A 112,649-nucleotide genomic window follows, 5' to 3' on the forward strand; every position below is an offset into this window, starting at 1 on the left:
GGCGAGCACTGCCGCACGTTCCTTGAGGACTGGCGAGGCAAACTGGTGACCGATGACTACTCGGGCTACAAGGCAGGCTTCGCTGCGGGCATCACGGAGCTGGGCTGCATGGCGCATGCCCGGCGTAAGTTCCACGAGCTGCACGCCAACCACCAGAGCCAGATCGCCGGCGAGGCACTGGAGCTGTTCGGAGCACTGTACGGCGTGGAGCGCGAGGCGCAAGACCTCGACCCCGACCGCAGACGGGCGCTACGCCAGGAACGGGCCCGTCCTATCGCTGACACGCTACACCGTTGGTTGATGGCGCAGCGCCTGCGCGTGCCCGATGGCTCGGGCACGGCCCGCGCCATCGACTACAGCCTCAAACGCTGGGAGGCGCTCACGCGCTACCTCGATGACGGCCATGCGCCGATCGACAACAACTGGGTCGAGAACCAGATCCGGCCGTGGGCTATCGGGCGTTCGAACTGGTTGTTCGCCGGCTCGCTGCGCGGCGGCCAGCGCGCGGCCGCCATCATGAGCCTGATCCAGTCGGCACGGCTCAACGGGCACGATCCGTATGGTTACCTCAAGGACGTGCTCACGCGGTTGCCGACGCAGAAGAACCATCTGATCGGTGAGCTGTTGCCTCAGCGCTGGCAGCCTGCTGCGTGAGCTCCGGCGTCAACACGGGTTCGCCGGGCGCTTACACGAACCTTGCAGAGCCAAGGCTTTATGCCGGTTTCAAAGCACCGCTGGCATTGCTGGAAAATCTTGGTGCTGGGAAGAGATCGAAGAATGCTTGCAGAGTCAGTGTTGCTGACCTGCTTTGCGGATGTGAGCTTTGACGCCGTTCTCGATCCACACCTTATTGCAAGCGAACGGATAGTCTTCGTCGTCTGACGTAGCCACGATGTCCAACAGGTCCTCAAATCGGGCGGCAATTCAGGCTTTGGCAAAATGAGCCAGCAGCACGATCTCCTACAATGCACCCTTGCCTAAAACTGCTTACGATCGGCGGGCAGCATGATGTTGCTCGCCATCCGGCGCAGTAGCCCCTGGATATGGTTATCGTCGCTCAGCGGCAGTGCGACCTCGGCAAGCCGGTAACAAATGCCGTATTGCATAATGCCGCGGTGTTGGACGCTGTACCGGTGTTCCCCAGGCGGAATTTCGGTCTTACGCAAGAATTAACTCAACGAGCTTACGGACCGCATTCCGCCGCACCGTCTGGCTCGAACCTCTTGAACGCAGCGAACGCGCTCGGCGACTTCCTCATAGGTGAACATCTAAATGTTCGGCGTGCTCGACACCATACGCAGCGCCTCGACAAGATTGGAGGCGTCATATTGTGGGCATAGGCGGTTCAACCAGATACATTACAGACCAGTAGGCCATTTGCTTTCGCGCCTATTTCGGCTTGGTGGCTCAAGGTGGTGGAAGCACCGCGCTGTTGAACAGGTTCATCCTTAGCGTCTTCTCTTTGCGCATTACTTCACGCATGGGAGCCGTCAAATAAATCGCGGTCTTTAGCTTCCCGGCCGGCAGGTGGCCGTACTTGCCCGCCACCTCCGACAAGATGCGTCTTGCAGCCGGGGGGAGTATATCGGCTTGCGATGTAACGCCAAACAGGACATCCTGACGGAGCGACACCATCAGTTGCCTGCCGACAGTGCGAGTGAAGCAGCCCGGAATGAGCGCAGTCAGCCGACTGGCATGAAGCTCGACGCAGTAGGGTCCATCTTTCTGTCGCACATAGTAGCCCTCCGTGAGGCGCTCCGAAGAAGCTTCGAGATGCCGAACCTCGGCCATGAACAATAGCTTGTGCAGGGCGAAGTAACTCAGCTCGCCGCTTTCCTCGAGTAGTACCCGGGCAGCGGCACCAACTTTCTCCGACGCCCGGCTTAGCTTGGTTGATGGTTTCCGCCGCGCGGAACCACCACTGCCTCGACGCACAGCCTCAGCAATGAACTGGTAGTCCGCCAGTTGGTTGGCAAAGCTGCGATGGACCATGGCACGCTGGCCCGGGTGGTAGGCCGGAATAAGTTGGCGCCCGGCCCAGAGATGGACCTTCCGCACGCTATCTTTGAGCGTAAGTGTATGAGCCGTGACAAGTGCAGCAGCCCGCAAGGCAACCGCGCCCAATGTCACAACCACAGGAGCGTCCACAAGATCCAGTTGCTCTTTCAGGAATGAGGCGCAGTTGGCCACCTCTGATGGCGTGGGCGTAGCGTTATTACCATTCTCGTCCTTCGGATTGCACAACACGGCGTTGGTCACAAAGGCATCGTAGCGGCTCAGCCCCACTTGCTCCAGCAGCGACTCGAAGTTGTGGCCGGACTTATCGCCGTGAAACGGAAGCTCCGAAGCATCGGCTCCGAGTCGCCCAGGGGCTTCGCCGATGAACATCACCTTGGCGCTGAGCGAACCACATCCTGCGCCGAAAACGCGCGCGCTATCTGCCATGCGCGGGCACCGCTTGCACGCCTTCACGCGACGTACAAGGTCAACAAACTGTTGCCTAGTCGCCATCATCGTTCAAGCCGCCAAGGCACGCAGTGCTTCAGTCCCGCCACCGTTGTAGGCGTGCACCGAGTGGCACAACAAGCGCCCGGGCGTCTTGCCCGAGGCGGCACATATGAAATTAAGAAGCTGGCCTAGGCCAATAAAGTTACCGAGAGCCTTGTTGAAGAAATCGTGGTTGCGATAGACCACCACCAAATCAAGACGGTTGCCCGGGTGCCAGATTATTTCACCGAAGTGCCAACATGGCCCTCCGCGAGTACGGGGAGTATCGCAGACCGGTGTCGACAGATGAAATACCAAGCTGGTCCCGCTTCGTCTTGGCCAAGTGCAGAGCTTGCCGATAACAGTTTCAAGTTGATTGGTCTCGGGATGTCCGGGGAAGCGCACGAGCCGCTCGAAATACGTCCCCCATGTTCCACGGTTGCGAACGAACCTCATTGCTCGATCATGGCAACGCAAGTATGTAATGACCCAGCAGAACCTGCTCAGGTTAAGCGGCTAAAGCAAATGTCTCAGCCGGAGTCTTCATGCCGAGCGCTTGGTGCGGTCGTCGGTCGTTGTAAAAGCGTATCCAGTCGCCGATGACGCGGCTGGCATGTTGGATCGTCTCGAAGCGGTGCCGATGCACGCATTGTTCCTTGAGCGTGCGGATCACCCGTTCGATCATGCCGTTCTGCTGCGGGCAGTGCGGCGTAATGAACTCCTGGCGCAAGCCGTAGCTGCGCACGAGGGCAGTGTAGCTGCGCGAGGTGAAAACCAAGCCGTTGTCCGAGCGCAGGAGAAACGGCATCGGCACGCGCCCCAGCGTTCCGAAGCGAGCGATCAGAGCGTGTTCGAGTGCAGCACCCGCCGTGCAGGCCCTACCGCTTCGCGACAGATGCCAGCCAAGCAACTCACGTGTGTGGCAGTCGATCACCAGCGCCAGCGTTGCCCAGCCGTCCCGTCCGGCCCACACGCGACACAGGTCCGTAGACCAACGTTCATTGGGCATCGTCGCTACCGAAGGCAGAGCCTGGATCCGAGGCCTGAACCCGATCGGCCGCTTGCGAACCTGCCAGCCCATCAACTGGAACACGCGCTGCACGGTGTTCTTGTTGAACCCCAGCAGGTGCGCCACCGTTCGGTACCCGAACGACGGCGATTCCTCGATCATTGCCTTGATCGGCACGGCGAACTTGGGATCGACCTTGGGCGCGGACTTCACCGGCTTGTAATACACCGTGCGGCGCGGCACACCGAACCAGCGGCACAACTTGGCGATCGAGACGGTGATGCCGTCGGCTTGCAGTCCCTGGCGGATCGTCTCGATCACTTCTCGTCCTCGCCCAGCAGGGACTGCAATTTTTTTCTGGCGCGTAACTCCAGCATCGCCTCGCCATAGGCCTCTTGCAGGTCCTTGAGCTGGCGTTCGTACTGTTCGCGCACGTCCTGCGGATTGGCGCGCAGGGCGTTCTCCATGCCCCGCTTGCCGTCATCCACCCACTGTTCCACCTCCGACGGCGACAGGTCGTACTGACGGCTTGCCCCAGCCACGGTGGTCTTGCCCTGAATAATGTCCAGCACCAGCGCGCTTTTGCGCTTGGCTGTCCAGCGTTTGATGTCTTCTTCCATCTTCGTGCTCAACGTCGTTTCCTCGATTATGACGTGAGCAGGATTTCACTGGGTCAATACAAGTATTCGTTGTAGAGATCCTGCCGATCCGTCGTGCGTTGTGCGAGATCATACGGGAAGATGGTCTTGATGACCTCCCGCAGATCATCGCGGCCACTTCCCCTTCGTCGCGGCGAATGAGTCTGAAGCCACGAAAGGTCGAACGCGGCCGGCTGTTCGACAGTCGTGAAAAGGTTAAAGAACTCGCCCCTGGTGAGAAGGGTTTGAACACCCTCGCGCCAGGCGTCCAGCGGCGTGATGCCGACAACGTTGTGCGCAATCACTACGAATCCTCGACGGTTTGTGGCGGGTGATAGGTCAAGGTCTGCCGGTCGAGGTCCACATCAATGCGACCACCGCAGTGATCCTTCAACTGCTTGAACGCCGAGTAGCCCTGTAGGATAGCGGCCTTCCACTGTTTCGCAGTACAGCGATGGACTTCCAATCCAGCGGTAAGGCGAATGATGGTCTTGAGCAGGCCGATGTCGACTGAACTCTCTTCGCTGTACCAGGCTCGCTGCGGCGCTTCGTTAAAGACGAGCGCAGAGATAGCCTCTTCGACCACTACCGCACGGCCACCGTCTTCAATTTCGTCGATGCGCGGGTCACTCCTACGCTTGCGCCGCAAGAGACGCCGGACCACCGGAGACCAGCCAAGTACCGCGGCGTAGGCTAAATGGAATACGTCGTGATATCGGTAGCCATCCCCCTTATGGGCGTTGTCGGTTAGGGTGTCGCCGACGATAACGCCGCTGACCATAATGCGAACCAACAATTGCTTGCCGTTTCGCTTCTCCGAGAACGTGACGCTGAACTGCCGTGGCAGGCGCTCTTCGTGATCAAAGCCGTCGTCGAAACGGTTCACCTCGCCCTGCGAATAAAGTCGTTCCGCCTTGCGCGCGCTCTCTCGTGCCACCTCTTGCAGAGGAATTTTATGGAGGACGGCAAGGCTGGTCAGATACCAGAGGATGTCGCCGATTTCCTCTCGAAGGTCTCCGCGAAGCGTTTGGCTGTCACGTTGCAGCACCAGTTTCTTGAAGGTCGAATTGAGGTCCCCGAGCTCGCCAGCCAAACCAAGTAGGGATACGATGACCTTCTTGCGCTCGTCGGTTCGTTCGACCATGGCTTGGTAGTCGGCGAACGTACGAACCGGCTTCCGGCCACGGTCTTTGCGGTCCGATGTAGTTGGCATCCCCGCCCCCCTGCGCTATCGGCGCATTTGGCGAGGCAATTTTACGCATTTTGTAACAATCGATGTCTCGGGTTTTCCCCACCTTCCAAGAGCGGGGAAAAACCCTGCCGCCCAATCAAGAAATTCTCTCGGTGCGGGTTGAGGCAACAAATCAAGGTAGACGCGTTTCCTCATCTACCTCTCGACTGCTACTTAGCCCGTTTTCGGCTGCACCTTCTTTCGACAGGCAAAGGCCTTTCCACCGAACGCGTTTGGGCGGTGGCTGCAGCGCCAAGTGACGCAGCTGGGCTTGCCCCGTTACTCCGGACAGATCAGATGGCATGATCATGCCTGGAGAGCGAAGCGATGGCACGAAACAGAAGACATTTCACGGACGAGTTCAAGCGCGAGGCGGTGAGGCTGGCGGAACAGCCCGATAGCAACGTATCGGGCGTGGCTCAGGACCTGGGTTTGGATCCCAGCGTTCTACGGCGTTGGGTCGGGCAGATGCGCGGCGGCACATGGGAGCCGACGCCCGGCAAGGCGCTCAAGAGTGCCCAGCAGCAGGAAATCGAGCAACTACGGCGGGAGCTGGCCAAGGTCAAGACCGAACGAGACATATTAAAAAAAGCGGTCGGATACTTTGCCAAGGACCAGACATGAAGTATCCGTTCATCGCCCGGCATCGGGCCGTCTGGTCGGTCAGCGAGCTATGCCGAACCTTGGGCGTGTCGCGCAGCGGCTTTTATGAATGGCATGGCCGCTCGCCCAGCGCTCGGGAACAGGCCAACGAGCGATTGATCGGCCGTATCCGAGAGAGCTTCCAGTCCAGCGATCGGACGTATGGCAGCCCTCGGGTATGGCGGGATCTGCGCGCCTGGGGCGAGCACTGCGGCAGGCATCGTGTGGCGCGTCTGATGCGCCGGGCAAACCTCGTGGCACGAACCAAGCGCCGTCGTCACCCGTCGGATGCGGGGCCAAGATCGGCTCATGCCATTGCCGCCAACGTGCTGGATCGAGACTTTACGGCCCGCGCGCCCAACCAGAAATGGGTGGCCGACTTCACCTATGTCTGGACAGCAGAGGGCTGGCTCTACGTGGCGGCCGTCATGGACTTGTACTCACGACGTATCGTCGGCTGGTCCATGCAGGCCAGCATGACGTCGCAATTGGTGACCGACGCCCTGATGATGGCGTTGCATCGGCGAGGCCGCCCGCGCGAAGTCCTGCACCACTCCGACCAGGGCAGCCAGTACACCAGCGAGCAGTTCCAGATGCTGCTGGCCGATGCTGGGATCGTGTGCAGCATGAGCAAGCGCGGGGACTGCTGGGATAATGCCGCCATGGAGAGCTTCTTCTCCACGCTGAAAACCGAACGGCTGAGCCGACGGATTTACCGGTCCCGCGATGAGTGCAGGGCCGAGGTGTTCGACTACATCGAGCGGTTCTACAACACAAGGCGCCAGCACTCAACGCTGGGATACGTCAGCCCCATGCAGTTCGAGGCGGCGGTTTGTTAGGTTAAACAACCTGTCCGGAGAGGCGGGGCAAGCCCACTCGTTCTTCACTAGCACCGACTATCGAAACTTCACCGAGTCTCGTAATTTCAGCGGTCGGCAGTTTGCACTTGGTCTACAACATCGCTTCTAGCGTTTAGGCGCAATGTAATTTTTTGACCTCAGCCACTCGCTCTCGCCCGATCTCTCAAGATCGAGTCGGCTGGGTCTCTACCTCCGATCAGAGCCAACTAACACGCATGGTAGCCCTCGACACCAAACGCACGCGCCCGACAGACATGATATATATAGGCACAGGCTGGCGTTTTGCCTCAGCCAAGCAAGGCGAAGCTCTCCTCGATTACTCCTGGCGCACGAATCGCTCTAATTCTGGAACAAGCGCCCACCCCATAGTTATATTGACTTCCTGTAAAATCAGCGATGAAGCTGCTAGTTGTTGAAGACGAAAGAAAGTTGGCGGCCTACCTTGCCCGTGGCCTCCAGGAAGAGGGATATCAAGTCGACGTGGCTCACACCGGGTTGGACGGATTGCATCTGGCTGTCGAGTTTGACTATGATTTGATTTTGCTCGACTGGATGTTGCCAGGCGTGGACGGATTCTCCATATTGCAGGTACTCCGTAGGACGCGCAAAACTCCTGTTTTGATGCTAACCGCTAAGAGCGATGTTGATGATCGCGTGCGCGGTTTACGTGCTGGTGCCGATGATTACCTCACCAAGCCCTTTTCGTTTTCCGAACTCATAGCCCGCGTAGAAGCACTGCTGCGCCGCGGCGGATCGGAATCGGCCGACGCACCCCAGACCATGTTCAAAATGGCTGACCTTGAGGTGGATTTGGTCAAGCACCGAGCCCGGCGAGGCGACGAAGTGCTGGACTTGAGTCCCAAGGAGTTTTCACTGCTCAAGCTGTTCCTAGAACATCCTGGCAGAGCGCTCACGAGAACCTTCATTGCCGAACACGTGTGGAACATCAACTTCGATACCGAGACGAACGTTGTCGAAGTAGCGATACGCAGACTGAGACTCAAGCTCGACACACCTTTTCCCAAGCCCTTGTTACACACAATACGTGGCGTAGGCTACATTCTCGAAGATCGTGATGCCCCCCCCAAGTAAGGTACGCTCACTCGGTAAAGAGCTTTCTTTCCGCTTGGCCTTACTAACGTTCTGCGGTTTGGCTTTGGTCAGTGCTATCGTCTATATTGCAACGGCCGTCCAGTTGGACGATCGACAAACCAGCCAACTTCTGCAATATAAAAAACTTGTGGAACATCTGGCTGCGGAGCACTCCCGCGCCCACGAAGCAGATCTCTTCAACCACAAGCTCGACGACCTGTTCGGTGGCCGCGCGGACATTTCGCTGACTCTAAAAACCGCAGCGGATGTACCTACATATGCGAGCAAGTCCTCGATAGGAGGATCTAGACGTACCTATCAGTTTATGCTCGCCACAGGTAGCGACGACCAAGCTCGAACGACGGCTATCCTTACGCTGTCTACACAGAGAGATGACCAGTTGCTTCGGCATCTCGCTTTGACCTTATTCATCGTCGCATTGGGCGGAGCGTCCATCGTCTCGACATGTGGATTCTTTTTGGTGCGATGCGGCTTGGCGCCGGTCGGGCACTTGGTGCGACAAGTCAAGGCAATCCCGACCAGCCGGATCCATACGCAGTTGGACGGTTCTTTACAACCTGTAGAGCTCCAGCCCCTCGTAGAACAGTTTAACGCACTCTTACACCGGCTGGACCAAGCGTATGAGCAACAAAAGGGGTTCAATGCCGATGTTGCACATGAGCTTCGTACGCCATTGGCGAACATGACTGCGAATAGCGAGCTTGCGCTGATCAGTTCTGCAGACCAACAAGCACTGCGCGACGCCCTCGAATCCAATCTCGAAGAGCTAGGCCGCATGACGACAATCATCAGTGACATGCTCTTCCTCGCTCAGGCTGACCGAGGTGAAGAGGCAAGAAAAAGTCAGACGAGCAGTCTTTTGAACGAACTCCGCAACGTACTCGTCTATTACGAGGAAACTTTAGAAGAAGCGGACCTCAGAATCACGACAGAAGGTGATGCCGCGGGCGAATATGACATCTCCCTGCTAAGAAGGGCCATCTCGAATCTGGTCGAGAACGCCGCACGTCATGCGACCAAAGGCAGCGTCATTCTGCTACGGTTGTTGCGCGAAGGAACGAACACCGTGATCGAGGTAGAGAACACGGGGAGCCCAATTCCCCCAGAGCAGTTGGATCGCATCTTTCAACGCTTTTACCGAATCGCTGAAAATCACAGCAACCATCGGCGCAATCACGGGCTTGGTCTCTCGATCGTCGCAGCGATCGCCAGGATGCATGGAGGCCAAGCATTCGCTCACTCCTCCGAGACAACGACGCGCATCGGGCTTCGCCTGCCCACGCATGCCAACTCTCCCAAACTTCTCTAGAGATCGAATAAGGAAGCGCCGCTCACGGGTAAGTGCTCTCGGAGTAGTCTATGCGTACAGCGGTGCCGCCCCCCTCGCTCCTGGACGCACGAATAGGCCATGCCAACCGTTCCGCTAGAATGCTTACCACGACCAGACCCAGCCCTGACGACTTTCGCCTATTCCATGGGTCGTCTTTACTCAATGTAGTCAACAGGTCAAAGCCGGCATCATCGAGCCCGCCGCCCTGATCGCACACTTCAAGATAGTCTCTCTCCACCACCACGGCGATGAGCCCCACGGTATGCCGCAAGGCATTCTGAAGAATGTTGACCAAGAGCATCTTCGCCAAAGATCGATCAGCGAACGTGACGGTATCACGTCGCTTGACTACGGAAATGCGAGAAGTACTAGCATCTACATTCGCTAGATCGGCAAGCGCTTCGGTCAACAATTCGACGACATGAAAACGCTCTTCTCTAGTAGGGATCTCCTGCTTACGTCCCATCTTTAGAACCACTTCGAGGTTACCTGCCATCTCTTGAGCAGCCCGTTGCGCGCGTGTCAGCGTCTTCAAGTCTGCTTCCCCTAACCCCCCTCTGTCTCTCATGACATTCAACGCCCCGGTTACCACAGCAATCGGCGTACGCAACTCATGACTGGCCAATCGCAAAAGCGTTCGCTCCCTAGCGATATACGCTTCAAGTTCCCGCAGAAAAATATTGAAATTCTCCGCAATGGAATTCAGCGCTGAATCGTGAAACTCTGTGGGCACTCTGTCAATTGTTTCGCTGGGCCGGGTCCTATCAATCATCAGCGCGAGCGAGCGAATCGGTCGTACAAGCCGCAGCCCCCCGACTCTGGCCAGGAAGAACGCCACGATCAGAACCAGAAAGCTCGTGCCCCACACTCCTCGCTCAAGGAGGACAATCTCGTTCTCGAAGAGAGTGATGTCTCTGGCCAAATAGAACGTACCACCTTCCACCGGTGTAATAGCGACGAGGAACGTCTTTTCGTTAAAAAAGACGTCGTCTGAAAAGGGTGCCTTCCGACCTTGAAATAGCTCGGGGAGCTCGATCTGGCTTAGTGACTCCGTCGGGACATAGAGGGCCATCATCCCTGGCGATGACCATTGCATCGGGGCACCCGTTGTCACCGCACCAACGAGCGCCTCTCGAATCTGCCGCATATCCGTACGCAACATGGCTCGCTCAATACCTTCATGAGCCATCATTGACACTAGCACGACGGCGGCCAGGCAGAAGCCCGACACGGAGGCAACCAGCCACTGAATCCGAGTTGATATCGACCGGGTCATTTCACTCTTCGTCAGGTTGAATTAGCCTGTAGCCCCGCCCTCTTATTGTTCTGATTAAGTCAGCATTTACGGTTATCTTTAGCAGACGCCGCAAGTTGTATATATGGGTCCGCAATGTATGAGCATCGACTTCTCGATCTTTGACCGAAAGTTCTGCCATAAGCTCCTCATAGCTCACGAAGCTTGGATAACGCTTGATTAGGGTCTCGAAAATCACGGCTCCGCTCGATCCCAGTTCGACACTCGGCCCACCTTCTACCGATAATGTCAGCGTTCCTTGATCAAAGCCAAGCACCCCTGCGCGAATCGTTTTTTTCCTGACTGAAGACCGTCGATGCAGCGCCTCAATGCGGGCCTTGAGTTCACGCAGATCAAACGGCTTCACCAAGTAGTCGTCGGCTCCACTCTCAAACCCTTCCATCTTGTCCTCTACTTCGGACCGAGCAGTTACCAGAATAATAGGAGTGGAGGATCCCAACTCACCGCGGACCTTTCGACAAAGCTCAATCCCCGACAAGGCGGGCAACATCACATCCAAAATGATGACGTCATACTGATTGACGCCGAGCAGATGTAGAGCTGTCAAGCCATCATAAGCAAAGTCGAGCGCATAACGCTGTTCGCCCAAATATTCCATAATATTTTCGGCCAACTGCAATTGATCTTCGACGATGAGAACCCGGATCAAACGGTCCATATCATACTGCGCGGGCGGTGAGGTGCACGAGTCTTGAGGATGACTCTGGAATGTCAGCTGTCGAAACCACGACGAGGAAATAGCGTTTGTTCTCATACGCAAGCTTCCAGCCAGAAGGAATCATTCGAGTGAACTCTTTGAAGACTAGCTTCGGGACTGCCACGTTGACCGGTTGATCAGAGGAGGCCAGTATTGCGAAGAGATCGCGCAACGCTACCTGCTCGGCTTTGCCTGCTGAGTAAAATCTTGCTGAGAATGGCATTGCGTCCACGTAGATAAGGCGCGCATCGGTACCAGCACCGCGGCTCTGGGCATAACGAATCAGCGATCGCTCTGACTTCACCCGATCAGGCCAATCACTTACCACGCCGGTGAGCACGAGGCATATCAGTGGCACGAGTGCGCCCGCAACTACAACACCCTTGTTCTTGATAGACCATCCCCTCCTGCGAATATACAGGGCGCTGAGCATGGCGAAGGCAGGTAACCCAGGTAGTACATATGTCCACAGGATGTTATGAGCGAATGAAAAAAAGAACATGGGAAACACCGCCCACGACGCCATGTATTTCACTTCATCGTCGCGCACAAGCATAGGTATATCGGCGAAAGTGGAGCGTCTGAACACCGCCTCGAGCAGAGCCACCAGTAGTACCAAACTCCATGGGAATGCAGCCACCCCCCAATTCCACCATATGGCGCCAAACGGCTTGAGATGGGCCGAACCGTACAGGTCCCCCTGCCAACCTGGCTCCAGGAATCGCAGTAAATGTTCGCCGATGATGAAGTATTGGAGAAAGCCAGGGGTTCGAATTTCCGCCATACCGTACCACGGCAGAACCAAAAGCGCAGTTAGCAGCCCCCCCCTTAACCACGGCAAGCTGCGCAACGAGCTCCAATGCATCCGCGACAAGCACAGCCAGATCAATATTGGCCCAACGATTAGGACGGCGGCCAGAGGCCCCTTTGCCAAGAGGCCGATAACAATACCGAGAAAGAAGCCGTAACCCCAGGCTTGGCTCTGATTAAGCACAGCCAATCTGAACGACACCATACTCAGCGTGGTTCCTAATGCTAGAAAAGGATCGGTCAACACGGCGCCGGCGCCAACAAACGCGAGTAAAGACGTGGCAAGAATCCATGCCGTCAATTGCGCGCTAGCTAGATCCCGGACCGTACGCAAATATGCGAACGCTAGCGCGATAGTTGCTGATGCGACCATCAAGGATGGCAACCGCCCTGCGATCTCATTTACGCCAAATAGACGAAAGCTCGCAGCTTGGGCCCAGAATGACAATGGCGGCTTTCCCCAAAATGGCACGCCTGGCGAGAACCAAGGTGTCACCCAGTTATCCGTTTCGATCATGAGACGGGCTATTTCTGCGTATCGGGGCTCCGATGTATCAATGAAAGGCACTAGGTACATCGCGACAACGCGAACACCGATCACTGCACCAAGCAGGAGGACTATCAGTCGAGTGTTAGATGCCATTCGAATCAGTGCTGACGTTGCTGCGCCGGCATATGCGCCCGCTCGACTATGCCCTGTATCAGATAAACCGGCCGCTGTTTGATTTCCGTATGAATTCGTCCCACATATGTACCTAGCACCCCGATAGTCGAGAGCTGCAAGCCGGACAGGAATGCCAACAGCGCAACGAACGCAAGCGGAACAGATATCGACTCACCATAAAGCAAAGCACGAGCTATGACGAAGAGGCCAAGCACCGAACCTATAATCAGAATGATGGCTCCGGCAATGGAAGCTATGCGAAGTGGGCTGAGCGAGAACGAGGTGATACCATCAAAGCCAAGCTTCGCCAGATTAGCCAACCCCCATTTGCTTTTGCCGGCCGCACGCGGTGCTCGATCATAGAGAATCGTCGTGGTGGGCATGCCGATCCACGCGAAGAGTCCTTTCATGTATCGACTGCGTTCCGTCATGCTTCTCATCGCGGCAACGGCTCGCCTGCTCAGCAGCCGAAAGTCGCCGGTGTCCGGCGGTATTGCGACCTCGCTCAACCGATTCAAGATTCGATAGTAGAGATGTGCCGAGACACGTTTCATCCATGTATCTCCCACTCGGGTCCGTCGACGCATTACTACAACGTCCGAGCCCGCTCGCCAAGCATGAATCATGTCTGGAATCAGCTCTGGCGGATCTTGCATATCTGCATCGAGGATGATGACGGCATCCCCTCGGGCATAGTCAAGTCCCGCTGTCATCGCCGCCTCTTTTCCAAAATTTCTCGACAGATGAATGACACGCACAGCATCCATGTCGCTCGCAACGCGATCGAGGTATAGGGACGTGCCATCAGTGCTACCGTCATCGATGAATAGCAATTCATACGAAAGCGAGAGCGAGTCCAATACATTCCTGAGCCGGGCCAAACAGACGGGTAGCACGGCTAATTCGTTGAACACCGGGATGATGACGGTCACTACAAGCGGTGCCGATGGGAAATGCGGCAAGAGTGCGCCACTCATGAGCGAAAAATCCGCCTTGTCATAAAAAAATTGAAGACGGCTACGAGCGCGGTGGTCAGCAGTTGTGCTGAAGCAACATTCGTAGACAAATTGTCGAATACCCATTTGAAAATCGTTGAATTAAGCGACCAGCCGGCACACACTAGTAAAGCGTAAGGTAGTGCATGTAAAAACGCTGTCCTGGAGCTAGGAAAAGTTATCGTGCGCTGCCATACAAAGTTGACAAAGGCGCCCGTGATCGCACCAATGGAGGTTGCAACCACGGGGCTGACAGAGCAAACGATCAATACAAACATCGTCAGCCAGTGCATACCTGTGGCCGCAACTGCTCCAACCAGATAGCTACTCGCCAAACGAGAATAAACGCAGATCCAAGTTCTCAGCAGAGAATCTCCTTCAGAGATGTCCGGATGCGGTGGAGTGTAGCGAGAGCTACCTCAAGCCTTGATCAACGGATAATCAAGAATTCGTCAAAGTTGATTTGCTCCGTGTGAAGCAGCTCTGCTCTATGAGAGCGCCCCGACTTGATCGTCGGGGCGTCAGTCCGTCCAAGTAGGCTAAACAGCTACGTCTTGCTGTGGCAGAACGCTGCTCTCATCATCAGACTCCTTTCGGTGGACCAAACGATACAAGAGCGGAAGAACGAGTAGCGTAAGAGCAGTCGACGAGATAATGCCTCCGATTACTACCGTAGCGAGCGGCCGCTGAACCTCCGCGCCAGTGCCTGTGGCCAGCGCCATGGGAATAAAGCCGAGCGAGGCCACTAGGGCTGTCATCAACACTGGACGCAATCGCGTCAACGCCCCCGTCCGAACAGCTTCCTGAAGCGTTGCCCCTTCTGAACGCAGGGATCGGATAAAGGACAACATGACGAGACCGTTGAGCACGGCCACACCCGAAAGCGCGATGAAGCCGACGGCGGCCGATATCGACAGCGGAATTCCACGCAGCCACAGGGCAAGAATGCCCCCCGTCAACGCGAAGGGAATGCCAGTAAAAACGATCAGTCCGTCTCTGACATTACCAAACATCGCAAAAAGCAAAACAAAAACGAGCAGCAGCGCGACAGGTACCACGATCTGTAGTCTCGCTGTCGCGGATTGCAGTTGTTCGAACGTTCCCCCCCATGTAGACCAGTAGCCGGCAGGCAACGTGACTGCTTCGTCGATCCGCTGCTCGGCTTCAGTCACAAACGATGTAAGATCCCTCCCGCGGACATTCGCGCTAACTACAATCCTGCGCTTGCCATTCTCGCGGCTGATCTGGTTGGGGCCAGGAGCAAGATCGAAAGAAGCCACCTCCGAAAGAGGAACGAAGGCCGTCCGTGCATCTCCACTTCTAGGAAGGGCGACAGGAAGGCGCTTGAGACTCTCGATGTCGCTCCGAACATCGTCCGGCAGGCGCACCAGTACGTCGAATCGACGATCACCTTGGTAGAAGATACCTGCTTCGCGTCCACCCACGGCGGTGGCGATCGTCTCCTGAACCTCAGCCATGCTGACCCCATATCGTGCTGCCTTCTGTCTGTCGACAGATATGGTCAGCATGGGAAGGCCCGTGGTCTGCTCCGCCTTGACCGACTCGGAACCCGCGATCTTGGATAGAACGCCGACCACTTCCGCAGCCGAACGCTCAAGTTGTGCCATGTCATCGCCGAAAATCTTGACTGCGACGTCCGAACGCACACCCGAAATGAGTTCATTGAATCGCATCTGGATCGGCTGCGTGAACTCGTAGTTATTACCAGGCACCTGTTCAACAATTTCCTGGATTGCGGCGAGCACTTCCTCGTGAGACCGCCTCGGCTTCGGCCAATCAGCAAGCGGCTTCATGATGATGTAGGTATCCGCGATATTGGGCGGCATCGGATCTGCAGCCACCTCTGCCGTACCCACGCGCGCGAATACCCGATCCACCTCAGGTACCTTCTTGATATTCTTCTCCAGGAGCTGCTGCATGGCGACGGATTGCGAAAGGCTTGTGCCAGGAACACGCAACGCCTGGACGGCGATGTCCCCTTCGTTCAGGTTGGGAATGAATTCCGCGCCCAGTCTCGTGGTCAAGGCCATCGAAAGGACGACTGCGACGCCAGCAAACACGAGTACGATCAAAGGATTGGCCTGGGTCCAAGCCAACATTGGCTCATATCCACGGCGTGCCCACGACATCAAGCGATTCTCTTTCTCCTCCACCTTCTTGTTCAAGACAAGTGCGACCGCAGCAGGTACAAAGGTGATCGACAGGATCATCGCTCCCAATAGGGCCAACACCACGGTGATAGCCATGGGATGGAACATCTTTCCTTCTACGCCGCTCAGCGCGAAGATCGGTAGGTACACGATCATGATGATCAACTGCCCGTAGATCAGAGGCCGACGGGCCTCGCGTGCGGCCTCGAAGACCTCGCCGAATCTCTCCTCCCTTGTCAACAGCCGTCCCTGGCTGGCTTGAGCGTGCGCCAGCCGGCGCACGCAGTTTTCGACAATCACTACCGCTCCATCCACAATGATCCCGAAATCTAGCGCCCCCAAGCTCATAAGGTTGGCACTGACTTTATAGGTAACCATGCCGGTGAAAGTGAACAACATCGATAAGGGAATGATCATCGCAGTGATCAGCGCCGCTCGAATGTTGCCCAAGAACAAGAACAGTACGACGATGACGAGGGCAGCCCCTTCGACCAAATTCTTCTTGACGGTTGCGATGGCCTTGTCGACAAGGTTGGTCCGATCATAGACCGTGATTGCTTTTACACCGGGCGGCAATGTCTTGTTGATACTAGCCAGACGTACATCTACGGCTTGGGCGACCGAACGGCTGTTTTCGCCGATCAGCATGAACACGGTTCCCAGAACGACTTCACGCCCATTTTCGGTCGCCGCCCCTGTCCGCAACTCTTTGCCGATACCGACTTCCGCCAGATCTCTAACCCGGATCGGTTGCCCTCCCGCGCTACTGACGATGATGTTGGCGATATCTTCAATCGAGCCTACCTGACCAGGGGCACGAACCAAGTACTGTTCGCCACCCCGCTCGATGTACCCAGCACCAACATTGACGTTGTTGTTCTCCAGCGCAGCCACGACGTCAGCCAAGGTCAAACCGTAAGCGGCAAGCCGCTCCAGGTTGGGGGAGACGACATACTCCTTATCATAGCCGCCGATCGTGTTGACCTCGGTGACGCCCGGCACCGTGCGCAGTTGCGGACGGATAATCCAGTCTTGAATTTCGCGTAGATCAGTAAGGGTGTACTCGGATCCATCAGGCTTCTTTGCACCAGGCTCCGCCTCTACGGTCCACATGTAGATCTCGCCCAGCCCAGTCGATATCGGCCCCATAGTCGGCGTAATGCCGGCAGGCAGAGATGCCGCAGCCTCCTGGATGCGTTGGTTGACCAACTGACGCGCGAAGTAAATGTCGGTTCCGTCCTTGAAAATCACCGTGACCTGGGACAAACCATAACGTGATAGCGAACGCGTCTGTTCTAGATCCGGCAACCCCGCCATAGCCGTTTCTACGGGAAAGGTAATGCGCTGCTCGGTCTCCAACGGTGAATATCCAGGCGCAGCCGTGTTGATCTGCACCTGCACGTTGGTGATATCGGGCACCGCATCTATGGACAGTCTCGTGTAGTTATAAGCCCCGATGCCGATGAGCCCAATAACGGCGAGCATGATCAACCATCGTTGCTCGATGGCAAAGCGAATTAGTTTCTCAAACATGATTTTTCCTGCGAGAGCCTAGATGCGTGCGATGCGAGCCATCTCGGTCAAGTTCAGTGAGCATGTTCCGCCTCACTCTTGCCGAGCTCCGCCTTCAACGTGAAAGTATTGGTGGCTGCGTAGCGCTGCCCAGGTGCGAGACCGCCAGTCACTTCGACGGAGACACCATCCGAGCGTCCCACCTGAACCTTCTGAGCCTTGAAGCCCTCAGGAACAACCAGGAAAATCGTGCTTGAGTTATCTACCGTTTGAATCGCAGACGCGGGTACGGCAATAGCCACCGGTTGAGGCTTTGCCATGACTTCGGCCGTAATGAACAGCCCAGGGCGCCACAACGCCCCCGGGTTCTGTAACGTGACTCTCGCGGTGGCCGTTCGGGTCTGATCGCCGATCAGGGGTCCCACATAGTCCACGGTTCCCTCGGTGGTCTGCGAGAACGCACTTGTCGAGATTCGAACCTTTTCTCCGACGCTAACCACAGGAAGGTCTTTGGGCGCAACGATGAACTCCGCCCAGACCGTACGTAGATCTGCGATCGTGAACGCCTGCTCGGTCTCGGTGACGGCTTCGCCCAATGTCATATGCTTGGCGATGATCACACCCTCGAAAGGTGCCCGCAACGCGTACTGGTTGAGTCCGGAAGCTACCGGCCCAGCTCCAACAGCCGCCAGCTTCTGACGCGCATTCTGCACAGCAATGTTTGCTTCCTCTCTTGCGGTTTTGGCCTGAAGAAACTCTTGCTCAGCAGACACCTTCTCGTTCCACAGCCGTTCTTCGCGCTTGAATGTCTGATCGGCCAGCTCCGCCCGCCGCTGTGCAGCCGTCAACTCGCTTCGCAGATCAGACAAGCTCGTACTGGCGATCATCGCTAGTACCTGCCCGCCTTTGACTGTTTGCCCCAGATCGGCAGAGACGGCTTCGACAATGCCTGCTACCCGCGGCACCACGTGTGCCAACCGATCTGCATTGAACCGGATTTCCCCGGGGAAGCGCGTAGACGGAGTGATTGTGCCGGGACCTGCAATAGAAACTCGAATATCGCTTTGAGCCGTCTGCTCGGCCGTGAGCTTGATTACGCCTTCATCATCATGCCCTTCTTCGGTAGTGCGGGTACCGTTATCACTTTCCTGGCCATGACCATGACCATCGCCGTCGTCATGCGAACCAGGCTGATAGAGAATTCCGAACATGGCAAAGGCGCCGGCCGCAACGAGGGCTGCCGCGACGATAGCCTGCTTCTTAGTAATCGACATATACCTTCCTTAGCGACCGAGAACCCGATCGATGACAATGGCGGCCTGATAGGAATCAGCCAATGTGGTCAGATAGCGAATGCGTGATTGAAAAAGCGTCCGCTGAGCATCAAGCACATCAATAAAGCCGAATTTGCCCGCTTCAAACCCCTTTGTCGCCACGTCGTACGCCTGCTGGGCTCCAGGAAGCAAGGTCGTGCGCAGCATCTGAGCTGCAGCCCGGGCCTGAGACAGGCGTAGCGCTGCCTGCGACAACTCATTTCGCATCGTGATCTCGATCGAACGGTACTGATCTTGTGCTTGGTCAGCGCGAACCTTGGCCTCGTAAAGATTGCCTTGGTTTCTATTGAAGAGCGGTAGTGGAATCGAAATGCCGATCAGGGTCTGATTCCTACCCAGCTCGTTGTTGCGCTGGCTACCGGCAGAAATCGTTATGTCCGGATATTGCTTGGAGCGCTCCACATCGACAACAGCCTGACGGCGCTCGATTTCCAGCCGCCCAACCACCAGTTCCGGTGAGGCACCAAGATCACGTAGCATCGCATCTACCGGACCACGGTCGGGCAGTTGTTCGAGGTCACCAATCGCGCGCAAAAAAACTGGATCGCTATTGCCCCAGAGCATCGCCAGGGACCGACGTGCTCCCTCTAAACGGGTACTGGCATCGGTCAACGCAAGCTCGGCATTGCCCTGCTCGACCTGGGCGCGGGTTTCTTCTAGTGGAGGCACTTTGCCTGAAGCTACTCGACGGCGAGCAATATCCGTAGCCTTCTTCGCGACACCCAAAGAGGCTTGCGCCAGCTCTACGCTCTCTTGTGCAATGAGTACCTCGAAAAATGCGGCGACCGTCGCCGCGCGCACGTTGGCTCGGGCCAGAGTCAAGTTCGCCACTGCGACGCTCTGGGCTCGCTGGGCAGCAACAACGCGGGCCGTCCGCTTGCCTCCCAGCTCGATCGGAATACCGATTTGCGCGGCGGTTGTCCGCGTCTCCCGCCGCGTGTCTTCCGTGCTAACGGAAAGCTCGGGGTTGGGTATCAACCCCGCCTGGGTGATGCTGCCATCCAGCGCATCGACCTCCTTAGCCGCTGCCTGCAACGCAGCATTGTTGTTGGCGCTCAAGGCCAGTGCGGCATCCAGGGTCAATGGAGCGGCAGGCTCAATTCCCTGAGTCGACGGTAGGCTGGAGAAAGGTTGTGCCCATGCGGGCACCATGAGATTGGCGAGCAGCGCCAACCACAATACAAGGAATCGCATCGAATTTCACCTGAAACGAAATCTGGAAATTCGGCGAGACAGGAAGGATGTTACGGTCTCGCCGACTAACTAGGCGAGACGCGCCACTGAGGCCGTTCAGGTTGAAAAACAGGGCTGGGTAAGGGCGACCAGTGCGGTAGACCACTCAGCACAAACGCCGCTGAACTCGCCGCAACGAACGCAACTGCAGAGAAGACAGCATGGCTAGCGACCAGATGACAAGCCATGCAATCAGCATGGGACCATCCGGCGTCGCTCTTGCCCGAATCTTCACCCATGTGAATGTGTTTGTGATGCCCGAAGTGGCTCGACACTGCCTGCTCCGACTCGTGCTCGCAATACCGCGCTGATGCCCCCCAGCTAGCCTGGAACGGCACAAGCACGATCAGAAGGATGACGAAGAGTCGACGCATTGCTGAAGTTTACTGGATGTCTACGATGCCATTGACCAACAAGTTACTGACAATTTTGTTATCTCTTGCGCCGCACCACTTGCGAGCCCGGCGAGCTATTGCACAACCGACCGTCATTTAGAACCCTGAAGTGACTTCATGGTCAAGAATAATTTTATGTCTGTTGTGCTTCAGGTGGGCATCGCACCTCGTTGGAACGAAGAAAGCTTGTAAGAGTAGCAGCTGCCCGCGCTCGAATACCGGCATAGCGCCGGCAAGAAGTCCGCACCATATCAACGGACTGCTAAACCGATCCGCTCGCGGGACGCGCGTTCGTAGGATGAACATATCGCTGGGGTCGAGCTGAGCGTGAGATCCCTACAAGTCCAGCTTGCCGGCTTCTGAACAAGCTAGCACTGCCACTGATCGTCAGTCCCGCACTCAGCCCAAGTCCGCAAGGTAAGAACCTCTCTGGCAATGTGCGAAAGAAGTCTATAGCTGTCGTTAGGTGCCGTCCCCGGTCCTTAAACCGAATTCATGTTTGGATGCAAATATCAAAGCGGCATCAAACGTCGCTCGTTCTCCTATACTGAGATGAAATACTCGCTGAAGTACAGCCCACGCCATACAGCGGTCTTTGAGATTCCAGTGAACATGCCAAAAGTTGCAGATCGGACTGATACGCGTGTGCAGCTCTCAGCGCATAAGATGCAGTCTCTGGTTGACATCAGGAAAACTTACTTCGCACACGGCGCCGATAAGGTCGGGGATGCACCTTCCTCATTTATCAGTGTGGCACAGGACAACTCCTCGTCAGATGCAGTCCGAGCGAAATTTGACTACCAGCGTTCGGAAGTGCTCGTGCCGGCAGAAAGATCAGTTGCTCTGCGCCGTCTATGCGCTCAGGCCGCTGACGCATAGCGCCCCAACAGGAAAGACGGCATGAAGCAATTGATCGCCTTCGACCTCGATGGAACACTCACCGAGAGCAAGCAGCCACTCTCAACCGAAATGGCTGCGCTACTTTCGCGTCTGCTTAGCGTTGCCGAGGTTGCCGTAATCTCGGGCGGAGACTGGCCGCAATTCGACAAACAGGTTGCCTCACGTCTGCCCGACAATACAGCGCGCTCGCGGCTATGGCTTATGCCAACCACCGGCACCAAGCTCTATCGATTCGTCGACGATGCGTGGCAGGCCATCTACGCCGAACTATTCGACGATATAGAGAAGACGAAAATCCGAATAGCATTCGATCGGGCGTTAGCAGAGGCGAAACTTGTCGATAAGCACATTTGGGGAGAGCGAATCGAGGATCGCGGAAGCCAGATCACCTTTTCTGGCCTCGGCCAAGATGCGCCTCTAAAGGAAAAAGAACGGTGGGACCCTGATCGCACCAGGCGCACCCAACTCCAGAAGACATTGCGTGCGGCACTGCCCGGCCTATCAATCACCCTGGGCGGCACCACGTCGATCGATGTCACTCGACCCGGCGTCGACAAAGGCTACGGTCTGAAACGGTTAAGCGCGGAAAGTGGCGTGCCGCTCGATGAGATGCTATTCCTCGGCGACGCGCTTTATCCAGGCGGCAACGACTATCCCGCGACCGAGATCGGATTGGATACGGTGAGGGTGCGCGATGTGGCTGAAACGGCGTCCGTCATAGCGGCAATCATCGCTTGCCTGAAGCGGTGAGAGACGGTCTACATGAACGAAACCTTATCCACCGAACGACGCACGCTCTGGATCGTGCTTCTACTGAATGCGGCCATCGCCACAGGGTTCTTCGCAACTGGCGTGCTCGCAGATTCGAGCGCGCTAATCGCTAACGGCGTCGACAATCTGTCAGACATGGTCGTCTATGCGCTAAGTCTGCTCGCACTGGGCCGTGGCAAGAATTGGAAGACACATGCTGCGGGCGCATCAGGCGTGATGCTGCTGATTTTCGCAGGAGGCATCGTACTCGATGTAGGCCGGCGCTACGTCGAGGGTAGTGATCCAATCGGTCTCACGATGATGGTCATGTCGGCGGTCGCTGGCGCCGTGAATTATGTCTGCCTGCGGCTGCTCCAGCGCCTGAAGGAGCCAGACGTCAACTTGCGCGCCGCGACCACTTTCAGCTTCAACGACTTCGTTTCCAATGGCGGCATTCTCATCGCAGGGTTGATGGTGCTGTGGCTCGGTAGCAACTGGCCAGACCTAGTGGTGGGGCTCGCCACAGCTTTTATTGCGATCAAGGGTGGCATCGAAATCTTGCGAGACGCCCGAAATGAAAACAAGATGATAAGGACTCCCCCCGATGACCGATAAGCTTGAGCTTGACATACCCGTCGTGCTGCCAGAAGTGCCAGATTCGACCGATGCGTGCGTTAGTCGGCTCGTCTCGACGCTCAGCACCAAGCTTGGTGTAGATAGGGTGCACGTCCTAGCCGCCGAGAATTCTTCGCCGGCCAAGCTATGCATCCACTACGATCCGGCCATCGTGCCTCTGGCTCGCATTCGAGAACTCGCGCAAGTAGCGGGAGCCGAGATCAGCGCTCGATTTGGGCACGCTCTCTGGCAGGTCGAGGGTATAAGCCATCAGCGGCGTGCCAATACGGTGTCAGAGCGTGTGCGCGCGATTGCCGGAGTAGTCGAAGCCTCCGCCAGCTCGACCGGGCAAGTTCACGTTGAGTTTGATCGCGAGAAAACGTCCGAGCAGCATATTCTTGAGGTGATGGCCACATTGGGAGTTGCTCCAGCACGCAGACCGTCTAGTGCCACAACGGAGCACGGATCTGCCGGCCATCAGCACGCCTCCGACGAGAAAGGGGCTGAACACACTCATGCTCATGGCGGCCTCCTCGGCGCAAATACAGAGATGATCTTCGCTCTGACCTGCGGCGTACTGATGGGCGCCGGCGTTGCCATTGAGAAGCTCATCGGTGATGCTCCATCATGGCTCCCTCTAGCTTGCTATATCCTCGCCTATTTTTTTGGCGGCTTCTTCACTCTGCGCGAAGCCGTCGACAATCTTCGACTAAAGCGTTTCGAGATCGACACACTAATGCTGGTGGCTGCGGCCGGCGCAGCAGCTCTTGGGTCATGGGCAGAAGGCGCGCTGCTGCTATTCCTTTTCAGCTTGGGGCATGCCCTCGAACACTATGCAATGGGACGAGCTAAGCGGGCGATCGAAGCTCTGGCTGAACTGGCCCCCGATACGGCCATCGTCCGACGCAACGGCCAAACCGAAGAAATCAAAGTCGAGGACTTGGTTGTCGGCGATACCGTCTTGGTGCGACCGAACGAGAGGCTTCCCGCCGACGGCTTTGTGTTGAAGGGCAACTCCAGTGTCAACCAAGCTCCCGTCACCGGCGAGAGCATTCCCGTCGACAAGCGCGCTGTCGCCGACGCAGGACTTGCGCGGTCCAAACCCGACACGGTTGATGCAGCATCGCGAGTCTTCGCTGGCACAATTAACGGAGGTGGAGCGATCGAGATCGAGGTCACCCGAAAGTCGACCGACTCAGCCCTCGCGCGTGTCGTTAAGATGGTCAGCGAAGCCGAAACAAGAAAGTCTCCTACACAGCGCTTCACTGACAAGTTCGAGCGGATTTTCGTCCCAGCGGTCCTGTTGTTGGCCTTTGCGCTGCTGTTTGCTTGGGTGGTCATCGACGAGCCTTTCCGCGACAGCTTCTATCGTGCAATGGCGGTGCTTGTTGCTGCGAGCCCTTGCGCGCTCGCTATTGCTACCCCCAGCGCGGTACTTTCTGGCATCGCCCGCGCAGCCCGGGGGGGAGTCTTGATCAAAGGCGGTGCGCCTCTCGAAGAACTGGGTTCACTCAATGCCATGGCGTTCGACAAGACCGGAACGCTGACCGAAGGACGGCCGCGAATCACCGACGTTTTGTCCGCAGAGGACATCAGTGAAGAGGAGTTACTGACCGTTGCTGTCGCTGTCGAATCTCTGAGCGACCATCCCTTGGCCGCGGCCATTGCTCGCGACGGTCGTGAGCGTCTTGGCGGCCGCGCCATTCCTACCGCTAGCAGCCTCGAGAATTTGATTGGCCGCGGCGTTGCTGCCGAGCTCGACGGCGACAAAGTCCTGATAGGCAAAGCCGAAATGTTCGGCACTCAAGACGTTCCACCCCTGAGTACCTCCACCCAAGCGGCGATCAGGCAATTGCGAGATGCGGGTAGAACAAGCATGGCGGTCCGTAGAGGCAATCGCGATCTTGGCGCCATCGGACTTCTGGATACGCCACGCGAAGGGGCTCGGGAAACACTGGAGCGACTACGGGAGCTTGGCATTACGCGCATGATCATGATCTCAGGTGATCATGCGAACGTCGCTCAAGCCGTGGCGAAAGATGTTGGCCTGGACGAAGCATGGGGCGACCTGATGCCTGAAGACAAGGTCGAGGCCATCCGCAAGCTTCGCCAACAGACCAAAGTCGCAATGGTAGGTGACGGCGTCAACGATGCGCCTGCGATGGCCAACGCCACAGTCGGGATCGCCATGGGTGCGGCAGGCTCTGATGTTGCCCTGGAAACTGCGGATATCGCTCTCATGTCCGACAACCTAAGACAGCTGCCGTTCGCCGTAGGACTCAGTCGGCACACAAAATCAATCATTCGTCAAAATGTCTTTGTGAGTCTCGGCATCGTCGCAATCCTCGTACCATCTACCATCCTCGGCCTGGGGATTGGGCCTGCAGTAGCCGTGCACGAGGGATCTACACTCCTGGTCGTCATCAACGCCCTACGTCTTCTCGCTTATCGAAACACTTAAGTATTCCCGGTAGGAACGCCCATAGCGGCTAGCTCATCGATCTCCCCGTGCGAGTCAACGGGGAGATCGATGATTCCTCCGTTCAGGAACTGCTCGCGGCCGTTAGATTGCAAAACTGTCATCATCCGGCCAGCAGCGTGTAGGCGCCTCAAGTCTAGAGTAACTCCTGCAGATCACTACTACAGGAGTTTCCTCATGAACCGCTCGCTAGCTGCCCTCTTCGCCACGCTCGTCATCGCAGTTCCCAGTGTCACGCTCGCCGAGTCGCCTTATCATGATGATATATATCAAGAGCGATTCTTCTTTGCGGCGAACCACGATGCACAACCGCGCCGTGCAGGGCTGAGCAACCAGCCTCAGATGCCGAACAGTGAACGAGGGCAAGAGACATTGCCGCAAGGCAAGACCAGGGACCAAGTCCGCGAGGAACTGCGCAACATGAGCGTGGACGAGAAGCGCCGCATGCAAGAGCTCTATGCAAACTAAAGCACAAGCATCGTGGGGCGCAAAGGTCCGGCGAGATAGCGCCTCGCCAGTCGGAGCCTCGCCCCGTGCAGCGCATTGATGGCAGACCTTCTGCCTGGAAAATTACAAATTTGTCATCCTGCAGCAAGCGAGGCGTTATCCCCCGAACGGTATCGTCTATTGCTTCATCAAGCATGATGGCGAGTATGCAGGCGACAGGTCGAAATGCCCCGTGCCCTTGCGGTAGCGGGAAGAAATACAAGCAATGCTGTATTCCGAACAGTGGGCTTGCCCCGCCTCTCCGGACAGGTTGTTTAACCTAACAAACCGCCGCCTCGAACTGCATGGGGCTGACGTATCCCAGCGTTGAGTGCTGGCGCCTTGTGTTGTAGAACCGCTCGATGTAGTCGAACACCTCGGCCCTGCACTCATCGCGGGACCGGTAAATCCGTCGGCTCAGCCGTTCGGTTTTCAGCGTGGAGAAGAAGCTCTCCATGGCGGCATTATCCCAGCAGTCCCCGCGCTTGCTCATGCTGCACACGATCCCAGCATCGGCCAGCAGCATCTGGAACTGCTCGCTGGTGTACTGGCTGCCCTGGTCGGAGTGGTGCAGGACTTCGCGCGGGCGGCCTCGCCGATGCAACGCCATCATCAGGGCGTCGGTCACCAATTGCGACGTCATGCTGGCCTGCATGGACCAGCCGACGATACGTCGTGAGTACAAGTCCATGACGGCCGCCACGTAGAGCCAGCCCTCTGCTGTCCAGACATAGGTGAAGTCGGCCACCCATTTCTGGTTGGGCGCGCGGGCCGTAAAGTCTCGATCCAGCACGTTGGCGGCAATGGCATGAGCCGATCTTGGCCCCGCATCCGACGGGTGACGACGGCGCTTGGTTCGTGCCACGAGGTTTGCCCGGCGCATCAGACGCGCCACACGATGCCTGCCGCAGTGCTCGCCCCAGGCGCGCAGATCCCGCCATACCCGAGGGCTGCCATACGTCCGATCGCTGGACTGGAAGCTCTCTCGGATACGGCCGATCAATCGCTCGTTGGCCTGTTCCCGAGCGCTGGGCGAGCGGCCATGCCATTCATAAAAGCCGCTGCGCGACACGCCCAAGGTTCGGCATAGCTCGCTGACCGACCAGACGGCCCGATGCCGGGCGATGAACGGATACTTCATGTCTGGTCCTTGGCAAAGTATCCGACCGCTTTTTTTAATATGTCTCGTTCGGTCTTGACCTTGGCCAGCTCCCGCCGTAGTTGCTCGATTTCCTGCTGCTGGGCACTCTTGAGCGCCTTGCCGGGCGTCGGCTCCCATGTGCCGCCGCGCATCTGCCCGACCCAACGCCGTAGAACGCTGGGATCCAAACCCAGGTCCTGAGCCACGCCCGATACGTTGCTATCGGGCTGTTCCGCCAGCCTCACCGCCTCGCGCTTGAACTCGTCCGTGAAATGTCTTCTGTTTCGTGCCATCGCTTCGCTCTCCAGGCATGATCATGCCATCTGATCTGTCCGGAGTAACGGGGCAAGCCCAATTTGTTGGCGATGTCTGCGACTTCGATCTGCGCCCCTTCAACTCGATCATTCCAAAGCGACAGCCGCTAGCCCGTGAAGACCTTACTCCTCAGTTGCTCAGCGATCCGGTAGAAGCGTTTTCATTCGACTTCCGAAGGCAGACAGCTTGGGCGGGGCAGACGAAATCCATAGAAATATCGGCCACGCGCGATGGGAAATGCGTTGGCATCCTCCAGTGGATTCGCGTCTATTTGGACGACAAAAGCACCTTCGAAAATGCCCCCGACAATCGTGCAGCCGCGGCGAGCTGGACGCGATCGGTCTATCTCTTTTCGGAACCGACGATGTTGCAACGAGGAGATGTGGCAACGGTACTGGGTACGCACAATCGCAATTGTCCTTGGTTCGTCCTGGAAAAGCTCAAGCAGCCTAGCAGGCAGATCGCGGCAAACGCGACGTAGAGCAAGAATCTACTTCGTCAGAGACCCGCTTCATTATCTTCAACAGCCACACAGCGGCCTACACGCAGGTGGGGACGACCTGCGCTTTTCAGAAGGAGCCGTCCTCTCTACTGCAGCGCCTACTGGCTGGGTTACCATAGCAGGATGTTTATCGCAGTAGTGTGCTGGAGACCCTGCAGTGATGTACGGCGCCACTGAGCGGCGTTCTGCGCCAACACCCCGAAGGCGGGGCCTTAATCGCCGACGGATGATCGTTACAACTGCGATCATCCTCGTAGCGCTTCTCGTGCGCTGCATACTCGGCGCAAGCGTTGGCTACTGCAACCATGGCTCCGCAGGACCCGAAAGAGGCCACCCCGGCCACCATGTAGATATACACCTTTCACAGGGACATACATCTAAGACCAAGGCCGTACACCATTCGTGCGAGGTATGCCACGCTTTTGGCTTACTAGCCATCATGCCTCAGTTCGATACGGATGCCCAAATCCTTCCCCGCCGCGTCAAGTTTGGCGCCGTCTCTCAGCACTACCAATCAACAATCGCTCCTAGTCCAGATCGACCGCAATGGTCTGTTGGCTAGCGAGCTGAATCGCGTGATCGATAGCCGTCCCATCGGGACGCTCTAGCAGTCTACATAGACCTCGCGCCTATTCAGCAGTACCTCCCCCCGCTATGTGCGTGTCGCCTTCGACGGCGGCGCGTGCATTCGTCCTGCGCAGCAGAAGTCTTTCGGCGAGTAGGCATACCGAGAACTGACTCGTGCATATCGTGGCTTTGACCGAAGCCACATGCGAGCTACCAACGAATAGGCACGACCCATGAAACTCAGACTGTTCCCATTGCTCTGGAGCAAGGGAGAGGCGCGCGCACCTTTACGGTGGCGTATTCCACCGATATCTATCGAGCTTCTTCTTTTAGCGGTAAGTATTTGGTTTGCGCTTTCGGCAAACACGAGCTTCTGGCAGGCGGTCGTCCGCCATAGTGGCCGTGCTCCCGACGAACTGCCTTGGCTCCTTGTCAACGTTGCAACGATCCTTATTGCAACGCAGTGGTCACTGTTGCTGCTATTCGTGCCCAGATCCGCAGCGAAGTTCGTACTCCCCGTTCTGTGCATCACCACGTCGGCAGCGGCATATCTCATGCATGCATATGGCGTGTACCTGGATAAGGGGATGCTGCAGAACGTATTCGAAACGAACGTCGCAGAGACTAGAGAACTGGTCTCTAACGATAGCTTGCTTTGGCACGTGTTTGTGTTCGGCGCCCTACCCAGCGCCGCTCTGATTCTCTTACCTGTGAAGCGATTCGGGTATCGCCATGCAGTGATCCGGCGGAGCGTTTGCATCGTGCTTAGTATCTTGATAGCGACTGGCGCCTTGTGGAACGCTGCAGGTGACTTAGTTCCCTTGTTTCGTGAGCAAAAGGAACTGCGCTATCTCGTAACGCCTGCAAACTATCTCACCTCCGCAGCACGAGTGTTGACCGAGGCCCAGCCCAGCGGAAATTCGCCTAAGCTTGTAGCTGCGCCAGACGCTATTCGCATTACCCCTTCTGTACCGTACAAACCAAAGGCATTCGTCGTGATAGTAGGAGAAACGATAAGGGCCGCGAACTGGGGGTTGAATGGATATAGACGGCAGACCACACCTAGTCTCTCGCAACGTCAAGTCATCAACTTCGAAGATGTAGAGAGCTGCGGGACGAGCACTGCGGTATCCTTGCCCTGCATGTTCTCATTCCGTGGCCGTAGGAACTACGACGAGCGGCAAATCAGAGCTACCGAATCGGTCTTGCACGTGCTTAATAGGGTGGGGGTGACTACACTCTGGCGTGACAATCAAGCTGGTTGCAAGGGAGTTTGCGAAGGCCTGCCCTTCGAATCGCTGAACGAGGCTCTACCTGATTGCCGAAAAACTCAATGTTTCGATGAACATCTGCTTGACGGCCTAGCCAAGAAAATTCAGTCCAATAATGGCGACATACTCATCGTGCTTCACATGATGGGGAATCACGGACCGGCCTATTCACTACGTTATCCGCCCACCTTTATGCGCTGGGCTCCTGTGTGTACAGACGTAAACCTTGGCCTTTGCACAACGTCTGCTTTAGTCAACGCCTACGACAACGGTGTTGCCTATGCAGACTATGTGGTTTCCAAAGCGATCGACCTCCTGGGGCAGATCAGCAGTCATGAAACTGGGCTCCTTTTCATATCTGACCATGGCGAATCTCTCGGCGAGAGCAATGTATATCTGCACGGCTTGCCCTATGTTCTTGCACCAGATGTGCAAAAGCGTGTGCCCTTGGTGATGTGGCTATCCGAGCCACTGTCGCACACTCTAGCCGTCGATATATCTTGCTTGCGCCGCACGACAAAGACGCCGCGCTCTCACGATGACCTGCCGTCAACATTGCTCGGACTGTTCGACGTCAAAGCGACTGCATACGAACCAAAGTTTGATCTGTTAGCAGCTTGCCGTCGGCAATGATGGCATCGCCTTTGTCTGCTTGCCTAGTCAGCGCTTGCGCAAAGGCAGCGACTCCATAATATCCAGCGCTCTCCGTGAGATGGTCTTTGCGGTGCAAAAAATAGAGCGCGCCATTAAGCGTAACTGACGGAATGGAAATTCGCCATATAAGATACTTCTTGGCTTTAGCTGAGGAGCTGCATTTTGGAAGAGCTGCGGCACGTGCTCATATCGAGCAGTCGCCACTGTCCCGCAGCATTACGCAACTGGAAGAGGAGTTAGGAGTACCGCTATTCATCCGCTCTCGGCAAGGCGGCACGAGCCTGACACCAGCCGGCGAGGCCTTGCGCGACCAAGCCCGCGAAATATTGACCGCCATCGAGCGGGCGCGTCGCACCGTCGCGCAGATCGGGGGCGAGCCCACCGTACTGCGCGTCGGCTTGGCCGAAGGTATGGCGCAACCCCGGCTGTCCGAGCTGTTCCAGCGCTGGCGAGAGACGAGTACCGATGTCCAGTTGCGCATCACCGAGCTCCCGTCTTTCCAGCAGCATGAGGCCCTGCTGATCGAGCGTATCGACCTTGGGCTTTCGTTCGGCGTGGCCCAGGAAGAAGGCCTAACGATCGAACCGCTCTGGAGCGATCCGATCGTGGCAGCCGTATCCACCGAGCATCCGCTGTCGCAGGCCGAGACGTTGACGTTGGCCGATGCGGCCGCCTGTCCACTGATCTTCTGTCACGCGCGCTTCAAACCCGGCCCGCGTGCGCAGATCGAGCCGTTGCTGCAGGCGCGGGGCATTACGCCGATTCTGGCCGAGCCGGTCGATAGTCTGGCGGGGTTCATCGTCAAGGTCGGCGCGGGCTGCGGGGTCGGGTTTCTGGATGCCAACCATGCCCGGACGCTGCAGCGCCCGGACGTGGCGATGGTGCCCGTGGTCGATCCCGATGCCCGGCTGACCATCTTCGCGGCCACCAAAGCGGCCCGCCATGATGACCTTCGTGCCTCGATGGCGCGGTTCGTGGCGCTGGGCCGCAGCGTGGCGGAGGTCCATACAGACGCTGTATGACCTGCAACACAACGCCGTCTTTCCCAGTTTGATTTGACACCCTGGCATGGTCTGTCGATGCTTGTGACAAGACCATGACACGGCACGCCGGCCTGCGCCCAGTTTCGCTCCAGGCCGCGCCTTCGCTCGCACACAGCACGCCCGACACCCGTGTGCGATCCGCCGTGCGCCGAGACTGAACCCAGCCGAGGCTGGCGACTACGCCACGCTACGCCCGGCCCGGTTTGCATGATGCGCCTTCGCTTCCAGACTGGCGGCACGTTTCCGCGTGCCTGCCCCGACACGCTTGCGTGCCGCGAAGGCGGACGCGGGACGGACCGACCTGGAAGGAGGACCGTATGCCGACCGGCGTGTTGTTTGGACAGATCATCGCAGTGCTCGCCACGGCGCTGGCGTGCCTGTGGGGCGCTACGCAATGGACGGCTGGCGCGTTGGGCTATCAGAGCCAGCTCGGTTTGCCGTGGTTCACGTTAGGCGATGTGCCGGTCTACCACCCGTGGGATCTTTTCCTGTGGTGGTACGCCTTCGATGCCTACGCGCCCGAGATCTTCATGCGTGGGGGCGCGCTGGCCGCGCTGGGCGGTATCCTGCCGATCGGCATGGCCATTGCCATATCGGTCTGGCGGGCACGGCAGGCCCGGCGCGTGACCACCTACGGATCGGCAAGGTGGGCCACGGCTGAAGATATCGAACAGGCGGGCCTGCTGCGCCCGGCCGGCGTCTTTCTCGGCAGACTGGACGGCAAGGCGCCGGCCTACCTGCGCCATGACGGCCCCGAGCACGTCATGGCCATTGCGCCCACCCGCAGTGGCAAAGGCGTCGGGCTGGTGGTGCCCACGCTCCTGTCCTGGCCACAGTCCGTGGTCGTGCACGACATCAAAGGGGAAAACTGGGCCTTGACCGCCGGCTGGCGCTCGCGCTTCTCGCATTGTCTGCTGTTCAACCCCACGGACCCGCGCTCGGCAGCGAACAACCCCCTGCTGGAAGTGCGCCAGGGCGTGCACGAAGTGCGCGATGCGCAGAACGTGGCCGACATTCTGGTGGATCCTGAAGGAGCGCTGGAGCGCAGGAACCACTGGGAAAAAACCAGCCATGCGCTGCTTGTCGGTGCGATATTGCATGTGCTCTATGCAGAGGACGACAAGACGCTGCGCGGCGTGGCGGCATTCCTGTCCAATCCGTCATGGCCTTTCGAGACCTCGTTGCGCCTCATGATGGACACACGCCACCTCGACGACGGTCCGCACCCGGTCGTGGCGTCAGCAGCGCGCGAAGTCCTGAACAAATCAGAAAACGAACGCTCAGGGGTCTTGTCGACCGCAATGTCGTTCCTCGGCCTGTACCGCGATCCGACGGTCGCAGCGGTAACGTCCCGCTGTGACTGGCGAATCGCCGATCTGATCGATGGCGAGCATCCCGTTTCCCTCTATCTGGTCGTGCCGCCTTCGGACATCAACCGGACCAAACCCTTGATCCGGCTGCTGCTGAACCAGATCGGCCGCCGATTGACCGAGTCCCTGGACGGTTCGGATGGCATTGCCCGCCGGCACAAACTGCTGCTGATGCTGGACGAATTCGCAGCCCTTGGAAGGCTGGATTTCTTCGAGTCCGCATTGGCGTTCATCGCCGGGTATGGGCTTCGGGCATATCTGATCGCGCAGTCGCTGAATCAGGTGGAACGGGCCTACGGCCAGAACAATTCGATTCTCGACAACTGCCACGTGCGCGTCGTCTTTTCATCGAACGACGAGCGGACCGCCAAACGCATCTCAGATTCTTTGGGAACCGCGACCGAGCAGCGCAGCCAGCGCAATTATGCCGGCCACCGCCTGGCGCCGTGGCTGGGGCATTTGATGGTGTCGCGCCAGGAGACGGCGAGAGCCTTACGCACGCCGGGCGAAATCATGCAGTTGCCGGCAGACGACGAGATCATCATGGTGTCGGGGCAGCCGCCCATTCAGGCGAAGAAGCTGCGCTATTACGAGGATCACAATTTCACGCGGCGCATTCTGCCGCCGCCCGTGCTCGCCCCGGGGGGCTACGCCGACCTGCCGGCGTCCAGGCCGGATGACTGGACGGGGCTGCCCATACCGCCTCTTCGAGATGATCCGGCCGAGGACGCCGCGAACGATGCCGACGACGGCGGCCTGTACATCCGGCCGGAACTGGATGCTGACGTAGCCGCGGTGCAGCCCGCGTCGGATGTCAGCCTGGATCTGCTCGACGATGAGGATGAAGCAGCGCTGCCTATGGCGCCCGACCGGCGCCTGCAGCGTGCCGCACGCCTGGCCGCACTCGATCCGGCCGACGGGATACCGCTATGAGCCGTACCCGCCTGAACTTGTTCATTGAGCCGGCCCACGCCCGGCGCCTGGACGACCTCGCCGCGCACCGCGGAGTCTCTAAGTCCTCGATCGTCGCGGCCGCTCTGGCGGCGTTCCTGTCGCCCGATGCCGCCGACCAGCGCGAAGCCGCATTGACGCGGCGCCTGGACCGGCTCTCCCGGCAGTTCGACAAGCTGGACAGGGATCAATCCATTCTGATCGAAACCGTCGCGCTGTACGTGCGCTACTTCCTGACCGTCTCGCCGCCGGTCACGGAAGCGCACCAGGAGGCCGCGCGTGCCCAGGGCAAGGCGCGCTACGCCCAGTTCGTCGACCAGCTCGCCCGCCACTTGCAGCGGGGCCGCAGTCTGGTCCGAGACGTTCACGAAGAACTATTCCCCGATCCCTACATAGCCGGATCGATAGGTAGCACGCAGGTGCCGCCCTCTGCCACCGAGGAGACCACACATGAGCGCCAAGCCTGACGCCGACGACGAATCACGCGCGCGCAGCCTGCAGATGCTGCGCACGGCGATGGGACCCACCATTGCCGAAGCACTGGACGACCCCGACGTGGTGGAGATCATGCTGAACCCGGACGGCCGGCTCTGGTTGGACCGACATCGCAGCGGACGCGCTCCGACCGGCGTGTCGATGTCGGCGGCCGACGCCGAGCGGATCATTCGGCTGGTGGCGGCCTGCGTGCGCGCCGAAGTGCACCGCGCACGGCCGCTGCTGTCGGCGCGGCTGCCGTTGGGCGGCGAACGCTTCGAAGGGGTGCTGCCTCCGGTGGTGTACTCGCCCAGCTTCAGCATCCGCAAGCATTCCAGCGTGATGTTCACGCTGGATGACTACGTGCGCGCCGGCATCCTGGAGGCCGGCCACGCCGATTTTCTGCGGGCGGCCGTGCGCGATCGGCTGAACATCGTGGTGGCCGGCGGCACCAGCTCGGGCAAGACGACGTTCGCCAATGCGCTGCTCGACGAGATCGCCGGCGGCGGCGACCGCATCCTGATCCTGGAAGACACGCCCGAACTGCAGTGCCGCAACGACGATCGCGTGCAGCTCTGCACGTCGCCCGGCGCAGCCTCGATGGCGGACCTGGTGCGCTCGACGCTGCGCCAGCGTCCTGATCGCATCATCGTGGGCGAAGTGCGCGGCGGCGAGGCGTTGGACTTGCTCAAGGCCTGGGGCACCGGCCATCCGGGCGGCATCGCCACGCTGCATGCCAATTCTGCCTACGGCGCGCTGCTGCGCCTGGAACAGCTCACGCTGGAAGCGGCCAACGCCGTACCGCGTCCGCTCATTGCCGAAACCGTCAACGTGATTGTCTTCCTGACGGGGCGCGGCGAAGCCCGGCGCGTCAAGGAAGTCGTTCGTGTCGTTGGCCTGTCCGGCGAGCAATACCACCTCGAACCCGTTTCCGCCAACACAGGAGCGTCCTCATGACGACCGCCTACGCATTGCCGCCGCGCAGCCAGGCCGCGGCTTTCCTGCACCGCCATAGCTGGCTGGTGCTGTTCGCCGCGATGCTGCTGATGCGCGTGCATGCGGCCGGCTCCAGCATGCCGTGGGAGGCGCCGCTGGAATCCATTCTGGAGTCCGTACAGGGGCCGGTCGCGCGCATCGTCGCCGTCATCATCATCGTGGTGACCGGCTTGGCATTGGCTTTCGGGGATACGTCGGGAGGATTTCGCCGGCTGGTGCAGATTGTTTTCGGTCTGAGCATTGCGTTCGCGGCGTCGTCGTTTTTCCTGAGCTTCTTCAGCTTCTCGGGCGGAGCGCTGGTATGACGTTGCCCGCATCGCTTCCCGACGGCTTCGAGGCGCCGCTGCATCGTGCGCTGACGGAACCCATCCTGCTGGGCGGCGCGCCTCGCACCGTGGCGATCGCAAACGGCACGCTGGCTGCCGCGATCGGCCTGGGGCTGCAGCTCTGGGTGCCAGGCCTGGCGTGCTGGTTCGTCGGGCACATGCTGGCGGTATGGGGCGCCCGCATGGACGTGCAGTTCGCGCAAGTCTTCGCGCGGCATGTGAAGTATCCGGCGTTGCTGGACGTGTAAGCGCCATGCTGAACCTGGCCGAATACCGCAAACGCCCCGCGCTGTTGGCCGACTGGCTGCCGTGGGCGGCGCTGGTGGGCGAAGGCGTCGTGCTGAACAAGGACGGTGCGTTCCAGCGCACAGCGCGACTGCGCGGCCCGGACTTGGACAGCGCCACCGACACCGAACTGGTGGCCGTGGCGGCGCGGCTGAACAATGCGCTCAAGCGGTTCGGATCAGGCTGGGCGCTCTTCATGGAAGGTGAGCGCTTCGAAGCCGGTGCATATCCCCGGTCTTCCTTTCCGGAAGCCGCGTCCTGGCTGGTCGATGAGGAACGGCGTGCTGCCTTCGAAGAAGCGGGCTCGCACTTCGAGAGCCGCTACTACCTGACCGGGCTGTGGCTGCCGCCCGAGGATGCGACGGCGCACGCCGGCCGGCTGCTCTATGAGAACCAGGCCCGCCAAGGCGTGGACTGGCGTGAACGGCTGGCCGGGTTCCAGGCAGAGACCGAGCGGTTCTATGGACTGCTCAAAGGAACCATTCCAGAAATCCGGTGGCTCGACAGCCCCGAAACGCTGACTTACCTGCATGGCACGATCTCCACCCGCCGGCATCCGGTCAGCGTGCCGGAGGTGCCGTTCCATCTGGACCATCTGCTGGCCGACTGCCCGCTGACCACCGGCGTGGCGCCGGTGCTGGGCGACGAACATCTTCGGGTACTGTCGATCCGGGGGTTCCCGGCCTCCACCTGGCCAGGGCTGTTGGATGACCTGAACCGCTTGGGTATCGCGTATCGGTGGGTGACACGTTTCATCTGCCTGGACAAACGCGAAGCCGAAGCGGAACTGACACGGATTCGACGGCAATGGTTCGCCAAGAGAAAGAGCGTGCTCACCTTGCTGCGCGAGACGTTGTCCCAGCAGGAAAGCCCCCTGGTCGATACCGACGCCGACAACAAATCGTTGGATGCCGACGCGGCGCTGCAGGCGCTGGGCGCCGACGACGTGGCCTACGGCTACATCACCGCCACGGTGGTGGTGCGCGACCGGAATGCCGCGGCAGCCGATGAAAAGCTGCGCTTGGCGGCCCGGGTCATCGAGGGACGCGGCTACGTCGCCGTACCGGAAACACTCAATGCGGTGGAGGCCTGGCTGTCGTCGCTGCCCGGCCACGCCTACGCCAATGTCCGGCAGTACCTCGTGTCCACGCTGAATCTGGCCCACATGATGCCGGTCTCGGCGGTCTGGGCCGGGCAGGAACGCAATGACCATCTCGACGGCCCGCCCTTGATCATCACGCGCACGGATGGCTCGACGCCGTTCCGTCTGGTCACCCATATCGGCGATGTGGGCCATACCGCCGTGGTCGGTCCCACGGGCGCGGGCAAGTCGACCCTGCTGTCGCTGCTGACCATGCAGTTTCGCCGCTATCCGAATTCCGCCGTCTATGTGTTCGAGATGGGCCGGTCGCTGCGGGCCACGATCCTAGGCCTGGGCGGGCACTATCACGACCTCAGCCTGGATGGCGACATGGCGTTCCAGCCGCTGGCGCGGGTCGACGAGCCGGGCTATCGGAGCTGGGCCGCCGAGTGGATCGAGGCACGGCTGGCGATGGAAGGCCTGACGGCCGATCCTGACGACAAAGCGGCGGTCTGGTCGGCACTGGGCAGCTTGGCCACCGCGCCCGCCGAGCAGCGGACGATGACAGGGCTGTCGGCGCTGCTGCAATCCAACCGCCTGCGCCAGGCGCTGGCACCTTATGTACTCGGGGGAGCCTACGGGCGGCTGCTGGACGCCGACCGGAGCCGTCTGGCCGACGGCTACATCCAAGGCTTCGACATGACGGCCCTGCGGCCGCATAAAGCCGCCGCCAATGCCGTGCTGCGCTATCTCTTCGAATGGCTGGCGACCCGGTTCGACGGCCGGCCAACGGTCCTGGTGATCGACGAGGCCTGGGTAGCGCTGGACGATCCGCTGTTTCTGGCGCAACTGCGTGAATGGTTGAAGCTGCTGCGCAAGCTGGGCGTGTCGGTCATCTTCGCCACCCAGTCGCTGGCCGACATCCGCGATTCCAGTATCGCCGCGGCCATCATCGAAGGATGTGCCAATCGCATCTTCCTGCCCAATCCGCAGGCGACCGAGCCGCTGATTCGAGACATCTATACGAGCTTCGGCCTGAGCGCTCGGCAGATCCAACTGATCGCGCACGCGCAGCCCAAGCGTGACTACTACTACCAGTCGAGGCTGGGCAACCGCGTTTTCGATCTGGACTTGGGGCCGGTGGCCATGGCGTTTGCCGGCGCGTCCACGCCGGCCGACCAGCGTGCAATCGATGCCGTACTGGCCGAGCACGGCCCCGAAGGCTTTGCCGCGGCATGGGTGCGACACCAGAACCTGGGCTGGGCCGCCGACATGATCGACCAGTTCATTCCTTTGCCTGATTCCCAACCCGAGGAGGTCTTGCCATGAAACGCCTGCTGTTCACTGCCGCCGTGCTGGCGGCCCTGGCCGCGCCGCCTGCCGGTGCGCTGACGGTCTTCGATCCGTCGAACTACTCCCAGAACGTCATGACCGCGGCACGCACGCTGGAGCAGATCAACAACCAGATCCTGCAATTGCAGAACGAAGCTCGGATGCTCACCAACCAGGCGCTGAACCTGACCGGGCTGAACTTCAATGCCATCGGCCGGCTGCGCACGGCGCTGGCCTCGACCAACCGGCTGTTGGACCAGGCGCGGGGCTTGTCCTTCGACGTGTCGCGCGCCGATGCCGATTTCGCCCGGTTGTACCCGGAGCAGTACGCCTCAACCGTCACGAACGACGCGATGGCGCAAGACGCTCGCCAGCGATGGATGCAGTCGCAGCAGGCGCTGCGCACCACCGCCGACATGCAGGCGCGCGCAGTGCAGAACCTGGCCGACGACCAGGGCGTGCTGTCCGACATCGTGGCGCAGAGCCAGTCGGCCGTAGGTTCGCTGCAGGCGACCCAGGCCACCAATCAACTCTTGGCGTTACAGGCCAAGCAGGCGATCCAGCACCAGCAGCTCCAGATCGCCCAGGACCGGGCGATGGCGCTGGACCGCGCACAGGAGGCCGCCGAGATGGCGCGCGCCGAAGCCGTGCGCCAGCAGTTCTCGGGTGCCCCGTCGCGCTACACCCCGCAACCCGTGCAGTTCTACCGTTAAGGAGCATGCCATGACCCGATGCTGGATTGCGAGTGCCCTCCTGATGGGTGCCATTGCCGGCTGCGGCAAGGAGGAACCGCCCGCGGCACCGCTGGCCGATACGCCTGCCTTGCCATCGGTTGCCGACGAGGCCAAGGCAAAGCAGGAGGCCGACCAGCGCCGCAAGCAGTTCTACGGCGATGGCAAGTCGCGCTACACCCCGCAGGACGTGCAAGGATTCTGACCGTGGACGACCTGGCCGTCATCGACCGCTTCCTGGACACGTTCTCTCGATACATCGACAGCGGTTTCGGGCTGCTGCATGGCGAGGTCGCGTTTCTCACGGCTACGCTCGTGGCCATCGACATGACGCTGGCCGGGCTCGCATGGGCGATGGGGCATGGCGGCCAGGACGAGATCCTCGGCCGGCTGATCAAGAAAACCCTTTACGTCGGCGCCTTCGCGTACATCATCGGTAATTTCAATGCCTTGGCCGGCGTTCTGTTCCGGTCCTTCGCCGGCCTCGGGCTGATGGCCTCCGGCTCGACCATCTCGCAGGCACAGCTTCTCCAGCCGGGCCGGCTCGCGCAGGTGGGTGTCGATACGGCCGCGCCGCTGCTCGAACAGGTCGGCCGGCTTTCGGGGTTCACGACCATCTTTGCCAACTTCGAAACCATCGTCGTGCTGCTGCTGGCCTGGGTGATCGTCATCATCAGCTTCTTCGTGTTGTCGATTCAGGTGTTCGTGACGTTGCTCGAATTCAAGCTGACCACTTTGGCGGGGTTCGTCCTGGTCCCGTTCTCGTTGTGGGGCAAAAGCGCGTTCCTAGCCGAAAAGGTGCTGGGTAACGTCATTTCCTCCGGCATCAAGGTATTGGTGTTGGCGGTCATCGTTGGCATCAGCACCTTGGTCTTCAATGATTTCCGGGCCGGTATCTCCCCGGCGCCGACACTGAACGAAGCCACCGCCGTGATGCTGGCGTCGTTGGCGATGCTGGGTCTGGGTATCTTCGGGCCGGGCATCGCTACGGGCCTCGTGTCCGGTGCACCGCAGCTCGGCGCAGGGGCGGCGGTAGGGACGGCGGTCGGGGCGGCCGGTGTCGCGGCTGCGGGCGTGGCGGTTGGCGCATCGGCAGCGGGCAGCGCCGCACGCCTGTCCGGCGGCGGCGTGCGGGCCGCCGCGTCGATGGCCGCCGGCGCACGCAAGGCGTATGTCGAGGGCAGCAGCTTTTCGGGGCAGACGGGATTGAAGGCGGTCGGCGCGGGCCTGGCGGACGTGGCTCGTGCCGGGGCATCCGCCGTTGGTAGCCGGGTGAAGGCGGGCTTGCGGGGCAGCGGTGGCGCCGCGCCCGCGCCTTCTTCAGCACCGTCTGAACCTCCCGCCTGGGCCAAGCGGGCCCAGGCGCGCCAGCACGCCGCGCATGGCGCGATGCTCGCCGCCCACGCCGTGCGTTCCGGCGATGCCGGCGGAAGCGGCGCCGGCCCCAGTCTGCGCGATGACTCGAACGGATAGGAGAACACGATGCGCTTTCGGCGACCTTCCGTGCATTACGGCACGTCCCCCGAGCCCGTCACGCCATACCAGCGGGCGACCCAGGCTTGGGACGAGCGGCTGGGCAGTGCCCGCGTACAGGCGCACAACTGGCGGGCGATGGCCTTCGGCTGCCTGCTGCTGGCGATAGGCTCGACCAGCGCCTATGTGTGGCGTTCGACGCAATCGCTGGTTACGCCCTACGTCGTCGAGGTCGCGCGCAGCGGTGAGGTGCGGGCGGTCGGCGAAGCCGCCACGCCATACCAACCCAGGGACGCGCAGATCGCCCACCACCTGGAGCAGTTCGTGGCCAACGTCCGGTCGGTATCCATCGATCCCATCGTCGTGCGCAAGCAATGGCTCGATGCCTATGCCTACACCACCGACCGGGGCGCGGCCTTTCTGAACGAGTACGCCCGCCAGAACGATCCTTTCGCACAGATCGGCAAGCGGTCCATCACGGTCGCGGTATCCAGCATCGTGCGCGCCAGCGACAAATCCTTCCAGGTCCAGTGGGAGGAAAAGGCCTATGTCAATGGAACCGCGGCGGGTTCTGACCGCTGGACTGCGATTCTGACCATCGTGCTGCAGCCGCCGAACACGGAAGCCAAGCTGCGCGCCAATCCCCTGGGCATCTATGTGGACGGCATCAGTTGGAGCCGCCAGTTGTCCACGAACGCTTTGTCCGGAGGCACTTCGCCATGAAAAGCCCCATTCCTACGCTTGTCGTGCTCGCCACGATTGCCGGCTGCGCCTCGCGCGGCACGCCACCGCCTGAAATCGCACTGGACGATCCGCCTGTCGCGCAAAGCGAGCCGGTCGCGCTGCCCGAGCCGCCCAAGCCGGTGGAGATCGTGCCGATGCCGCAGCTGCTGCCTTTGCCGGGGCAGTTGAAACCCGTCGACGAACCGCTGCCCGCGCCCGAACCGGCCAACCCCGCTACGCGCATCGCCCGAGCGAATCAGGAGGCGCGCATGGCGCCGAGCCGTGACGGGTTCATCAACGCCATCCAGACCTGGCCGTACAGCGAGGGCGCGCTGTACCAGGTCTACGCCAGTCCGGGCCGCGTGACGCTGATCCAGTTGCAGCCCGGCGAAAAGCTGATCGACGTGTCGGCCGGCGACACGGTGCGCTGGATCGTTGGGGATTCGAGTAGCGGCAGCGGTGCCACGGCACGAGCCAACCTGCAGGTCAAGCCCGTGCGGGCGGGCCTGACAACCAATCTGGTGGTGACGACCGACCGGCGCATCTATCTGCTGGAGCTGGCCTCCACTGCGTCGGCCTGGATGGCGTCTGTATCGTGGGACTATCCACAGGACCGGATGGCCGAGTTGAAGAAGCGCAACGAGGAAGCCCAGGCCGCCACACCGCTGGCCGCGGGTGTGCCGGTGGAGCAATTGCGCTTCCGCTACGACATTACGGGCGATACGCCGCCCTGGCGGCCGCTGCGCGCTTTCGACGACGGCCAGAGGGTCTACATCCAGTTCCCAGCCGGCATCGCCCAGGGCGAGCTGCCGCCGCTGTTCCTGGTCGGCCCCAGCGGCGACTTGCAGTTGGTGAACCACCAGTACCGGGCGCCGTACTACGTGGTGGACCGGCTGTTCGGGGCGGTGGAATTGCGTCTGGGCGGTGACGATGCCAAGGTCGTGCGCATCAGCCGCAACGACGTGGCCACCGCGCGGGGCGGATCATGAGCGAGCCGACCGAAGAGCCCGGCACGCCGCCGCCCAAGCTGCCGCCCGAGTCGGTCGAGTTGCGGGCTGCGCCCCGGCCCGCAATGCGCCTGAACCGTCGCACGCTTGTCGTGGGGGCCGGGGTCGTGTCGTTCGCTGTCCTGGGTGCCACCATCTGGTCGCTGCAGCCACGCTCGCGCCCGGCAGGCGCCGGCGAGGAACTTTATAACGTCGATCGCATTTCACAGGCCGAAGGCTTGCAGACGCTGCCGCGCGACTACAGCCAGGTGCCGCCGCCTGCGCCGCCGCCCGTGCTGGGCGAGCCGCTACCGGGGGACCTCGGGCGGCCCATCGTGCGCGCCGAGCAAGAGGCTGGACTGCGGCCGGCCGGCCCGACCGCGGCCGATGCCGAACGCCAGGCGCGGGCGAAGGAGGCAGCCGATGCGGCGCGGGCGCCGCTCTTCTACAAATCGAGCAATCGCGGCGGTTCGCCGGCCAGCGCGGCTTCGACGGCTGACACAGCGCCAACTGGGAGCGCTCCTGCTGAGGGCGGTGCGGTCGATAGCGTACAGACGCAGAACATGCAGGACAACAAGATCGCGTTCGCTGGCCAGGGTCGAACGGTCACTCAGAGCGCGCATGGCCTGGAAGCGTCTCGGGAGCCCAATACGCTGATGGCCGGTACGGTCATCGCCGCCGCATTGATGACCGGCATCAAGTCCGACCTGCCAGGCGACATCATCGCCACCGTGACCGAAGATGTCTACGACAGTGCGACCCACCGCAACGTGTTGATTCCGCAGGGCTCACGCCTGATGGGGCGGTACAACAGCCAGGTAGCCTACGGGCAGAGCCTGATGCAGGGCGTATTGGACCGCATCATCATGCCCGACACGTCATCGGTGGTGCTCGACAATCTGGCCGCCACCGACCCCGCCGGCTACGCCGGGCTGGAGGACGACGTGGACTGGCACTGGAGCCGGATACTGGCTGGTGCGGCGCTGACGACGCTTCTGGGTGTCGGCGCCGAGCTGGCGGCCCCACAGAACCAGGGCAGCGGCGACGGGCGCGTCATCATCGCTACGCGTGACGGCGTACAGGACACCGTGAACCAGGTTGGACAGGAAATCACCCGGCGCAACATAAACATCCAGCCCACGTTGACGATCCGGCCTGGAATGCCGTTGCGCGTGATCGTGAACCGGGACATCACGCTGCGGCCATATCGGCCGCTCTTCATCAATAGGTGAGGGGATGGCAACGAAACTGCGCTTGGGGCCGCTCCCGAAGCAGGAGACCGTCAAGATGACGATCAGCCTGCCGGTGGAGCTGAAGGCCAATCTGGAACGGTACGCCGCCATGCACAGTCAGGTTTACGGCGAACAGGTCGATGCGGCCGCGCTCGCGCCGCACATGCTGGCTTGGTTCCTCAAGAACGACCGGGGGTTCAGGCAGCGAAGCGAATAGAGCTTAGGTGCGTCAGGGGTAGGCCGGAGAGGCTTGATACACTGCATAGGTCTCCAATGCGGAAGGATCCTCTTATGCCTAAAACCATGCTAGTGGTTTCGATGGCGGTGTTGGCTGGTTGCGCGCCGGCTAGGGAGGATCGCCCAGTCGGCATGGCCAATCCGGCCTCCGTTTACTGCGAGGACCAGGGCGGACGGCTTCGCATCGAACAACGGCCTGGCGGACAGGTGGGAATCTGCGTATTAGCCAGCGGCGAGGAAATCGAGGAGTGGGCGCTGTATCGTCGCGACCATCCTGCACCAAAGCAGTGAATGCTTGCCTAGAGCTCGATTGATGTGAAGACGACATCCGAGCGTCGGTACGGCTCACGTGTCGTTGTCAGTTAGCCCTGCCTGGAGGTCCATCCAATGCGCCGTTACTACCTCATCGACTCTAACGGCGAGGATACGAACCTTCAGTTGTACTCGCTCAAACAGGCCAAGCTCTATTGGGCCGCGCTTACGAACGATCTCGCGCAAGGCAGCGACGTCGATCATTTTCATGAGAGGTGCGTGTTCATCATATGCACCATCGGACTAAGCGTGACGCAACTGCTTGGCCAGAACAATCCTGTTCCCGGCAACCGAGTGCCCTCACCGTTCAAGATATTCGAGTTTCTCGTTGATGAGCATCAACTCGCTCACGAGCTGAAAGATCAGTTTCGAGAGTTCGCTGACACTTACGATCACTGTAGGCACTTCGGTTTAACGAGCGACGGCAGCAGACACTGGCAGGTCAGCCAAGTAACGCTTGAGAAGACTCGCAAGCTTTATGAGTTCGGCCTTTTCGTATGGTCGACTGTCATTGGAATTTATCGGCGCGATCCGCAGAACGAGTTGGATGACTTGGACTTGGAAAGGGTCGAGAACGAGCCCTAACAGTTCGTTCGAGAGTCTATTCTTCGCTGTACTACGCTGGAGCATGTGTGCATGTGAATTCATTTGGGGCAATCTGGTGTTGGAGGGAACACCCGGAGACCCGCATGTTTCATACCGAACAGCACGCGCCCCAAAAATCTGCTTCGGAACCTCATCGCGCATCGCCCATGTTCTACCGCATGCGTGACGTGCTGCGCATGACGTCACTAAGCCGATCTAGCCTTTATCGGCGCATCGCGGCCGGCGCTTTCCCCCCACCTGTGTCGTTGGGCGGTGCGGCGAAAGGCTGGCGCCGCAGCGATCTAGAGCAGTGGGCACAGGATCCAGCAGGTTTCAAGCTGATGGAGTCCTGCAAGACCATTACCACTGCCCTGGGTGCCAAGGTGCGCCAAGTACGCTATTGAAGCGTAGGCGGCGAGGCAGAGAGGCCGTCGTCAATGTCGGGGTGGTTTCTGACTAATAGCGTAGGGGTGAAGCGCCGGGCCGGTGGTATTTTGTTGTCCGCCAATTGGTCCAGGTAGTCCGCCCATGCCTGCGCCATTGCATGGCGCTGTTCGATGAAGCGGGTTCGGTCGTAGGCATCACCCAGTTCCTCATCCGACACATGCGCCAGGTGCTTTTCGATCAGTTCCCTGTCCCAACCGAGCTTTTCACGGATCAGCGTTCGGGCCATTGCCCTGAAGCCATGCCCGGTGATGTCCTGCTGGGTGTCGTAGCCCAAGGCGCGCAGCGCGCTGTTCATCGTGTTGTTCGATATGTACCGAGAGAAGCCGTCTTTCCCTCGCCGGCGGGATACGCTCTTGAACACAGGTCCCGATGGGCCGGTGATCGTGTGCAACCGGGTAAGGATCTCGATGACCTGACGCGGCAGCGGCACGATGTGCGGGGGCGTCTGATTGTCGAACTTGTGAATCTCCCGCAGCTTCATGATGTGCGGAGGGCAGGTCCAGATGCCGGCATCTAGGTCGAGCTGCTCCCATTCCATCATGCGTATCTGACCGGGCCGCTGGAACACGTAGGGCATGATCTGCAGAGCGCAGCAGACGGTGTAGTGCCCCTTGTAGCCGCGGATGTCGCGCAAGAGCTTCCCGATCTTCTCGGGATCGAGCATGGTGGCGTAGTGCTTCACCCTAGGGGTGCGCAACTTGAAGTCGGCAACGCTCTTGGCCATGAAGTTCTCGCCCGGCTCCAGCACGCCGACTGTGACGGCCCTGGCGTAAACGCGTTGCAGGCTTTCGCGCAGGCGGATGGCGGTCTCCCTCGTGCCGGCCAGAGAGACCGCCTCCAGGCACTGCAGGACATCCATCTGGCTGAGGGTGTTGATGGGGTGGCGCCCCAGTCTGGGAAAGGCATGCAGTTCCAGCTGCCGAAGAATCTTCTGGCTGTAGCTCTCGCTCCACTCGTGCAGCTCGGTCGCGTGAGCATGCCACTCGCGCGCCACCTTCTCGAAGGTGGCCAGCGCCTGGCGCACGGCTTCCTGGCGTTCTTCATGCTTTCTGACGCGAGGATCCTTGCCCATGGCAAGGTGCCGCCGCTGTTCCGCCGCGAGGTCTCGGGCACCGGCCAGAGAGATCTCCGGGTAGGGACCCAGCGTCAGCTTGACCCGCCTACCGTCGACGCTGGGATAGTTGAACTGCCAGCTCTTGCCGCCGCCTGGACGGACACGAAGATAGAGCTTGTCCCCGTCGGACAGTAGGTACTCCTTGTCCGCAGGCTGGGCTTGTTCGATGATCTTGGCAGTGAGTCTCATAGCCGCGCTCCCGGCGTGTTCCCCAGATAGACAGGGAACAGGGTAAGGGAACACGTCGGGGAACAAAAACCCCGGGATTCGGTGGAACCCGATGCAACGCTATGGGACAGGCTTCTGGCGTAAGCCCATGTTTTCTCAAGGAAAATGGGACTTTGTGAAACCGGATGGGAAAGGGGGATGGTGGCCTGGGGCTCTATCGAATCTTCCGTGTAAATGGCGTTACATCAGGCCCGACCCCGGCAACGGGCCGAGAAATACCAACAAAAGTACCAACATCGGCTGTAGCACACTCGCGCCCGGCACCACCCCTCCGAACCAGTGTAACCTTGTGTCACGACATCGCTCGGATGAAGGCATGGATTGGGATCTCGTAATCAAAATTGCGACGCCGGTGATCACTCTCGGTCTCGGCGCTCTCATCACACGCGTTGCCGAAGAGCGTGCGCGGGTAACTGCCTATTTGGGCCATGCCACATCAACGCTGGTGCGCCCACTTGCCGTCCCCGAGCTGCCCCAGCACTCACCCGCAGGCCAAGCCGAAGCTGCACCGGCATTTCAACCGTTTTATATCTTTACCCATACGATCGTCGTCACCAACCCGAGCAGAAAGCCCGTGACGAACCTCGTATTGGGACATCAGACGCTGCCGAACTTCTCTGTACACCCAGACACCTATCACGAAGTGCGAAAGCTGCCTGGGGGCGGCACTGAGCTTGTTTTTCCGAAACTCGGGGCAAAAAAACAGATAACCATCGCATACCTGTACCAACCCCCGTTGATCTTCTCCGGAATCAACACCAGCTATGAATGCGATGCCGGGCCGGTAAGAATTCTTGCCATGATACCGAGCGCCCGCCCACCTCGACCGATCATGTGGGCGCTGTGGTTCATCCTGCTCTACGGCGTCGGCGCAATCATTTACACCATCCTCCAAGCGGTCTGAAATCCGTCGAATTCCGTCGTCCGCGAACCGATTCGCGATCGTCCGAACGCTACATGACAGTAGGCCGCGGCACGGTCCGTCAACCTCGTCGAAAGCGCCCCATGAAGCGGGCAGGCGCGGTGGGGGGACGACCGCGCGCCGCCGCCCCCAGCTGGCTTCTCTGAAAATTTTTGGCTCGGTCTAGCTCGGCCGTGCCCCTGGGGCTTGCATAGCGGCCCGTAGCGGCGCGATCGGCACGCCGCCGGCCTTGCCCTCTTCCCTGCCGCGGCAATCGCTTCAAACTCCACGCGCGGTGAGGTCCGTCATCCATTGAAGCGAGTAAACTTTTTTGTTTACTTGGTAATCTTTTTTGTTTACACTGGTCGCAAATCGACAAACGCGGGGGTGAGGTGAAAGTTAGCGAGTTCCGGCGATGGCTAGCTGCCCAGGGCGCCACCTTCAAGGAAGGCGCCGGCCACACAAAGGTGTACTACCAGGGCAAGCAGACTACCCTGCCCAGGCACCCAAGCCAGGAGCTTGGGGAAGGGCTGAGAAAGACGATTCTCAAGCAGTTGGGGATCAGGTAATTGGGAGGCCCCGCAAGGGGCTTCCCGCATGCATTCACCGCACCACCGAACGCAAACGCAAAGAGGTAATCAGATGCGCTACGCCGCTCGAATCGAACCGGATGGCAATGTTTTCATGGTGTCGTTCCGCGACATCCCCGAGGCCCTGACCGCTGCAGATACTCGCGATGAAGCCGAAGCCGCAGCGGCCGATGCATTGCGCACGGCCATGGACTTTTACTTCGAGGACCGGCGGGCCGTACCCCTACCGTCCGAGGCCCAGGCTGGCGAGGTCCTGGTTGAGCTGCCCGCGAGCCTGTGGGCGAAGGTCTTGCTGCTCAACGAAATGGTTCGCCAGGACGTGGCGCCGGTAGAACTCGCGCGCCGGCTGGGAACTCGTAAGCAGGAAGTCACCCGCATCATGGACCTGGGCCATGCCACCAAGATCGATACCATTGCTGCCGCGCTGGCCAGCCTGGGCCGGGAGCTGAGCTTGACGGTGCGCTAAAAGCGCCAGCGGTGGTTCTGATGCAAGCTACCGGCTATCAAGCGCAGTCCATAGGCCACTTTTCCGAGTAGGCGCCGGCGATATACTGTACATCCATACAGCATATCGAGGCGGCTATGAGCTACACCGTCACCTTGCTGGACTACCCAGACCTGACATCGCGGGAGCGACACCACGCCGAATCCCGTTTCCGCCAGGCCCTCGACTGCGGCCTCGGCGGCGCCGGCGGCGTGCTGGTCGCCTGGCGCGCCTGGCAAAAAGTCGAAGGGCCTACGGCGGCCAACATTTCCGACGACGAGTACCTGGCCGCGCGCAGGTGGCTGCTCGCCACTGACCGCGCGCGAGCGGCTGGCCTGGCCGGCCTCGACGATCTGCCATGTGCGGTGTTCTTCGTCGAACCCGGGGCATGACATGCCCGAGACATCGCGCGCGCCTGGGCTTAGAAGAGGCCCGCCGGCTCGGCTTGCCGGTCCCAGCTGTAGATCACGACCTCCTGGCGATTCACGGCGTTCTCTCCGCCGCCCACGGTGTAGGTGATGTCCAGCGTCTCGATGTCGAACCCCTCGAACACCCGGCGGATATCTGGATGGTCGTTCAAGCTGACCACGGCCTTGCCGCGCAGCTCGCGCATCAGCGCGGCCATCCGCTCGTACTGTTCGAACTCGAAGGCCACGCCATACCCCTCCGTTTGCCAGTACGGCGGGTCCAGATAAAACAGCGTGTGCGGCCGGTCATACCGCGCCATGCACTCGTGCCATGGCAGATGCTCGATGTAGGCGCCGGCCAGGCGCAGGTGCGCGGCTGACAGCGTCTCCTCCAGGCGCAACAGATTCAAGCCCGGGGGCGTCGTCGTGGCCGTGCCGAAACTCTGCCCGTCGACTTTCCCCCCGAACGTGTTCTGCTGCAGATAGTAGAAGCGCGCGGCGCGCTGGATATCGGTCAACGTCTGCGGACGCGTGATCTGCGAGTTGGGGCCGACCCCGGGTGTTAGCGCACCCGGCTAGGTCGCCCGTCTCTGGTTACTGTGCGACGCTTCCTATCTGCGGGATAACGTAGGGATCGAACTGCACCACCTCTTCGCCCATCCACTCATTCAGAGCCCGGAACCGCTGCTGCAGCGGCTCGATCTCGTTGCGCGCAAACACGGTGGCGGCCGGCCCGACTGCGCCGAATCCGCCGGTGTTGCTGGGGATGATCCCCATGAGCTGGGGAGGAACGCGGTGGCCAGCGAGCACGTCGTCGCGGCTGGCGTTCTTGATGTTGAAAAAATCGTCCTTGGCCGCCACCTCGCTGACCGGGATCAGCTGAATCCCGTCTTTCTTGCCGTTCGGCGAATACAGGAACAGGTTGCGGAAGTTGCCCGGCCCCTTCGACGACTTCAGGGCGGCCCGGATGGCATCGATGTCCTCCTGCGACTGCGCCGGATCCGAGATGTACAGGATGAAGCCCGCGTGGCTTCCGTTGTTGTAGTATTTGCGCCGGAAGAGCGTGGCCGACTCGTTCAACCAGGCGGCCTGCAGAGCACTGAGATATTCCGGAAGGCCATAGATCTCCTGGTTGACATCGGGCTCGCGCAGGTGGAACACCTCGCCCTGCGGAAACTCGTGCTCGTCGCGCCAGCCGCGCACGAAGAAATACTGCCCTGGTTCGGCGCCACGCCGCATGTACTTCGCCAGCGCATGTTCCAGTGCGATCGTCCTGTCCGTCCGGCTGACTCGGCGCTCCAGGTAGCTGTTGCCGAAGGTCAGATAGTCCAGGGCATAGGCGCTGAAGGTCTCGCGGTTCAGATAGCGGTGAGGCTTGAAGGTCGACAGCAGGACATTGCGCTTGAAGTAGATCGCCGAACTGTGATGCGCGCCAGCGCGGAACGCGCGGGCCAGACCATCGAAGGACACCGGCGGCTCGTACCATCGGCCGTTCATCCAGCACTCGACGTAATCGAGGATCTCGCGCCTATCCATCACAGGTTCGGGGTCTCCGAAGCTGAATGCCTGCACGGCCGGCGCCGGCATCGGCGTGGCCGTGGCCGCCGCCGTCATCGAGACAGGCCTGCCGCGTGCGCGTTTGGTCATCAGAAAATCTCCAGTACATTGCCGCTGCCCTGGACCTCGCCAGCCAGCGACTCGTTATCGAGGGCGTGCATGACGGCCCAGGCCAGATCGGCGTGGCCGGTCGCGTCGGTGCGGCCCGATTCGAAGGTGGCCTGCCGGCCGCTGGCCGTCAGGGTTTTGCGGATGGCCATGAAGGCCTGCGCGATATCGACATGGCCGGCGTCGAACTGCAGGCGGCCCTTGGAAATAACCTGCTTGGCCTTCAGCACCAGGCGTGTTTTCAGCTCGACCGAGTACTGCAGCGCGACCACCTGCGGATAGAATTTCTGGACGATCTGCAGAACGCCGGCGCCCATCCCTGTCGCGTCGATCGCCATGTACGTCACGTTGTAGCGTTGGGTGGTCTGGCGGATCATCTCGGCCTGGGCCTCATAGTCCATGCCACGGAACTGGATGCGCTCCAAGATCCGGAACACGCCGCCGGGGGCGGCCGGCGGCGCGATCACGACCAGGCCGGCAGAGTCCCCGGTATGGGCCGGGTCGTACCCCACCCACACAGGCCGGTGGCCGTAGGGCCGCTGCGTGAACGGCTTGAAGTCGTCGGCCCACTCGACCCACGAATCCACCATGCACGCCTGCATCTCCGACAGCGGGAACATCGAGGCGCTGTCGTCGATGAAATCGCACATGAACAGGTTGGCGAACTCGTCCGGGGCATACTCGTCGCGCAGCTCCGCAATGTCGAAGAGATCGCACCCCGAGGCCTCGGCATCCTCCACGGTCACGATGTCGCGCCACACACGGTCCAGGCACAGCGCGCCGCCGCGTAGCGCCTTGTGTGAAAGGTCCAGAATGATCTTGTCGGCCGCCTTGCGGTTCCGGTTCTTGCGCTCGCCGGTCCAGTAGGGATAGGCGGCATGCGACATGGCCGAGGGCGTCGAAAAATAGGTCTTGCGCCACTGCTTATGCGTGGCCATGGCCGACGCGACCTTGTTCAGCTCCTCGAATTTCTGCGTCCAGAAAAACTCGTCGAAATAAAAATTCCCGTGGTAACTCTGCGCCGTGCGAAAGTTGGACCCCAGGAAGTACAGGTGTGCGCCGTTCGCCAGGACGATGGGGTCCCCCGATAGCTCGACGCCAGCCTCCAGAGCAAACTGGATGATGTACTGCTTGAACACGTGCGCCTGGGCCTTGCTCGCCGACAGGAAAATCTGGTTGCGGCCGGTCAGGATGGCATCAAGCAACGCTTCACGGGCGAAGTACCACGTCGCGCCGATCTGGCGCGACTTCAGGATCATCCGCGTGCGCTGGTGCCCGTTGCGCCACCACACGTTCTGGTAGCCGAACAGGCTGTCGCGGAACACGCTTTCCAGCTTCTCGACCTGCGCCTCGGTAAAGGCATTGCGCGTCGGCCGGCGCTTGGGCTCGGCGTTGCGCGCGGCGATAGCTGGATTGAGGTCTCCCTCCTTCCCAGTCTCCCCGTACCGGCGCACGCGGGCCGTGCGCTCGAGCTGGCGCCCGAGCAGGTCGATTTCCTTGTAGTCGCCGCCGGTCTTGCTGTCTTTCAAAACCAGCTTGACCATCCTCGCTTCCAGCGCCCCTTCGACACGGTCAAGCGGACTGGCCTTGTCCCATTCCTCGCCGTCCTTCCAGCTATGGATCGTGGTGCGTGGAATGCCGAGGTACTCGGCGATGGACGTGATGCGCCAACCCTGCCAGTACAGGAATCGCGCCGAGTTGCGCTTCTGTGCATCGCCAGCGAGCTGCTGAACCTGCAGCGCAGCCACGCTGCGAACGTCGCCATCCGCCTCGGTCAGATCGAGCGGTGATGGAGAGTGGGTCGGTCGGGTTGCATCGGCGGTGAGCATGGCCGCCAGACTGCCCTCCGCGCGCGCGCGAAACCATCCTGTCTCGCTCTATCCGTAGCGGGTAAGGACGGCGGTGTTTGAGTGCTGGCGGGATGTCGCCCACCATGCTTCCAGCCATAAACCACCGACCGCCGCGTCAGCGAGACCGCCATGAGCAAGAAGTTCAAATCGAAGCCGTTCTGCATCGCCACCGAAGGCGCAACCACGGACGGACGCAACATCGAACGCAGTTGGCTGCAGCAGATGGCCGCCACCTATGACCGTGCGAAGTACGGCGCCCGGATCTGGTTGGAGCACATCCGCGGCACGCTGCCGGACAGCCCGTTCAAAGCCTATGGGGATGTGCTCGCGCTCTCGGCGGAAGAAGGCGACGACAAGAAGATGCGCCTGTATGCCGTGCTGGAGCCGACCGAGGCCCTGCTAGCAATGAACAAGGCCAAGCAGAAAATCTACTCGTCGATGGAGATCGACCCGAACTTTGCCAAGTCCGGGCAGGCGTATCTGGTCGGCCTGGGCGTGACCGACAGTCCCGCCAGCCTGGGCACGGACATCCTGTCATTCGCGGCCCAGAAGCCCGAGAGCAACCCGTTTGCCAGCCGGAAGCTGACACCCGACAACCTCTTCTCGGCCGCGATCGAAACCGAACTGGAATTCGAGGAAGTCGAAGACCCCGCCGACAAGCCCAGCCTGGTCGATTTCGTGAAAGGTCTGTTCGCCAAGCGCGACAAGGAATCCCAGGCGGACTACGACGACATGATCAAGGGCGTGGAACTCCTCGGCACCGAGGTGCAGCAGCGCCTCGACACCTTCAACAAAGACAAGGCGTCGGCGTCCGATGTGGCGGCGGTGCGCCAGGACGTCGACAAGCTGCAGCAGTCCTTCAACGAGTTGAAAGCCTCGCTCGACGGCTCGTCCAAACACTCGCAGCGGCCTCCCGCGACTGGCGGCCAGGGCAACGTCAAAACGGACTTCTAACGCGCTCTCGCCAGCCACCACCATTCCCGACAGGACCCCACATGCGTAACCAGACCCGCGTCGCCTTCTCGGCCTACGCTCAACAGATCGCCACGCTCAACGGCGTGGAGAACGCCGCCGCCACCTTCAGCGTTGACCCCAGCGTCCAGCAGACGCTGGAGACCAAGCTGCAGGAAACCAGCGCCTTCCTCTCCAAGATCAACATCCACCCCGTCGACGAACAGGAAGGCGAAAAAATCGGCCTGGGCATCTCCGGGCCGATTGCCAGCCGTACCAACACGGACACCAACCCGCGCGTGCCGCGCCCCGCACACTCGCTGGACGGCGATCGCTACCGCTGCGAGAAAACCAACTACGACACGTACCTCAAGTACGCCCAGCTCGATGCGTGGGCCAAGTTCCCGGACTTCCAGGTCCGCGTCCGTGATGCGATCGTCAAGCGCCATGCGCTCGATCGCATCATGGTCGGCTGGAACGGCACCAGCGTGGCCGCCACCACGAACCCGACCACGAATCCGCTGTTGCAGGACGTGAACATCGGCTGGCTCCAAAAGTACCGCACGAACGCGTCGGAACGGGTCATGGACGAAGGCGTGACGGGAAGTGGAAAGGTTAAGGTCGGCGGTGCCGGCGCCGACTATGCCAATCTCGATGCGGTGGTCTACGACGCGCTGCAGCTCCTCGATCCATGGTGGCAAGACGACACGGCTCTGGTGGTGATGCTTGGCCGTGGCCTGCTGCATGACAAGTATTTCCCGATGGTCAACCAGGACAACAAGCCGACCGAGGTCCTGGCCTCTGACATCGTCATCAGCCAAAAGCGCGTCGGCGGCCTGGCGGCGGCGACCGTGCCGTACTTCCCAGCCAATGCGCTGATGGTGACGCGCTTCGACAATCTGTCGATCTATTTCCAGGCCGGCGCCCGCCGCCGCATGCTGAAGGACAACCCGGAGCGCGATCGTATCGACAACTTCGAATCTTCCAATGACGCCTTCGTCGTCGAGGACTATGGCCTCGGCTGCGTCGTTGAGAACATCGAGTTGCCCGCCTGATCCTATACACCCCCCGCGAGAGCAGTGCCGAGCCGCCGGCGGTCAGCAGCATCGACCGCCGGCGAGTGAGGTCCAAGGAACACCATGCCCAGTCCCGCCCAACGACATCGTGCACGCGCCATGGCGCTCAAGGCCCAGGCGCAAAGCGAGCACGGCCAGGCCGTCGAGAGCAGCGCCTACGACCTCATGCTGGCCCAGCTCGCCGAACACCGGCGCCGCCTGCACAGCATCCAGTCGATCCAGCAAAAGATCGAGGTCAAGCGTCAGATCGTCTCCGAGTACGACGCCTGGATCGACGCCGCCCTCCAGGAGGGTAAGGGCGCCCAGGATCTTGTCATCACCACGCTCATGATCTGGCACATCGACGCGGGCAACTACGGCCGCGCGCTGGAGATCGGCGCCTACGTGCTCGTGCATGGACTGCAGATGGCCGACCAGTACCGGCGCTCGCCGGCCGTGGTGTTGATCGACGAAATTTCGGGCGCATATCTTCGCGGGTTGGTCCCTGCCGGGAGCGAAGCCGTGGAATTTCTGCAAGCCGTGGACCGGCTCACGATCACGGTCGACGCCCCGGACCAGGCGCGGGCCAAGCTCAAGAAGGCCATCGGCTACGCGCTCCTGGGCAAGGTCAAGACGGGCGAGGCGCCCGATCTCGACAAGTTCGACCAGCCGGCTCTGGAAGCCATCCAGCACTGGCTCGGGACCGCCCTCGGCCTCGATGCCAACTGCGGCGTCAAGAAAGACCTGGAACGGATCGAACGACGAATCAACGCACTGCGCGCCGCTGGCGCACAGTCCACCTGAGCACCCCCGACGTGCCCGGCGGCCCGGCGCGAGCCTGAAGACCCGCGAGGATCTCCAGGCGAGCGCCGGCCACCGCCGACTTGGAACGCACCATGTCCTTCATCGCTCCCGAACCGCCGCTGGTAGTGACTGTCCCGCCCTCCGATCCGGCGGGTGAGGATCAGGTCGACGCCGGCGACTTCTGGCCATCGGTGGATCTTGCGCTGATGCGTGCCACGGTGCGCCTGGACGGGACCGTCACCCCAGAGCGGCTGCGCCATGCCGTGGTCGAGGCACTGGCGTTTGTCATCGATCAGCTCGCGGCGTGGGAAGCCGCCCGCCGCGCCCAGGGCTATGCAACGCTCGCGGCGGTGCCCGCGCGTCAGATCGATGGCAAGTCGATCAACGAACAGCGATACCTGCGCGCGGTGTACAGCCTGGCCAAGGCCGACTTGATCGAGCGATACCGCGACTACGACACCAGCGCCCAGGGCGACAAGGATGCCGAGCAGCTCGTCGACCAGATTGCCGAGCAACGCCGAAACATGGCCTGGGCGATCCAGGACATCAAGGGCGCCCGGCGCACCACGGTGGACCTCATATGAAGGTCATTGCGCAACAAGGCGACACCGTGGACCTGCTGTGCTACCGCTACCTGGGCACCACGCACGGCGGTGTGGTGGAAGCAACCTACGAACGCAACCGAGGCCTGGCCGACCTGGGGCCGGTCCTGCCGCTCGGAGCTGAGGTCGACCTGGCCGACATGCCGGCCACCCCCGCCGGCACCATCGAAACCGTTCAGCTATGGGACTGACCCGACATGAACAACCGACGCGCCGCCACCATGGCCCGCAGCTCATACCGGCCGGGAGGCGCATAGCGATGCCTCCCGACGATATCGCCGTCAACGTGGGCAACCGCACGACCGAAGTCGGGGCGGCTGCTGGCGTGCTCTCGTGGCTCGCATCAGGCAACTGGATCGGCCTGTCCGGCGTGCTCATTGCGATCGCCGGCCTGGTGGTCAACTGGTATTTCCAGCGCCGCCGTGATCGCCGCGAGCGGGAACTCCACGCGGCGCGGCTGGCCGCCATGCGCGATGCGTGCGAGCTATGAGCGTCCGCCAGCGCATCGCCGTCGCCTTGTTGACCATCAGCGCGGCGGGCCTAGCGACGTGGACCGCCAGCGAGGGAGACGGCCCAATCTCGATGGCACAGGATGGCACCGAGCTGCTCCACCCGTACATTCCTACCGCTGGCGACGTGCCGACCATCGGGCATGGGTCAACCCGCTACGAGGACGGCCGCCGCGTGACCCTGCAAGATCCGCCGATCAGCCGAGAACGCGCCGTCCAGCTCGCGCGGAACCTCATGAGCGGAGACGAAAGGCAATTTCGCGCATCGCTGCCCGGCGTCGAGCTGTACCCCGAGGAATACGACCTGTACCTGGATTTCGTCGGACAGTTCGGCATCGGAAACTGGACCACGTCCAGCATGCGCTGGCTGCTGATCGCAGGCCGCTACCGCGACGCCTGCGGTGCACTGCTGAACTGGCGGTTCCAGGGCGGCCGCGACTGCAGGCTCCCGCAGAACTGGGGGCCGAAGGGTTGCAAGGGCGTCTGGACTCGCCAACTGGAACGCCACGCCGCGTGCCTGGCGGCACAGTGAGGTCCACATGATCCGAGCCGTCACCGTCTCCCTCTTGGCCCTTGCCGTTCTGTCCGTCAGCCACTGGGCCGCGTACCTGGCGGGCCGAAGCGTCGCACAAGCCCAGGCCGTGGCCACCGACCAGGCCATCCAGGCCCATACCGAGGTTGTCACGGCGAAGGCGGAGACCGCCGCCACCACTGCCGACCAGAAACTCGCCGCGGCGGTCGCTACCGCGGCCGGGGTGAAAGGAGAAAACGACAATGCCCGTACTGAGATCGATCATTTGCGCGGCCAGCTGCGCACTGGTGTTGTGCGCTTGTCAGTCGCTACCGACAGCACGTGCAGTGCTGCCGCCGGTCCCGGAGCTGCCGCCCCTTCCGGAGAACCTGTCGAAACCCCGCGAGCCGAACTTGTACCAGAGGATGCTGAAAATCTTGTCTCCATCGGCGCAGAGGGAAACGACGCCATCCGAGAACGCAACGCCTTGATCGTGCTCTACAACGAAGCGCGTGCGACGCTGCAGCAGTACAAGGCGGAGATCGACCGGCTGCGGGGTGAACAGCCGTGAAAAAGCCCGCTAGCCTGCGCAAGCATCTGACCGGCGCGGTGCCGGAACTCAAGCGCGAGCCCGACAAGCTGCAGGTGTTCATCGACAGCGGGAAAATCGTGTCCGCGGGCACGAAGTCGCTGTCGTTCGAATACCGCTTCACGCTGCACTTGCTGCTTACCGACTACCAGGGCAGTGCCGACGCCATCATGGTGCCCATCCTGGCGTGGCTGAAGATCCACCAGCCGGAGCTGGCGCTGAATGCCAACGAACGGGAGAAAGCGTTCCGCTTCGAGGTGGACATTCTGAATCACGAGACCTGCGATATCGCTATCGATCTGGATCTCACCGAGCGTGTGGCCGTCACGCAAACCACCGGCGCCGGCGGCCGCGTCCGGCTGCAGGCCGAGCACGTCGCCGAGCCGCTGCCGGCCCCGGCCTATGGCACACCCGGCTTTGATCTGTACGACGGCGACGACAAGCTCGCCGAGTGGACCGTCGCGCCGGAGATCAAGTGAGAGACGATCTCACCCTGATGGCTGAGTGGGCCGCGCCCATCCTCGCCAGATTCACGCCCGCAGAGACCCGCGCCGCCATGCGCGACATCGCGCTGGAGCTGCGCCGCAGCCAGGCCAAGCGAATCGGGCGGCAGCGCGACCCGGACGGGTCAGCCTACCAGCCGCGCAAGAAGCTGCGTGATCGCAAGGGCCGCCTGCGCGGCGCCATGTTCAAGAGGTTGCGCACCGCGCGTTACTTGCGCGTCGAATCGTCGCCGACCCAAGCAACGGTGGTGTTCGCTGGCCGGGTACAACGCATAGCCAGGGTGCACCAGGACGGCCTGGTCGACGTCGTAGACCGCCGCGCGCCCTCGAGCGCATCCGTGCGGTATGCCCGCCGCAGGCTGCTCGGCCTGACCGGTGCCGACCGCGACATGATCATCGACCGACTGCTGCGTCTCGCGTAGCGTCCCCGGTTTGGGTAGGCACGGCAACTCTCGCGCGCGCACGAGGTCGCCGGGATGATCGGCGATATGGACAAGAAGACCGACGCATTCCAGAAAGTTACCGGCAGCGGAGATCTACCGGAAGATCTCAGCTTCCTCGCCCGCGTTGCAGCCGGCAACCGGCTCGTTCCCAGGGCGAGATTCGAAAGTTATCTTTCCACGGTGGTGCCGCTCGAGGTTCCCGAAGCGGCATTGACACTTGACGTGAACCATGCGGGCAAGATCGTCCGCATGACGAATCCAGAGCGCGCCATTGTGATGCTCCCCGCCACGGGCCTGCCCCCTGGCTTTCAGACCATGATATTCGGGGAGGGGGCCGAGGGCTTCATGGTTGACGCCAGCGACGTGACGCTGCTGGGGAATACCCCGTACCTGGTCGCCGCTCAGAACATTGCGATGCTGCTGATCCAGGCATCGGAGGGCGCATGGATCGTTCTCGGCGGGGTTCAGCCGTGAAACTGCCCCTTACCACCGTGGCGGCCAGTCTAAGGCACAAACCGGTGGTGCCGCCGCTGCGCTGGACGCGCCCCGATACCACCGGCTGGACGGTGATAGAGATTGGCGGCACGACCTGGAACATCCCTGATGGATCGTGGACGAACCAGGACTGGGACCACGCCTCGGTACCCGACTACATACTGCTGCCCGGCGGAAACTACGTCATCAAGCAGGTTGGGCCGATCAACAAACGTATCCGACTCAACGCCCAGGACGCCATCAACTTGGCATGGATCGGCGGCGAGATCAATATTGACACGCCTTGGGTGTACCCAGGCTTCGATGAGGACGACGGCGGCTACTACATCTTCAGAACCGCGATGGAGCTGTCAGGCGATTTCCGCATCGTCTACTTTGAAGGGCTCCACCTGCATGGCCGGTGGTGTGTCGAGACCCTGGACCTTTGGGATGGTTCATCGGTCAACCTGACGCTGCAAAATTGCCGGTTCATCATTTCCACCGAGCAAGTGCCCGACAAATCCCAGTCCGACGGTTTTCGGCATGCTGATTGCGTGCAAGCCACCTCCGGACTGACTAGCTTCAATGTCGCCAATAGCACCTTCCAGACAACCCACCAAGTCGGCATGTATGGCGGCGGCGACGTGCGCATGGACCGCCGCTGGAAGCAGATGAAGCATTACCGCGTGAACTGGCGGTACTCGAAATACACCTCGTCGCTCTCCAGCGACTCGTCGCGCATCTTGAGCATCATCAGCAGCCCCGCGATCGAGGGGCCCTTGCAACTCACCGATGCCTATATCGACCCGTACCCGCGTCTGTGGGGTGGGACCGCAGATGTCGGTGATCGCGCGTGCTTCTGGTCCGGCGCGAGTCAATACGTTGAAAGCGTTGGCCGCACTGGCTGGATCGCCAATGCAAGCTCCAATTACCCAACGCGCGGCATCTTCGACGAAACCGGCGCCGGCCATGGTTATTTTTGGCGCGGAGCGCCGCCGCACGGTGATTTCTGCCCAGAGGGCGTGGCCGGTATCGACTACGTGGCGCCGCCCAACGTGATCGCCGAACCATTGGTCAACGTCGGCATCGACAATTACGCCCACGACGACAACCGACCCGTCAAGCGCACGGCCGCCGAGCAACTGGGCAGCGCCGTCGCGCTGTCGCGCAAGTGGTTCATCGAAAACTCGTACAAGTCCTACACGCCTGACGAGATCAGCGGGATCGACAACATCATGCCGGCCGGTGATTCCAGCAACTTCGGCGCCGGCATCTCGAACTGGCGCAAGATATTCACCAACCGATATCCGGACTTTGGGTTTGACCTGGGCTGGGCCACGGACGCCGAGAACGGGAACATCGGCGTCATGCATTACACCGTGACGGGGGAGGACAATGACTGGTATATCGGTGCCATCCACTGCGCTCCGGACGACACGGAACTGCGCATTCCGGTAACGCCAGGAAACCAGCTCTATGTCGAGGCCTACGTTCGCCAGAACAGCGAGACGCTGAACCCCACCACTCTCATCAACAACGGCGCCAGCATGTTCATCGTTTGGGTGGATGCGGCTGGGAGCATGATCAACTATTCGATGGATGCGGCGATTTTCCGCATTCGGGTCGCACGGTACGTCGCGCCCTACTACCAGATCGAGGTGCCGACAGGCGCGGCCTACGCGGTGGTCGGGGTCGGCATCAGCAAGCCCCTTGCCGGCGCTGAGTACTTCATTAGCCGAGTCTACGCGATGCAGTACGAGCCGGTCTCGGATGACGCGGGCACCGAACTGAGCGACACCCAGCAACTCAATTGGCGGCCGCCTGAAAACAAGGATTACCGCATCCGTTACGAATGCGAAACCGATCAGGGTATGGCCTACGACGACGTGATCATCCGGGCCATCCCCCATACGGCCAACTGGATGCAAGGGGGAGTCGAATTCGATGATGGTGTGGGGAACTGGGTGCTGACCACGAGCGGCACCCTGGATACTGTCCAGGATGACGATGGAACGTTCGCGCTCCGGGCGACAGCCGCCATCGATGGCGGGCTGGACGCCGCCAATGGATTCACCAACACCGGCGATCTGCCAAACGTCGAAGGGGGCGATGAAATCTATGTCGCATTCGACCTGAAACAGGTCCAGGGCAGCGGGCCGGTGCAGGTCGGCATCAACGTGGATAGCATTTCCGGCGGATCGATCATCGAGACGAGCTGGGACTCGGTCTACCTCGACGTCAGCACGCTCGGCTACATCCGGCACGCCCGCACCGTCACAATTGCACCCGGCGCGACCGCGGCCCGGATGCATGTCTCGTTTTCGAGCGCGACAACGAAGGCGGGTGCCCAATTCCTGATCAAAAATCCGTACATGGGGGACGTGCCGCCACCCGACAAAAACAAACTGAGCCAGCAGGCCCGCAGCTTCGGTGCGGGGCTGAACACCTGGGTGAACCTGATCGCGCCAGCTGGATTTTCAAAAGCGGCGTCCTCGGTGGATGGCGGCGTGATGGTCCTGTCCGCCAGCGCGGCGGCCGACTCGATTGGCGTGAGCCACACTTGGGTCGGCGATACGACGATGGTGCCGGTTACGCCGGGCAGCGTGGTGTACGGCGCGTTCCAGGTCAAGCGTGCTGCGGGAGACTCAGGGCGGGCACGGGTCCGATTCATTTGGGCTGACAGCGACGGGGCGTGGCTGACGATTGCCGAGCCGCCCCCCGTGAACGACGTCGCAATCCCTGACGACGCATATGCGACGGCGTGGTTTCAAGCCACGGCGCCGCAGGGCGCGGCATATGCGGTGCTGGGCGTCATCATCATCAATCCGCCGGCGGGCAGCTCCTACTACATCGACAATTGTTGGCTGGGCGATCCGCCGGACGAGTGGATACCGCCCGTGCCGGAGTTCGACGCAAACCGGCTGCCGCGCGGAGATGCACGGGATTTCCTGACCTCGAAGGCGCGCTGGATGAGTTATCTGTGGCCCGCCGGCGCGTCCGTCGAATGGTCCGAGAGTTTTGGCGGCACGCTGCGGCTCGACAGTCCACCTGGGCCGAACCGGGTTGCCATCTGCCATACCTGGAGGCAAGACACGGATTCCGTCGTTAGCGTGGTGCCTGGCGAGCCGCTGTACGCCTACCTGGACGTGCTCCGCATGTCCGGCGCCGATATCGGGGTCCAACTGGCCATGATCTGGACGGACGGCGCGTTTGTCGAGCTGTCCGCCCCGGAATGGAGCAGGACAGAAGGGCCGCTGGCGTTCCTCTCCAACGGCCCCAGCGTGACGCGGCTCCAGATGATGGCCTTGGTTCCTGCCGCTGCGGCCTACGCGCGGCTGGTGTTCATCGCAAACGGGTCCAGCGGAGCTACGTACTACCTCGATAACGCGCACCTCGGCGACCCGAAGGATTAGTCACCGCGCCTCGCAAGCCTACCCGCACCGGATAGGTTCCTGGTTCCTCGCGCGCGCGCGGCGCGCCGGCGATTATCGGGGCATGCCGCCCACCCCGACCAACATCGCCGAAATTCTCCGCTTGCTGCAGAACCTGATCCGGTTCGGCAGCGTCGCGGACATCCAATACGGCGACCATATGCAGCCCCCTCGCGTGCGTGTGGCGGTCGGCGGCATCCTCACGAATTGGGTGCCGTGGGTAGCGCCGCGTGCCAGCGGCACCTCGGAGTGGGATCCGCCTAGCGTGGGCGAGCAAACCATTCTGCTGTCGCCAGGCGGCGACCTGGCCGCCGGCGCCGCGCTGCCGGCGATCTACAGCGACACGAACGCGCCGCCCTCGCGCAGCCCCAGCGAGCACGTGCGGCGTTATCCCGATGGCGCGGTGTTGAGCTACGACCACGCCTCCCACGCCCTCAACGTCCAGCTGCCGGCCGGCGGCACCGCCAACCTGATCGCTCCGGCGAAGGTGACCGTGCAATCGGCGGTGATCGAACTGGACGCCGCCCAAACCACGATCACAGGAGCCTGCACGGTGAAGGGCCTGCTCACGTACCAGGCCGGCATGGCCGGCCGGCCAGGCAGCACCGGCGCTGCGGCATCGATCCAAGGCACGATCCGCGTCAACGATGGCGATGTGATCGCGGACGGCGTGAGCCTGGTCAATCACCCTCACGGTGGCGTCTCCCGTGGCGGCGACGACACCGACCCGCCCCAGGCGACCGAAGCATGATCGGAATGGATCGCAACACCGGCCGCGAGCTGTCCGGCGCCGACCACGTCAAACAGTCGGTGACCGACATCATACAAACGGCGATCGGGACCCGGCTCATGCGACGCCCGTATGGCTCGCAGGTTCCGGGCATTGTCGACCAACCTGGCACACCGGATACATTGGTTCGCCTCTACGCCGCCATCGCCGATGGGCTCATGCGCTGGGAGCCCCGTATCAAGCTCAGGGCGGTATCGCTGGTCAGCCTGACCGCGGACGGCAAAGGCGTCCTGCAGATCGACGGCACGATCGATGACGGAACCGTCCGTACGGTCTCGTGGGCCGTTGCGTTGGGAGGTACCGCGTAATGGCCGGCTCCTTCACGACCGTGGATCTATCCGCGCTGCCGGCGCCAGACATCATCGAATCGCTGGACTACGAGGCCGTCCTTGCAGACTGCAAGACTGAGCTGCTCCAGCGCTATCCCGCCTTCAGCGCCGTGGTCGAGAGCGACCCGGCCTACAAGGTTCTGGAAGTGCTCGCGTACCGCGAGATGCTGCTGCGCCAGCGCATCAACGACGCCGCGCGCGGCACGATGGTGGCGTTCGCGCAAAAGGGCGACCTGGACCAGATCGGGGCGAACTACGACGTCTCCAGGTTGGTTGTCACCCCGGCGGACAACAGCACCTATCCGCCCACGCCGGCCGTGTACGAGACCGACGACAACCTGCGCCAGCGCATTCCGCTGTCGCTCGAGGGCTATTCCACAGCGGGCAGCGAGGGCTCCTATATTTTTCACGCTCGATCGGCATCGGGCCATGTGAAAGATGCGTCAGCTGTCAGCCCCACACCGGGCGTCGTGACCGTCTATGTTCTTTCCACCGTGGGCAACGGCACGGCCGATGAGCAACTGTTGACGGCGGTCCGGGCAGCGCTCAACGTGCAACATGTGCGGCCGATAACGGACCAGGTATTCGTGCTGTCCGCCTCGATCGTCGAGTACCTGATCGAAGCCGAGCTGGAGCTGTTCGAGGGTCCGGACCCCGTTGTGGTTCTGGCCGCTGCGCAAGTAGCCACCGACGCCTATGCCGCCAAGATGCACAAGATGGGCGTCGGGGTGAGCCGCTCGGGCCTGTTCCAGGCGCTGCACCGGCCAGGCGTGAAATCCGTCAACCTGATCGCGCCGGCCACCGATATCGCACTGTTCGACGGCCAGGCAGCTTATTGCACTGGCACGGCAATCTCGAAGGCGCCCGACGACGAGAGCGGGGTGCTTTGATGGTTGAGAGCTTGCTCCCCGACAACGCGACCGAACTGGAGGCCGCGCTCGCGGCTTCTACGGCCCGGCTGGACGATCTCCCTGTCCGTATTCGGGAGATCGGCAACCCCGCTACGGCACCTGCGGCATTCCTGCCTTGGCTCGCCTGGGCCTTCAGCGTCGACGTCGAGTGGGACCTGGCGACAACGGATGCGCAGAAGCGCGCGGTCATTACGGGCTCAGTATCGGTACACCGCCGCAAGGGCACCGTCGCTGCTGTGCAGGCCGCGCTCGATGCCCTCGGATTCGATGTGCAGCTACAGGAGTGGTTCAACCAAATCCCGGCGGCGGCGCCATACACCTACCGCTTGATCGTCACCGCAGACCAGGTGGGGTACTCCCGAGCCGATCTACGCCGCCTGATCCGCGTCGTGGATGCTGCCAAGAACTTGCGATCACACCTTAGTGAACTCGAGCCCCGCGGGCGGTCCATGCAGAGCTGCTCGCTGGCGATGGTTCCCAGAATCGGCTGCGACCTCACGATCACGGGACTAGACGATCTGCATGACGTGACCTTCACCCTCATCGATGACGACGGCTCGCCTTTGGTAGACGACGACGGCGCCCAACTTGTGGACGGCTAGACATCGACATGGCATACAAGACGATTTCCACCACCTACGGCCTGCAACGCCAGGCCGCTGCGGCCACCAGCGGTAGCCCAATCACTCTGACCGAAATATCCATCGGCGACGGAAATGGCAACGACGTCACGCTGGACCGTGGCCAGGTGAACATTATTGGCGAGCGCCTGCGGCGTCCCGTCAGCAGGATCTACCAGCTACCGGACAATCCTTCCGTCTACGTCGTTGAATGCACGATCCCAGCGGAGGAGCCTGCATTCGTTATCCGTACGGCCGGGATGCACGACGAGCACGGCGGTATGGTCGGAGTGTGCAACACGCCGGTCATGTACAAGCCGAACGTCAGTGAAGGCGCGATCGCTGATTTCGTCTTCAGCATGCTCTACCAGGCTACCAACGACAGCGTCGTCAGCCTCTTCGTCGATCCGAACGTGGCGGTAGCCTCGCGCACTTGGGCCCTGAACACCATCACTGCAGCGCTTCTTCTGCCAGGTGGCACCACAGGGCAAGTGGCGCGCAAGCGGTCCAATGCGGACGGCGATATCGAGTGGGCCGATCCGACCGACGTCAATGTCGTGTCCAACACGATCGAGGAAAACCAAACGCTGGCCGCCAGCCAAACGACGGTCAACCTCAACTTGACCACCGTCCAGGGGCTCGCCCTCTATGTCGATGGCGAACGGCTGCGCAATGATGAATGGACGCCGGATCCCGTTCTTCCCTCGCGCTTGTCGCTTGGCGCCGCATATCCCGCGGGCTCCAAGTTGACAGCCGTTCAGAATGAACCGGCCGGCGCGCTCACCGATCCGCTGGCGAAGGCCCAGAACCTGGCTGACGTGCCCGACAAGGCCTTGGCTCGTGCCAACCTGGACGTTTACAGCAAAGCCGAAGTCAACAGCCGTGGCAGGCAGCCTGGCGACATCTTCTACACCGCACGGAGCACCGCTCCAGCGCGCAGCTTGAAGGCGAACGGCGCAGCGGTGAGCAGGACCGTCTACGCCGACCTGTTCGCTGCCATCGGCACGCGATACGGCGCGGGCGATGGGTTCAACACTTTCAACCTGCCGGATCTTCGCGGCGAGTTCATCCGCGGGTTGGACGATGGTCGAGGCATCGATATCGGCCGCGTGCTCGGCACGTTGCAGTTAGCTCGAACCAAAGAGCACTTCCATGGATTCGGCCGGTTCCTTTCTATCACCGGAGGAGATGCGGGTGACGACGCCTATTTCACCCGCAGGAGCTGGGCGGGATCCGGAGAAACGCTGACCGGGCAGCGAATCACTGGCGACAGCCAGAACACCCAAACCATGGCCATTGCCGGTGGTGCCGCTGGAGATCTTGGCACATCCATCCAGATCGATATCGGCGGCGACATATACCCGCGCAACGTTGCCCAACTCGCATGCATTGCCTACTGATCATGACGACCAAGATTGTTTACCAGACCGTCGTCTCCGGCCTGTTCCTCTGCGAAACGGACGCGGACGAGTCGCCCGAGGAGCCCGGCCACTTCCATATCCCCGGCGGCGCCGTGGAAACGCCGCCGCCGGAGTCATGGCCCGGAGACAAATGGCCGCGGTGGAACGGCGCGGCCTGGGAGCTGGTAACCCGACCGACAGCATCCATAGCGGAATCGCCGCTGGACAAACTCAAGGCGTTCCTTTCCGCAAACCCCGACGTCGAAGCTCTGCTGAACGACAAACCCTAACCCTGGAGCTGCCCATGCCCACTTCTTACCATCACGGCGTCCGCGTCGTCGAAGCCACCGATGGCGCCAGCGCCATCCGAACCGTTGCCACGGCCATCATTGGCATGGTCTGCACCGGCGAGGATGCCGATGCGACCGTGTTCCCCGAGAACACCCCCGTGCTGCTCACGAACCCGCAGGGCAAGGTGGGCAAAGCCGGCGATACCGGCACCCTGGCGCCGGCGCTACAGGGGATCGCGGACCAGGCGCAGTGCATGACGGTGGTCGTGCGCGTGCCCGAGGGCGAGACGCCGGCCGAAACCGCATCGAACACCATCGGCACGGTCACCGCCGCGGGCAAATACACCGGCCTGAAGGCGCTGTTGGCGGCGGAGAGCGCCGTGGGCGTCAAGCCCCGCATCCTCGGCGCTCCCGGCCTGGACACTGAAGCCGTCACGACCGCCATGGTGTCGCTTGCCCAGGACCTGCGCGGCTTTGCGTATGCTTCGTGCCGCGGAGAGGACGACGCGTATGCTGTCACCAAGGAAGAAGCCACAGGCTACCGCGAGGGATTCAGCGCGCGGGAACTGATGCTGATCTGGCCCGACTTCCTCGGCTGGGACACGACCGCCAACGCGGCAGTCCGCGCGCCGGCCGTTGCCCGCGCCCTGGGTCTGCGAGCCAAGATCGATGAACAGGTGGGCTGGCACAAAACGCTCTCCAATGTCGTCGTCAATGGCGTCAGCGGCATTACCGATCCGGTGTTTTTCGACCTGCAGAATCCCTCGAGCGACGCGGGCTATTTGAACAGCCTGGAAGTCACCACACTGATCCGCCGTAGCGGCTTTCGCTTCTGGGGCAACCGCACGACTCAGGCGCAAGGCGGGCTGTTCCCCTTCGAGAACTACACCCGCACGGCCCAGGTTCTCGCCGACACGATGGCCGAGGCGCACTTCGAGTTCATGGACAAGCCGCTGCATCCCTCGCTGGTAAAGGACATGCTCGCGCGCATCAATGGCAAGTTCAAGGACTTGAAGACCGGCGGCTACATCATCGACGGCACGGCCTGGTTCGACCCGGAGAGGAATGCCACGGCCGAACTGGCAGCGGGCCGCCTGATCCTCGACTACGACTACACCCCCGTTCCCCCGCTGGAAGATCTCCAGTTCTACCAAAAGATCACCGACAGCTACCTGGCGCAGTTCGCCACGGCGCTCGCCTCCTAACCCACACGACTGGAGACCCAAATGGGAATGCCATCGAAGCTGAAGAATTTCAACCTGTACAACGACGGCCAGAGCTACATGGGTGAGGTCGAGAGCGTCGTCCTGCCCAAGCTTTCCCGCAAGCTGGAGCCGTGGCGCGGCGGCGGCATGCTCGGCGAGGTCGATGCAGACCTGGGCGTCGAGAAGCTCACCGTGGAATGGACTGCCGGCGGCCTGCTCGACACTGCCCTCAAGCAATGGGGGCTGACCACCCACGGCGGTGCAACGTTGCGGTTTGCTGGCGCGTACCAGGACGACGACGACGGCGCGGTCAGGGCCGTGGAAGTCGTCGTGCGCGGCCGCCACGCTGAGATCGACCTGGGCACGGCCAAGGCCGGCGACGGGACCGCCCACAAGTACACGACGACCTGCAGCTACTACAAGCTCACGATCGACGGCGAAGACATCATCGAGATCGACATGATCAACGCCGTCGACAAGGCCGGCGGCGTCGACCGCAATGCTGGCATCCGCAAAGCGATCGGGCTGGCCTAAGCCACCGCTTCCACTTTTCCGAGGACCTGAACAATGAGCTCTACCCCTCCCAACGACCCGCAAGTCGATACCTTGGAGCCGCCGCCGGCCAAGCCGAGCATCACTCTCGACACTCCCGTCGTTCGGGGCAAGACGACGATCAAGAGTGTCGAACTGGTACGGCCCACTGCTGGGCAGCTCAAGGGCATCAGCCTGGTCGAGCTGGCCCAGCTCAACGCCGATGCGCTGGTCAAGCTGCTGCCCCGCATTACGGTTCCCCCGCTGCTGGCGCACGAGGCCGCGGCGCTGGGCGCACCGGATCTGATGGCCTTCGGCATCGAGGTGGCCAGTTTTTTGATGTCGAAGTCGGAGAAGGCAGCGGTGCAAGCACAGCTGGACACGCTCCCCTGATCTGCGAGTTTGTCGAGAACGCCATGGCAGATATCGCGCTGGTCTTTCACTGGATACCAGCAGCAATGGAGCCCATGGGCCTCGGCGAACTGATGGCGTGGCGCGAGCGCGCTCGTGTGCGCCACCAGCCCGACTCTTGATCCCTCCCCGGACCCGACGACATGGCCGACTCGGCAACCCTGAAGCTGCAGGTCATTCTCAGCACTCTTGACAAGGCCACGGCTCCGATGCGCCGCATCTCCGCGGCCAGCAAAGAAGCCGCACAGGCCACGCGCAAGCTGCGCGAGCAGATGCGTGAACTGGAAAAACAGCAGGCGCTGATCGGTCAGTTCCGCAAGCAGCTCGACGCACTCAAGCAACTCCGCCAGGAACGCAACGCCAGCAGGGAAGCCGTTCGCAGGTTGACCGCCGCCCAACAAGCTGCCGTCGCCCCGACCAAGGCACAGCGTGCTGAACTGGAAAAGGCGGTGGCCTCTTCCGAGAAATTCAACCTGAAGGCATCTGAACAGGCCGCAAAGCTGCGCCAGTTGCGAGATCAGATGGTGGGGGTGGGCCTGAGCACCTTCAAGCTCGACAGCAGCGAGAAGCGGGTCCGTGACAGCCTGAAGGCCACTACGGACCAGATTCAGGCTCAGAAGGTCAAGCTGGCAGAACTCGCCGACAAATACAAGGCCGCCCAAGCTGCCCGCGCCAGGTATGACACCGCGATGGGGCGCGCGCGGACCGCGGCAGTGACCGGCGCAATTATGACCGGCAGCGGCATGGCGCTGCTGGGCCGCCTTCGTGATCCTCTCGCCGAGGCTCGCCACGATCAAAGCGAGCAGTTCCGCATCGCGGCTATCGGTCTGGGTGAGCAGCAGACGCGGGAGGCCGTTCGATTCGCCACCACGTTGAAAACCTACGGCACCAGCGTGGTCGACAACATGGGGTTGATGCGCGATGCCATGACGGTATTTGCCGACGTTCACCACGCCGAAATGGTCACCCCAACCTTGGCTAGGATGAAATTCGCCAACGAAGCGCTGTTCGGCGCCGACCAGGCGGCGGACAACGAAAAGAAGTTCCTCGACATGCTGCGCGTTATCGAACTGCGCGGCGGCCTGCAGAGCCCCGACGCGTTTGCCAGCCAGGCCGACATCGTCCAACGTGTCCTGACCGCCACTGGCGGCCGTGTCGGCCCCGAGGAATGGCTCAACGTGATCAAAACCGGCGGCATCGCCGCCAAGGGCATCAGCGACCAGGCGTTCTATTACCAGCTCGAACCCTTGGTACAGGAGATGGGCGGTTTCCGGGTCGGCACGGCCATGATGTCGGCTTACCAGAACCTTTACCAGGGCCGCACCACGAAGCGGGCAGCACGGCAACTCGAGTCCCTCGGATTGATCGCCGACTCCGGGAAGGTTCAACACGACAAAGCCGGGCAGATCTCGTTCCTGAACCCCGGCGCGCTGCTCGGCGCCGACGTGTTCCGCCGCAATCAGTTCGAATGGGTGGAGACCGTCTTGCTGCCGCAGCTGGCTAAGAAGGGCATCACCGATCAGCAGCAGATCCTCGATGCCATTGGCAGCATCATCACGAACCGGACGGCCTCCAATCTGTTCGGCCAGATGGTCCTGCAGCGCGACCAGATCCACAAGAACGCCCGCCTGAACGCCGGCGCCGATGGCATCGGGGAGATCGAGGCCAAGGCCCGCGGCGCGCTGGCCGGTCAGGAGCTGGAAGCGGTCAAGAAGCGGGCGGACCTGTTCCGCGAGCTCGGCAGGGCGATCATGCCGGCGTACACCGCCGCGGTCACGTTCGCAACCGAGAAAATGCAGCAGTTCACCGCCTGGATGCAGGCGAACCCGCGCGCCGCGCAGCTGCTGGTCACCTCGCTCGCCGTCCTGGCCGCCACGCTGGTCGCCCTCGGCGGCGCCATGCTGGTCCTGGCGCCCATGGCCATGAGTTTCATCGTGCTGCGACACGCCATGGCGCTCGCCGGCGCCGGCGGCGGCATCCTGTCCGCGGCGCTGGGCGGCGTGGGAACGGCCCTTGGCGTCGTGCGCACGGCTGTGGTTTTCCTCGGCCGTGCGCTGCTCATGACTCCCATCGGTCGCGTCATCGGCCTGATTGTCCTGGCCGCGACGCTGATCTACCAGCATTGGGAGCCCATTAAGGCGTATGTCCAGGGCGTCTGGACCGAGATTCGCCAGGCGTTCGACGGCGGCATCGGGAGCATCACCGCGCTGATCGTGAACTGGTCGCCGCTGGGGCTGTTCTACCAAGCGTTCGCGGGCGTGTTGCGGTGGTTTGGGCTGGACCTACCAGCTACGCTTACCGGGGCAGGCACGGCCATTATGCGCGGCCTGGCGAATGGGATTACCAACGGGATATCTCTGGCCCGTGATGCCATCGTGGGCGCGGGTGAGACCTTGGTGGGGTTGTTCAAGGAAAAGCTCGGCATTCGTAGCCCGTCGCGGGTATTCGCGGCGCTGGGCGAGTTCACCATGCGGGGCCTGGCCGTGGGCCTGGACCGCGGCGAGCGCGAGCCCCTGCAGCAGCTCCAGCGCACGAGCCAGCGCCTGGCCGCGGCGGCTGCAATCGGAGGCAGCATCGTAGCCGCGCCGGCGCTGGCATTCGATTCCCGCCCGCCGCTGGCCTCCGGCGGCCAGGCGGTCGCCGCGCCGATCGGCGGCAACCACTACGAGATCCACGTGAACGGCACGCCAGGCATGAACGAGCAGGCGCTCGCGCGGGCCGTGGCCGCCGAGCTAGACCGCCGCGAGGCCGCGGCGCGCGCGCGAACGCGCAGCACATTGACCGACTACGACAATTAGGGCCGCTGCCATGCTCATGTGCCTCGACCAGTTCACGTTCTCCATGTCGACCTTGCCGTTTCAGCAGCTGCAGCGCCAGGCCACCTGGCGCCACCCGTCTGTATCCCGGGTCGGCACCCGCAGCGGGCACCAGTTCACCGGCGCCGGCGACGACACCATCACGATCAGCGGCTGGATCGCGCCGGAGCTGGCTGGCGATCGCGCGTCGATCGACCGCCTGCGCGAGCTGGCAAACGAGGGTGGCAACTACGTGCTGGTCGACGGCACCGGGGCTGTCTACGGCGCGTTCGCCATCACGGGCATTGCAGAAACTGGCACGTTGCACTATCGGGACGGCACGCCCCGCCGCATCGAATTCAACCTGAACCTGGAGCGCACCGACGATGACATTCCAGTCCCAGCGGCTGCCGGCGCGGCGGCGTCGGTAGCCACTGCGGCCAGCGAGGCCAGCGGCGTCGCGGACAGCGTCGGCAGCGTGGGCAAAGCGTTGGCCGCCGACTTCCCGACCGCGCTGGAGAAGGTCGGGCAGGTCGCGGGGTTGATCGGGACCGTAGGCGACGTGGCCGGTTCGGCAATGGGCATGCTCGGCGCCGTGCAGGCCCAACTGTCGACGGCCACCGCGGTGGTCGACCAATTGCAGTCCGTCAGGCGCTCGGTCAACGGCCTGGCCAGAGCGATGGAGCAAATCCGGGCGGGCAATGTCCGCGCGTCCATCAGCACACTGTCAACGGCGCTGTCGAACGTGCAGGACGCCGCCGCCGGCGCCAGCAAGCTGCTCACGGCCCTGCCCGAGATCACGACCGCATCGGTAACCACTTTCGTGAACACCGCCATCGATCTCGAGAACGGCGCGTATGCCACCGCGGCGGCGCTGCAGGATCTGGGCAATGGATAGCGTGCCTGCTTTCAAAGTGACGATCGACGGCCGAGACATCACGAGCAAAATCCGGTCGCGCCTGGTCAGCCTGACCCTGACAGACTGCCGCGGCGAGGAGAGCGACCAGCTCGATCTGACCCTCGACGACAGCGACGGCCTGCTGGCGATCCCGCGGCGCGGCGCGGAGATCTCCGTTTTCCTGGGATGGGAGATCTCGCCGGCCAAGGGCGTGCCGGCCGGCATCGTTGCCAAGGGTTCCTTCACCGTCGACGAAGCCGAACACCATGGCGCGCCGGACGTGATCACGCTGCGCGCGCGGGCAGCAGACCTGATCGCCGAGTTGCGCGGTCTGAAGGATCGCAGCTGGCACCAGCGGCGCGTCGGCGATATCGTCGGCACGATCGCCAGGGAGCACGGGCTGCAGGCCCGCATCGCGCCCGCGCTGAACACGCGCACCGTCGACCACGTCGACCAGACCAGCGAAAGCGACGCGAATTTCCTGCGCCGCCTAGGGCGGCAATATGACGCCGTGGCCACCATCAAGAACGGTACGCTGTTGTTCCTGCCGGCCAGCGAATCGAAAACCGCCGCCGGCGTCGATCTGTCCCGCGTCACGCTCATGCGCCGCGACGGCGACGCCCACCGTTACCACACGGCCAGTCGCGATGCCTACACGGGCGTGCGGGCTTACTGGCACGATCCCAAGCGATCGAATCGCAGGGGTGTGCTGGTCGGCCTGTCCGGCGGCGCCAAGCGCCTGCGGACCACGTTTGCGAACCGCCAGGACGCCCTGGCCGCTGCCACGGCCGAATGGCAGCGCATCCAGCGCGGCGCCGCGACGTTCAGCTGCACGCTCGCCTATGGCCGCGCCGACATCCTGCCGCAGTCGCCCGTCACGGTGCAGGGCTTCAAGGCAGACATCGATGCCACGGACTGGATCGTCGTGCGGCTGCGCCACGAGTTGACGCAAGGGGGCTTCACGACCGAGATCGAATGCGAGGTTGCTGGCGCTGATGGTGGCCAGGCGTTACGTCCGATCGACGACGATAGCTGATGCTTCTCGCTGACCTTCACGCCATAAAAGCGGTCAGGCTGGAAGCTCTCCCGTCTCAAGCAACGCCTGGAACTGAGCTTCGTCAAGGATGTACACCCGCTGCGCCATTGCCTTCTCCAATTTTTTCGGTCCGGCATTTGGCCCGCCACACAAGAACATCAATCCCTGCGTTACCGATTTACGCACATCGAGACCACCAGCGTCGGCGAGATGTTCGAGCTGATCGCGTATCGCCTGGGCGAAGCCCGTGAAGACGATCTGCGGCCGGTCTTCACGAGCACGATCAGATTGTGGGCGGGGAGGTGGTGGTGGCGAGGGCTCCACCAACTGCGCTTCAATCCCGTTCAGGTACTGGACCACGCGGTCCTTGCGGAATGTTCTGACCGCGCCGCTCTCCTCGTAGCACTTTAAGTAATACCCGACCTCTTCCCATCGTTCATAGACCCGCGTGCTTTCGACGCCTTCGGCGTTCTTGTAGATGAACTCGATCATCGTGCCCCCACGATCAACATTCCAGCGTGCACCAAGCTATTCACCGCATTCCATGCGCTGCGCTTCCACCACAAGCCTCTAAGCGCCAGCAGCGTGATGGCGCTGCCTGTAGCTACGAGGATCCACAGGTCATCGTTAGCTGGCTTTCCTCTTCCCGACTTCTGATTCCGCGAGCGCATCAAGTACCCGGCGGGCGGCCGAGCGGCCGTCTTCGGATGCGTTGCGATAGTTATCCAACAAGGCTGACTCGTCGGGTTGCATACCCGCCGCGCCTGGTGGAGTCCTTACCCCAGTGATGACATAGAGAACGTCCACACCGATTGATGCGAGCCCCGCCAAGTAGCCGGCGTCCGGGCTACGCGCGTCCTGTTCGTACGTTATCTGCGCACGCTTCTTCACCCCGCCATATTCGGCGAAGGCCTCTTGCGTCAGTTCTAGCCGCTCGCGCTCCTTACGGAGCCGCTCCCCAATTGTGCTCATTCGCGCATAAATTCTTGACAAGTGCGCAAACGCGCACTAAAGTTACTTCACACTGTTACGAATACAAATCATATCTTATGACTACGCTTCAAACGCGCTCCCCGCGTGGCAAGCCGGCGCACCCGCTCGCCATCAGGCTATCCCCTGAAGAAGTCGCCAAGGCCGACCAGTACGCCTCTTCCGAGGTCCGGTCGCGCTCCTCTTTCATCCGTCTCATGTTTCTCAAAGGCCTGGAAGCCTATGAGCGAGAGCTTACGGAAGCCCGCCCGCAACGGCACGCAGGGCGTGTTGCGAGGAAATGAGATGAGAAGCCCGGTTCGCATCGAACAGGCGCTGCGCTCGGCCTTGACCGGCCCCGGTCGCATGGAAGTGCAGAAGCGCGTCGGCTGGGACGATTCCCAGGTCAGCCGCTTTCTCAGCGGCGGCCAGGGCATCGTGATCGACAAGCTTGACGCCCTGGTTGCCGCGGTCGGCTTCGTGCTGGTCACGGCCAAGTACCTGGACGCCGTCTCCACGTTGGGCGAAGTCGGCATGTTCTGCGCCTGCGCTCGGCAGGGCCTGGGCGAGTGCGGCCGGGAAGGGGGCTGCTGATGTCGTTCCGCGTCACGATCCGATGCCCCCATTGCCAGGAGCGCTCGATCGCGATCAGCAGCCGCGAGATGAGCAAGACCCTGCGCGAGGTCACTTACCGCTGCACCAATGAACTGTGCGGCCATACGTACGTCGCAAACCTGGAAGTGGTCCGGACCCTAACCGTGTCCAGCATTCCTGCGGCTGACGTCCACCTGCCGCTGTCCCCCCATGTCCGTCGCGAGCAGCTCCTGCTGCTCCTCGAGGACGAACCCGCCAAACCATGAAGGAGCCAACCATGACAGCTTCCGTTCAGTACCTGCGTGATCGCGACCGTCGCGGCGATGACATTCACACCAGCGCACTGGTATTCATCGCCCGCCACCAAGCCGAACATCTGGCTCCCGATCGCCGGCTCCTCGTTGACCGAACCGTTGCCCACCTGCAGCAGGCGTTCGACGTCAGCATCGACACGGCCGAGCTGACGACGGCGCAAGCTCTCGCCGAGTACGAGTCCCGCGGACGGCGCGAATACGTAGACCTCGGCGCGACCACGAGCTTTGCGATCTTCGTCCGCGACCCGGATTCCGGCCGGACCCGCGTATTCACCGTCGCGCAACTGATGCGTCTGGTCCGCACCCCCGAGTTGGCGGCCATGCCGCTACCCAGCGCCCGCGCCGCGAGCGCTGCCGGCATCCTGCCCGCGCAGTAGCCGCACACCTTTTCCCCTTTCCCAGATCGAAGTCCCAATGCCGGCGCGCTCGCCGGCAGGGATTCGCACACCCCGAAGGAGCCGATATGCCCGACGAAATCACTATCAGCGTCACGCTGACCGAAGAGCAAGCCCTGGCCTACGCCCAGTTCCTGAAGCGCGCCGGCTTCTCAGACTACGCCTCCAACAGCGTCGACAAGGACGAGGCCTACCTCATGGTCGACGCCGGCGAACGGCTGCGTACCGCCCTGGCCCGTGTCGGCTTCGCGCCACGCTGAAGGAGCAGCCATGCCCCCACTTTCCGAGGAAGCCATTGCCACTGCGTTGGCACAGCAACTGGAAGACGCCCTGGACATCGGCCGGCGCCATCTCTCTCCCGCTGGCCGACAGGCGGCCTACGCCTTGAGCGCCGGTTGCATTTTGGCCGTGCACTCCCTATCCGCCCGCCTGCTCGGCACCACCGCTGCGGCCGCCCGCATCGACGACCTGGTCCGAAGCGCCTGGACGGCGCATGAAGCCCAGGCCCAACCGGCCACATCGAGGACCCACTGATGCCCGCCATTCCCCAACTCGCCCGCATCGAGGCGTACTTTTCCGATGAAGCATTGCTCGCGCTCGAGTTCTTCTTGAATGGCGCGCTTCGCTGCCACGTCGAGAGCGGCTACAGCCCGTTTACGCACGTCGCCGGCGACAAAGAGGCCGGCCGCCGCATGGCCCTCTCAGCCGAGCAGCTCCATGCCGCTATGGAACGCGCGATGACAGAGCGGCAGCTCACCCCGCTCCCCCGTCCGAATGCCGCGGCAGTTCCGGCCACGCCCGGCGTGCCGTTCGCCCCCCAATGGGAGGCAATCGAGTGGATCGGTGTAGACCTCGCCATGCCCGACAGCGACACGATGGTCATGGTGTCCACCGCCCATCCGGACGAAGAGCCGGTTGCGCTTGGCTGGTACGACGACGAAACGGGCTTCTGGCATGAATCCTCGGCGGTCGTCCTGACGTCCGTAACGCATTGGGCGGCTGTGCCCTTCGGCATGCGGGGGTGCTGATCATGAGGACCATCAGACTCTACCAACACGACGACGGCCGCTACGGTGTGTCGTTCGGCCCCGCGCAATTCGCCATCGGCGAGCCGGCCTGGCATAGCGTGCCGCTCGATGTCATCGAGCCGCCCAACGAGGATTCGAACCCGGACGATGCCGTTTGGCCCATCGTCAATATCGACGTGGATGCCGCCGGCAAAGTGACCAATGCCAAGCTCTATGCCCCTGGTCTCCCAGCCGGCAACCATGATGTCTACCCGGTGCGTGTGCCCTACATGGACGAGCACACCGAGGCGTGGCTGGCCGTCTCGGCCGCGTTGGACAGCGTTGATTCTGACTACGCGAATGGGGTGGGCGTGGGCAATGGCATTGAACGTGCCGTCGCCGCGATCGGCCGCCTTGCGGCGCGAGTCCCGGCCGATGTGCCGGTGCAGGTGGCTGGCGACCTGCGCGGCCATACCGTTCTTGGCCTTGGCAGCGGCGATGGGCCCACGATTGTTGCATTGCTGTCGCGTGTCCTACGCGACGGCACGGTATTCGTCGAATCATCGATCAAAGAGCCCATCCCAAGCCTGATCGCCTCTCTCAGGACGCAGCTTCGGGCACCGGCCACCAAGTCACCAAGGGGCGAGCGATGAAGGCCAAAAATGCGCCCCCGGCCGCCCGCTTCGCCGTGGTGGTTGATCCCGGCACGATCTTTGAACGGGTCGATGTCTATGCGGGCACCCTGCAAGAGGGGCTCGCTTGGGCAGCATCACTACGAGAAGACGACCTGCAGGTCGACGTGATGCGCGTCACGCCCAGCGGCGAACTGACGACGGAATTCTGAGAGCGCCATGTCTGACCCGGATCGCAACTCGCTCCTGCGCGCCCACCGCATCGCCCGCCTACGCGGCAGCCTGGACGAAGCCCTCGAGAACCCGGCGCTGGCCATCGGGTTACGCAACCTCGCAGGAGTGATCGCGCGCCGCCTATCCACCCATCCAGAGTCCCCGCACGTGGACATCAAAGCCCGTAGCGCGGGGGAAAGGCCTGACCAAGAATGATTACCCGTATGCACATATTCACGGGCGGCCGCCGCGTCGGCAAAACCCACCTGCAGGAGCTGACACACATGGTCGCTGCCGAGATTGTCGGAATCGACCTGTACAGGATGCATTCCCGCGAACAACACATCGCGGCGATCCAGACCCTGCTCCTCGACGTGGTGCTGGCCACCTACCCGCTCTCGTTCGCCGAAGGCAGCGTCGAGGCCGCATTCATCCGATACCAGGAATGCGTCATCGCCGTGCATCGCCGCCGGATCCAGGAATTGGAGGCGCAACTGGCCGAGTACGACGGCCGGCCTGCAAAGGACAAGGTCGATGAAGCCCTTTGATCTCTACCAGCAGGCGTTTCCAACGCCCTCGGCGATCGAACTGGAGCTGTACCAGCTGGCCCAAGCCTACTACCTCGAAACCGAGGCATTCGATCGGGCCGTTTGCACCGGCCCGATCTTGCACGGCGAGATTTACCCAGCGACGGACGCAGAGCACAGGCTCATCCAGATCAACGCCCGAAAAGTTCTGGCGCGCCAGAACCAGCGTGCCCAGCAGCTCCACCCCGCCGGCGTCGAGATGCTTCGCGTCGAAATGAAACGGTACGCCCGGTCTGGCCAGCGCGATGCTGACCTTGCCACCCGCTTCGACGGGCCACGTCAATTTCACCCGTAGTCCACATGGCAACACTCGAAGAACTCAAAGCACGCATCGACCTCCACGACCTGGCGCGCCGGCTCGGCATCCGCCGCGGCCCCGGAGGCGACAGGGCGCTGTATCACTCGCCCCATCACGACGACAAGAAGCCGTCCGTGTCGATATTCGTCGATCATCCAACGCGGGGAACGGGCTGGCGCGACCACAGCGCGGACACGGGCGGCTCCTGCATTGACCTGGTCATGTACGCGCAAGGTTGCACGGTCGGCGAAGCCGTCCGCTACCTGCACGAGGCCTATGGCATTCCCATGGAGCCGACGAGCGCGCCCCAGGAGCGGAAGGAAAAGTCCACCGTCGAATACATCGCCGACCGCTGCATCGGCGAGCGTGAGCGCGTCCGGGAGTACCTGGCCGGACGCGGCATCTCGCAAGACGCCCTCGACATCGCGCTTCGCGCCCGTAGCCTCGGCTTCAATGACTGGACCAGCAACCGGGTCAACGCCGGCGAGGTCGGGTATGGCGGCCCCGCCGCTGCATTCATCGTGCGGGACATGACCAACGGCCAGGTGGTCGCCGTCGACATGCGCTATCTGGATCCGGCCGCCAACGGCGACGTCAAGACGCAGACCCAAGGGGAGAAATTCGGCCATTGCTGGACCTCCGACCCGCGCCGCCTCGAGCGAGCACGCCGCGTCTTCATCGTCGAATCGTCCATCAACGCTCTCTCGATCGATACCTGCGACATCCCCGGCGCCGCCGCGGTCGCGCTGCGGGGCCTGAGCAACGTTGCCCAGCTCGACCTGGCGTTCCTGCGCGGACGGCAGGTCGTGATCTGCATGGACAACGATCCACCGATCGCGGACGGCAAACCGCGCGCTGGTCACCGGCCTGGCCCCGAGGCAGGCTGGGCGCTGTACGAGCGGCTGACCGCCGCGAACATCGGCGCGCTCCTGGTCGACCAGAGCGACTGGAAGGCCGATGACAAGCCCATCAACGACGTCAACGACTTTCTGCAGGCCCGCGGCGCGCGCGAGCTGGCGATCGCGCTGGAGAAGGTGGACCCCTGGCTCATCCCCGGCCTGCCCGGCGACAAGACCCGTGTCGGCCGCCCTCGCGTGTTCCTGCCCTCGCACGACTTCGCGCAGTACTGGAAATTCCGAATGAAGCCGGACTTCACCACCTACATCGGCAAAGTCGAAGAAAACGGCGAGGGCGACGAGAAAGTCGAGACCCCAGTCCACACCGACCTGTGCGGCTTTCGCGTGGCCTCAATCAGCCGCGTAACGGTGGCCAGCGCCACGTCGACCATGACAGGCGACCCTGACCAGGCGCCCAACGTTTTCTTCGCCGTGTCGGTCCAAGCGCCGCGCCACGGGGCCACCCTGCAGCGCAAAGTGATGCTGGACGAACATCTGCACAACACCGACGTCTGGGCCAAGTTCGGGCCGATCTGGCAGCGCAGTGCCTTCCTACGCATGGTGAACATCCTCGAGCGCACGGCTCACCTTGGCGAGCGCCGCGCCGCGAACTTCGTCGGCCTGGCCTGGCGGGACGGCAAGCTGATCGTGAACGAGGGGCCGGACTGCTACTTCACCGATGCCGAGAAGCAGTGCCCGTACCACAACCTCACGTTCCCCTCCGGCCCGCCCAGCGACGGCCGCACGGTGATCCGCGCGTACCAAGCGACCTTCAAGCAGAATGCGGCCGCGATACCCCTCGTATGGTCCCTTGGTGGCCACCTGAAGGCCATACTGGGCTTCTGGCCACACATGACCGTCCAGGCCGACAAGGGCGCCGGCAAATCGACCCTGATCAAGCGGCTCGAGCGGTCGCTCGCCTTCACGATGCTCTCTGGCCAGAGCCTGCAGACCGAGTTCCGGCTGATCACCAGCATCAGCCACACCAGCCACCCCATCGGCTGGGAGGAATTGTCGGCGCGCCGCCAGGACGTGATCGACAAGGCCGTGGCCATGTTGCAGGAGAACTACCAGTACACGGTCAGCCGCCGCGGCACCGACATGACGGAATACCTGCTGTGCGCGCCGGTCATGCTCGCCGGCGAAGACGTCCCGGTCCGCAGCCTGCTCGGCAAGATCGTGAGGACCACGCTCACCGGCAAGAAGGGACCGATGATGCCCGATGACCTGCCGCGCTTTCCGCTGCGCCAATGGCTCGAGTTCCTGGCCAAGTTGAGCAAGCAGCGGGTCCTGGACGCCTATCGCGAGATCCGCGACTTCTGCCTGGCCAACAGCCGCGCGAGCGGCGCCGATGACGGCGCAATGCGCATGGCGGGCAACTACGCCGCCGTCCTGCTCGCCTGGCGCCTGCTGTGCGAGTTCGCCGGTCTGGACGCCGGCGCCGAGGGCTTCGAGCGCGACCTGCTCACCGAGATGAACGCCCACATCGCCGAGACCAGCGCCGATCGGGAGCCCTGGGTCTGGATCCTGGAGACCGTGCTGTCCGAGATCGACGCCGGCAACTTCAAGCACCCGTACACCTTCGACATGGTCGACGGCGAGGAATGCCTGCTGCTACGCACTGGCCACGTGATGGACCACATCGCCCATACCAGCGCGCTGCGCGAGAAATGGAACGGCCTGCCCGTGAAGTCGGACAGGGTGTTCAAGCGGCAGCTGCAGCATGCCGGCGTGATCGCCGGCGACAAGGAGCTGGAGCGCACCATCTTCAGCAAGCGCGTCAACTACCTCACCCCGATATCGCTGGCCAGGATGGCCAAATTCGGGCTGACGGTGTCCGTGAGGACGAATGCATGATTACCCCCTTCTCTTCCCCGGTCCGCGCCTTGGCGCGCGCCCTGGAGCCCCTGAACGCCCTTTGTGCCTGGCTCTGGCCAGCGCCGGCCGCCGCACGCGTCGGAAAAATGGAGCGCCCTGATCGCCTGGCCATGCCATGCCCCCCGGTCCCCCCACGCAGGAGAACCGCCGGGGTTAACGGCCTGCCCTTGAGGAAGAGGGGTCGGCCAAGCCCCAAACGGCCCAGGGGACCGGCACGCGCTGCATACGATTCGTGGAATTCACGGGTCGTGAACGCTAAGTCATTGATTCGTGAGAGGAATGCCATCACGAGTTACCCAGCAATTTCCACGAGTTACCCTATTTTTTCCACGAGTCCGGTTTTCGGGCATGAGCCTCTATTCCTTTACTTCTCTCTCTCTAAATTATTGAAAAGGAAAGGGAAAGATATAGGGACCAGGGCGGCAAGGCCCCGGATCGGGCATCCACGAGTCAGGGGCGAAATCCCACGAGTCGAGCGACCTGCCTATTTTTTAATCCACGAGTCAGCGCGGCGAAAAATGCCGACTCGTGGAAACTCGTGGATTGGTTTTTCTTTTGAAATCAATAACTTATATCGATCAACAGCCCGATCCACGAATCCACGAGTTGTTCTGCCTGTGGTCCCCTTTTCAGCCGTGAAAGCAGGGGGGTGGACATGAAGCGCGTCGACACGAAGCAGGCGGCGAAGGCGCGCAGACGTTCTGAGCCGCGCCGGATCGAACCGGAGGGGCAATACAGGTGGGGGGACTTCGAGCACCTGGTCCCGTTCTCGCGCGAGACGTGGCGGCTGCGGGTGAAGGAAGGAAGAGCGCCCCAACCGAAGCGGCTGGGGCTGCGGGCCACGGTATATCCCGGGAAGGAAGTGCTGCGGTGGCTGGCCGCGCCGGACCAGTATCGGGTCCAGGCCGCGACCGATGAGGGCAATCAGGCTGCGGGCCGCACCAAGGGCATCACCTTGGTGCCCTTCACCAGCTTGTCGAGGTAGTCGGCCCACTCCTGCATGAAATCGACTCGCTCCTGCAGCCAAGTTTCACGGTTGTAGGCTCGGCCCAGCGAGTCGGTCACCTTGTGGCTGATCTGCAGCTCGAGCAGATCTCGGTCGGTCCCCAGCCGCTCCCGGGCCATGGTGCGCGCCGAGGCTCGGAAGCCGTGGACGGTCATCTGGCCCTTGAACCCCAGCCGCTTGATTGCCCCCATCGCGGTGGCATTGGAGATCGGCTGGTAGGGTTTGATGCTGGACTGGAACACCATGCCGCTGGGGCCGGTCAGCGGCTCGAGCTGCTCGAGGATCGAGACCGCTTGGCGCGGCAGCGGCACCAGGTGCGACTCCCAGCCTGTCAGGCTGATCTTCGTGTCGCCCTGTTGCCCCTCGCGCTGCGACGGGATCTCCCACATCGGCGCACCCCAGTTGCGCCCCTGCATGTCCATCTCTGCCCACCCGGCCAGGCGCTGTTCGTTCGGACGCTGAAACAGCAGGGCCGAGAGCCGCAGTAGGCACCGCGTCGTCAGTTCGCCGCGGTACTCGTACATCGCCCGTAGCAGATCGGCGAACTGGGCCGGATCGGTGATCGCGGCCATGTGCTTGGCCCGGGTGGTCGTCAGCGCCCCGCGCAGGCTCACGGTCGGATCGTGGCGGCACTTTCCAGTCTGGATGCCATACCGGAACACCTGACCGATATTCTCGCGCGCGCGGTGCGCGGTTTCGATGACGCCCCTGCCCTCGATCCGATTCAGCACGGCCAGCACTTCGAGTTCGCTGATGGCTTCCATGGGTCGCTTGCCGAGCCAGGGAAACACGTCGTTTTTCAGGCGTGCCTCGACCTTCGAGTAATGCGAGGGCGCCCACACCAGCTTTTTCTTCTCGAGGTATTCGAGCGCGATCGGCTCGAAGGTGCGGGACGTCGACAGCGCCGCCTTCACCCTTTCGACCTTGCGGTCCTGCATGGGGTCGACGCCGGCGGCCAGCTGCGCGCGGGCCTTCTGGTGCAGCTCGCGCGCAGCGCTCAGGCTCACCTCGGGATAGACCCCGAGCGCCATCGTCTTCTGCTTGGCGTGGAAGCGGTAGTTGTAGCGCCAGTACCGGCCGCTGTCTGGTCTGATGAGCAGGATCAGGCCGCCGCCATCGGCGAGCTTCCTGTCCTTGGCCGCCGGCTTAGCCTGCCGGCATTGTGTGTCGGTGAGTTTTGCGAGCCCCGCCATCCCTGGTCCCTCCGCGTCGAATTGCTGGTACTTTTTCAGCTTTTACGACACATTTGACCAGATACCAACTGAAATACCATCACATCCGCTTGCTGTCCCTGGGCATTGCTGGGCAAACTTTAGACGTAAAAAAACCCGCAGAGCTAGGTTTCATGCGGGTTTCAGGGCAACGCTTGGCATTGCTGGGCATATTCTTGGTGGCCTGGGGCGGAATCGAACCACCGACACGCGGATTTTCAATCCGCTGCTCTACCAACTGAGCTACCAGGCCAGTGTCGCAACGAGCGCTGCAACGAAACGCTTTACGGCTACGCGAAATTAAGCGCGTCCCGTAAAGAACGCAGGATATTACACACTTTTTTCCCGCTTGGCAAAGCGCTCGGCCCTATGCGACCGCCCGTCGCACCCTCCCCCGCCCCGACCCTTTATAATGGCGGGTGGCCCTCCTCATCCGGGCCCTTTTTCCTGTCCCATGTCCGTCGACGTCCTTACATTTGGCCTGAATCACGTTTCCGCCCCGGTCTCGGTGCGGGAACGGGTGTCGCTACCGCTGGAGCTGGTTCGCCCGGCGCTGGCGGGGCTGCGGTCGGCGTTCGGGGGCGCGGTGCGCGAGGCGGCCATCCTGTCCACCTGTAATCGCACCGAGATCTATTGTGCGGCCGAACCGGGGGTGGCCGAGCAGTTGCCGGCCTGGCTGGCGGACTATCGTCAGTTCGACAACCGGTCGCTGCAGCCCCATCTTTATCGCCATATCCAGCACGACGCCGTCCGGCACGCGTTCCGCGTGGCCAGCGGGCTGGATTCGATGGTGCTGGGCGAGCCGCAAATCCTCGGGCAGATGAAGGACGCCGTGCGCGCCGCCGAGGAAGCCGGGGCGATGGGCACGCTGTTGCACCAGTTGTTCCAGCGCACGTTCTCGGTGGCCAAGGAAGTCCGTTCGCAAACCGCGATCGGCGCGCAGTCGGTGTCGATGGCCGCGGCCGCGGCGCGGCTGGCCGAGCGGGTGTTCGGCGATCTGGCCGAGGTCAATGTGCTGCTGATCGGCGCGGGCGAGATGATCGAGCTCTGTGCGACGCACCTGGCCGCGCATCATCCGAAGAAGATGGTGGTGGCCAATCGCACGGTGGAACGGGCCGAGACGCTGGCCTCGAAGTTCGCGGCCGGCGCGATGCGGCTGTCGGAGCTGCCCGAGAAGCTGGCGGATTTCGACGTGGTGGTGTCCAGCACGGCCAGTTCGCTGCCCATCCTGGGGCTGGGCATGGTGGAGCGCGCCACCAAGACGCGCCGCCACCGGCCGATGGTAATGATCGATCTGGCGGTGCCGCGCGACATCGAACCCGAGGTCGGCCGGCTGGACGACGTGTACCTGTATTCGGTGGACGACCTGGGCCGGCTGGTGCAGAACGCTTCCGACGCGCGCAAGGCGGCGGTGGTGCAGGCCGAGGCCATCATCGAGACGCGGGTGCAGAATTTCATGCACTGGATGGATACGCGCACCATCGTGCCGGTCATCCGCGACCTGCACCAGGCTGCCGACGCGATGCGGCAGGCGGAGCTGGATCGCGCCCGCAAGGCGCTGGCCCGGGGCGATGCGCCGGAGCAAGTCCTGGAACAATTGGCGCACGGCCTGACGCAGAAGTACCTGCACGGCCCGCTGTCCGCCCTCAACCATAGCGAAGGCGCCGACCGCCAGCAGCTGCTGGCCTGGTTGCCGCGCCTGTTCTCGTCGCGCTCTGAGCGCAACCACTAGCCTTTCATGAAAGCATCGATGCGGGCCCGGCTCGAGCAGTTGTCTCGACGCCTTGCCGAACTGGACGCGTTGCTCGCGGCGCCTGAAACCGCCAGCGACATGGACACCTTTCGCAAGTTGTCGCGGGAACGCTCGGAGATCGAACCGGTTGCCAATGGCTTCAAGCAGTACGAAGGCACCGAGGCGGACATCGAGACGGCCCAGGAGATGCTGGGCGATCCCGACATGAAGGCCATGGCCGAGGAAGAGCTGCGCGCGGGCCGGGACCGGCTGGAGGAACTGGAAGGCGAGCTGCGCATCCTGCTGCTGCCGCGCGACCCGGACGACAACCGCAGCCTGTTCCTGGAAGTGCGCGCCGGCACGGGCGGCGACGAGAGCGCACTGTTCGCCGGCGACCTGCTGCGCATGTACACCCGCTATGCCGAGCGCAATCGCTGGCAGGTGGAGATCATGTCGATGAGCGAGTCGGAACTGGGCGGCTACAAGGAAGTGATCGCGCGCATCGCGGGCGACGGCGCCTACGGCAAGCTCAAGTTCGAATCGGGCGGGCATCGCGTGCAGCGGGTGCCCGCCACCGAAACGCAAGGCCGCATCCATACGTCGGCCTGCACGGTGGCGATCATGCCGGAAGCGGACGAGGTGGCCGAGGTGCAGATCAATCCGGCCGACCTGCGCATCGATACCTTCCGCGCCAGCGGCGCGGGCGGGCAGCACATCAACAAGACCGATTCGGCGGTGCGCATCACCCACCTGCCCACGGGCATCGTGGTCGAATGCCAGGACGATCGTTCGCAGCACCGCAACCGCGACAAGGCGATGAAGGTGCTGGCGGCCCGGATCAAGGACAAGGAACAGCGCGAGCGCCATGCCAAGGAAGCGGCGCACCGCAAGAGCCTGGTCGGCTCGGGCGACCGTTCCGAGCGCATCCGCACGTACAACTTCCCGCAGGGCCGGGTGACCGACCACCGCATCAACCTGACGCTGTACAAGCTGCAGAACGTGCTGGACGGCGACCTGGAGGAACTGATCTCCGCCCTGGCCTCGGAACACCAGGCCGAGTTGCTGGCCGCGCTGGGCGACGACTGAGCGTCATGGCCACCGCGCGCGAGCTGATCGCCGGCAGCGGCCTGCCGCTGCTGGAGGCCCGCATGCTGCTGGAGCGGGCCCTGGGCGTCGGCCGTGCGTGGCTGATCGCCCACGACGACGAGGCCCTGCCCGACGACCGGGCGGCGGTCTTCCGGGACTGGGCGCGGCGGCGCGGCAATGGCGAGCCCATGGCCTATCTGCTGGGCGAGCGCGAGTTCATGGGCCACGATTTCCAGGTGTCGCCGGCGGTGCTGATTCCCCGCCCCGAAACCGAGCTGCTGGTGGAAACCGCGCTGGAGCACCTGCGCGGCCGGGCCACCCCGCGTGTGCTGGACCTGGGCACCGGCAGCGGCGCCATCGCCGTCTCGATCGCACTGGCGCGTCCCGACGCGGCGGTCCAGGCCACGGACCTGAGCGCCGAGGCACTGGCGGTGGCCGCCGCCAACGCCTCGCGGCTGGGCGCTGCCGTCACGTTCGCCCGGGGAGACTGGTACGGGGCCTTGAACGGTGCCGCGCCCGCCCCCACCTATGACGTGATCGTCTCCAATCCGCCCTACATCGCCGCCGCCGATCCGCACCTGTCGCAAGGCGACCTGCGCCATGAACCGCCGCTGGCCCTGACGGACCGGGCCGACGGGCTGGAGGCGCTGCGCGCCATCGTCCGCGGCGCCCCGGCCTGGCTCAGGCCCGGCTGCGCGCTCTGGATGGAGCATGGCTGGGACCAGGCCGCCCGGGTGCGGGACTTGCTGCACGCGGCCGGATTCGCCCACGTCGAAAGCCGCCGCGACCTGGCGGGCATCGAGCGGATTTCCGGCGGGTACCTATAATCGACATCATCACCTTTCACTCTGTACGAGGATCGCCATGAGCGACGTGCAAGATTTCATCCGGCAGACCGTTACCGACAACCCTGTCGTGCTGTTCATGAAGGGCACCGCCCAGTTTCCGCAATGCGGCTTCTCGGGGCGCGCCATCCAGCTGCTCAAGGCCAACGGCGTGCGCCAGCTGGCCACCGTGAACGTGCTGGAAGACGACGCGGTCCGCCAGGGCATCAAGGAATATTCCAACTGGCCCACCATCCCGCAGCTCTACATCAAGGGCGAGTTCATCGGCGGCTCGGACATCCTGGCCGAATTGCACGAAAGCGGCGAACTGAAGCAGTTGCTGACGGACGCCGGCGTCGTGGCCTGACCCGGAACCGGCCCGCCATGCGGATCTACCTGGCCGGGCCGGACGTATTCCGGCCCGACGCCCGCGCCCATGGCCAACGGCTGAAGGCCGCCTGCGCCCGGCACGGCCATGAAGGGCTGTTTCCCCTGGACGAACCGGTTACGCACGCCGCGTCCCCGGACGCGGCGCGGGGCATCTACCGGGCCAACCTGGCGCTGCTGGAGCGGGCCGACGTGGTGATGGCCAACCTGGCGCCTTTCCGTGGCCAGGAGCCGGATTCGGGCACGGCGTTCGAGATCGGCTATGCGGCCGCGCGGGGCAAGCCCGTCTGGGCCTACGCCGACGATACGCGGCCGCTGGCGCAGCGCGTCGCCACCGGCACGGATGCCCAAGGCCGTCCGGTCGACGCCGGGGGCCACCTGGTCGAGAATTTCGGACTGGGCCTGAACCTGATGCTGGCCTGCAGCGTCACCCTGGTCCGGGGTGGCCCCGACGACTGCCTGCAAGCCATTGCCGCGGCGCATGCGGCCTCTCCCTCCCACCAGGAGTCATCATGAATGTCACGCGCAACGCGCTCGCGGCCGTGGCGCTGGCCGCAGCGCTCCATGCCCCCCAAGGCCATGCCGCCGACGCGGCCGCCATCGAGACCGAGACGCAGATGCTCAAGACACTGCTGACGGCCATCGAAGCCGGCAACTACCAGCAATTCGTGTCCTCGGGCAGCGCCGATTTCGCCAAGCTGGACCGCGCCCAGTTCGATGCCGTGGCGACGCAGCTGGGACCGCGCCTGCATGCCGGCTACCAGGTGCAGCGCCTGGGCGACTACCGGCAGCAGTCCTACGAATTCTCGCTGTGGAAGATCACGTTCAAGGACGGCGGCGACGACCTGGTGGGCACGCTGAACCTGCAGGGCGGCAAGGTCGGCGGCTTCGTACTGCGCTGATCAGGCCCGCCGATGGGCGGCCGCGGGCAGCCGCCGCACCCAGAACGCATACAGGGACAGGGCCGACAGCGTGCACACGGCCATGATGCCGGTGATGGCCCGCGCGCTGTGGCCGTCGTACAGCATGGTCACCAGCGATCCCGACAGCGCGCCCACCGCCATCATCACGCAGCTGACCACGGCCGAGGCCACGCCCGCCACCTCGGGCAGCGGTTCCACCGCCGCGTGCGAGGCGTTCGGCGCGATCATGCCGAACGAGAAAGTGTTCAGCATCAACAGCGGCACCAGCGACCACGCCGACAGGGCATCGGCGAACCCCAGCACCGCCAGCAGCACGCTGGTCGAGCTCGACAGGATCAGTCCGGTCCACAGGAGCTTGTGGGGCGCGATGCCGCGCGCGTTCAGGCGGCCGTTGATGAGCGAGGCCGCCATGATGCCGAATGCCGTCATCGCGAACACGGCGCCGAAGGCCTGCGGCGACATGCCCAGCAGCTGCATCATCAAGAGCGGCGATCCGGTGATGTAGGCGAACTGGCAGCCGAAGGTCAGCGCGTTGACCAGGGTGTTGCCCAGCAGGACGGGATTGCTCAGCACCCGCGCGTAGGTGCGCAGCAGCGCGCCCACCGAGATGCGCACGGGCGCGGCATCCGCCGGCCGGGTCTCGGCCATGCCCAGGTACACCGCCAGGGTCGTCGCCACGCCCGCCAGGGCCATCACCCCGTAGATCGAGCGCCAGCCGGCGAAGTACATGACCCAGCTGCCCAGCGTGGGCGCGATCATGGGCGCGACGATGCGCATGCTGGCGACATACGACAGGCGGGCGCGCGCGATGTGGCCCTGGAACAGGTCGCGCACGATGGTCAGCGACATGACCGAGCCGGCGCCCGCCCCCACCCCTTGCAGCACCCGGAAGACCAGCAGCGAAGCCAGGCTGGGCGCCAGTGCGCACGCCGCGCTGGCCAGCGAGAACAGCACCCCGCCGAACAGTACGATGGGGCGGCGGCCGTAGCGGTCGGCCAGGGGGCCGTAGGCCAGCGGCGCGATGGCGAAGCCGACCAGGAACAGGCTCAGGGTCAGGGCGGCGCTGGAGGGAGGAACGTGCAGGTCCAGGCCGATGGCGGCCAGGGCGGGCAGCGCCATGTCGGTGGAGAGCGCCGGCAGCGCGGACAATGAGGCCAGAAGCAGGACGAATGCCGCGGAGTCGGGACGTATGCGCATGGCCGGCAGTTTACCGCCTTTGCCCCCGCCGGCCCGGCCCCCGACGGGGGCCGGACCGGATCCCGCGTCAGAACGTGATGTTGGCGGCCAGCCAGAACGTGCGGCCCGGCTGGATGGTGCCCCGGGTCGATTGCGCGGAATGGATGTACTCGTTCAGGTACACCGTCTCGCCGGCGCCGTTCACGTAGGACTTGAATTTCATGAAGTCCTTGTCCAGCAGGTTGTAGACCGTGCCGGTCAGGGTCACGTTCTTCGAGACCTTGTAGGACCCGCCCAGGTGCAGCAGCGAGTAGGCCTTCAGGTCGCCCACCTGCTGTTGGGCCAGGAGGTTGTCGCCGGTGAGCGCGGCCGGATCGCCGTCGAAGCGCCGGCTCTTGCCGCGGAACTCGGCGCGCAGCCACATGGCGAACTTGTCGGTGGCCTGCCAGCGCAGGTTGGCGTTGGCCATGTGCTTGGGCGTGTCGGCCAGCTTGCCGCCGTAGACGCCGCCGTTCTTCACTTCGCTGTCGGTGAAGGTGTAGTTCAGCCCCAGCGTCCAGCGTGGCGCCAGCGGCACGCGGGTGCCCAGCTCCAGGCCGCGCGTGGTGGCCTGCTCCAGGTTGACCTGCTGGCCGAACTCGGCCTGGGTGGGCAGCGCGCCGATCGAGATGCAGCCCGGCTGGTTGGGGTTGGCCGCGTAGTCGCAGTTCGGGATGCCCTTGGCCGCGGCGGAGATCTTGTCCTTGAAGCGGTTGTGGAACAGCGTCGCATTGGCGGTCAGGCCGGCCAGGTTGTCGTAGTTGACGCCGAATTCCGTGCTGGTGCTGACCTCGGGCTTGAGGTTGGGATTGCCGATGGTGAGCGTGCGGCCCTGGCCGCTGATGCCGTTGATGCCGTCGTGCAGCTGGTTCAGGCGAGGCGTGCGGTAGCCGCGGCTGACGCCGCCCTTGACCGTCCAGTTGGGCGTGGTGTTCCAGACCAGGTAGCCGCGCGGGCTGAAATGGCCGCCGAAGGCGTCGTGGTGGTCGTAGCGCACGCCGGTGGTCAGGGCAAGATCTTCGCGCAGGCGCCATTCGTCCTCGGCGAACAGCGACTTGGTGGTCTGCTTGTAGCGCTGGGTGGCCAGGCTGTCCGTCATCTCGGCATCCCAGTACTGGCCGCCCAGGGTCAGCATGTGCGAGTCGCCGATGGCCTTGACCAGCTTGGTGTCGAGCACGACGTTGGTGGTTTCCAGCTTGCGGGGCGCGCCCGGCACCAGCACCGCCGCGAGCGGCGAATTGGCGGCGATGTTGGGCACCGTGCGGCCCAGCGTCTCGGTGTTGTTGACCATCAGGCTCGATTGCAGCGTGCCGAACTCGAACCGGCTGGTGTGGCCGACGGCCAACTGGTCGCGGTTGAAGCGCAGGTCGCGGCTGTAGCCGTTGTAGGTGTTGGTGGACGGGTCGTCCAGCGTGCCGAGCTGGCTTTCGTCGTTGTTGTACCACTGGCGCGAACGGTCGACATCCAGCCAGAAATCATGCTGCTTGTTCGGCGTCAGCGTGAGCTTGGCGCCGGCCGTGTAGATGCGCGATTCCACCGGCGCCGGTCCGCGCTTGCTGATGCTGCCGGTACCCTCGGGCAGGTCGATGTCGGTCGCGCCGCGGTTGAAGATGCCGCCGCGCACGGCCAGGCCCAGCATGTCAGGCACCAGCGGGCCGCTTACGTAGAAATTCGCGTTGGAGGTGTCGCCGAAGTCGCTGTTCTGCGGGATGCCCTTGTCGAAAGTGATCGAGCCGCCCCAGGCCGTGGCGACCTTCTTGGTGATGATGTTGACCACCCCGCCCATGGCGTCCGAGCCGTAGAGCGTGGACATGGGCCCGCGGATGACTTCGATGCGCTCGATGGCCGAGAGCGGCGGCATGAAGCTGGTGCTGGTCTCGCCGAAGCCGTTTGGCGTGACGTCGCCGGCGGCGTTCTGGCGCCGGCCGTCGATCAGGATCAGCGTGTACTCGCTGGGCAGGCCGCGGATGCTGATGTTCAGGCCGCCGGTCTTGCCGGTGTTGCCGCGCACGTCCACCCCTTCGACCTCGCTCAGGGCTTCCGCCAGGTTGTTGTAGCGCTTCTCCTGCAGGGCCTCCTGTCCGATCACCGTGATGCTGGCGGGGGCGTTCTTGATTTCCTGCTCGTAGCCGGTCGCCGTCACGACGATGGGCGCGAGTTCGGTCGTGGCTTCCTGCGCCAGGACCTTGCCGGAGGCGAGCGCGGCAAGGACGGCAAGATGGGACGTGGACAGCAGGAAAGGAATGCCCCGGGCGGCTAAAGCCATTCTTGAAGTTCTCCAGGTGGATGGGGGGAATCCGCGCGGGCGCCGCAGAACGCCTCGGGCGAACCTGACAAAAAGCTGACTTACATAAAGCTGAACGCCACGAATAATAATCATTCTTATCATCATTTGTCGAATCCGGGTCCGCTCGCCTCGTTTCCGGGCACGTCTTTGGTGCATTGCACAAGATTGGGATGTGCACTTGGCGCCATCCGCGGGTTTTCCGGGCATACGGCCGATGGCATGGCTATTGCTTGATGGATGTGCCGGCCAATGCGGGCCGGTAGACAACTCAGCGGTAGGAACAACGGCGTTCCGCGGCGACCAGGCACGGCCTTGTTCGCGCGGGACGCTTTTTTTTGCCTGGAGCGCCGGATGACACAGACCCCCTCGCACGATTCTTCGCCTGCAGCCGCCCCCGATGGGCAACGGCGCAGGCTGCTGACAGCCGGCGCCGCCACGGGCCTCATGAGCCTGGTCGATCCGCTGGTGCGCGCCGGCGCCTGGGCGGCGGGCTCGGACGCGCCCGAAAAGGCCGAGGTCAAGATCGGTTTCATCCCGCTGACCGACTGCGCCTCGGTGGTGATGGCATCCACGCTCGGGCTGGACAAGAAGTACGGGGTGAAGATCACGCCGGTGAAGGAAGCGTCGTGGCCCGGCGTGCGGGACAAGCTGGTCAACGGCGAGCTGGACCTGGCCCACGTGCTGTACGGCCTGGTCTACGGCGTGCAGCTGGGCATAGGCGGCCCGCGCAAGGACATGGCGGTGCTGATGAACCTGAACAACAACGGCCAGGCCATCACTCTTTCCGGCAAGCTCAAGGACAAGGGCGTGCGCGACGGCGCCACGCTGGCCAAGCTGATGAAGAGCGAAAAGGCCGAGTACACCTTCGCGCAGACCTTCCCGACCGGCACGCACGCGATGTGGATCTATTACTGGCTGGCCGCCCATGGCATCAATCCCATGCGCGACGCCAAGGTGATCACCGTGCCGCCGCCGCAGATGGTGGCGAACATGCGGGTCGGCAACATGGACGGTTTCTGCGTGGGCGAGCCCTGGAACGCGCGGGCCATCATCGACAGGATAGGCTTCACGGCCACCACCACCCAGGGCATCTGGACCGACCATCCCGAAAAGGTCCTGGGCACGACCGCGGAGTTCGTGCAGCGCTATCCGAACACCGCGCGCGCCGTGACGGCGGCGGTGCTGGAGGCGGGCAGGTTCATCGACGCCTCGGCCTCCAACCGCCGCAAGACGGCCGAGACCATCGCCGCCAAGTCGTATGTCAACACCGACATGGACGTGATCCTGGACCGCATGCTGGGGCGCTACTCGGACGGCCTGGGCAAGACCTGGGACGACCCCGACGCGATGAAATTCTTCAACGACGGCGCCGCCAACTTCCCCTACCTGTCGGACGGCATGTGGTTCCTGACCCAGCATAAGCGCTGGGGCCTGCTCAAGAGCCATCCCGACTATATCGCGACGGCGCGGCAGGTCAATCGCATCGACGTCTACAAGCAGGCCGCGAGCGCGGCCGGGGTCTCGCTGCCCAAGTCGGAGATGCGTTCGTCCAAGCTCGTCGACGGCGTCGTCTGGGACGGTAAGAATCCCGCCGCCTATGCCGACGGCTTCAAGATCAACGCGGTCTGAGCGCCGCCCCGGGAGCCCCGCCATGACCGCCACGGCCCGTACCCTTTCCCCCGGCCCCGCCGCCGCTCCGCCGGTTGCCGAAGTCATCGACCTGCATGCGGCCGCCTCGTCCGTGCCAACCCCGGCCGCGCCGTCCCGCCCGCCCCTGCTCGCCCGCGTCGACTGGCGGGGCGTCTGGGAAACCCTCGTCAAGACGGTGGCGGGCCCCTGCCTGGGCTTCGCGCTGCTGATCCTGGCCTGGCAACTGGTATCCAACGCCATCCCCGAGATTCCCACCCCGGCCGTGACGGGCAAGGCGGCGCTGGCGCTGTTCTCCGACCCCTTCTACGACAACGGGCCCAACGACCAGGGCATAGGCTGGAACCTGTTGTCGTCGCTGCGGCGCGTGGCCATCGGCTTCGGCCTGGCGGCGCTGGTCGGCATCCCGGCCGGCTTCGTCATCGGCCGCTTCGCCGCGGTCAGCGCGGTGGTCTCGCCCCTGATCAGCCTGCTGCGCCCGGTCTCGCCGCTGGCGTGGCTGCCGCTGGGCCTGCTGCTGTTCAAGGCGGCCAACCTGGCCGCCATCTGGGCCATCTTCATCTGCTCCATCTGGCCGATGATCATCAACACCGCGGTCGGGGTGACGCGCGTGCCGCAGGATTACATGAACGTGGCGCGGGTGCTGAAGCTGTCCGAATGGAAGGTCATGACGCGCGTGCTGTTTCCCGCCGTGCTGCCCTACATGCTGACGGGGGTGAGGCTGTCCATCAGCACGGCCTGGCTGGTGATCGTCGCCGCGGAGATGCTGACCGGTGGCGTGGGCATCGGCTTCTGGCTGTGGGACGAATGGAACAACCTCAAGGTCGAGCACATCGTCATCGCCATCTTCGTGATCGGCATCGTCGGGCTGGTGCTGGAAGTCCTGCTGACGCAACTGGTCAAGCGCTTCACCTACGCCGACTGACACGAACAAGGAATCGCCATGGACAAGTTCCTCAGCATCGAAAACGTGGGCCAGGTCTTCAAGACCCGCAAGGGCAGCTTCGTGGCCCTGCGCGACATCGACCTGACCGTCGCCAAGGGCGAGTTCATCTCGCTGATCGGCCATTCGGGATGCGGCAAGTCGACGCTGCTCAATCTCGTGGCGGGCCTGACGCGCCCGACTTCCGGCGCGCTGATCTGCGCGGGACGCGAAATCGATGGCCCGGGCCCCGAGCGCGCGGTGGTGTTCCAGAACCACTCGCTGCTGCCCTGGCTGAGTTGCTACAAGAACATCCACCTGGGCGTGGAACGGGTGTTCGGCTCCACCGAGAGCAAGGCGCGGCTGCGCGAGCGTACGCTGGCCGCGCTGCAACTGGTGGGCCTGGCCCATGCCGAGCACAAGCTGCCGCACGAGATCTCGGGCGGCATGAAGCAGCGCGTGGGCATCGCCCGCGCGCTGGCGATCGAACCCGACGTGCTGCTGATGGACGAGCCATTCGGCGCGCTGGACGCGCTGACCCGCGCGCACCTGCAGGACGAGCTGCTGGAGATCGTGGCCAAGACGGGCAGCACGGTGATCATGGTCACCCACGACGTGGACGAGGCCGTGCTGCTGTCGGACCGCATCGTGATGCTGACCAACGGCCCGGCCGCCACCATAGGCGAGATCCTGGACGTGCGCCTGCCCCGGCCGCGCAGCCGGGTCGAACTGGCGGACGACGAGCACTACCATGCGTGCCGCACGGCCGTCATCGACTTCCTTTACCGCAAGCAAAGCCACCCCGCGCGCGAGGCGGCCTGACCGTCTTCCCATGCCTCGAGTCCTGCTGGTCAACGACACCGACAAGCCCATCGCCGAACTGCGCGAGGCCTTGCAGCGGGCGGGCTACGAGATCCTGGCCGACGTCGCGCATGCCCGCGCGCTGCTGCACGCCGTCGAGACCCAGCGCCCGGACGTGATCCTGATCGATACCGAATCGCCCACCCGCGACACGCTGGAACAACTGGCGGTCATGAACGCCTCGGCGCCTCGGCCGGTGGTCATGTTCTCGGACGCCGCCGACCAGTCCGTCATCCGGGCCGCGGTGCGCGCGGGTGTCACGACCTACGTGGTCGACGGCATGGCGCCCGGGAAGCTCGTTCCCATCCTCGAGGTGGCCTGTGCCCGCTTCGACGAGGAAGACAAGCTGCGGCGGCGCCTGGCCGAGGTCGAGCAACAGTTGGCCGACCGCAAGGACATCGACCGCGCCAAGGGCTGGCTGATGGATCGGTACGGGCTGGGCGAGTCCGAGGCATTCGAACTGCTGCGCGGCCAGGCCATGAAACAGGGCGTCAGGCTGGGCGACGTCGCGCGGCAGTTGCTGTCGCGGTCGGAGCCGCCATGCCCATGAACGGAGATACCCCGATGTCCTCCTCTCCCCCGGCGCCGCAGGCGGGCCGCGTGATCGCGGGGTCCGATGCGCCCGAAAAACCCCAGTTGCGCGTGGGCTTCATCGCGCTGACCGATTGCGCGCCGCTGGTCATCGCGGTGGCGCGTGGCTACGACCGCAAGTACGGGCTGGAGATCGTCCTGCAACGGCAGCCTTCGTGGGCGGCGGTGCGCGACAGGTTGCTGTCGGGCGACCTGGATGCCTCGCATGCGCTGTATGGACTGGGATACGGCATCCAGCTGGGGTTGGGCGGGCCGCAGCGCGACATGGCCATGCTGATGTCGCTGAACCAGGGCGGCCAGGCCATCACGCTGTCGCGCGCGCTGGCCGCCCGGGCGGCCAGCGGCGCGGCGCTGGCCCGCGTCATCCACGGGTCGCCCGATCGCCTGACCTTCGCCCACACCTTTCCGACCGGCTCCCACGCCATGCTGCTGTACTACTGGCTGGCCGCGCACGGCATCCATCCGCTGCATGACGTACGCAGTACCGTCATCCCGCCACCCCAGATGGCCGAGGCGCTGCGGCGCGGCGACGTGGACGGCTATTGCGTGGGGGAACCCTGGAACGCGCTGGCGCAGAGCGAAGGCAAGGGGCTTACCGTCGCGCTGACGTCCGAGGTCTGGCCCAACCACCCCGAGAAGGTGCTGGCCTGCACGCGCGACTTCGCCGATCGCCATCCGAACACGGCGCGGGCGCTGATCATGGCCTTGCTGGAAGCCTGCCGTTACCTGGACGTCCCCGCCCACAGGGAAGAGGCGGCCTCCTGGCTGGCGCTGCCCGATTTCGTGGACGCGCCGCGCGACGTGATCGCCGCGCGCCTGCTGCCGGAGAAGGCCGCGGACGGCAGCGCGCCCGGCATACGCTTCTTCGCCGACGGCGAGGCCAACTATCCGTATCTGTCGGACGGCATGTGGATGGCCACGCAGTACCGGCGATGGGGCATGCTGCGCGAGGATCCTGACTATCTGCGCATCGCGCAGTCCATCAACCGGCTGGACCTGTACCGCGAGGCGGCCGCGCAGCTGGGCGTGGCGGTACCCGCGTCCACCATGCGTTCCAGCCGGCTCATGGATGGCCGGACCTGGGACGGCGGCCATGCCGCGGGCTACGCGCGCGGCTTCGACATCCGGGCCTGAAGGCGCCGCGCGCACGCGGAAACGGGCTCGGCCGCCCCGCCGGGGTGCGCCGTGGGCACGGAGCGCACAAGGCCGGTGCATGCGGCCCGGGCGAACCCCGCCTTCCGTCCCGGTCCAGCCCCGCCCATGCAGGGCGCCACCGGGTTTCCGCCCATCCGGCACGCCCCTTGCTTAATCCAGGATGCGGCCGCTCGCGCGGCACGCATTTCCGGGCGCCCGCACCCTGGGCGGCCCGGCCCCGGACAACGGCGTCCCCTCGCAGCCCTGCTGCGGCGGGACGCCGTTGTCGCTTCCGGAACAGTCTGATCGAGTCGAACATGATGAACAGATCGAAACTGGTCGTGGTGGGCAACGGCATGGCGGGCATACGCACGCTGGAAGAGCTGCTGACGCTGGCGCCCGACCGCTACGACATCACGGTCTTCGGCGCCGAGCCGCACCCGAACTACAACCGCATCTTGTTGTCGCCGGTCCTGGCCGGTGAGCAGGACTTCCAGGACATCGTGCTCAATCCCCTGTCCTGGTACGAGGAACACGGCATCGACTTGCGCACCGGCACGCCCGTCGCGCGCATCGACAGGCGCCGCCGCGTGGTGGTGGCCGCCGACGGCACCGAGGCGCCCTATGACCGCCTGCTGCTGGCCACCGGATCCAATCCCTTCATCCTGCCGATACCGGGCAGGGACCTGGACGGCGTCATCACCTACCGCGACATCCAGGACACGCAGAAGATGATCGCGGCGGCCCGCACCCAGCGCCGCGCGGTCGTCATCGGCGGCGGCCTGCTGGGCCTGGAGGCCGCCAACGGGCTGAAGCTGCGCGGCATGGACGTGAGCGTGGTGCACCTGGGCGACTGGCTGCTGGAGCGCCAGCTCGACCGCACCGCCGGCAAGATGCTGGAGGCCTCGCTGGCCGATCGCGGGCTGGACTTCCTGCTGGGCCGCTCGACCAGCGAGATCCTGGGCGACGACGCCGGCCGCGTGCGCGGCGTGCGCTTCAAGGACGGCTCGGAGATCGAGACCGACCTGGTGGTGATGGCCGTGGGCATCCGGCCCAACACCGCCCTGGCCGAGGCGGCCGGCCTGCACTGCCGCAACGGCGTCGTCGTCAACGACGTGCTGCAGACCTTCGATCCGCGCATCTACGCCGTGGGCGAATGCGTCAACCACCGCGGCACGGCGTATGGCCTGGTGGCGCCGCTGTTCGAGATGGCCAAGGTGGCGGCCAATCACCTGGCCGAGCTGGGCTATGGCGCGTACAAGGGCTCGGTGCTGTCGACCAAGCTCAAGGTCACGGGCATAGACCTGTTCTCGGCCGGCGACTTCACCGGCGGCGCCGACACCGAGGACATCGTGCTGTCCGATCCGGCCGGCGGCGTCTACAAGCGGCTGGTCATCAAGGACGGCAAGCTGGTCGGCGCCTGCCTGTACGGTGACACCGTGGACGGCGCTTGGTACTTCAAGCTGCTGCGCGAGGGCCGTGCCATCGGCGAACTGCGCGACCGGCTGATGTTCGGCGAATCGAGCGTGGGCGACGCCGGCGTGCAGGGGCAGAGCCGCGCGGCGGCCATGCAGGACGCCGACGAGGTGTGCGGCTGCAACGGCGTCTGCAAGGGCACCATCGTGCGCGCCATCCAAGACCAGGGCCTGTTCACCGTGGACGACGTCAAGAAGCACACCAAGGCCGCGAGTTCCTGCGGCTCGTGCACCGGCCTGGTGGAACAGATCCTGATGAACACGCTGGGTTCCAATTTCCAGGAAGCGCCCAAGACCAAGGCGGTATGCGGCTGTACCGACCACAGCCACGCCGCGCTGCGCCAGGCCATACGCGAGCACCGGCTGCTGAGCCACGCCCAGGTCTACGAGTTCATGGACTGGCGCACCCCCAACGGCTGCAGCACCTGCCGGCCCGCGATCAACTACTACCTGATCTCGACCTGGCCCCACGAGGCGGTGGACGATCCGCAAAGCCGCTTCATCAACGAGCGCGCGCACGCCAACATCCAGAAGGACGGCACGTTCTCGGTGGTGCCGCAGATGAAGGGCGGCGTGACCAATCCCGACGAACTGCGCCGCATCGCCGACGTGGCCGACAAATACGCCATCCCCATGGTCAAGGTCACGGGCGGGCAGCGCATCGACCTGCTGGGCGTGAAGAAGGAAGACCTGGTGTCCGTCTGGCGCGACCTGGGCATGAACTCCGGCCATGCCTACGGCAAGTCCATCCGCACCGTGAAGACCTGCGTGGGCATGGAGTTCTGCCGCTTCGGCACGCAGGACAGCACGCGGATGGGCATCGAGCTGGAGACCATGCTGGCCAACATGTGGAGCCCGCACAAGGTCAAGCTGGCGGTGTCGGGCTGCCCGCGCAACTGCGCCGAATCGGGCATCAAGGACGTGGGCGTGATCGCCGTCGACAGCGGCTGGGAGATCTACGTGGGCGGCAACGGCGGCATCAAGACCGAGGTGGCGCAGTTCCTGGCCAAGGTGCGGACGCCGGAAGAGGTCAAGGAATATGCCGGCGCCTTCCTGCAGCTGTATCGCGAGGAAGCCTGGTACCTGGACCGGACCGTGCACTACATCGAGCGCGTGGGCCTGGACTACGTCAAGCGCCGGATCGTCGAGGACGCCGCCGGCCGCCGCGCGCTGCACGAACGCCTGCTGCATGCCTTGCAGGGCCTGCGCGACCCCTGGGCCGAACGGGTGGACGGCAAGGCCGCCCGCGAATACATCCCCCTGAAACTGGTCTCGGAGGAAATCGCATGATGAGCGCCCACGACGCACACCCCTGGATACGCCTGTGCCGGGTCGACGACATCCCGCGCCTGGGCAGCCGCGTCGTCGAGCGCGCGGAGGGCAACCTGGCGGTGTTCCGCACCGCCCAGGACAAGGTCTTCGCGCTGCTGGACCGGTGTCCCCACAAGGCCGGGCCGCTGTCGCAAGGCATCGTGCACGGCGAATCGGTGACCTGCCCGCTGCACGGCTGGCAGCTCGGGCTGGAGGACGGCCGCGCCCGGGCGCCCGACGAGGGATGCGCGCGCCGCTTCCCCGTGCGCGTGGACGAAGGCGTGGTCTACCTGGGCCTGGACTGAAGGCGGGAGGACGTCATGGGCGAGCCACGAACCACCGCGTCGACCTGCTGCTACTGCGGCGTGGGTTGCGGTGTCCTGATCGACAGCGAGGATGGCCGCATCACGGGCGTGCGCGGCGATCCCGACCACCCCGCCAATGCCGGCAGGCTGTGCTCCAAGGGCCTGTCGCTGGCGCAGACCGCCCAAAGCGATGCCGGCCGCGCGCTGCGCCCGGCGTGGCGGCCGCGGCGCGAAGCGCCGCTCGCGCCGGTGGACTGGGACACCGCGCTGGACCACGTGGCCGCCCGGCTGGCCGACGTCGTGCGCCGGCACGGCCCCGACGCGGTGGCCTTCTACGTGTCCGGGCAGTTGCTGACCGAGGACTACTACGTCTTCAACAAGCTGGCCAAGGGCCTGGTCGGCACCAACAACATCGACACCAATTCCCGCCTGTGCATGTCCAGCGCCGTGACCGGCTACAAACTGTCGCTGGGCGCCGACGGACCGCCCACCTGCTACGAGGACCTGGACCACGCGGACACGGTGCTGATCGCCGGCAGCAACATGGCCTACGCCCATCCCGTGCTGTACCGCCGGCTGGAAGCCGCGCGCGAGGCTCGGCCCGGCACGCGCTGGATCGTCGTGGACCCGCGGCGCACCGACACCGCGGCGATGGCGGACCTGCACCTGCCCATCCAGCCGGGTACCGACGTCGCGCTGTTCAACGGCATGCTGCACCACCTGATCTGGGAAGGCTGGCTGGATCCGGACCACATCGCCGGCAGTACCGAGGGCTTCGACGCCGTCAAGCGCATGGTGCGCGACACGCCCCCGTCGGTGGCCGCGGCGCTGTGCGGCATACGCGAGCGCGACCTGTGCCAGGCGGCCGAATGGTTCGCCCGCAGCCCCGCCACGCTGTCGCTGTACTGCATGGGCCTGAACCAGTCCAGCCATGGCACGGACAAGAACCTGGCGCTGATCAACCTGCACCTGGCCACCGGCCAGATCGGCCGCGCCGGCGCCGGCCCCTTTTCGCTGACGGGCCAGCCCAACGCCATGGGCGGCCGCGAAGTGGGCGGCATGGCGACCATGCTGGCCGCCCACCGGGACATCGCCAGCCAGACGGACCGCGCCGAGGTGGCCGCGTTCTGGGGCGTGGATGCCGTGTCCGACCGGCCGGGGCTGGCCGCCGTCGACATGTTCCAGGCCCTGGAGACCGGCAAGGTCAAGGCGATATGGATAGCCTGCACCAACCCCGCCCATTCCCTGCCGGATCTCGCGGCCGTGCGGCGCGCGCTGCGCCGGGCCGAGCTGGTGGTGGTGCAGGAAGCCTATGCCGACACCGACACGGTGGCCTACGCCGACGTATTGCTGCCCGCATCGAGCTGGGGCGAGAAGGACGGCACCGTCACCAACTCGGAACGCCGCATCTCGCGCGTGCGGCCCGCCGTGGCGCCGCCCGGCCAGGCGCGCGCCGACTGGCGCATCGTGGCCGAGGTCGGGCGGCGCATGCAGGCCCTGCTGCGTCCGGGCACGCCGGACCTGTTCCCCTACCGGACGCCGCGCGAGATATTCGACGAACACCGGGCGCTAACCCGCGGGCGCGACCTGGACATCGGCGGACTGGACTACGAGTTGCTCGAGACACGCGGCCCCCAGCAATGGCCCTTCCCCGCCGGCCAGGCCACCGGCCTGGCGCGCCGCTACGCCGACGGCCGCTACGCCACCGCATCCGGCCGCGCGCGCTTCCAGCCCGTGCCCTATCGCCCCGTGGCGGTGGCGACCAGCGCGCGCCATCCTTTCCACCTGACCACGGGCCGGCTGCGCGACCAGTGGCACGGCATGAGCCGCACCGGCCGCATCGCCCAGGCCTTCTCGCACGCGCCGGACCCCACCCTGGACATGCACCCGGCCGACGCATCCCGGCGCGGGCTGGCCGACGGCGACCTGGTGCGCGTGGCCAGCCGCGACGGTGCCATGGTGCTGCCGCTGCGGCTGACGGAGGACGTGCCGCCCGGCAGTCTGTTCGCGGCCATGCACTGGAACGCGCAGTTCCTGAACAGCGGCGGCATCAACGAGGTCTGCAATGCGGCCGTGGACGACAAGTCCTTCCAGCCCGAGCTCAAGCACAGCGCGGTCCGGGTCGAGAAGGCGGAGCTGGGATGGCGGATCCGTGCGGCGATCGCGGCCACGGACCAGGAAGACACGCAACGCCTGCGCGCCGCGCTGCGTCCCCTGCTGGCGCCCTGTGGCTACGCCGCGCTGGGCCTGCGCGGCGACGCCTCGCGCTCCGTGCTGACCCTGACCGCCGCGATGGCGGCTCCCGATGAAGCCTGGCTGGACGCGCTGGCCGTCGCGCTGGACATGGGCGCGAGCCCCGACGTCCTGGAATACCGCGACCGCGGCCAGGGCGTACGCAAATGCGCGCGCTGGGAGGCGGAACGGCTGCGCGCCTTCCTGCTGGCCGGCGACGCCGGCCATGCCGAACCGCTGATCGAACGCCTGCTGTCCGCCGAGCCGTGGAGCGGCTCGCGCCTGCGCGTCTTCACGCCCGAAGGCGGCGCCCCCGCGCGGGACCGCACGGTCTGCCAATGCAAGGGCGTGCCCGAATCGGCCATCGCCGCCGCCATCGCGCGCGGGGCCGACGTCGCGGCGCTGAAAGCCACCTTGGGGTGCGGGACCGTGTGCGGGTCCTGCGTTCCGGAACTGTCCCGCCTGTGCGGGGCCTCGCGGATGTCGGCATGACGCCGCCTCGACAAGGACGATGACATGAAGCCAGGACGAGTGATTCTGATGGGCGCCGGCCCGGGCGACCCGGACCTGCTGACACGCAAGGCGGTCCGCGCCCTGCTGTCGGCGGACGTGCTGCTGCTGGACGAACTGGTGCCGCCCGACATCGCCGAACTCGCTCCCCGGGCGCGGGTGCTGCGGGTGGGCAAGCGCGGCGGCTGCCGTTCCACGCCCCAGCCCTTCATCCAGCGGCTGATGCGCCGCTACGCGCTGCAAGGCAGGACCGTGGTGCGCGTCAAGGGTGGCGAAGCCTTGATGTTCGGACGCGCGGGCGAAGAAATCGCCTTCCTGGAAGCCGCCGGCATCGAAGTGGAGCTGATCAATGGCATCAGCGCCGGCATGGCGGCCGCCGCGGCGCTGGGCATCTCGCTCACCCACCGGAATCACTGCCACGGGGTCAGCTTCGTCACCGCCCATACCCAGGACGGCGCGCAGCCGGACTGGCAGGCGCTGGCGCGCAGCCGCACCACGCTGGTCATCTACATGGGCATGCAGCGTATCGAGCAAGTGCAGGCCGGCCTGCTGGCGCACCTGCCCGCCTCCACCCCGGCCGCGGTGGTGCAGTGGGCCTCGACACCGCGCGAAACAAGGCTGGCGACCCGGCTGGGCCAGCTGGCGGACGATGCGCGCGGGGCGGGGCTGGGCAGCCCCGCGATCATCCTCGTGGGAGACGCGATCGGCCTGGCCCGCGCGCATGCCGCGCCGGCCATGCGCCACAGCGCCTGACCGGACATCGCCGCAGCGTCAGCGGCGGCGCCCCGCCATCCATGCCAGGGTGTCCTCGGTCCGGCCCGTGGGCACGTACTCGGCGCCGACGAAGCCGTCGTAGGGCAGCTCGTCCAGCGCGGCGAACACGTTGGGGAAATGGATTTCGCCGGTCCCCGGCTCGTGGCGCCCCGGCGTGTCGGCGAACTGGATGTGGCCGATGCGCGCACAGTGGGTGCGCAGGCTGCGGATCAGGTCGCCCTCCATGATCTGCATATGGTAGAGGTCGTACTGGATGCGCAGGTTGGGATGCCCCGCGCGATCGATGACGTCGAGCGCGGCCCGCGTGGTGTCGATCAGGTAGCGTGGACGGTCCACGGTATTGACCGCCTCGGTCACCACGCCCATGCCCAGGTCGCCCAGGACCTGGGCGGCGTGGGCCAGGTTGCCGGCCAGCGTATCCAGGCAGCGCTCGCGATCGTGCTCGGGCCCGGGGCAACCCGCCAACACGTTGACGTTGCGGGGCCGCAGCACCTGCGCAACCTTGGCGGCCTGCGCCACCGCCTCGCGAAAGGCGGCCTCCCTTCCCGGCACCGCCGCCAGGCCCTGTCCGCCCGCCATCAGATCGCCCGCCGGCACGTTGCACAGCGCCAGCTCGACCCCCGCCGCGTGAAGCGCGTCGCGCCACCGCGCGGCCTCGTGGTCGTAGGGAAACTGGACCTCGACGGCGTCGAAGCCGGCCCGGCGGGCGGCCGCCGGCCGCTCCAGTTCGGGCACCTCGAGGAAGAGCATGGACAGGTTGGCCGAGAATCGGATCATGGCGGGAATCAGGACAGGTTCGAGACGGAAGCGCGCACGGTTCAGGACTCCTCGGGAAAGCCGCGCAGGAAGAACCGGCGGGCGCGCCCCAGCAGGAAGTTCAGCACCAGGCCAAGCAGCGAGATCGCGACCAGCGCGACGAACATGTCGACGGTGATGAAGCTGCGCGAGGCGATCACGAGCTGGTGGCCGAGGCCGTCGGTGGACGTAATCATCTCCGCCAGGAACACCACCACGCAGGAAATGACCAGGCCGATGCGGCAGCCGGTCAGGATGGACGGCATGGCCGCCGGCAGGACGATGGAAGTCACGATGCGCGAGCGCGGCGTGCCGGCGGCCAGCGCCGACCAGATCAGCTTGGGTTCCACCGAGCGCGCGCCATGCAGCGTGGCGAGCAGGATGGGAAAGGCGGCGTCGGCCACGACCAGCGCGATCTTGGACGAATGGTCGAAACCCAGCAGCAGGATGAAGGCGGGATAGAGCGCCACCTTGGGGATGGGGCCCAGCACCCTGACCACGGGCACCACGACCGCGGCGCCCACCTTGGACCGGGCGGCCGCCATGCCCAGGCCGACGCCCAGCACCAGCGCGATGAAGAAGCCCACGAACAGACGGAACAGGGTGATGCCGACATCGGACAGGAAAACCGGCGAAGCCAGTTGCTCGAGCAGCCTCATGACCACCGCGTACAGGCTGGGCAACTGGTTCTCGGTGACCCGACCCGACATCGCCAGCCCCTGCCATGCGGCCAGGATCAGCACGATGGGCAGCGCGCCGATGAACGGAGAGATGCGGCGGACCGTCTTCATAGGGCCCCCATGGCGGCATCGGACTGCCGGTCGGCCCAGCGGGTCAGCCGCGCGCGCACCGCCTCGAAACACATGTCGAGCACGATGCCCAGGACACCGATGACGATGATCATGGCGTACACGGTCTCGTACTGGGCCATGTCCATGGCATTGAACAGGATGTTGCCCGCGCCGGTCTGGCGCGCGATCATTTCGCTGGTGATCATGGTGATCAGGCCCATCACGATGCCGGTCCGGCAGCCGGTCAGAATCTCCGGCAGCGCGGCCGGCAGCACGATCCGGAACATGCGCTGCGCGCCGTTCATGCCCATGGCCGCGGCGGACCACAGCATCTTCTCCTCGACCGCGCGCGCCCCCTGGTAGCTGTGGTACAGCAGCGGCAGGCTGACGCCCAGGAACACCACCAGGATCTTCGAGGCATCGCCCACGCCCAGCCACAGCATGATGAGCGGCATCAGCGCGGCCTTGGGAATGGGATAGACCACCATCAGGAGCGGATTCATCAGCGTCTCGACCACCGGCGAACGGCCCATCAGGAGCCCGATCGGACCGGCCACCATCAGCGCCAGGACGAAGCCGATCAGCATGCGCCGCAGCGAATCCAGGATGTCGAAGGCCGCCTGCGGATCGGCGAAGATTCGCGGCAGTTCGGCCAGCGCCTGCGCGGCGGTCGGCAGGCCGGGATTGTCGTACAGACGCGCGGCAAGCTCCCACGCCACCAGCAGCCCCAGGCATACCAGCAGCGCGGAAACACCCGGCGCTCGCAGCACCTTCTTCACGCCGCTTCCTCCTGCTCGGGCTGGTTGTCGATCATCGCCTCGATGTCGATGACGTATTGCTGGTAGCGAGGATTGAGCAGCAGTTCGGCGCGCACGCGCGGCCGGGGCAGGTCGATGTTGACGATTTCCTTGATGCGTCCGGGCGACTTGGTCAGCACCACGACGCGGTCCGACAGATAGACCGCTTCCTCCACGCTGTGGGTGACGAACAGCACGCTCTTGCGGTCGCGCTCCCAGATCTTGAGCAGGTCGTTCTGCAGGCGGCTGCGGGTATGCGCATCCAGCGCGCCGAACGGTTCGTCCATCAGGAGGACGGCGGGGTTGTAGGCCAGCGTGCGGGCGATGGCCACCCGCTGCTTCATGCCGCCCGACAATTGCTTGGCATAGAAATTCTCGTAGCCCGACAGGCCCACCATGGACAGCAGCTCGCGCGCCCGCTCCTCGGCCGGCGCCCGGGCCACGCCCTGCTGGCGCAGGCCGTAGGCCACGTTGCCCAGCACCGTCTTCCATGGATAGAGCGCGAACTCCTGGAACACCGGTCCGCGGTCCGGGCCGGGACCGGTGACCGGTCGGCCGTCGATCTCGACCGACCCCGAACTCTGCTTGACGAATCCGCCCACGATGTACAGCAGCGTGGACTTGCCGCAACCCGAGGGGCCAAGGATGGAGATGAACTCGCCGTCGCGAAGGTCCAGGGAAATGTCCGACAGCGCGACATGCCGCTCGCCCTTGCCGACGGCGAAGACCTGGGAAACGTGCTTGATGGCAATCATGGAGAAGTTCCAGAGCGCGGCCCCGCCCGTGCGGGACCTGTCCTTGCATCGCGCCGGGGCGCTACTTGATCGGGGCGTGGATGTCGCCGTTCCTGAACGAGGCCACGTCCACCTTTTGCGACATCAGGCCCGCCTGCGTGAAGCTGTCGAGCAGGCTCTGGATGGCCGGGAAGTTGGGGGCCATGCCGGGATCGCGGGCGAAGTCGTTGCCCTTGAGCAGGTAGGTATCCAGCACCGATACCGGCGCCTTGGTCACCTCGGACACGACCTTCAGCGTCTCGGGACGATTGGCCAGCACCTTGCCCATCGCGGTGGTCAGGTCACGGATGTAGGCCTTCACCAGCTCGGGGTTCTGGTCCACGAAATCCTTGCGGCACGCTTCCAGGATGTGCACGAAATTGGGCTGCTGGTCGGCCACCGAGAACAGCTTGCGCAGGCCGCCCTTGGCCTCGGCGCGCGCGGCGAAAGGCTGGTTCAGCACGCCGGCGTCCACGCGGCCCGAACGGATGGCATCCTCGGACGGCGCAAAACCGGTCTCGATCATCTTCACGTCGGTCTTGGGGTCGAGGCCGTTCTTCTCCAGCATCTGCACCAGCGGCGCGTAGACGCCGGCGCCCAGCACCGACACGCCGATGCGCTTGCCCTTGAGGTCCTTGACGGACTTGATGGGCGAATCGTCCTTGACGGCCCAGTACACCGAGAAGCTGGTGGGCGTCTCGAACACGTGCTGGGCGATGATCGAGGTCTGCACCTTGGCCTCGATCAGGCCCTGCCCCACGGACAGCGGCGTCTGCGTGCCGCAGTCCACCGCCTTGGCGGCGAAGGCCTGCATGACGGGCGAGGTGCCCTGGAACTGCACCCACTCGATCTTGTATTTCGAGCCCAGTTGCGGGAACTCGGCGGGGCGCTTCATCATCCAGTACTTGGCCTCCTCGGCCGGAATCAGCCAGCCCACGCGGATCACCTGCTGGGCGGCGGCGGGTACGGACCATGCGGCGATGAGGCCGGTCAGGGCAAGCGCTGCGATTTTCTTCATGAATGACTCCTGGCAGGTTGACGATCGGATTTCAATTCCACGATGCTTGGGGGGTCAGCGGCTTTCGCTCAGCTTGTAGATTTCGAGCGCTTCGGACTCGGGGCCCCGCGTCGCGTTGACCAGCCGGAACATCTGCGAGGCGACGGCGGTCATCGGCACCGGCGTACCGGTCTGGCGGGCCAGTTCGACCACGCTGTCCAGGTCCTTGAGCATGGTGTAGGTGTGGCCGATGGGGGGATTGTGGATACCCTGCGCCATGCGCGGCAGGAACAGCTGCAGCGGCTTGGAGTCGGCGAACCCGCCGGCCAGGGCCTGCGGCAGCAGCATCGGATCGATGCCCGAGTTCGCCGCCAGCCGGGTGGCCTCGGCCAGGATGGCCATGGTGCCGCCCACGATGATCTGATTGCACAGCTTGGTCGTCTGCCCCGCCCCCAGCGGCCCCATCAGTGTGAAGCGCTGGGCCATGTGCGCCACGTAGGGCTGCACGCGATCGTAGTCTTCCTGGCTGCCGCCGGCCATGATGGCCAGCGATCCTTCCTCGGCGCCCTTGGTCCCGCCCGACACCGGCGCATCCATCCAGCGCATGCCGTTGGCGGCAGCCAGGCGGGCCGCGATGTCACGCGTGGCGGCCGGCGTGATGGACGAGAAATCGACCACCACCTTGCCCCGGCCGGGCACGGACGCGAGCCCGTTCGCGCCGAACACCACGTCCTCGACCGCGGCGGCGTCGGTCAGGCACATGAAGACGATGTCGACCTCGCGTGCCACCTCGGCGGGACTGGCCGCCACGCGCGCGCCGGCCGCCCGGGCCGGTTCGGCCTTGGCCGCCGACCGGTTCCAGACGGCAAGTTCGCAACCCGCCGCCCGCAACCGCAGCGACATGGGCAGGCCCATCAGGCCCATGCCCAGATATCCCAATCGTGCCGTGCTACTCATGATGCTTCCTTTGTCTCGAAGGCGGTGGCGTTCAAACGGAGGGGGCCGCCGGCTCGGGCCACTGCGCGCCCCCGGCATGGGTGACGGCGCCGGTATCGGCCTGCCCCACGGTCCTGGCGTACTTGGACAGCAGCCCTGCCTTGTGATTGGGCGGCGGCGGTTGCCAGGCGGCACGGCGGCGCGCCAGCTCGGCATCGTCCACCAGCAGTTCCAGGGTGCGCGCGTCGCCGTCGATGCGGATGCGGTCGCCGTCGCGCACCAGCGCCAGGGGGCCGCCCGCGGCCGCCTCGGGCGCGATGTGGCCCACGCAGATGCCGCGCGTGGCGCCCGAGAACCGGCCGTCGGTCAACAGGGCCACCTTCTCGCCCATCTGCTGGCCGTAGATCAGCGCCGTCACGCCCAGCATCTCGCGCATGCCGGGGCCGCCGGCCGGGCCCTCGTAGCGGATGATGAGCACGTCGCCCTCGGCGTAGCGCCGCTGGCTGACGGCCTCGGCGCAGGCATCCTCGCCGTCGAACACACGGGCGGGACCTTCATGCACGCGCTTGGCCAGGCCCGCGACCTTCAGCAGCGCGCCGCTGGGCGCGAGGTTGCCCTTGAGCACCGCCAGGCCGCCGTCGACCAGGATGGGCTGATCGGCCCGGCGCACGACCTTCTCGTCGGGCTCCGGCGCCGCGCCATGCTCCTCGGCCAGCGTGCGGCCGGTCACGGTGACGCAGCTGCCGTCGATGTGCCCGCTGCGTATCAGTTCGCGTATCAACACCGACACGCCGCCGATGTCGTAGACGTCCTTGGCCACGTACTTGCCGCCCGGCCGCAGATCGCCGATCAGCGGCGTGCGCGCGAACACCGCCGCCACGTCGTCCACGTCGAAGGCGATGCCGGCCTCGTTGGCGATGGCGGGAATGTGCAGCGCCGCGTTGGTCGAGCCGCCGGTGGCCGCCACCAGCGCACAGGCGTTCTCCAGCGCCTTGCGCGTGACGATGTCGCGCGGCAGCGGGCCGCCGTTCTCGATCAGCTTCATCACGATCTGGCCGGCGCGCCGAGCGATGTCCAGGCGCTCGGAGTACACGCCCGGCACCATGGCCGAATTCGGCACGGTCAGCCCCAGCGCCTCGGCCACCATGGCCATGGTGTTGGCGGTGAACTGGCCGGCGCAGGCGCCGATGGTGGGCTTGCAGGCGCGCTCGAGCATCATGACCTTCTCTTCGGTCATCTTGCCCGTCTGCGCCGCGCCCACCGCTTCATAGGCATCCAGCACCGTGATGTCGCGCCCTTCGAAACGGCCCGGCAGCGCGCTGCCGCCGTAGACGAACACGCCCGGCACGTTGCAGCGGACCAGGCCCATCATCGCACCAGGCAGGGTCTTGTCGCAGCCGCCGAACGCCACCAGCCCGTCGTGCGCATGGCCGTGCACCACGGCCTCGATGGAATCGGCGATCAGCTCCCGGCTGACCAGCGAGAACTTCATGCCCTCGTGGTTCATGCCTATGCCGTCGGACACCGAGATGGTGGAGAACTCCCGCGGCGTGCCGCCGGCCGAGGCGACCCCCATGCGCGCGGCCTCGACCTGCGGCGCGTGGGTCATGTTGCAAGGGCTCAGGTCGCCGCGCATGCTGACGATGCCCACCATGGGCTTGGCGATGTCCTCGTCGTCCAGGCCCGTGGCGCGCATGAAGGCGCGGTGCGGCGTCCGGTCCAGTCCCTCGCGGGTGATGTCGGATCTCAGGCGCTTGGTCTTCATTCTCTTCTACTCCGGATTCTGGATCTTCGTTGCCGGCCTTATCGGCTCATGGCATCGGGCACGGCGCTGAGCCGGTCGAACACCCAGCTCACGTCGGTCTCGATGAATTTTCGGGCCTGCGCATAGTCGCCCGCGCGCATGGCCGCCACCGCGGACTCGTGCAGGCGATCGGCGGCGATGGTGTCGGTGTGCAGGAACTCGCGCGTGGCGCGCAGGTAGGCGCCCGACTGCAGCCAGAGGCTGTCGATCATGGCAAGCATGACGGGCGACTGCGCGGCCTGGTAGATGGTGTAGTGGAAGATGCGGTTCTTCTCCAGGCTGTCGGCCAGCCCTACGCGCGAACGGCGCGCCACCGTGATCTCGGCGGCCAGTTGTTCCAGGTCGTCCAGCTGGCGGGCGGTCAGCCGCGGTCCCGCCCATTCGGTGACCGTGCCCTCGATCAGCACGCGCGAACGCCGGATGTCGTCCAGCCGCTCGGGCGTGATCAGCGGCACGCGCACGGTGCCGCTGCGCATCGGTTCCAGCCCTTGCTGCGCCACCAGTTGGCGCAGCGCTTCCCGCACCGGCATGGTGCTGGTTTCCAGCGCGTTGGCCAGGTCCTGGATGCCCAGCAGCTGGCCGGCGGGATATTCGCCGTGCATCAGCTTGTTGCGCAGGGTCTGGTAGACCGCGTCGGACACCGAGGACCGAACGACGGGTTTGATTTCGCCCAGGGCAGGGAGCATGGCGGCCATCCTAGACGCAGTAGAAATCGATCATGGTGGGAATGACGTCGTTCATCAGCACGATCTTCTTGGCGGCGATGCGCCAGCCCTCGCCTTCCGGCCGCAGCAGGTGCTCGTAGCGGCCGAAGAAGGTGTGCTGGTCGCGGTGCTTGACGTTGTAGACATGGCAGGTCCAGGCCGACTCGACCCGCACCCGGCCTTCGCCGGCCGCCGTCGCCACGCATCCCGTCACGGCGTGACAGGTACGGGGCAAGGGAGTGGACGCGACCGACAGCCCGGACCGCACCCGCCAGACCCGGTCTTCCAGGCCCGCGCGCGCGGCGCAATACATCAACGACAACTCGCTGTCCGGTGATACCGACAGGCGATGTTCGTCGGTCCAGGCCGGCAGCCAGAAACTCGCGTCCTCGGCATACAGCGCCAGCCAGTCGTCCCAGCGCTGCGCGTCCAGGTGGGCGGCCTCCTGGAACACGACGGCCTGCGCATCGGCCTGCACTTCCAGCGCCAGCCTGCTCATTTCAACTTCCTCGACCAGTTGCGGTACAGCGCGTGGAACACGGTTTCATCGCTCATCTCGAACGGCCCCGAGATCGACGTATCGGGCGCGATGTCCAGTTCCGCCGCATGGGCGTCGGCGCCCCGTACCACCCGCCCCATGCCGCGCGCATAGCCTTGCTGCCATTCGATCTCGCCACTTTCGAAGCCGCGCTGGCAGTCCTCGAAGGTGACCGTGTCGTCCGGCGTGGCCAGCCCGCTGGGGTTGAAGAAATCCTCGTACTGGCGCAGGCGCTGGCGCCGCTGCTCGGCATCCTCGCCCACCGGGGCCAGGCAATAAGAGGTGATCTCGGTCAGGTCCACCGCCAGCGGGCGGATCACGCGCATCTGCAGGGCCGCGTTGGAAGCCAGCTGCAGGTTGGGGAAGATGTTGCACTGGCGCGTGCGCAGCATCCATTCGGCGCGCGTATCGCCCACGCGCGCGCGCAGTTCCGGCAGGCGCGCATACAAGGGGTGGTTCTCCACCGGCGAGGTGGTCCATACCAGCGCGTGCCCGTTGGGAAAGCCGAAGGATCCCATCATTTCCTCGCGCTTCTTGCCGCCGGCCTGCCAGATCGCCGCCTCGACGTCGGTGCGCCCCGCCATCCCCGAGCGCCGGTCCAGCAGCCGCAGGTAGGACGGATGCGTGGACGTGAAATGGTAGGCGTCGGTGGAATTCTCCAGCTGCAGCTTCCAGTTGGCGCGATAGGTATAGGTGACCGCGCCGGGAACGATTTCCAGGCCGGCCTCGCTCTGGTCGACCGCCATGTCGATGAAGCGCCGGATGTCGCCCAGGTGTGTCTCGAGCGGCAGCACCTCGGCCGCCAGGCTGGCGAACAGGAAGCCGCGGTATTCCGCGAAGCGGGCCACCGGCTGGAGGTCGTGGCTGTCGTCGTCGAAGGCGGCGGGATAGTCGCCCTGGGCCCTGCCCTTGACGCCCAGGTTGCGCCCGTCGCTGCCATAGGCCCAGCCGTGGTAGTGGCAGACATGAGTGCGGCGATTGCCGCGCCGCTGGTGGAAGACCAGGGCGCCCTTGTGACGACAGGAATTGTGGAAACAGCGCAGCCTGCCGTCCTGGCCGCGCATGACGACCAGCGGCTGCCGGCCGATGCTGGTCGTGAGGTAGTCCTGCGGGTTGGGCACCTGGGAAGCATGGGCGACGAACACCCAGCCGCCATGGAAAAAGCGGTCCATTTCCCGGGCGTAGACATCCTGGCGACGGAAAACGTCGCGATGGACGCGGAATACGCCGTCCGCCGGCCGGTCGTCGATGAGCTGGGCGATGTCTGCCGG

General features: G+C 63.6%; 116 protein-coding genes, 1 tRNA gene and 1 pseudogene (2 of these 118 cut by a window edge). 83 read left to right on the forward strand and 35 right to left on the reverse strand.

Going from position 1 to position 112,649, the window contains the following annotated elements:
• A protein-coding gene (locus R4823_RS24555; RefSeq protein WP_087838253.1) for an IS66 family transposase crosses the window boundary here: on the forward strand, positions 1-654 show its 3' end. 966 nt of this gene lie to the left of the window's left edge; 654 of the gene's 1,620 nt are visible here — the last part of the coding sequence; the start codon falls outside the window, past its left edge; its stop codon occupies positions 652-654.
• A gap of 323 nt (positions 655-977) precedes the next feature.
• Here R4823_RS24555 and R4823_RS24560 read toward each other — a convergent pair whose 3' ends face one another.
• The 7 genes from R4823_RS24560 to R4823_RS24590 all read right to left on the reverse strand — a co-directional run bounded on the left by R4823_RS24560 (position 978) and on the right by R4823_RS24590 (position 5,278).
• Positions 978-1,166, reverse strand: coding sequence for a hypothetical protein (locus R4823_RS24560; protein WP_087836687.1), 189 nt, complete (start codon positions 1,164-1,166; stop codon positions 978-980).
• A 241-nt stretch (positions 1,167-1,407) separates the two neighbouring features.
• Positions 1,408-2,445, reverse strand: a complete 1,038-nt coding sequence (locus R4823_RS24565; RefSeq protein ID WP_243724654.1) for a uracil-DNA glycosylase family protein — start codon at positions 2,443-2,445, stop codon at positions 1,408-1,410.
• 72 nt (positions 2,446-2,517) lie between these two features.
• Complete coding sequence (locus R4823_RS24570; RefSeq protein ID WP_338616396.1) at positions 2,518-2,943, reverse strand: hypothetical protein; 426 nt, start codon at positions 2,941-2,943, stop codon at positions 2,518-2,520.
• 52 nt (positions 2,944-2,995) lie between these two features.
• On the reverse strand, positions 2,996-3,817 hold the full coding sequence (locus R4823_RS24575; RefSeq protein ID WP_338616397.1) for an IS3 family transposase: 822 nt from the start codon (positions 3,815-3,817) through the stop codon (positions 2,996-2,998).
• Positions 3,814-4,128: a DUF1153 domain-containing protein gene (locus R4823_RS24580; protein WP_338616399.1), complete on the reverse strand. Its 315-nt coding sequence runs from the start codon at positions 4,126-4,128 to the stop codon at positions 3,814-3,816. The genes R4823_RS24575 and R4823_RS24580 overlap by 4 nt, the downstream gene beginning before the upstream one ends.
• A gap of 41 nt (positions 4,129-4,169) precedes the next feature.
• Positions 4,170-4,439, reverse strand: a complete 270-nt coding sequence (locus R4823_RS24585) for a hypothetical protein (RefSeq protein WP_338616401.1) — start codon at positions 4,437-4,439, stop codon at positions 4,170-4,172.
• The gene (locus R4823_RS24590) at positions 4,439-5,278 is read right to left on the reverse strand and encodes a MazG nucleotide pyrophosphohydrolase domain-containing protein (RefSeq protein ID WP_243724653.1); all 840 of its coding nucleotides are present in this window, start codon (positions 5,276-5,278) and stop codon (positions 4,439-4,441) included. The genes R4823_RS24585 and R4823_RS24590 overlap by 1 nt, the downstream gene beginning before the upstream one ends.
• A 414-nt stretch (positions 5,279-5,692) precedes the next feature.
• Here R4823_RS24590 and R4823_RS24595 point away from each other — a divergent pair.
• The 3 genes from R4823_RS24595 (at position 5,693) to R4823_RS24605 (ending at position 9,289) form a co-directional block, all read left to right on the forward strand.
• Positions 5,693-6,846, forward strand: a protein-coding gene (locus tag R4823_RS24595) for an IS3 family transposase (RefSeq protein ID WP_243724652.1) whose coding sequence is annotated in 2 segments (ribosomal slippage) — positions 5,693-5,960 and positions 5,960-6,846 — 1,155 coding nt in all. Because the reading frame shifts where the segments join, the coding sequence is not laid out codon by codon here.
• 417 nt (positions 6,847-7,263) lie between these two features.
• Positions 7,264-7,959 carry a heavy metal response regulator transcription factor gene (locus R4823_RS24600; protein ID WP_087778965.1) on the forward strand — a complete coding sequence of 232 codons (696 nt, stop codon included), beginning with the start codon at positions 7,264-7,266 and terminating at the stop codon, positions 7,957-7,959.
• Entirely contained in the window at positions 7,943-9,289 is a 1,347-nt protein-coding gene (locus R4823_RS24605) for a heavy metal sensor histidine kinase (protein WP_087841603.1), read from the forward strand. Before R4823_RS24600 ends, R4823_RS24605 begins: the two co-directional genes overlap by 17 nt.
• A gap of 22 nt (positions 9,290-9,311) precedes the next feature.
• On the opposite strand, the gene R4823_RS24610 is transcribed toward R4823_RS24605, so the two are convergent.
• The 7 genes from R4823_RS24610 to R4823_RS24640 all read right to left on the reverse strand — a co-directional run bounded on the left by R4823_RS24610 (position 9,312) and on the right by R4823_RS24640 (position 20,002).
• Positions 9,312-10,586: a HAMP domain-containing sensor histidine kinase gene (locus R4823_RS24610; protein WP_087778969.1), complete on the reverse strand. Its 1,275-nt coding sequence runs from the start codon at positions 10,584-10,586 to the stop codon at positions 9,312-9,314.
• A 1-nt stretch (position 10,587) separates the two neighbouring features.
• A complete protein-coding gene (locus tag R4823_RS24615) occupies positions 10,588-11,283 on the reverse strand; it encodes a response regulator transcription factor (RefSeq protein ID WP_087778971.1) in 696 nt (231 codons plus the stop codon).
• A gap of 1 nt (position 11,284) precedes the next feature.
• Positions 11,285-12,775, reverse strand: a complete 1,491-nt coding sequence (locus R4823_RS24620; protein WP_087778974.1) for a glycosyltransferase family 39 protein — start codon at positions 12,773-12,775, stop codon at positions 11,285-11,287.
• A gap of 5 nt (positions 12,776-12,780) precedes the next feature.
• A complete protein-coding gene (locus tag R4823_RS24625) occupies positions 12,781-13,878 on the reverse strand; it encodes a glycosyltransferase family 2 protein (protein ID WP_233146026.1) in 1,098 nt (365 codons plus the stop codon).
• Between the two features lie 452 nt (positions 13,879-14,330).
• Complete coding sequence (locus R4823_RS24630; protein ID WP_087778980.1) at positions 14,331-17,495, reverse strand: CusA/CzcA family heavy metal efflux RND transporter; 3,165 nt, start codon at positions 17,493-17,495, stop codon at positions 14,331-14,333.
• Between the two features lie 53 nt (positions 17,496-17,548).
• Positions 17,549-18,748 carry an efflux RND transporter periplasmic adaptor subunit gene (locus R4823_RS24635; protein WP_087778982.1) on the reverse strand — a complete coding sequence of 400 codons (1,200 nt, stop codon included), beginning with the start codon at positions 18,746-18,748 and terminating at the stop codon, positions 17,549-17,551.
• Positions 18,749-18,757: 9 nt separating this feature from the next.
• Entirely contained in the window at positions 18,758-20,002 is a 1,245-nt protein-coding gene (locus R4823_RS24640; RefSeq protein ID WP_087778984.1) for a TolC family protein, read from the reverse strand.
• Positions 20,003-21,336: 1,334 nt separating this feature from the next.
• Here R4823_RS24640 and R4823_RS24645 point away from each other — a divergent pair.
• From R4823_RS24645 to R4823_RS24660, 4 genes are all read left to right on the forward strand, one after another.
• Positions 21,337-22,086 (forward strand): HAD-IIB family hydrolase, encoded by a 750-nt coding sequence (locus R4823_RS24645; protein ID WP_087837682.1) that lies wholly within the window; start codon positions 21,337-21,339, stop codon positions 22,084-22,086.
• Positions 22,087-22,098: 12 nt separating this feature from the next.
• Entirely contained in the window at positions 22,099-22,701 is a 603-nt protein-coding gene (locus tag R4823_RS24650; RefSeq protein WP_087837683.1) for a cation transporter, read from the forward strand.
• Positions 22,691-25,162 carry a heavy metal translocating P-type ATPase gene (locus R4823_RS24655; RefSeq protein ID WP_087837684.1) on the forward strand — a complete coding sequence of 824 codons (2,472 nt, stop codon included), beginning with the start codon at positions 22,691-22,693 and terminating at the stop codon, positions 25,160-25,162. The genes R4823_RS24650 and R4823_RS24655 overlap by 11 nt, the downstream gene beginning before the upstream one ends.
• Positions 25,163-25,357: 195 nt before the next feature.
• The gene (locus tag R4823_RS24660) at positions 25,358-25,648 is read left to right on the forward strand and encodes a hypothetical protein (RefSeq protein WP_087837685.1); all 291 of its coding nucleotides are present in this window, start codon (positions 25,358-25,360) and stop codon (positions 25,646-25,648) included.
• Between the two features lie 298 nt (positions 25,649-25,946).
• Here R4823_RS24660 and R4823_RS24665 read toward each other — a convergent pair.
• A protein-coding gene (locus R4823_RS24665; protein WP_243724652.1) for an IS3 family transposase occupies positions 25,947-27,100 on the reverse strand; the annotation gives its coding sequence in 2 pieces (ribosomal slippage) (positions 25,947-26,833 and positions 26,833-27,100; 1,155 coding nt in all).
• 23 nt (positions 27,101-27,123) lie between these two features.
• Here R4823_RS24665 and R4823_RS24670 point away from each other — a divergent pair.
• The 19 genes from R4823_RS24670 to R4823_RS24760 all read left to right on the forward strand — a co-directional run bounded on the left by R4823_RS24670 (position 27,124) and on the right by R4823_RS24760 (position 44,657).
• Positions 27,124-27,603, forward strand: coding sequence for a hypothetical protein (locus R4823_RS24670; RefSeq protein WP_338616413.1), 480 nt, complete (start codon positions 27,124-27,126; stop codon positions 27,601-27,603).
• Between the two features lie 821 nt (positions 27,604-28,424).
• Positions 28,425-30,095 carry a phosphoethanolamine--lipid A transferase gene (locus tag R4823_RS24675; RefSeq protein ID WP_087838514.1) on the forward strand — a complete coding sequence of 557 codons (1,671 nt, stop codon included), beginning with the start codon at positions 28,425-28,427 and terminating at the stop codon, positions 30,093-30,095.
• 131 nt (positions 30,096-30,226) lie between these two features.
• Positions 30,227-31,138 carry a LysR substrate-binding domain-containing protein gene (locus R4823_RS24680; protein WP_087838515.1) on the forward strand — a complete coding sequence of 304 codons (912 nt, stop codon included), beginning with the start codon at positions 30,227-30,229 and terminating at the stop codon, positions 31,136-31,138.
• 338 nt (positions 31,139-31,476) lie between these two features.
• Positions 31,477-33,462 (forward strand): conjugal transfer protein TraG, encoded by a 1,986-nt coding sequence (locus tag R4823_RS24685; protein WP_087838516.1) that lies wholly within the window; start codon positions 31,477-31,479, stop codon positions 33,460-33,462.
• Positions 33,459-33,947: a CopG family transcriptional regulator gene (locus R4823_RS24690; protein ID WP_243724679.1), complete on the forward strand. Its 489-nt coding sequence runs from the start codon at positions 33,459-33,461 to the stop codon at positions 33,945-33,947. The genes R4823_RS24685 and R4823_RS24690 overlap by 4 nt, the downstream gene beginning before the upstream one ends.
• Positions 33,931-34,911 (forward strand): P-type conjugative transfer ATPase TrbB, encoded by a 981-nt coding sequence (gene trbB, locus R4823_RS24695; protein ID WP_087838517.1) that lies wholly within the window; start codon positions 33,931-33,933, stop codon positions 34,909-34,911. The genes R4823_RS24690 and trbB overlap by 17 nt, the downstream gene beginning before the upstream one ends.
• Positions 34,908-35,255, forward strand: a complete 348-nt coding sequence (locus R4823_RS24700; protein ID WP_087838518.1) for a TrbC/VirB2 family protein — start codon at positions 34,908-34,910, stop codon at positions 35,253-35,255. Before trbB ends, R4823_RS24700 begins: the two co-directional genes overlap by 4 nt.
• Positions 35,252-35,524: a VirB3 family type IV secretion system protein gene (locus R4823_RS24705; protein WP_087838519.1), complete on the forward strand. Its 273-nt coding sequence runs from the start codon at positions 35,252-35,254 to the stop codon at positions 35,522-35,524. The genes R4823_RS24700 and R4823_RS24705 overlap by 4 nt, the downstream gene beginning before the upstream one ends.
• A gap of 5 nt (positions 35,525-35,529) precedes the next feature.
• Complete coding sequence (gene trbE, locus R4823_RS24710; RefSeq protein WP_087838520.1) at positions 35,530-37,971, forward strand: conjugal transfer protein TrbE; 2,442 nt, start codon at positions 35,530-35,532, stop codon at positions 37,969-37,971.
• Positions 37,968-38,687, forward strand: coding sequence for a P-type conjugative transfer protein TrbJ (trbJ, locus tag R4823_RS24715; RefSeq protein ID WP_087838521.1), 720 nt, complete (start codon positions 37,968-37,970; stop codon positions 38,685-38,687). The genes trbE and trbJ overlap by 4 nt, the downstream gene beginning before the upstream one ends.
• 10 nt (positions 38,688-38,697) lie before the next feature.
• A complete protein-coding gene (locus R4823_RS24720) occupies positions 38,698-38,910 on the forward strand; it encodes a hypothetical protein (RefSeq protein ID WP_132980622.1) in 213 nt (70 codons plus the stop codon).
• A gap of 2 nt (positions 38,911-38,912) precedes the next feature.
• Positions 38,913-40,178 (forward strand): P-type conjugative transfer protein TrbL, encoded by a 1,266-nt coding sequence (gene trbL, locus R4823_RS24725; protein WP_087838523.1) that lies wholly within the window; start codon positions 38,913-38,915, stop codon positions 40,176-40,178.
• Between the two features lie 9 nt (positions 40,179-40,187).
• Positions 40,188-40,901 carry a conjugal transfer protein TrbF gene (gene trbF / locus R4823_RS24730; RefSeq protein ID WP_087838524.1) on the forward strand — a complete coding sequence of 238 codons (714 nt, stop codon included), beginning with the start codon at positions 40,188-40,190 and terminating at the stop codon, positions 40,899-40,901.
• Positions 40,898-41,890 carry a P-type conjugative transfer protein TrbG gene (gene trbG / locus R4823_RS24735; protein WP_087838525.1) on the forward strand — a complete coding sequence of 331 codons (993 nt, stop codon included), beginning with the start codon at positions 40,898-40,900 and terminating at the stop codon, positions 41,888-41,890. Before trbF ends, trbG begins: the two co-directional genes overlap by 4 nt.
• A complete protein-coding gene (locus R4823_RS24740; RefSeq protein ID WP_087838526.1) occupies positions 41,887-43,119 on the forward strand; it encodes a TrbI/VirB10 family protein in 1,233 nt (410 codons plus the stop codon). Before trbG ends, R4823_RS24740 begins: the two co-directional genes overlap by 4 nt.
• A 4-nt stretch (positions 43,120-43,123) precedes the next feature.
• Entirely contained in the window at positions 43,124-43,336 is a 213-nt protein-coding gene (locus R4823_RS24745; RefSeq protein ID WP_087838527.1) for a DUF2274 domain-containing protein, read from the forward strand.
• 74 nt (positions 43,337-43,410) lie between these two features.
• Positions 43,411-43,647, forward strand: coding sequence for a DUF333 domain-containing protein (locus tag R4823_RS24750; RefSeq protein WP_087838528.1), 237 nt, complete (start codon positions 43,411-43,413; stop codon positions 43,645-43,647).
• A 96-nt stretch (positions 43,648-43,743) separates the two neighbouring features.
• Positions 43,744-44,253, forward strand: a complete 510-nt coding sequence (locus tag R4823_RS24755; RefSeq protein ID WP_087838529.1) for a hypothetical protein — start codon at positions 43,744-43,746, stop codon at positions 44,251-44,253.
• Positions 44,254-44,357: 104 nt separating this feature from the next.
• Positions 44,358-44,657 carry an AlpA family phage regulatory protein gene (locus R4823_RS24760; protein WP_087838530.1) on the forward strand — a complete coding sequence of 100 codons (300 nt, stop codon included), beginning with the start codon at positions 44,358-44,360 and terminating at the stop codon, positions 44,655-44,657.
• Here R4823_RS24760 and R4823_RS24765 read toward each other — a convergent pair.
• Positions 44,651-46,003 carry an integrase arm-type DNA-binding domain-containing protein gene (locus R4823_RS24765; protein WP_087838531.1) on the reverse strand — a complete coding sequence of 451 codons (1,353 nt, stop codon included), beginning with the start codon at positions 46,001-46,003 and terminating at the stop codon, positions 44,651-44,653. The genes R4823_RS24760 and R4823_RS24765 overlap by 7 nt on opposite strands.
• A 355-nt stretch (positions 46,004-46,358) precedes the next feature.
• Between R4823_RS24765 and R4823_RS24770 the strand changes: the two genes are divergently transcribed.
• The 4 genes from R4823_RS24770 to R4823_RS24785 all read left to right on the forward strand — a co-directional run bounded on the left by R4823_RS24770 (position 46,359) and on the right by R4823_RS24785 (position 48,409).
• A complete protein-coding gene (locus R4823_RS24770; protein WP_338616421.1) occupies positions 46,359-46,946 on the forward strand; it encodes a hypothetical protein in 588 nt (195 codons plus the stop codon).
• 389 nt (positions 46,947-47,335) lie between these two features.
• Entirely contained in the window at positions 47,336-47,512 is a 177-nt protein-coding gene (locus R4823_RS24775; RefSeq protein WP_338616423.1) for a type II toxin-antitoxin system HicA family toxin, read from the forward strand.
• 73 nt (positions 47,513-47,585) lie between these two features.
• On the forward strand, positions 47,586-47,999 hold the full coding sequence (locus tag R4823_RS24780) for a type II toxin-antitoxin system HicB family antitoxin (protein ID WP_338616425.1): 414 nt from the start codon (positions 47,586-47,588) through the stop codon (positions 47,997-47,999).
• A gap of 116 nt (positions 48,000-48,115) precedes the next feature.
• Positions 48,116-48,409, forward strand: coding sequence for a hypothetical protein (locus R4823_RS24785; protein WP_338616427.1), 294 nt, complete (start codon positions 48,116-48,118; stop codon positions 48,407-48,409).
• Positions 48,410-48,438: 29 nt separating this feature from the next.
• On the opposite strand, the pseudogene R4823_RS24790 reads toward R4823_RS24785, so the two are convergent.
• The 3 genes and pseudogenes from R4823_RS24790 to R4823_RS24800 all read right to left on the reverse strand — a co-directional run.
• A pseudogene (locus R4823_RS24790) lies at positions 48,439-48,951 on the reverse strand (DNA adenine methylase); the annotation flags it as partial.
• A gap of 67 nt (positions 48,952-49,018) precedes the next feature.
• The gene (locus R4823_RS24795; protein WP_338616429.1) at positions 49,019-50,071 is read right to left on the reverse strand and encodes a phage portal protein; all 1,053 of its coding nucleotides are present in this window, start codon (positions 50,069-50,071) and stop codon (positions 49,019-49,021) included.
• Positions 50,071-51,918: a terminase family protein gene (locus tag R4823_RS24800; protein ID WP_338616432.1), complete on the reverse strand. Its 1,848-nt coding sequence runs from the start codon at positions 51,916-51,918 to the stop codon at positions 50,071-50,073. Before R4823_RS24800 ends, R4823_RS24795 begins: the two co-directional genes overlap by 1 nt.
• Positions 51,919-52,068: 150 nt before the next feature.
• On the opposite strand from R4823_RS24800, the gene R4823_RS24805 reads away from it, so the two are divergent.
• The 25 genes from R4823_RS24805 to R4823_RS24925 all read left to right on the forward strand — a co-directional run bounded on the left by R4823_RS24805 (position 52,069) and on the right by R4823_RS24925 (position 73,027).
• Complete coding sequence (locus R4823_RS24805) at positions 52,069-52,893, forward strand: GPO family capsid scaffolding protein (RefSeq protein WP_338616434.1); 825 nt, start codon at positions 52,069-52,071, stop codon at positions 52,891-52,893.
• Between the two features lie 41 nt (positions 52,894-52,934).
• Positions 52,935-53,945, forward strand: coding sequence for a phage major capsid protein, P2 family (locus R4823_RS24810; RefSeq protein ID WP_338616437.1), 1,011 nt, complete (start codon positions 52,935-52,937; stop codon positions 53,943-53,945).
• 84 nt (positions 53,946-54,029) lie between these two features.
• Entirely contained in the window at positions 54,030-54,749 is a 720-nt protein-coding gene (gpM, locus tag R4823_RS24815) for a phage terminase small subunit (protein WP_338616439.1), read from the forward strand.
• A gap of 92 nt (positions 54,750-54,841) precedes the next feature.
• A complete protein-coding gene (locus R4823_RS24820; protein WP_338616441.1) occupies positions 54,842-55,333 on the forward strand; it encodes a head completion/stabilization protein in 492 nt (163 codons plus the stop codon).
• Positions 55,330-55,542 carry a tail protein X gene (locus tag R4823_RS24825; RefSeq protein WP_338616442.1) on the forward strand — a complete coding sequence of 71 codons (213 nt, stop codon included), beginning with the start codon at positions 55,330-55,332 and terminating at the stop codon, positions 55,540-55,542. The genes R4823_RS24820 and R4823_RS24825 overlap by 4 nt, the downstream gene beginning before the upstream one ends.
• A gap of 68 nt (positions 55,543-55,610) precedes the next feature.
• Positions 55,611-55,841, forward strand: coding sequence for a holin (locus tag R4823_RS24830; RefSeq protein ID WP_338616445.1), 231 nt, complete (start codon positions 55,611-55,613; stop codon positions 55,839-55,841).
• A complete protein-coding gene (locus R4823_RS24835; protein ID WP_338616448.1) occupies positions 55,838-56,392 on the forward strand; it encodes a lysozyme in 555 nt (184 codons plus the stop codon). The genes R4823_RS24830 and R4823_RS24835 overlap by 4 nt, the downstream gene beginning before the upstream one ends.
• A 7-nt stretch (positions 56,393-56,399) precedes the next feature.
• Positions 56,400-56,942 carry a lysis system i-spanin subunit Rz gene (locus R4823_RS24840; protein ID WP_338616451.1) on the forward strand — a complete coding sequence of 181 codons (543 nt, stop codon included), beginning with the start codon at positions 56,400-56,402 and terminating at the stop codon, positions 56,940-56,942.
• Entirely contained in the window at positions 56,939-57,439 is a 501-nt protein-coding gene (locus R4823_RS24845; RefSeq protein WP_338616453.1) for a phage tail protein, read from the forward strand. Before R4823_RS24840 ends, R4823_RS24845 begins: the two co-directional genes overlap by 4 nt.
• On the forward strand, positions 57,436-57,885 hold the full coding sequence (locus R4823_RS24850) for a phage virion morphogenesis protein (RefSeq protein WP_338616455.1): 450 nt from the start codon (positions 57,436-57,438) through the stop codon (positions 57,883-57,885). Before R4823_RS24845 ends, R4823_RS24850 begins: the two co-directional genes overlap by 4 nt.
• 66 nt (positions 57,886-57,951) lie before the next feature.
• Positions 57,952-58,380, forward strand: a complete 429-nt coding sequence (locus R4823_RS24855; RefSeq protein WP_338616457.1) for a hypothetical protein — start codon at positions 57,952-57,954, stop codon at positions 58,378-58,380.
• A complete protein-coding gene (locus tag R4823_RS24860) occupies positions 58,377-61,793 on the forward strand; it encodes a hypothetical protein (RefSeq protein WP_338616459.1) in 3,417 nt (1,138 codons plus the stop codon). The genes R4823_RS24855 and R4823_RS24860 overlap by 4 nt, the downstream gene beginning before the upstream one ends.
• Positions 61,794-61,875: 82 nt before the next feature.
• A complete protein-coding gene (locus R4823_RS24865; protein ID WP_338616461.1) occupies positions 61,876-62,562 on the forward strand; it encodes a phage baseplate assembly protein V in 687 nt (228 codons plus the stop codon).
• A 5-nt stretch (positions 62,563-62,567) separates the two neighbouring features.
• Positions 62,568-62,909 carry a GPW/gp25 family protein gene (locus tag R4823_RS24870; RefSeq protein WP_338616462.1) on the forward strand — a complete coding sequence of 114 codons (342 nt, stop codon included), beginning with the start codon at positions 62,568-62,570 and terminating at the stop codon, positions 62,907-62,909.
• Positions 62,909-63,820 carry a baseplate J/gp47 family protein gene (locus tag R4823_RS24875; protein ID WP_338616464.1) on the forward strand — a complete coding sequence of 304 codons (912 nt, stop codon included), beginning with the start codon at positions 62,909-62,911 and terminating at the stop codon, positions 63,818-63,820. The genes R4823_RS24870 and R4823_RS24875 overlap by 1 nt, the downstream gene beginning before the upstream one ends.
• Positions 63,820-64,443 (forward strand): phage tail protein I, encoded by a 624-nt coding sequence (locus R4823_RS24880; protein ID WP_338616466.1) that lies wholly within the window; start codon positions 63,820-63,822, stop codon positions 64,441-64,443. Before R4823_RS24875 ends, R4823_RS24880 begins: the two co-directional genes overlap by 1 nt.
• 8 nt (positions 64,444-64,451) lie before the next feature.
• Entirely contained in the window at positions 64,452-65,861 is a 1,410-nt protein-coding gene (locus tag R4823_RS24885; protein ID WP_338616468.1) for a phage tail protein, read from the forward strand.
• A gap of 2 nt (positions 65,862-65,863) precedes the next feature.
• Entirely contained in the window at positions 65,864-66,151 is a 288-nt protein-coding gene (locus R4823_RS24890) for a phage tail protein (RefSeq protein ID WP_338616471.1), read from the forward strand.
• A 14-nt stretch (positions 66,152-66,165) separates the two neighbouring features.
• A complete protein-coding gene (locus tag R4823_RS24895) occupies positions 66,166-67,356 on the forward strand; it encodes a phage tail sheath protein (protein ID WP_338616472.1) in 1,191 nt (396 codons plus the stop codon).
• Positions 67,357-67,377: 21 nt separating this feature from the next.
• A complete protein-coding gene (locus R4823_RS24900; RefSeq protein ID WP_338616473.1) occupies positions 67,378-67,890 on the forward strand; it encodes a phage major tail tube protein in 513 nt (170 codons plus the stop codon).
• A 33-nt stretch (positions 67,891-67,923) separates the two neighbouring features.
• The gene (locus R4823_RS24905; RefSeq protein ID WP_338616475.1) at positions 67,924-68,280 is read left to right on the forward strand and encodes a phage tail assembly protein; all 357 of its coding nucleotides are present in this window, start codon (positions 67,924-67,926) and stop codon (positions 68,278-68,280) included.
• Between the two features lie 23 nt (positions 68,281-68,303).
• On the forward strand, positions 68,304-68,420 hold the full coding sequence (locus R4823_RS24910; RefSeq protein WP_338616476.1) for a GpE family phage tail protein: 117 nt from the start codon (positions 68,304-68,306) through the stop codon (positions 68,418-68,420).
• A gap of 21 nt (positions 68,421-68,441) precedes the next feature.
• Complete coding sequence (locus tag R4823_RS24915) at positions 68,442-71,096, forward strand: phage tail protein (RefSeq protein WP_338616478.1); 2,655 nt, start codon at positions 68,442-68,444, stop codon at positions 71,094-71,096.
• Positions 71,097-71,106: 10 nt separating this feature from the next.
• Positions 71,107-71,991, forward strand: coding sequence for a phage tail protein (locus R4823_RS24920; protein ID WP_338616479.1), 885 nt, complete (start codon positions 71,107-71,109; stop codon positions 71,989-71,991).
• Positions 71,984-73,027 (forward strand): contractile injection system protein, VgrG/Pvc8 family, encoded by a 1,044-nt coding sequence (locus R4823_RS24925; RefSeq protein WP_338616480.1) that lies wholly within the window; start codon positions 71,984-71,986, stop codon positions 73,025-73,027. Before R4823_RS24920 ends, R4823_RS24925 begins: the two co-directional genes overlap by 8 nt.
• A 33-nt stretch (positions 73,028-73,060) precedes the next feature.
• On the opposite strand, the gene R4823_RS24930 is transcribed toward R4823_RS24925, so the two are convergent.
• Both R4823_RS24930 and R4823_RS24935 read right to left on the reverse strand, forming a co-directional pair.
• Complete coding sequence (locus R4823_RS24930) at positions 73,061-73,519, reverse strand: hypothetical protein (RefSeq protein WP_338616482.1); 459 nt, start codon at positions 73,517-73,519, stop codon at positions 73,061-73,063.
• A 135-nt stretch (positions 73,520-73,654) separates the two neighbouring features.
• Positions 73,655-73,999 carry a helix-turn-helix transcriptional regulator gene (locus R4823_RS24935; RefSeq protein ID WP_338616484.1) on the reverse strand — a complete coding sequence of 115 codons (345 nt, stop codon included), beginning with the start codon at positions 73,997-73,999 and terminating at the stop codon, positions 73,655-73,657.
• A 303-nt stretch (positions 74,000-74,302) separates the two neighbouring features.
• Here R4823_RS24935 and R4823_RS24940 point away from each other — a divergent pair, with 303 nt between their 5' ends.
• The 12 genes from R4823_RS24940 (at position 74,303) to R4823_RS24995 (ending at position 81,795) form a co-directional block, all read left to right on the forward strand.
• On the forward strand, positions 74,303-74,590 hold the full coding sequence (locus R4823_RS24940; RefSeq protein WP_338616485.1) for a DNA-binding protein: 288 nt from the start codon (positions 74,303-74,305) through the stop codon (positions 74,588-74,590).
• Positions 74,590-74,856, forward strand: a complete 267-nt coding sequence (locus tag R4823_RS24945) for an ogr/Delta-like zinc finger family protein (RefSeq protein ID WP_338616488.1) — start codon at positions 74,590-74,592, stop codon at positions 74,854-74,856. Before R4823_RS24940 ends, R4823_RS24945 begins: the two co-directional genes overlap by 1 nt.
• Before the next feature lie 11 nt (positions 74,857-74,867).
• Positions 74,868-75,281, forward strand: coding sequence for a hypothetical protein (locus tag R4823_RS24950; RefSeq protein ID WP_338616490.1), 414 nt, complete (start codon positions 74,868-74,870; stop codon positions 75,279-75,281).
• 86 nt (positions 75,282-75,367) lie between these two features.
• Positions 75,368-75,559, forward strand: coding sequence for a hypothetical protein (locus tag R4823_RS24955; protein ID WP_338616492.1), 192 nt, complete (start codon positions 75,368-75,370; stop codon positions 75,557-75,559).
• A gap of 10 nt (positions 75,560-75,569) precedes the next feature.
• On the forward strand, positions 75,570-75,833 hold the full coding sequence (locus R4823_RS24960) for a hypothetical protein (protein ID WP_338616493.1): 264 nt from the start codon (positions 75,570-75,572) through the stop codon (positions 75,831-75,833).
• Positions 75,833-76,327: a DUF551 domain-containing protein gene (locus tag R4823_RS24965; RefSeq protein ID WP_338616496.1), complete on the forward strand. Its 495-nt coding sequence runs from the start codon at positions 75,833-75,835 to the stop codon at positions 76,325-76,327. Before R4823_RS24960 ends, R4823_RS24965 begins: the two co-directional genes overlap by 1 nt.
• A gap of 2 nt (positions 76,328-76,329) precedes the next feature.
• Entirely contained in the window at positions 76,330-76,959 is a 630-nt protein-coding gene (locus tag R4823_RS24970) for a hypothetical protein (protein WP_338616497.1), read from the forward strand.
• Complete coding sequence (locus tag R4823_RS24975) at positions 76,956-77,150, forward strand: hypothetical protein (protein WP_338616498.1); 195 nt, start codon at positions 76,956-76,958, stop codon at positions 77,148-77,150. The genes R4823_RS24970 and R4823_RS24975 overlap by 4 nt, the downstream gene beginning before the upstream one ends.
• 225 nt (positions 77,151-77,375) lie before the next feature.
• Positions 77,376-77,699 carry a hypothetical protein gene (locus tag R4823_RS24980; RefSeq protein WP_338616500.1) on the forward strand — a complete coding sequence of 108 codons (324 nt, stop codon included), beginning with the start codon at positions 77,376-77,378 and terminating at the stop codon, positions 77,697-77,699.
• A complete protein-coding gene (locus R4823_RS24985) occupies positions 77,686-78,033 on the forward strand; it encodes a hypothetical protein (protein WP_338616501.1) in 348 nt (115 codons plus the stop codon). Before R4823_RS24980 ends, R4823_RS24985 begins: the two co-directional genes overlap by 14 nt.
• Before the next feature lie 5 nt (positions 78,034-78,038).
• A complete protein-coding gene (locus R4823_RS24990) occupies positions 78,039-80,789 on the forward strand; it encodes a toprim domain-containing protein (protein WP_338616502.1) in 2,751 nt (916 codons plus the stop codon).
• A 676-nt stretch (positions 80,790-81,465) separates the two neighbouring features.
• Positions 81,466-81,795: a transcriptional regulator gene (locus tag R4823_RS24995; RefSeq protein ID WP_338616503.1), complete on the forward strand. Its 330-nt coding sequence runs from the start codon at positions 81,466-81,468 to the stop codon at positions 81,793-81,795.
• Here R4823_RS24995 and R4823_RS25000 read toward each other — a convergent pair.
• Together R4823_RS25000 and R4823_RS25005 are read right to left on the reverse strand one after the other, a co-directional pair.
• Positions 81,735-83,009 carry an integrase arm-type DNA-binding domain-containing protein gene (locus R4823_RS25000; RefSeq protein ID WP_338616504.1) on the reverse strand — a complete coding sequence of 425 codons (1,275 nt, stop codon included), beginning with the start codon at positions 83,007-83,009 and terminating at the stop codon, positions 81,735-81,737. The two genes, R4823_RS24995 and R4823_RS25000, sit on opposite strands and share 61 nt — an antisense overlap.
• Positions 83,010-83,204: 195 nt before the next feature.
• Positions 83,205-83,280 (reverse strand) — tRNA-Phe (locus R4823_RS25005).
• Positions 83,281-83,481: 201 nt separating this feature from the next.
• Here R4823_RS25005 and hemA point away from each other — a divergent pair.
• Genes hemA through R4823_RS25035 form a run of 6 tightly spaced genes read left to right on the forward strand, consistent with a single transcriptional unit; the run spans position 83,482 to position 87,958 of the window.
• Positions 83,482-84,759 carry a glutamyl-tRNA reductase gene (gene hemA, locus R4823_RS25010; RefSeq protein WP_338616505.1) on the forward strand — a complete coding sequence of 426 codons (1,278 nt, stop codon included), beginning with the start codon at positions 83,482-83,484 and terminating at the stop codon, positions 84,757-84,759.
• A 6-nt stretch (positions 84,760-84,765) separates the two neighbouring features.
• Positions 84,766-85,845: a peptide chain release factor 1 gene (gene prfA, locus R4823_RS25015; RefSeq protein WP_087838533.1), complete on the forward strand. Its 1,080-nt coding sequence runs from the start codon at positions 84,766-84,768 to the stop codon at positions 85,843-85,845.
• A gap of 5 nt (positions 85,846-85,850) precedes the next feature.
• Complete coding sequence (prmC, locus tag R4823_RS25020) at positions 85,851-86,672, forward strand: peptide chain release factor N(5)-glutamine methyltransferase (RefSeq protein ID WP_338616506.1); 822 nt, start codon at positions 85,851-85,853, stop codon at positions 86,670-86,672.
• 37 nt (positions 86,673-86,709) lie between these two features.
• Positions 86,710-87,036 carry a Grx4 family monothiol glutaredoxin gene (grxD, locus tag R4823_RS25025; RefSeq protein WP_087838535.1) on the forward strand — a complete coding sequence of 109 codons (327 nt, stop codon included), beginning with the start codon at positions 86,710-86,712 and terminating at the stop codon, positions 87,034-87,036.
• 17 nt (positions 87,037-87,053) lie between these two features.
• A complete protein-coding gene (locus R4823_RS25030; RefSeq protein WP_338616508.1) occupies positions 87,054-87,572 on the forward strand; it encodes a nucleoside 2-deoxyribosyltransferase in 519 nt (172 codons plus the stop codon).
• The gene (locus R4823_RS25035) at positions 87,569-87,958 is read left to right on the forward strand and encodes a hypothetical protein (RefSeq protein ID WP_087838537.1); all 390 of its coding nucleotides are present in this window, start codon (positions 87,569-87,571) and stop codon (positions 87,956-87,958) included. The genes R4823_RS25030 and R4823_RS25035 overlap by 4 nt, the downstream gene beginning before the upstream one ends.
• On the opposite strand, the gene R4823_RS25040 is transcribed toward R4823_RS25035, so the two are convergent.
• The gene (locus R4823_RS25040; RefSeq protein WP_338616510.1) at positions 87,959-89,176 is read right to left on the reverse strand and encodes a multidrug effflux MFS transporter; all 1,218 of its coding nucleotides are present in this window, start codon (positions 89,174-89,176) and stop codon (positions 87,959-87,961) included.
• A 67-nt stretch (positions 89,177-89,243) separates the two neighbouring features.
• On the reverse strand, positions 89,244-91,460 hold the full coding sequence (locus R4823_RS25045) for a TonB-dependent receptor (RefSeq protein WP_087838539.1): 2,217 nt from the start codon (positions 91,458-91,460) through the stop codon (positions 89,244-89,246).
• 372 nt (positions 91,461-91,832) lie between these two features.
• Here R4823_RS25045 and R4823_RS25050 point away from each other — a divergent pair, with 372 nt between their 5' ends.
• From R4823_RS25050 to cobA, 9 genes are all read left to right on the forward strand, one after another.
• Positions 91,833-93,110: a CmpA/NrtA family ABC transporter substrate-binding protein gene (locus tag R4823_RS25050; RefSeq protein ID WP_338616513.1), complete on the forward strand. Its 1,278-nt coding sequence runs from the start codon at positions 91,833-91,835 to the stop codon at positions 93,108-93,110.
• The gene (gene ntrB, locus R4823_RS25055; protein WP_338616516.1) at positions 93,079-94,053 is read left to right on the forward strand and encodes a nitrate ABC transporter permease; all 975 of its coding nucleotides are present in this window, start codon (positions 93,079-93,081) and stop codon (positions 94,051-94,053) included. The genes R4823_RS25050 and ntrB overlap by 32 nt, the downstream gene beginning before the upstream one ends.
• An 18-nt stretch (positions 94,054-94,071) precedes the next feature.
• On the forward strand, positions 94,072-94,872 hold the full coding sequence (locus R4823_RS25060; RefSeq protein ID WP_338616517.1) for an ABC transporter ATP-binding protein: 801 nt from the start codon (positions 94,072-94,074) through the stop codon (positions 94,870-94,872).
• A gap of 10 nt (positions 94,873-94,882) precedes the next feature.
• Positions 94,883-95,461 carry an ANTAR domain-containing protein gene (locus tag R4823_RS25065; protein ID WP_087838542.1) on the forward strand — a complete coding sequence of 193 codons (579 nt, stop codon included), beginning with the start codon at positions 94,883-94,885 and terminating at the stop codon, positions 95,459-95,461.
• 14 nt (positions 95,462-95,475) lie between these two features.
• Positions 95,476-96,636, forward strand: coding sequence for a CmpA/NrtA family ABC transporter substrate-binding protein (locus tag R4823_RS25070; RefSeq protein WP_279815917.1), 1,161 nt, complete (start codon positions 95,476-95,478; stop codon positions 96,634-96,636).
• A gap of 320 nt (positions 96,637-96,956) precedes the next feature.
• Complete coding sequence (gene nirB / locus R4823_RS25075; RefSeq protein WP_338619229.1) at positions 96,957-99,401, forward strand: nitrite reductase large subunit NirB; 2,445 nt, start codon at positions 96,957-96,959, stop codon at positions 99,399-99,401.
• Positions 99,401-99,727 (forward strand): nitrite reductase small subunit NirD, encoded by a 327-nt coding sequence (gene nirD, locus R4823_RS25080; RefSeq protein ID WP_207958696.1) that lies wholly within the window; start codon positions 99,401-99,403, stop codon positions 99,725-99,727. The genes nirB and nirD overlap by 1 nt, the downstream gene beginning before the upstream one ends.
• Before the next feature lie 15 nt (positions 99,728-99,742).
• A complete protein-coding gene (locus R4823_RS25085) occupies positions 99,743-102,451 on the forward strand; it encodes a molybdopterin-dependent oxidoreductase (protein ID WP_338616518.1) in 2,709 nt (902 codons plus the stop codon).
• Positions 102,452-102,475: 24 nt separating this feature from the next.
• Positions 102,476-103,222 carry a uroporphyrinogen-III C-methyltransferase gene (gene cobA, locus R4823_RS25090; RefSeq protein WP_338616520.1) on the forward strand — a complete coding sequence of 249 codons (747 nt, stop codon included), beginning with the start codon at positions 102,476-102,478 and terminating at the stop codon, positions 103,220-103,222.
• A gap of 18 nt (positions 103,223-103,240) precedes the next feature.
• Here cobA and R4823_RS25095 read toward each other — a convergent pair whose 3' ends face one another.
• The 10 genes from R4823_RS25095 to R4823_RS25140 all read right to left on the reverse strand — a co-directional run.
• Positions 103,241-104,020: a TIM barrel protein gene (locus R4823_RS25095; RefSeq protein ID WP_087838547.1), complete on the reverse strand. Its 780-nt coding sequence runs from the start codon at positions 104,018-104,020 to the stop codon at positions 103,241-103,243.
• Positions 104,021-104,061: 41 nt separating this feature from the next.
• The gene (locus R4823_RS25100; RefSeq protein WP_338616521.1) at positions 104,062-104,829 is read right to left on the reverse strand and encodes an ABC transporter permease subunit; all 768 of its coding nucleotides are present in this window, start codon (positions 104,827-104,829) and stop codon (positions 104,062-104,064) included.
• Positions 104,826-105,608, reverse strand: coding sequence for an ABC transporter permease (locus R4823_RS25105; RefSeq protein ID WP_338616523.1), 783 nt, complete (start codon positions 105,606-105,608; stop codon positions 104,826-104,828). Before R4823_RS25105 ends, R4823_RS25100 begins: the two co-directional genes overlap by 4 nt.
• Positions 105,605-106,381 (reverse strand): ABC transporter ATP-binding protein, encoded by a 777-nt coding sequence (locus tag R4823_RS25110; RefSeq protein ID WP_338616525.1) that lies wholly within the window; start codon positions 106,379-106,381, stop codon positions 105,605-105,607. Before R4823_RS25110 ends, R4823_RS25105 begins: the two co-directional genes overlap by 4 nt.
• Before the next feature lie 61 nt (positions 106,382-106,442).
• Positions 106,443-107,417: an ABC transporter substrate-binding protein gene (locus R4823_RS25115; protein ID WP_087838551.1), complete on the reverse strand. Its 975-nt coding sequence runs from the start codon at positions 107,415-107,417 to the stop codon at positions 106,443-106,445.
• 54 nt (positions 107,418-107,471) lie between these two features.
• Positions 107,472-108,353, reverse strand: coding sequence for an NAD(P)-dependent oxidoreductase (locus tag R4823_RS25120; RefSeq protein ID WP_338616528.1), 882 nt, complete (start codon positions 108,351-108,353; stop codon positions 107,472-107,474).
• 31 nt (positions 108,354-108,384) lie between these two features.
• The gene (ilvD, locus tag R4823_RS25125; protein ID WP_087838553.1) at positions 108,385-110,097 is read right to left on the reverse strand and encodes a dihydroxy-acid dehydratase; all 1,713 of its coding nucleotides are present in this window, start codon (positions 110,095-110,097) and stop codon (positions 108,385-108,387) included.
• Positions 110,098-110,135: 38 nt separating this feature from the next.
• On the reverse strand, positions 110,136-110,822 hold the full coding sequence (locus R4823_RS25130; RefSeq protein WP_338616529.1) for a GntR family transcriptional regulator: 687 nt from the start codon (positions 110,820-110,822) through the stop codon (positions 110,136-110,138).
• A 10-nt stretch (positions 110,823-110,832) separates the two neighbouring features.
• On the reverse strand, positions 110,833-111,339 hold the full coding sequence (locus R4823_RS25135) for an aromatic-ring-hydroxylating dioxygenase subunit beta (RefSeq protein WP_087838555.1): 507 nt from the start codon (positions 111,337-111,339) through the stop codon (positions 110,833-110,835).
• Positions 111,336-112,649: the 3' portion of an aromatic ring-hydroxylating dioxygenase subunit alpha gene (locus tag R4823_RS25140; protein WP_338616530.1), read on the reverse strand. Its footprint extends 3 nt past the window's final position; 1,314 of the gene's 1,317 nt are visible here — the last part of the coding sequence; the start codon falls outside the window, past its right edge; it ends in the stop codon at positions 111,336-111,338. Before R4823_RS25140 ends, R4823_RS25135 begins: the two co-directional genes overlap by 4 nt.

The sequence above is a fragment of the Pigmentiphaga sp. CHJ604 genome, assembly GCF_036972535.1.
Taxonomy (GTDB): Bacteria; Pseudomonadota; Gammaproteobacteria; order Burkholderiales; family Burkholderiaceae_B; genus Pigmentiphaga; species Pigmentiphaga daeguensis.

Bases quoted from the DNA above. Each gene is read 5' to 3' on its own strand.
- R4823_RS24565 (WP_243724654.1), bottom strand. From the start codon at position 2,445: ATGGCAGATAGCGCGCGCGTTTTCGGCGCAGGATGTGGTTCGCTCAGC.
- R4823_RS24570 (WP_338616396.1), bottom strand. From the start codon at position 2,943: ATGAGGTTCGTTCGCAACCGTGGAACATGGGGGACGTATTTCGAGCGG.
- R4823_RS24590 (WP_243724653.1), bottom strand. From the start codon at position 5,278: ATGGTCGAACGAACCGACGAGCGCAAGAAGGTCATCGTATCCCTACTT.
- R4823_RS24600 (WP_087778965.1), top strand. From the start codon at position 7,264: ATGAAGCTGCTAGTTGTTGAAGACGAAAGAAAGTTGGCGGCCTACCTT.
- R4823_RS24605 (WP_087841603.1), top strand. From the start codon at position 7,943: ATGCCCCCCCCAAGTAAGGTACGCTCACTCGGTAAAGAGCTTTCTTTC.
- R4823_RS24610 (WP_087778969.1), bottom strand. From the start codon at position 10,586: ATGACCCGGTCGATATCAACTCGGATTCAGTGGCTGGTTGCCTCCGTG.
- R4823_RS24615 (WP_087778971.1), bottom strand. From the start codon at position 11,283: ATGGACCGTTTGATCCGGGTTCTCATCGTCGAAGATCAATTGCAGTTG.
- R4823_RS24620 (WP_087778974.1), bottom strand. From the start codon at position 12,775: ATGGCATCTAACACTCGACTGATAGTCCTCCTGCTTGGTGCAGTGATC.
- R4823_RS24625 (WP_233146026.1), bottom strand. From the start codon at position 13,878: ATGGGTATTCGACAATTTGTCTACGAATGTTGCTTCAGCACAACTGCT.
- R4823_RS24630 (WP_087778980.1), bottom strand. From the start codon at position 17,495: ATGTTTGAGAAACTAATTCGCTTTGCCATCGAGCAACGATGGTTGATC.
- R4823_RS24635 (WP_087778982.1), bottom strand. From the start codon at position 18,748: ATGTCGATTACTAAGAAGCAGGCTATCGTCGCGGCAGCCCTCGTTGCG.
- R4823_RS24640 (WP_087778984.1), bottom strand. From the start codon at position 20,002: ATGCGATTCCTTGTATTGTGGTTGGCGCTGCTCGCCAATCTCATGGTG.
- R4823_RS24645 (WP_087837682.1), top strand. From the start codon at position 21,337: ATGAAGCAATTGATCGCCTTCGACCTCGATGGAACACTCACCGAGAGC.
- R4823_RS24650 (WP_087837683.1), top strand. From the start codon at position 22,099: ATGAACGAAACCTTATCCACCGAACGACGCACGCTCTGGATCGTGCTT.
- R4823_RS24655 (WP_087837684.1), top strand. From the start codon at position 22,691: ATGACCGATAAGCTTGAGCTTGACATACCCGTCGTGCTGCCAGAAGTG.
- R4823_RS24660 (WP_087837685.1), top strand. From the start codon at position 25,358: ATGAACCGCTCGCTAGCTGCCCTCTTCGCCACGCTCGTCATCGCAGTT.
- R4823_RS24670 (WP_338616413.1), top strand. From the start codon at position 27,124: ATGCCATCTGATCTGTCCGGAGTAACGGGGCAAGCCCAATTTGTTGGC.
- R4823_RS24675 (WP_087838514.1), top strand. From the start codon at position 28,425: ATGAAACTCAGACTGTTCCCATTGCTCTGGAGCAAGGGAGAGGCGCGC.
- R4823_RS24680 (WP_087838515.1), top strand. From the start codon at position 30,227: ATGGAAATTCGCCATATAAGATACTTCTTGGCTTTAGCTGAGGAGCTG.
- R4823_RS24685 (WP_087838516.1), top strand. From the start codon at position 31,477: ATGCCGACCGGCGTGTTGTTTGGACAGATCATCGCAGTGCTCGCCACG.
- R4823_RS24690 (WP_243724679.1), top strand. From the start codon at position 33,459: ATGAGCCGTACCCGCCTGAACTTGTTCATTGAGCCGGCCCACGCCCGG.
- trbB (WP_087838517.1), top strand. From the start codon at position 33,931: ATGAGCGCCAAGCCTGACGCCGACGACGAATCACGCGCGCGCAGCCTG.
- R4823_RS24700 (WP_087838518.1), top strand. From the start codon at position 34,908: ATGACGACCGCCTACGCATTGCCGCCGCGCAGCCAGGCCGCGGCTTTC.
- R4823_RS24705 (WP_087838519.1), top strand. From the start codon at position 35,252: ATGACGTTGCCCGCATCGCTTCCCGACGGCTTCGAGGCGCCGCTGCAT.
- trbE (WP_087838520.1), top strand. From the start codon at position 35,530: ATGCTGAACCTGGCCGAATACCGCAAACGCCCCGCGCTGTTGGCCGAC.
- trbJ (WP_087838521.1), top strand. From the start codon at position 37,968: ATGAAACGCCTGCTGTTCACTGCCGCCGTGCTGGCGGCCCTGGCCGCG.
- R4823_RS24720 (WP_132980622.1), top strand. From the start codon at position 38,698: ATGACCCGATGCTGGATTGCGAGTGCCCTCCTGATGGGTGCCATTGCC.
- trbF (WP_087838524.1), top strand. From the start codon at position 40,188: ATGCGCTTTCGGCGACCTTCCGTGCATTACGGCACGTCCCCCGAGCCC.
- trbG (WP_087838525.1), top strand. From the start codon at position 40,898: ATGAAAAGCCCCATTCCTACGCTTGTCGTGCTCGCCACGATTGCCGGC.
- R4823_RS24740 (WP_087838526.1), top strand. From the start codon at position 41,887: ATGAGCGAGCCGACCGAAGAGCCCGGCACGCCGCCGCCCAAGCTGCCG.
- R4823_RS24745 (WP_087838527.1), top strand. From the start codon at position 43,124: ATGGCAACGAAACTGCGCTTGGGGCCGCTCCCGAAGCAGGAGACCGTC.
- R4823_RS24750 (WP_087838528.1), top strand. From the start codon at position 43,411: ATGCCTAAAACCATGCTAGTGGTTTCGATGGCGGTGTTGGCTGGTTGC.
- R4823_RS24755 (WP_087838529.1), top strand. From the start codon at position 43,744: ATGCGCCGTTACTACCTCATCGACTCTAACGGCGAGGATACGAACCTT.
- R4823_RS24760 (WP_087838530.1), top strand. From the start codon at position 44,358: ATGTTTCATACCGAACAGCACGCGCCCCAAAAATCTGCTTCGGAACCT.
- R4823_RS24765 (WP_087838531.1), bottom strand. From the start codon at position 46,003: ATGAGACTCACTGCCAAGATCATCGAACAAGCCCAGCCTGCGGACAAG.
- R4823_RS24770 (WP_338616421.1), top strand. From the start codon at position 46,359: ATGGATTGGGATCTCGTAATCAAAATTGCGACGCCGGTGATCACTCTC.
- R4823_RS24780 (WP_338616425.1), top strand. From the start codon at position 47,586: ATGCGCTACGCCGCTCGAATCGAACCGGATGGCAATGTTTTCATGGTG.
- R4823_RS24785 (WP_338616427.1), top strand. From the start codon at position 48,116: ATGAGCTACACCGTCACCTTGCTGGACTACCCAGACCTGACATCGCGG.
- R4823_RS24795 (WP_338616429.1), bottom strand. From the start codon at position 50,071: ATGACCAAACGCGCACGCGGCAGGCCTGTCTCGATGACGGCGGCGGCC.
- R4823_RS24800 (WP_338616432.1), bottom strand. From the start codon at position 51,918: ATGCTCACCGCCGATGCAACCCGACCGACCCACTCTCCATCACCGCTC.
- R4823_RS24805 (WP_338616434.1), top strand. From the start codon at position 52,069: ATGAGCAAGAAGTTCAAATCGAAGCCGTTCTGCATCGCCACCGAAGGC.
- R4823_RS24810 (WP_338616437.1), top strand. From the start codon at position 52,935: ATGCGTAACCAGACCCGCGTCGCCTTCTCGGCCTACGCTCAACAGATC.
- gpM (WP_338616439.1), top strand. From the start codon at position 54,030: ATGCCCAGTCCCGCCCAACGACATCGTGCACGCGCCATGGCGCTCAAG.
- R4823_RS24820 (WP_338616441.1), top strand. From the start codon at position 54,842: ATGTCCTTCATCGCTCCCGAACCGCCGCTGGTAGTGACTGTCCCGCCC.
- R4823_RS24825 (WP_338616442.1), top strand. From the start codon at position 55,330: ATGAAGGTCATTGCGCAACAAGGCGACACCGTGGACCTGCTGTGCTAC.
- R4823_RS24830 (WP_338616445.1), top strand. From the start codon at position 55,611: ATGCCTCCCGACGATATCGCCGTCAACGTGGGCAACCGCACGACCGAA.
- R4823_RS24835 (WP_338616448.1), top strand. From the start codon at position 55,838: ATGAGCGTCCGCCAGCGCATCGCCGTCGCCTTGTTGACCATCAGCGCG.
- R4823_RS24840 (WP_338616451.1), top strand. From the start codon at position 56,400: ATGATCCGAGCCGTCACCGTCTCCCTCTTGGCCCTTGCCGTTCTGTCC.
- R4823_RS24855 (WP_338616457.1), top strand. From the start codon at position 57,952: ATGGACAAGAAGACCGACGCATTCCAGAAAGTTACCGGCAGCGGAGAT.
- R4823_RS24865 (WP_338616461.1), top strand. From the start codon at position 61,876: ATGCCGCCCACCCCGACCAACATCGCCGAAATTCTCCGCTTGCTGCAG.
- R4823_RS24870 (WP_338616462.1), top strand. From the start codon at position 62,568: ATGGATCGCAACACCGGCCGCGAGCTGTCCGGCGCCGACCACGTCAAA.
- R4823_RS24875 (WP_338616464.1), top strand. From the start codon at position 62,909: ATGGCCGGCTCCTTCACGACCGTGGATCTATCCGCGCTGCCGGCGCCA.
- R4823_RS24880 (WP_338616466.1), top strand. From the start codon at position 63,820: ATGGTTGAGAGCTTGCTCCCCGACAACGCGACCGAACTGGAGGCCGCG.
- R4823_RS24885 (WP_338616468.1), top strand. From the start codon at position 64,452: ATGGCATACAAGACGATTTCCACCACCTACGGCCTGCAACGCCAGGCC.
- R4823_RS24890 (WP_338616471.1), top strand. From the start codon at position 65,864: ATGACGACCAAGATTGTTTACCAGACCGTCGTCTCCGGCCTGTTCCTC.
- R4823_RS24895 (WP_338616472.1), top strand. From the start codon at position 66,166: ATGCCCACTTCTTACCATCACGGCGTCCGCGTCGTCGAAGCCACCGAT.
- R4823_RS24900 (WP_338616473.1), top strand. From the start codon at position 67,378: ATGGGAATGCCATCGAAGCTGAAGAATTTCAACCTGTACAACGACGGC.
- R4823_RS24905 (WP_338616475.1), top strand. From the start codon at position 67,924: ATGAGCTCTACCCCTCCCAACGACCCGCAAGTCGATACCTTGGAGCCG.
- R4823_RS24910 (WP_338616476.1), top strand. From the start codon at position 68,304: ATGGCAGATATCGCGCTGGTCTTTCACTGGATACCAGCAGCAATGGAG.
- R4823_RS24915 (WP_338616478.1), top strand. From the start codon at position 68,442: ATGGCCGACTCGGCAACCCTGAAGCTGCAGGTCATTCTCAGCACTCTT.
- R4823_RS24920 (WP_338616479.1), top strand. From the start codon at position 71,107: ATGCTCATGTGCCTCGACCAGTTCACGTTCTCCATGTCGACCTTGCCG.
- R4823_RS24925 (WP_338616480.1), top strand. From the start codon at position 71,984: ATGGATAGCGTGCCTGCTTTCAAAGTGACGATCGACGGCCGAGACATC.
- R4823_RS24930 (WP_338616482.1), bottom strand. From the start codon at position 73,519: ATGATCGAGTTCATCTACAAGAACGCCGAAGGCGTCGAAAGCACGCGG.
- R4823_RS24935 (WP_338616484.1), bottom strand. From the start codon at position 73,999: ATGAGCACAATTGGGGAGCGGCTCCGTAAGGAGCGCGAGCGGCTAGAA.
- R4823_RS24940 (WP_338616485.1), top strand. From the start codon at position 74,303: ATGAGAAGCCCGGTTCGCATCGAACAGGCGCTGCGCTCGGCCTTGACC.
- R4823_RS24945 (WP_338616488.1), top strand. From the start codon at position 74,590: ATGTCGTTCCGCGTCACGATCCGATGCCCCCATTGCCAGGAGCGCTCG.
- R4823_RS24950 (WP_338616490.1), top strand. From the start codon at position 74,868: ATGACAGCTTCCGTTCAGTACCTGCGTGATCGCGACCGTCGCGGCGAT.
- R4823_RS24955 (WP_338616492.1), top strand. From the start codon at position 75,368: ATGCCCGACGAAATCACTATCAGCGTCACGCTGACCGAAGAGCAAGCC.
- R4823_RS24960 (WP_338616493.1), top strand. From the start codon at position 75,570: ATGCCCCCACTTTCCGAGGAAGCCATTGCCACTGCGTTGGCACAGCAA.
- R4823_RS24965 (WP_338616496.1), top strand. From the start codon at position 75,833: ATGCCCGCCATTCCCCAACTCGCCCGCATCGAGGCGTACTTTTCCGAT.
- R4823_RS24970 (WP_338616497.1), top strand. From the start codon at position 76,330: ATGAGGACCATCAGACTCTACCAACACGACGACGGCCGCTACGGTGTG.
- R4823_RS24975 (WP_338616498.1), top strand. From the start codon at position 76,956: ATGAAGGCCAAAAATGCGCCCCCGGCCGCCCGCTTCGCCGTGGTGGTT.
- R4823_RS24980 (WP_338616500.1), top strand. From the start codon at position 77,376: ATGCACATATTCACGGGCGGCCGCCGCGTCGGCAAAACCCACCTGCAG.
- R4823_RS24985 (WP_338616501.1), top strand. From the start codon at position 77,686: ATGAAGCCCTTTGATCTCTACCAGCAGGCGTTTCCAACGCCCTCGGCG.
- R4823_RS24990 (WP_338616502.1), top strand. From the start codon at position 78,039: ATGGCAACACTCGAAGAACTCAAAGCACGCATCGACCTCCACGACCTG.
- R4823_RS24995 (WP_338616503.1), top strand. From the start codon at position 81,466: ATGAAGCGCGTCGACACGAAGCAGGCGGCGAAGGCGCGCAGACGTTCT.
- R4823_RS25000 (WP_338616504.1), bottom strand. From the start codon at position 83,009: ATGGCGGGGCTCGCAAAACTCACCGACACACAATGCCGGCAGGCTAAG.
- hemA (WP_338616505.1), top strand. From the start codon at position 83,482: ATGTCCGTCGACGTCCTTACATTTGGCCTGAATCACGTTTCCGCCCCG.
- prfA (WP_087838533.1), top strand. From the start codon at position 84,766: ATGAAAGCATCGATGCGGGCCCGGCTCGAGCAGTTGTCTCGACGCCTT.
- prmC (WP_338616506.1), top strand. From the start codon at position 85,851: ATGGCCACCGCGCGCGAGCTGATCGCCGGCAGCGGCCTGCCGCTGCTG.
- grxD (WP_087838535.1), top strand. From the start codon at position 86,710: ATGAGCGACGTGCAAGATTTCATCCGGCAGACCGTTACCGACAACCCT.
- R4823_RS25030 (WP_338616508.1), top strand. From the start codon at position 87,054: ATGCGGATCTACCTGGCCGGGCCGGACGTATTCCGGCCCGACGCCCGC.
- R4823_RS25035 (WP_087838537.1), top strand. From the start codon at position 87,569: ATGAATGTCACGCGCAACGCGCTCGCGGCCGTGGCGCTGGCCGCAGCG.
- R4823_RS25040 (WP_338616510.1), bottom strand. From the start codon at position 89,176: ATGCGCATACGTCCCGACTCCGCGGCATTCGTCCTGCTTCTGGCCTCA.
- R4823_RS25045 (WP_087838539.1), bottom strand. From the start codon at position 91,460: ATGGCTTTAGCCGCCCGGGGCATTCCTTTCCTGCTGTCCACGTCCCAT.
- R4823_RS25050 (WP_338616513.1), top strand. From the start codon at position 91,833: ATGACACAGACCCCCTCGCACGATTCTTCGCCTGCAGCCGCCCCCGAT.
- ntrB (WP_338616516.1), top strand. From the start codon at position 93,079: ATGCCGACGGCTTCAAGATCAACGCGGTCTGAGCGCCGCCCCGGGAGC.
- R4823_RS25060 (WP_338616517.1), top strand. From the start codon at position 94,072: ATGGACAAGTTCCTCAGCATCGAAAACGTGGGCCAGGTCTTCAAGACC.
- R4823_RS25065 (WP_087838542.1), top strand. From the start codon at position 94,883: ATGCCTCGAGTCCTGCTGGTCAACGACACCGACAAGCCCATCGCCGAA.
- R4823_RS25070 (WP_279815917.1), top strand. From the start codon at position 95,476: ATGTCCTCCTCTCCCCCGGCGCCGCAGGCGGGCCGCGTGATCGCGGGG.
- nirB (WP_338619229.1), top strand. From the start codon at position 96,957: ATGAACAGATCGAAACTGGTCGTGGTGGGCAACGGCATGGCGGGCATA.
- nirD (WP_207958696.1), top strand. From the start codon at position 99,401: ATGAGCGCCCACGACGCACACCCCTGGATACGCCTGTGCCGGGTCGAC.
- R4823_RS25085 (WP_338616518.1), top strand. From the start codon at position 99,743: ATGGGCGAGCCACGAACCACCGCGTCGACCTGCTGCTACTGCGGCGTG.
- cobA (WP_338616520.1), top strand. From the start codon at position 102,476: ATGAAGCCAGGACGAGTGATTCTGATGGGCGCCGGCCCGGGCGACCCG.
- R4823_RS25095 (WP_087838547.1), bottom strand. From the start codon at position 104,020: ATGATCCGATTCTCGGCCAACCTGTCCATGCTCTTCCTCGAGGTGCCC.
- R4823_RS25100 (WP_338616521.1), bottom strand. From the start codon at position 104,829: ATGAAGACGGTCCGCCGCATCTCTCCGTTCATCGGCGCGCTGCCCATC.
- R4823_RS25110 (WP_338616525.1), bottom strand. From the start codon at position 106,381: ATGATTGCCATCAAGCACGTTTCCCAGGTCTTCGCCGTCGGCAAGGGC.
- R4823_RS25115 (WP_087838551.1), bottom strand. From the start codon at position 107,417: ATGAAGAAAATCGCAGCGCTTGCCCTGACCGGCCTCATCGCCGCATGG.
- R4823_RS25120 (WP_338616528.1), bottom strand. From the start codon at position 108,353: ATGAGTAGCACGGCACGATTGGGATATCTGGGCATGGGCCTGATGGGC.
- ilvD (WP_087838553.1), bottom strand. From the start codon at position 110,097: ATGAAGACCAAGCGCCTGAGATCCGACATCACCCGCGAGGGACTGGAC.
- R4823_RS25130 (WP_338616529.1), bottom strand. From the start codon at position 110,822: ATGCTCCCTGCCCTGGGCGAAATCAAACCCGTCGTTCGGTCCTCGGTG.
- R4823_RS25135 (WP_087838555.1), bottom strand. From the start codon at position 111,339: ATGAGCAGGCTGGCGCTGGAAGTGCAGGCCGATGCGCAGGCCGTCGTG.